Origin of the sequence: Taklimakanibacter albus, assembly GCF_016595235.1 — a bacterium.
Lineage (GTDB): Bacteria > Pseudomonadota > Alphaproteobacteria > Rhizobiales > Aestuariivirgaceae > Taklimakanibacter > Taklimakanibacter albus.
In genome coordinates this window covers 1,223,557-1,336,130 of the sequence record NZ_JAENHL010000008.1, presented here as the reverse complement: position 1 = coordinate 1,336,130, position 112,574 = coordinate 1,223,557, and the positions used below count along the sequence as shown (strand labels likewise).

The window sequence follows — 112,574 nt, the reverse complement described above, 5'->3', positions numbered from 1 at the left end:
GCATGTATGGCATCGAAGAGTTCGCGGCGATCATCAACCCGCCGCATGCGACCATCCTCGCCGTCGGCGCCGGCATCGAACGTCCGGCGAAATATGAGGGTCGCATCGAATTGCGAACTCAGATGACCTGCACCTTGTCCTGCGACCATCGCGCCGTCGATGGCGCGCTCGGCGCCGAGCTCCTCGCCGCTTTCCGGACATTCATCGAAGAACCGGCCTTGATGCTGGCGTGAGATATTGAATAGGCTGTCACCTCTTACGGCGAGGGCAGGGAACCCAAGGCATGAGATACGACTATTCATCGATCGGCTTCTATACTTTCGATTGTCTGGGCTGGCCCTTCACGGCGGTGCCGGACGGCGGCGGCACCAATTTCATCGATGAATTGACGCTCGCGGTTTCAGGCGCCGCCGGCACGGCGGCGATCGCCGCCGCCAAGATGGGCCTCAAGGTTCTGGCGGTGGGCGGCGTCGGCCCCGATCTCATGGGCGATTGGGTGTTTCAGCGCCTGAAGAGTTTTTCCGTCGACACCTCCGCCATGCAGCGCCTCGCCGGATCGCGCACTTCGTCCTCGATCGTGACGACGCGCGTCGACGGCACGCGCCCGGCGCTCCATATGAAGGGCGCAACCGGTGATTTCTTCGTCGACGACACGCTGCTGAAGCAGGTGATCGATGCCCGCGTCGTCCATATTGGCGGCATCGGCCTGATGGACCGGATGGACAAGGGCCGCAATGCCGAATTGATGCAGGCAGCCAAGGCGCATGGCGCCACCACGACGCTCGATGTTTTCGCCAGCTCGCCGGCCGATCTGCCGGCGGTGGCGCAGGTGCTGCCGCATGTCGACTATTTCATGCCCTCGATCGAGGAGGCGGGCGCGCTCACCGGCCTGTCGGGCCTTGCCGACAATGCGAAGCATTTCATCGGTCTTGGCGTCAAGGCCTGCGTCTTCACGCTCGGCGCCGACGGCGCCTATTACCACGATGCTGAGGGCCGGCATTTCCAGATTCCGGCCTTCGATGTGAAGGTCAAATGCACCTGCGGCTGCGGCGATGCCTTCAATGCCGGCTTCGCCGTCGGCCTGGTGCGCGGCTTCGATCCCGAAACCACGGTGCGTTTCGCTCAGGCGACATCGGCGCTCAATGCGACGGGCCTCGGTTCCCAGGCCGGCGTCACCTCCTTCGAGCACACGATGGAATTCATGACACGCACGCCGACGAGGGTTAAGGCCTAAAGCTTCATCATCCGGAGCCGTAGCGCATTGCCGATCACGCTCACCGAGGAGAGCGCCATCGCCGCCGCGGCGATCATCGGTGACAGGAGCAGGCCGAAGGTCGGGTAGAGCACGCCTGCCGCCACCGGAACGCCCGCCGCATTATAGATGAAGGCGAAGAGCAGGTTCTCGCGGATATTGCGCATGGTGGCGCGCGACAGCCGGCGCGCTTCGGCGATGCCCATGAGATCGCCCTGGAGCAGCGTGACACCGGCGCTTTCGATGGCGACATCGGTGCCTTTGCCCATGGCGATGCCGATATCGGCGGCAGCGAGCGCCGGCGCGTCATTGACGCCGTCGCCCGCCATGGCGACGACACGGCCTTCGCTCTGCAGGCGCTTGACGATCGCCGCTTTCTGGTCGGGCAGCACATCGGCCTCGACTTCGGTGATGCCGAGCCGGCGCGCCACCGCTTCCGCCGTCGTGCGGTTGTCGCCGGTCAGCATCACGATGCGGATATTGGCCTCGCGCAGCGCCTTCAGCGCATCGGGCGTCGTCGCCTTGACCGGATCGGCGATGGCGATGACACCCGCCGCCGCCTTGTCGATGCCGATGAAGATCGCGGTGGCGCCGTCCTGGCGCAGAGCCTCGGCTTCGGTGAACAGCGCGGTCGCATCGACGCCCTCGGATTTGAGAAACGCGGCATTGCCGAGGGTGATCTTCCTGCCCTCGACGACACCCTTGGCGCCCTTGCCGGTAGGCGAGTCGAAATCCTTGACCTCGGGCAGCTTGAGCTTCTTCTCTTCCGCCGCGACGACGATCGCATGGGCGAGCGGATGTTCGGAGGCGCGTTCGACGCCGGCCGCGAGGCGCAGAAGCTCTGTCTCGTCATGGCCCGTCGCCGCGACGATGCTTGTCACTTTGGGCTTACCCTCGGTGAGCGTGCCGGTCTTGTCGACGACCAGCGCATCGGCTTTTTCGAGCCGCTCCAGCGCCTCGGCATTCTTGATGAGGATGCCGTTCTCAGCACCCTTGCCGACGCCCACCATGATCGACATCGGCGTCGCGAGCCCGAGCGCACAGGGACACGCGATGATGAGCACCGAGACGGCGGCGAGCAGCGCGTAAGCAAGGCGCGGCTCAGGCCCCCACAGCATCCAGGTGGCGAAAGCGATCAGAGCGATGGCGATGACGAGCGGCACGAACCAGCCCGACACCTGATCGGCGAGGCGCTGGATCGGCGCGCGCGAGCGCTGCGCTTCCGACACCATCTGCACGATGCGCGCCAGCATCGTCTCGCGACCCACTTTGAGCGCGCGCATGGTCAGCGCCCCGGTCTGGTTGAGCGTGCCGCCGGTGACCTTGGACCCTTGTGTCTTGCTGACCGGCATGGATTCGCCGGTGATCATCGATTCATCGACCGAGGACCGTCCGTCAATGACCTCGCCGTCGACCGGCACCTTTTCACCGGGCCGCACGCGTAGCACATCGCCGGCCTGGACGAGATCGAGCGCCACTTCCGCTTCCGCGCCATCGGCGCCGATGCGGCGCGCCGTTTTGGGGGCGAGGCCTAAGAGCGCCTTGATGGCGCCCGAAGTCTGGTCGCGGGCGCGCAATTCCAGAACCTGGCCGAGCAGCACCAGCACGGTGATGACCGCGGCGGCTTCGAAATAGACCGGCACGCTGCCATCGTGACTGCGCAACGAGTCGGGGAAGAGGCCGGGCAGCAGCGTGGCGATGATGCTGAAAGCCCAGGCGACGCCGGTGCCCATGGCGATGAGCGTGAACATATTGAGTTTGCGCGTGACGAGTGAACGCCAGCCGCGTTCGAAGAAAGGATACCCCGCCCACAGCACGACCGGTGTCGCGAAAGCGAGTTGTACCCAGTTCGAGATGCCGGGCGGGATCGCATGCAGCAGCGCCGGGAAAAGATGGGCGCCCATTTCGAGCACGAAGACCGGCACGGTAAGAACGAGGCCGATCCAGAAGCGCTTCTTCATGTCGGCGAGCTCGGGATTGGGCCCGCTGTCGGCGGTAGCGATCTCGGGCTCGAGCGCCATGCCGCAGATCGGGCAGGAGCCGGGGCCGACCTGGCGGATCTCGGGATGCATCGGGCAGGTATAGATGGCGCCCGGATCGGCGGGTTTGGTTTCCGCCTTGGGTGCCACATAACGTTGAGGATCAGCCTCGAACTTCGCTTTGCAGCCGGGCGAGCAGAAATAGAAATGCTGGCCTGCATGGGTGAGCGTGTGTTTGGCGGTGGCCGGATCGACATCCATGCCGCAGACGGGATCCTTCACCTTGCCGGCCGGTGTCGCCGCGCCATGGCCATGATGCGCGTGATCGTGATGGGCATGGCCGCCATGGCCGTCTGACTTCTGCATGATGCACTCCAAAACTGGATACCCCCAAGGGGTATTTGTTCTTGCTATATATACCCCCATAGGGTATAAGGCAAGTCATGAAAAACGAGACCAAGCAGGCCTGCCTCAAGCGGTTGGGCCGGATCGAGGGCCAGGTGCGCGGCGTCGCGCGCATGGTCGAGGAAGACCGTTACTGCATCGATGTGATGACCCAGATCTCCGCCATCCGCGCCGCGCTCAAGCGCGTCGAGGAAGAGGTGCTGAAGGACCACGTCGCCCATTGCGTCGAGGACGCGATCGTCTCGGGCAAGAAAGACGAGCAGCGCCGCAAGCTCGCCGAGCTGCTCGACGTGCTGGGACGCTTGCAGAATTGAAGCCAGCGTCGTCTTGCTTTTGCCTTACTGTACGTTAGGGTAACCGTCCACTCGGACGGTACCCATGCGAGTCTTCTCTACGGCCATACACCTTTGTGCGGCGGTGTTTATTGCTGCTGTCATCGGAAAGTGCAGCACGCCGGCGCAAGATCCGCAATTGCGTATCGAATCCGGCATGCATATAGCGCCCATTGTCGGCGCCGTGACGACGGCGGACGGGATGCTGCTGCTGACCGGATCCACCGACAAGTCCGTGCGTCTCTGGTCGCTTCAGGACGGCAAGCTGATCAAGACTTTCGCCATCCCGAGCGAGCAGGGATATGATGGAAGAATCGACGATGTCAGCATTTCACCTGATGGCCAGAAGATCGCGGTCAGCAGCTTCGGCGATGGCGGACGAATCTATATTCTCGATACGGCGAGCGGCGCCGTCACCAAGAGCCTCGGCTCCTTTGTCAGTGGCCCGCGTATAGCGTTCTCTCCTGACGGCCGTTACCTCGCGGCCGGGTTCATCGACAAAAAGGGACTTCAAGTCTGGACAACGGATTTCGCCGGCCCGCCCGTTGTCGATGCCGATTACAGTATCATCAACCTCGCGTATGACGGCTCCGGTTCGGGTCGATTGGCGACCGTCGCCTATGACAATCAGGTCAGGCTCTATGAAAGAGATCTGACCAAGCCTCCCAGAATATTGAAGATACCCGGTGACGGTGATGCCGCCCGGCCGGTCCGGCTCGCCTTTTCACCTGACGGCGCCTTGCTCGCCTTTACCTACGAGAAGAGCAACAGGATATCGGTGATCGACGTCGCGCAGATGCAGCTCAAAGGCCAGTTCGACACCGCCCTGCTGAAAAACGGCGGGGTGTTCGACATCGAATTTTCGGCCGACGGGAAAAACCTCTTTGCCGCCGGTTCGATAATGACCACCAAGCAGCGCTACCCCTTGATCCGCTGGGATGTCGCCGGTCTCGGCAAGCCCGTCGTTCTGGAGGGTGGTGCGGAAGAGGCGGTCACCGGACTGGTGGCGACCGCGACGGGCGGCATCGCTTTCGTGAGCGCCGCGGGCGAAATAGGGCTTTATGGTCCCGATGCGCGGATCGTGTTCAATAAGAGCTCGGTTCGCGCCGACATGCGTATGAAGACCGTGAACAACTTCGCCGTCGCGCAGGACGGAACGGGCGTGTGGTTCGGTCTAAAGCTGGGCGCGAAGGACCCCTGGCGCTTCGACGTCGAGAAGCTCGCCTTCAACGCCATGCCGGCGCGGCCGAGCGATTATATTCTGCCCATCACCGATACGCTCGACATCAAGAACTGGACCCAGTCGCAACAGCCGACATTGAACGGAAAGCCCGTCGAGGTCTTCGCGGGCTCGCGAAGCCTGTCGATCGCGCCCGACGCGCGCAGTTTCGCCATCGGGACCGACCTGTATTTGTTTCGCCTCGACGCGACTGGAAAGCGCTTGTGGATGACTTCCGGTGGCTGCACGGTATGGGGCGTCAATCATTCCGCCGATGGCAGCCTCATCATTACCGCCAATGACGATGGCACGATCAGGTGGCACCGCGCATCCGACGGCGTCGAGCTCCTCGCCCTTTTTGTGCATGTTCCCGACAAGCGCTGGATCGCCTGGACACCGTCAGGCTACTATGCCGCATCGCCAGGTGGTGAGGATCTGATCGGCTGGCACATCAACGGCAAATCCTGGAACGACACGCCGAGCTTTTTTCCGGCGTCCTTGCTGCGTGAGAAGTTCTACCGCCCCGATATCGTGCAACTGGTGCTCAAGACGAAGGACGTGGCCGCCGCGGTTATTCAGGCCAACGAAGCCGCCAGGCGCAAGGAGGAGGAGACGAAACTGCCGGCCGTCGTCGAGATCGTCTCCGATCCGCGCGGCATCGAAACCGACAGGCCGGAGCTCGAGCTTACCTACCGCCTGCATTCTCCCTCCGGCCGCGCGGTGACGCGTCTTGAAATGCGCATCGACGGTCAGCTGACCCAGGCCCGGGCGATGCAGGAAGTGAATGAGGAGCTGGAGCTCGAGCGCGACAACCGGATGTCGCTGCTCCTCCCGCCCCGCGATGCGGTCGTTTCGCTCACCGCCTTCATCGGTGACCAGCCCAGCGCCGCAGCGTCGGTGCCGGTGAAATGGACGGGCGCCAAGCTGTCGGGCGACAAGCCGAAGCTCTATGCGCTGCTCGTCGGGGTGAGCGCTTATCGCGAGCCGTCGCTGAGGCTCGATTACGCCGCCAAGGATGCGATCGATGTCGAGGCGGCGCTCAGGGCCCAGAAGGGCAAGTTCTTCGGCGATGTCGAGACCGTATTGCTGCTCGACGACAAGGCCGATGAGGACAATATCGAAATCGAGCTCACGCGCTTGAGCAAGAAGGTCGGGCCCAATGACTATGCCTTCGTCTTCATGGCGGGGCACGGCGTCACGGATCGACGCGGCAGTTTCCACTTCCTGCCCGCCAATGCCAGCCTCGCCGAGGATGAGCTCGCCGCGAAATCCTTGAGCGGGCTCGTCATCCGCGACAATCTTCGCACCATCCAGGGCAAGGTCCTGTTCTTCATGGATGCGTGTAATGCCGGAAGCGGCATTGCCGGCGGTCAGGCGCTCGCCGACATGACGGGCTTCGCGAATGAATTCGCGCAGGCCAATGGTGTCGTGATGTATGCCTCATCCACCGGACGGCAATTCTCCTATGAGAAGGCTGAATGGGGCAACGGCGCCTTCACCAAGGCCTTGCTCGCGACGCTCGAGGACAAGGAAGCCTTTGGTGGTGATGGCCGGCTGTCGATCTTTGAACTCGCCGAAAGTCTGGGGACGCGGGTGGAGACAATGACGGAGGGATTGCAGACGCCGGTGATGACAAAGAGCGCCGCTATTCCGAATTTCTATCTGGCGTCAATGCAGTAAGACTTTTCACGCCATCGTGTGGCAGTCATCCACCGGGCATTTGTCGATGAGGACGCGCAGCTTCTCGAAAGCCTCGCGCACCAGTTCGCGTGACGGCGCCGGGCCGAAGCAGGCGCGGATCGCATTCTGCTGCACCGATGCTTCGGTGACGAAGACGGTGCCCGGCGTGACCTTGATGCCGGCGGCGAGTGCCGCAGCGACGAAGTCGGTCGGCCGCCAGTAATTGGGCAAAGTGATCCAGGCGAACATGGCGCCCGGCCGGCAGTCGACCTTGAGGCCGCGCAGATGTTCGAGCGCGATGTCGCGGCGGGCATGGAGCTCGGCGCGGATATTGGCGAGGGTGCGTTCGGCGCTGCCGTCCATGATCCAGCGGCTGCCGAGCTCGGCCGATAGCCCGTTGGGCCGGCCGCCGATGATCATCTGCTGGCGGTTGAGCGCCTCGGTGGCGCCGGGCGGCGGCGCCAGGAAAGCCAGGCGCAGGCCAGGCGCCGTCGTCTTCGAAAGGCTGGTGATGTAATAGGTGCGCTCCGGCGCGAAGTTCCGGATCGGCGGCGGCGGGTCGTCGGCGAGCAGGCGGAATACATCGTCCTCGATGAGGGTGAGATCGTAGCGCCGCGCGATCTCGGCGATCGCTTGTCGTCGCTCGAGCGACAAGGTGGCGGTCGTCGGATTCTGCAGGGTCGGCACCACATAGACGACGCGCGCTTCGCCGCGCTTGGCATGATATTCGAGCGAGTCCGGCGTGATGCCTTCCGCATCGCTCTCCAGCGGCCGCGTCTGCAGGCCGAATTGCCGGCACAGCGGCTGCATCGTCGGATAGGTCAAAGGTTCGATGAGGATGCGCTCGCCGGGCGTCGTCGCGGTCGAGAGGCAGGAGATGAGGGCGGCCTGGGCGCCGGCGCTCAGCACCACCTGGTCAGGGGCGATGTCGATGCCGCATTTGGCGAGCCAGTGGGTGGCCGCCTCGCGATGACGGGCGAAGCCTTGCGCCGGCGGATAATCGAAGAGCTCGATCCAGTTCGGCTCGCGGGTGATGGCGGCGAGGCCTTCTTCCACTTGCGCCAGGCCGACGGCGCGCGGCGGCGCCGACATCTGCATGTCGAGAATGCCGGCTTCGGCGCCATTGGCGATGCTTTGCGCCGCCGCATAATTGGGGCGGGGGTCGCGCAGATAGCTGCCGCGCCCGACTTCTCCCGACAGGAAGCCGCGCTTGGCCGCTTCCTGATAGGCGCGGGTGATTGTCCCGATGGTGACGCCGAGACGCCAGGCGAGCTCGCGTTGCGGCGGCAGCCGGTCTCCCGCCTTGAGTTTTCCGTGCGTCAGATCTGCGGCGATTGCATCGGCAATCGCGACATAACGCGGTTTGTCAGGGGCAAGAGCGGGTATCCAACTTGTCATGGTGACAATATTCCGTTTGACGGTAACAATGATGACATTGTATAACATGCATCAGTGCAATCGGCAAGTTTTATTGTCATTGAATTGAGACAATAGAGACAATTTCTTGTGAATGCACTGTCAGTAAGTGGTCTGCTGCTGACACAATCAGGTCGCCTGCCGTTCTATCCTTCTACCTGTCCGAAACCTGTCCGAAAGAGGTGTGCCATGCGCGATTATATCCTGAACCAGGCTGAGACTGCTGGGAAGACATTCACGTTTCCCGCCCTGCACCGGATCGTCGCCAATTGGCGCAAGCGCCGGCAACTGCGCCAGCTCGAGCTGCTCGATGACCATGTCCTCATGGATATCGGTCTCACCCGCGATGAGCTGATCCGCGTCCAGCGTGTGCCGCTGGCCCGTGATCCGGTGAGTGAGCTTCTGAATATCAGGCCGACGAGCCGCGGCCTGCGCCACAAGTAAGTTTCAACCTACTCCCCCCGCGCGGTCCACCCTGCCGCGCATCTAGCACCCGGCCTCCCCTCGTGGAGGCCGGGTTTTTCAATCCACCAGGAAGTAGGTGATCGTCGTGACGACGCGCACTTTCTTGTCGATCTGCTTGTCGGGACGGTCATTGGGGATGGCGACCGCCGGATTGACTTCGATGATGCCCTGATTGGCGGTCTGGATATCGCCGACCTTGGCGCCCGACTCGGTGGCGAAATTCTCCGCCGCCTCGCGCGCCCGCTTGGTCGCCTCCGTCAGCATCTCGCCTTTCAGATCGGCGATCTTGGTGAAGATGAAGGACGGACCGGCATTGTACGCATCCGATGAGAACACGACGCCTGACTTGAGCAGGTCGCCGATGGCGCGCGACGTGTCGGCGAGCTTCTGCACGTCGGTGGATTTCACCAGCATGTCCTCGGTGAGGACGAAGCGGGTGTCCTGCGGCGTCTGTTGCGCATTGTAGCCCGCCATCCGGTCCTCGACCTGGATGTTCTGGACCGAATAGTCGGCTTCGGCGAAACCTCTGCCGGTCAGGAAGGCCTTGACCGATGTCTCGCTGGTCTCGAGCGCCGTGCGCGCTGCTTCGAGCGTCGGCCCGGTGGCGACGAAGCGGATCGGCCAGAAGCCGAGATCGGCTTTGGCCTCGCGCTCCGACAGGCCTTTGACCGTCACGGTCCGGAAGCCGAGCCGGCTCTTGAGCAATGCCTCGCCGGCGAGAAAGCCGCCGGATGCGACACCGAGGCCGATCAGGCCGCCGGCGATAACCCTGGAAAATGCTGACATGGGTGACTGTGCTCCGCGAAACCCCTCGCGGCTTCAAGATTTGCTGGCGTTTTGTGAAGGAATTGCGGCGGGCGGGCGACGCAAAAGGCAGCTGATATCCGGTAACATGTTGAGCCCGCTTGGAAATCACATCTGGTATGTGCCAATTCCGCGCCCTGGTGCATTTCCTTTGCCCGTGCGCTTCTGCTAGATGTCGCCCACCGCAACCGAGGAGCCTCTCATGAACAAGCACGCGGGCGCTGCCCAGTGGGATCCGTCACCCAACAATCTCGAACCCTTCTGGATGGGCTTCACCCCCAACCGCGCTTTCAAGAAGAAGCCGCGCCTCATCGCCCGCGCCAAGGACATGCATTATTACGACATGACCGGCCGCCCGGTGCTCGACGCCACGGCGGGTCTGTGGTGCTCCAATGCCGGCCACTGCCGCGACCGTATCGTCGAGGCGATTCAGAAGCAGGCCGGCGAGCTCGATTTCGCGCCGACCTTCCAGTTCGGCCATCCCAAGGTGTTCGAGCTCTCCTCGCGCCTCGCCAATCTGGCGCCCGGTGATCTGAACTATGCCTTCTTCTGCAATTCGGGCTCGGAGGCCGCCGACACGGCGCTCAAGATCGCGCTCGCTTATCACCGCGCCAAGGGCCAGGCCTCGCGCACCCGTCTCATCGGCCGCGAGCGCGGCTATCACGGTGTCAATTTCGGCGGCATCAGCGTCGGCGGCATGGTCGCCAACCGCAAGTTCTTCGGCACCATGCTGGCCGGTGTCGATCATCTGCCGCACACCTATAACCGCGCCGAGCAGGCCTTCACCAAGGGCGAGCCGACATGGGGCGCCCATCTCGCCGACGAGCTCGAGCGTCTCGTGGCGCTGCATGACGCCTCCACCATCGCCGCCGTGATCGTCGAGCCGATGGCGGGGTCGACCGGCGTGCTGCCGCCGCCCGTCGGCTATCTCAAGAAGCTCCGCGAGATCTGCGACAAGCACGGCATCCTGCTCATTTTCGACGAAGTGATCACCGGCTTCGGCCGTCTGGGCTATCCCTTCGCCGCCGAGCGTTTCGGCGTCATCCCCGACATGATCACCTTCGCCAAGGGTGTCACCTCGGGTGCCATCCCGATGGGCGGCGTCATGGCGCGGCAGCATATCTATGATGCCTTCATGAGCGGTCCCGACCATATGATCGAGCTGTTCCACGGTTATACCTATTCCGGCCACCCGATCGCCGCCGCCGCCGGTGTGGCGACGCTCGAGGTCTACAAGGAAGAGGGCCTGTTCGAGCGCGCGCTGAAGCTCGAGGACAAGTGGGCCGATGCCGCGATGACGCTCAAGGGCAAGCCGCATGTCGCCGACATCCGCACCATGGGTCTCGTCGCCGCCATCGACCTCAACTCGATCGACGGTTCACCCGGCAAGCGCGGCTATGACGCGATGGAGAAGGGCTTCCATGATTTCGGCATCATGCTGCGCATCACCGGTGACACCATCGCGCTGTCGCCGCCGCTGATCATCAAGGAAGAGCAGATCGGCGAGATCTTCGAGGACAAGCTGCCGAAGCTCCTCGCTGCTATCTAGCGCTTCCCGCGAAAGTTGCTGGACTTTCGCGGTAGGGAATCGCCGTTGTGTGAAATTAGTCATTCCGTCAATAGACTTCGGCCCGAGTGTGTTACTCTCGGGCCGAGGTGTGATTCGTGAGACGGGGTATATGAAACAGCCAGCGCTGCCTTTGGGCGTCGCGGCCATTTTGGCCGTTGCGATCAGTGCCGCGGCAGGCGCCGGTGTAATTCTCTCCGGCCAGCGCATCGAATTCGCCCTCGCTCTGGCCGCCATCGTGCTCGCTTCATCGCATCTGGCCATCTTCCTCTATCGTGACTGGCAGCATCGGCGCCGCTTCGCCGGGCTGAGCGACCTGCATCAGCGCAGCCGCAAGCTCACCGAGGAGCTGGTCCGCCTCAATGCCCGCATGGATGCGGTCGAGGAACGCACCGACGGCATCGAGGCGCGCGCCGTCACTGCTGCCGCCTTCGCGGCCGCGCCGCCGCCGGAGTCCGAGCCTGAGGACGATTTCGAGCGCAACGATCTCAACCGCGAATTCGAAGAGCTGCGCCGTTCGGTCAAGAAGCTCGCGGAGGAATATGACCGCGCCGTCTCCTATCGCGACCGGAAGTCTGAGCCGCGTCTCGACCGGGACGCCGAACCGCGCCTCGACCGCGGCGCCGAACGCAAACCGAAGCCCGCCGATCATCGCCTGGAATTCTTCCTCGAGCCCATCGTGTCGCTTGCCGACGACGTCACGCAGCATTATCGCGCCTCGCTGGTGCTCGAGGGGCAGGGCCAGCGCGTCGCCTTCGAGGATCTGGCGCGCCAGGCCGCCGCCAATGGTCTGCGCCCCGATCTCGATGGCCATGCGGTGAGCCGCGCGCTGGCGGTCAGCCAGAAGCTCGGCGCCAAACGTCCCGAGACCTGCGTCTTCGTGCCGGTCGGCCCTGAGACGCTCGCCTCCCAGGAAGCGCTCGCCGCCATCGAATGGCAGATGCGCCGCGCCGGCAAGATGGCCGGCACGATCGTCTTCGAGATCGACCATGTCGCCATGGCGGCCTTGAGCCCGCGCGGCATCGAAGGGCTCGCGCGCCTCGCCCGCAACGGCGCCGGCATGGCGCTCGCCCGCGCCCATGGCATGGGCATCGACCTCGCCGCGCTGCAGGCTTTGCATTTCCGCTTCATCACCTTCAGCGCCGCCGCTTTGCCGGCCGAGCGCCATGCGGTTCCGGCCTGGGCGTCGACGGCCAGGCGCGCGCCCGACTACGGCGTGAAGATCGGCGTGCAGGGGCTCTTCTACGACGAGCAGATCAATGTCGCGAGCCGCTGGGCCGATCTCGGCAGTGGCCCGATCTTCGCGCCGCCGCGCCGCGTCAAGGGCGAAGCTGTTTCGATTGACCAGATTCGCTCGGCTGCCTAAACCTCCGGCCGAACGATCAAAACGGTTTACCGGACAAAATGATGAAAGACCTGTCGGCGCGCTACCCCATTTGGCTGTGCGATATCTGGGGCGTCGTCCATAATGGCGTGGCGCATTTTCCGCCTGCCGTGGCGGCGCTGAAAGCGCATCGCGACGCGGGCGGCTTCGTCACTCTCCTCACCAACGCGCCGCGAAGCTCGGCCAAGGTCGAGGGCCATCTAGCGCAACTGGGTGTCACCCGCGATCACTATGATCTCATCGTGACCTCGGGCGACGTCACTCATGAATTGATGAAGCCCTATGACGGCCACCGCATTTATTATCTGGGCCCTGAGCGCGATCTGGGCGTGCTCGACGATCTCAAGATCGAACGCGCCTCGCCGGAAGAGGCCGAGGTGGTCCTGTGCGTCGGCCTCGTCCATGACGACCGCGAGACGCCGGATGACTATGCCGAATTGCTGCAGCGGCTGGCGCGCCGCAAGCTCCCGATGGTCTGCGCCAATCCCGACAAGGTCGTCCGCCGCGGCAGCCGGCTGATCTGGTGCGCCGGGGCGCTCGCCGAGGCCTATGCGGCGTTGGGCGGCGAGGTCACCATGGCGGGCAAACCCTATCGGCCGATCTATGATCTGGCGCTCACCCGGGTGGCGGCGCTACGCGGCATTACCGACAAGCGGAGCTTCCTCGCCATTGGCGATGGGCCGGAAACCGACATCAAGGGCGCCGCCGATTACGGCCTCGACGTTGTGCTGATCGCCGGCGGCATTTCCGAGGAGGGGATCGATCCGGCGAAGCTCGAGGCCGATATCCGCGCCAAGCTGCCGGAAGCGCGCATCGTCCGTAGCCTGCCGTTCCTGGCCTGATCCTGATTATCTCTTTGATTCAGCGGGTTAACCATCGGAAACAAGCTCCTGGTCCTGCGACCTAAGGGGAACTATCCTTGTGCGGCGCAATATGATTATTTAGCGCACGCAATATCCAATTCGAGGAGCTTGGCGAATGTCCGGTGCTCACTATTGTATCGAGGATCTCGAAGTCGGCATGGAGGCCGCCCATGAACGGGTGGTCACCGGCAGCGACATCGAAACCTTCGCCGAATTGTCGGGCGACAACAACCCGGTGCATCTCGACGCCGATTTCGCCGCCAAGTCGCCCTTCAAGGGCCGCATCGCCCACGGCATGCTCACCGCCAGCTTCATTTCCACCATCCTTGGCACCAAGCTGCCGGGTTATGGCTGCATCTATCTCTCCCAGACCTTGCGCTTCAAGGCGCCGGTCCGCATCGGCGACACGGTGCGCGCCTCGGCCCGCATCGCTTCGCTCGACCGCGACAAGCGCCGCGCGGCCCTCGACTGTTCCGTCTCGGTGGGCGATAAGGTCGTGCTCGAAGGCGAAGCCCTCGTGCTCGTGCCTTCCCGCGGATGAACCAACCTTTTAGACTTGCCTGATGACCACACGGATCGTTGAGGCCGGGGCACCGCTCCCGGCGGAATTGCGCGGCGCCGTCGTCGCCATCGGTAATTTCGACGGCGTCCATCGCGGCCATCAGCAATTGCTGGCCGCCGCCGAAGCGGAGGCCCGCCGCCGCAACACCCATTGGGGCCTCGTCACGTTCGAGCCGCATCCGCGCACCTTCTTCCGCCCGGCCGAGCCGGCTTTCCGTCTCACGCCCTTGCCTTTGAAAGCGCGCCTCGTCGCCGGCCTCGGCGCCAGCTTCACCGCGGTGCTTTCCTTCGATGCGGCGCTGGCGGCGATGGACCCCGAAGCCTTCGTGCGCAAGGAACTGAGTGAGCGCTTGGGCGCCGCCCATGTCGTCACCGGTTATGACTTCCATTTCGGCCATGGCCGCAAGGGCACACCCGAGACGATGCGCGAGCTCGGCCGGCAATTGGGATTCGGCGTGACGGTGATCGACCAGGTGACCGATGATGACGGCTTCGCGCCGTTTTCCTCGAGCGCCATCCGCGACTCGCTGCGCCATGGCCATGTGAACGAGGCCGCCCGCCAGCTCGGCTATTGGTGGACGGTGATGGGCGAGGTGGTGCAGGGCGACCAGCGCGGCCGCACCATCGGCTTCCCGACGATCAATATCGTGCTGCCTGACGGCGCCGAGCCGTTCCAGGGTATCTATGCGGTGCGGGTGCGCGATGTCAGCGTAGCCGGCGCGCCACGCTGGAAAGGGGCCGGCTATTTCGGCCGCCGCCCCACCTTCGCCAGCGAGAAGACCTTCCTCGAAGTTTTCCTTTTCGGCTTCAGCGGCGATCTTTACGGCAAGACGATGCTGGTCGAATTCATCGACCTCATCCGCCCCGACCGGCGCTTCGACACGATCGACGATCTGGTGGCGCAGATGAAGCTCGATTGCGCCGAGGCCGAACGCCGGCTCGACGCGGCGGATCAGAGCACCATGCTCGCCGCTTTCCCGCTCGCCCAGGCGCAGAAGGCCGGCACGCTCTGACGTATAGCGAGCGCTCTGTCCAGTATTCCCCCTCTCCCGTCCGCAGGATGGGAGAGGGTGGCCGAAGGCCGGGTGAGGGCTCTTCGCTTGAGAATAGTGCTCTTTCAGAAGAGCCCTCATCCGCCCTATCGGGCACCTTCTCCCATTGCTTCGCAACGGGCGAAGGGGAAATAAGGGCCAACAGCTTGACGACTGGCGGCAGCCGCTGTCATTTTGCGGTGATGATGACACGCACCCTCGCCGCCATCCTGCTGTCGCTGACCTTGTGGGTTCCGCAGGCCTTCGCCGCCGACCGGCTCGATGGGCGCGAGATGCGCAAGGTGATGCCCGGCAACTGGTCGGGCACCTGGAAGGGGACTGCGCTCGTACTCTCGATCGGCGCCGATGGATCCGTCAAAGGCACCTATAACGGCATCAACGCCACCGGCAGCTGGTCGGTCAAGCGGGCGCATGACGGTGACCGGATATGCCTGACCTTCTCGGCGGTCGTCAGCGCCACGAAATGCGGCGAGCTGTTCCGCAGGGGCAATAACTCCGTCTATGGCTATATCAACCATGACCAGCCGCGTCTCTATCTCAGGCGTAGCTAGAGCATCGGCCCGAAAAGTGCGAAGCGGTTTTCGGATAAGCCGATGCGCAGACAAGAGTCACGCATCGGCCCGAAAAGTGCGAAGCGGTTTTCGGATAAGCCGATGCGCAGACAAGAGTCACGCATCGGCCCGAAAAGTGCGAAGCGATTTTCGGGTAAGCCGACGCACAGGCGAGAATCAAGGAAAGCGCACCTTCTCCGCCAGATAATCGAGCAATGCCCTGACCCTCGCCGGCAGATGTCCGCCCTGGCCGACATAGACCGCATACATCGTCTCGATATCGCCGGGATTGTAGTTTTCCAACAAGGGAACGAGCCGCCCGGCCTCGATGTCGCGGGTGATGTGGAAGCTCGACAGCCGCGCCAGGCCGAGGCCTGACAGCACGAGCTGGCGCAGCGCCTCGCCGTCGCTCACCAGCGCATTGCCGGTGAGCGGCATGGTCGTGCTGCCGCCATGCTCGTCGCTGAACGGCCAGCCCTCGATATGGCGGGTGAAGCAGAAGCCGAGCTGATTGTGCCTTTCGAGATCCACGAGATGCTCCGGCGTGCCATGTTTTGCCAGATAATCGGGCGCGGCCACGATGATCATCCGGCTGTCGCCGAGCTTGCGCGCGATGAGGCGCGACTCCCGCAACGGGCCGGTGCGGATGGCGATGTCGGCGCGCTCCTCGATGAGATCGACCACCCGGTCGGTGAGCGCGACATCGACCTTGATCTTCGGATAAAGCGCCAGAAATCCCGGCAGCAGCGGCAGCAGGTAATGTATCCCGAAAGGGACGTTGCTGTTGATGCGCAACTGACCCTGCGGCTCGGCGCCGGCCGCCGCCTCGCGCTCAGCTGTGTTGAGATCCTCGAGGATCTGCCGACCGCGCTCGAGGAAGGACGCACCTTCGGCGGTGAGCTCGAGCTTGCGGGTCGAGCGGTTGATGAGCCGCACACCCAGCCGGCTTTCGAGCCTGGCGACGAGCTTGCTCACCGCCGAGGGCGTCATGTGGAAGGCGCGGGCGGCGGCCGAGAAGCCACCCAGCTCGACGGCCCGGACGAAGACCTCGATCTCGCCCGAGCGGTTGACGTCGAGCCGGCTCACGACGCCATCTGATCCTCGGGCTCATCCAGCAAGCCAGTTGGCAGGCCGTCCATGCTGGTGAGGTTCTTTTCGCGCCAATAGGCGTCGAGACCCTCCTGGCCTTTGGCTTCGGCCCAGCGGTCGAGATTGGGCCGCTCGGCGCGGTAGTCGTAGAGCGGCACCGCGTAGCCGCAGGAGGTTTGCACCAGATCGATGTCGAGGCGGATGATCTGGCGGGCGCCCAAGGGCTCCTCGCCGCCATAATGCTCGGCGAGCAGGCTCAGATATTCCGGGCTGTTGCGCCTTATCATGCGGCCCTGGCCATAAAGGCGCAGGATCACCGGCGGCCCGTCAAAGGCGCAGAACATGATGGTGAGCCGCCCGTCGGCCAGGAGATGCGCCGCCGTCTCATTGCCGCTGCCGGTACGGTCCAGATAGATGGCGGTCAGGTCATCGAGGAGGCGCAGCGCCTCGGTCGAGCGCGGCGAGACATTGACCCGCGTCCCTTCCGCCGCCGAGGCGGTGAAGAAGATGTGCTGGCGTGCGATGAACTTCCGATGGGGGTCTTCGATGCGGGCGAATTGCTTGGCCATAGTGAATTGAACTCACAAATCCTGTTCCATTATGCATTCTAGTTCATGAATGCGAGGCCGTCCATCTAAAGCCCATCCGGCATCGGGCCGGAAGTGGGATAGATCATGCCTCTTGCACTTTATGCGCTCACCGCCGGCGCTTTTGGAATAGGCGTCACCGAATTCGTCATCATGGGCCTCCTGATCGAGGTGTCGGGAGACTTGGGCGTCTCCATTCCGGCCGCCGGCCTTCTGATCTCGGGCTACGCCTTGGGCGTGGTGCTGGGCGCGCCCATCCTCACCATGGCCACAAGCCGCTGGCCGCGCAAAAGCGTGCTCCTGGCGCTGATGGCCATCTTCATTTTGGGCAATGCCGCGGCCGCCCTGGCGCCCGGTTATGGGACCCTGATGGCGGCCCGCATCCTCACCGCCTTTGCCCATGGCACCTTCTTCGGCGTCGGCTCCGTCGTCGCGACCGGCCTCGTCGCTCCCGACAAGAAGGCGTCCGCCATTGCCATCATGTTCACCGGGTTGACCGTCGCCACCATTCTGGGCGTGCCTTTCGGCACCTGGCTCGGTCAGCTGGCCGGCTGGCGCTCGACCTTCTGGGCGGTGACAGTGGTCGGCCTCGCGGCTTTCGCCGTGATCTGGGCTTTCGTCCCGCGTGATACGGCGCCTGAGCAGCAGAGCAGCTTCCGCAACGATCTCGCGGTGTTCCGCCGGCCGCAGGTCCTTCTCGGCCTGCTCACGACCGTGCTCGGCTATGCCGGCGTCTTCGCCGTCTTCACCTATATCGCGCCGATCCTCACGCGCATCTCCGGCTACTCCGAATCTGCCGTGTCGCCGCTGATGCTGGTCTTCGGCGCCGGACTCCTGATCGGCAATCTGGCCGGCGGCAAGCTCGCCGACCGCAAGCTCACCCCCACGCTCATCGGCAGCCTGATCACGCTGACTTTGGTGCTGGGCCTGATGAGCTTCGCCATTCATGACCGCATCGCTTCCGCGCTCTTTGTCTTCCTGCTCGGCGCCGCCGCTTTCGCGACCGTCGCGCCCCTGCAGATGTGGGTGCTGGAGAAGGCCGCGGGCGCCGGACAGAATCTTGCCTCGAGCTTCAACATCGCCGCCTTCAATCTCGGCAATGCCGGCGGCGCGTGGCTGGGCGGTATCGTCATCGATCAGGGACCGGGCCTCGGCTTCGTCACCTGGGCGGCCGCACTCGTCACACTGTCGGGCCTCGCCGTCGCTTTCATCGCGCTCTGGCTCGATGCCGGCAAGCGCCGCGCCGTCTGCCCGGCGCCGGCCGAATGAGAGGAGAGATAATCATGAACAATGGAACCGCTCTCATTGCCGGCGCGCACGGCGTCATCGGCCGCAATCTTATCGCCGAACTCAAAGCGCAAGGTGGCTGGAACATCATCGGCCTGTCGCGCCGCGGCGGCGCCGATGCGGAGAAGGTCAGGCATATCGCCGTCGACCTGCTCGACCCTGACGACACACGGCGGAAGCTCGCACCACTCACCGCCGTCACCCATGTCTTCTATGCCGCCTATCAGGAGCGCGGCAGCTGGGCCGAGCTGGTGGCGCCCAATGTCGCGATGCTCACCCATCTCCTCGACGGCATCGAGGCGGCGGCACCCGGCTTGCGTCATGTGAGCCTCATGCAGGGCTACAAGGTCTATGGCGCCCATCTCGGCCCCTTCAAGACGCCGGCGCGCGAGACCGACCCGCCGCCGATGCCGCCCGAATTCAACGTCGATCAGCAGCGCCTTCTCGAAACACGCCAGCAGGGAAAAGCCTGGAGCTGGTCGGCGCTCAGGCCCAGCGTGGTCGGCGGTGTGGCGCTCGGCAATCCGATGAATCTGGCGGTGGCGATTGCGGTCTATGCGTCGATGTCGAAGGAGCTGGGATTGCCTTTGCGGTTTCCGGGCAAGCCCGGCGCCTATGACAAGCTCATCGAGATGACCGATTCAGGTTTGCTCGCCCGCGCCACGATCTGGGCGGCGCGTGAGGCCGGTGCCGCCAACCAGGCCTTCAATATCAATAATGGCGATCTCTTCCGCTGGAACGACATGTGGCCGAAGCTGGCCCGTTTCTTCGACATGGAGGCGGCGCCGCCCATGCCGTTACAGCTGAGCTCGGTCATGGCCGACAAGGAGCCGCTGTGGAACGCGATGGTCGAGAAATACGGCCTTGCCAAGACGCCCTACAAGGACGTCTCGTCCTGGCCTTTCGCCGATTTCGTCTTTTCCTGGGATTATGACTTCTTCGCCGATGGCGGCAAGGCGCGCCGCTTCGGCTTCCATGACTATGTCGACAGCGAGGAGATGTTCTTGCGGCTGTTTGCCGACCTGCGCCGGCAGCGGATCATTCCTTGAGGCCGGCGAGAAAGGCCAGCACCGCATCATTGAAGAGATCGGGCTGCTGCAGCGGCGCGAAATGGCTGACCCCTTCGAGCAGGATGAAGCGGGCACCGGGAATGCTGCGTGCCAGATATTCGGCATGCTCACGTTTGATGAACTCGTCGCGCTCACTCTGCGCGATCGCCACCGGTACCGTGACGCGGGCGAGATCGTCCGGCCCGTAATTGGGCTCGGTCTTCATCATCTGGCTGACGGCGGCGACGAAATCATCGAAGGCGTCGGGCGTCGCCGACAGGCGGGCATAGTCCTTGGCGTGGCGGGAGAAGCAGCGCCCGAGGAGGGGATCGCTTTCATCGATCTCCTTGGTGCCGCTCGGATCCATGTTGCAGCCGAAGAAGAAGACGCCTCTTGCCCGCGTGGGCGCCTTCAGGGCGAGGACGAGCGCGATGCAGGCGCCGTCGCTCCAGCCGACGAAAGCCGCCCTGCCGATCGCGAGATCATCCATCACCGCGACGACATCGGAAGCCATCAGCTCATATGTGTAGGGCCGATCGTCGCGGGTGCTGCTTCCATGGCCGCGGCTGTCGATGAGGAGCACGCGGTAGCCGGCGGAGAGGAGGGCAGGGACCTGGGCGCCCCAATTGCCGCCATGACCGAGACCACCATGCAGCAGGATCACCACCGGGCCTGCGCCGTAGGACGAATACCAGATGCGGGCGCCGTCATGCGCGACGAAGCCTTGCGCGCCGGCGGTGGGCAGCGGCTCGCCGCCTTCTGCCGCGAAACGCGTCAGATCGTCGTCGCGGCGCAAGGTGTCAGCTCTTTTTCTTCTTCGTCGTGTCGGTCGCGGGATCGAGCAGGCGGTGCAGATGCACGATGAAATAGCGCATCTGGGCGTTGTCGATGGTCTCGCGCGCTTTGCCGAGCCAGGCCTTCTGCGCCGTCTCGAAATTCGGGAATATGCCGACGATGTCGAGCCCCGCGACATCCTTGAAGGTGATGCCGTCGAGATCGGTGAGTTCGCCGCCGAAGACCAGATGAAGAAGCTGTTCCGGCTGTTTCTTGGGTGACTTGCTCATGATGGTGAAAGATGCTCCAGAAGTTTCGCCTGCAACTGCGGCGACGTGGCCACGTAATTTTCCTGCCGCGTCACAGCGCGGTTATAGGTAAAAACTTTTCCGCTCAATCCGGTGACGATGCCTCCCGCTTCGTGCACCAGAAGATCGCCCGCCGCAAGGTCCCAGTCATGCTTGGGCGTCGTCGAGAGCGCCGCGTCGAGCTTGCCTTGCGCCACGAAAGCGAGCCGCAAAGCGAGCGGTATGTTGCCGCTCGGCACCGCTTCCACCGGGGCCTGGGCCTGAAGCTGCTTCAAGGCCGAGACATTGCCGAGGACACGGGCGCCGGCGAGGCTGGAGGTAGCGTCGATATGGAGCGGCCGGCCATTGAGCCTGGCGCCCTTGCCGGCCGCGGCCTGATAGAAGTCGTCGGTCATCGGACGGTAGATGGCGGCGAGCGTCGGCCGACCGTCGGTCAGCAGTGCCGCGGCCACGCACCATTCATCCGCCCCGTGGGTGAAGGCGCGCGTGCCGTCGATCGGATCGACTATCCACACTTTTGCGCGCCCGAGACGGTCCGGCGTGTCCGGCGTTTCTTCCGAAAGCCAGCCATAACCCGGCCTTGTATCATGGAGCCGCTCCTTCAGCAGTCTGTCGACCGCGAGATCGGCCTCGGTGACCGGCGAGCCGTCGCTCTTCGTCCAGTGCTTGACCTTTCGGAACAAGGAACTGGCCAACGCACCCGCTTCACGCACCGCGTCTTCGAGAAGTTCAGCGTCCGCCAAGAGTCATTCCTTCGAGGCGGCAGGAGGGCGCATTGATCGAGCCGCGATAGACGAGATCATTGGCGGGCTCGAGGTTGCGGAACATGTCGGCGAGCTTGCCGGCGAGCGTCACCTCGCTGACCGGATAGCTGACTTCGCCATTTTCGATCCAGAAGCCGGAAGCGCCGCGGCTGTAGTCGCCGGTGACAATATTGGGTCCGTGACCGATGAGCTCGGTCACATAGAAGCCGGTGCCGATTGATTTGATCATGTCGTCGAGCGACAGGCTGCCGGGGCTCAAGATGACATTGGACGAGGAGGGCCCGGGCGGGCCGGCAAGGCCGCGCGCCGCGTGGCCGGTGGTCTGAAGTCCCAATTGCCGGGCCGAGCCGAGATCGAGGATCCAGCTCTTGAGCACGCCCGCCTCGATGAGCGGCAGCACCTTGGTGGCGATGCCTTCGGCATCGAAGGGTTTGGAGGCGAGGCCGCGCGGGCGCAGCGGGTCGTCGATGATGTGGATGTTTTCGCCGAAAACCTGTTCGCCGAGCTTCTCGCGCAGGAAGCTGGTGCCGCGCGCGATCGCCGAGCCCATGATCGCCGACAGGAAATGCCCGACAAGGCTCGATGCGATGCGGCTGTCATAGATGACGGGCACCGCCTGCGACTTCACCTTGCGCGGATTGACGCGCCGTACCACGCGGCGGCCGGCTTCGCTGCCGATATCCTCAGCGCTACGCAGATCCTCGCGGTGGATGACGGAGGAATAATCATAGTCGCGTTCCATCGCCGTGCCGTCGCCGGCGATCGCGGTGGCGCTGAGCGAAAGGCCGGTGCGCTGATAGGTGCCGGAAAAGCCGTTGGAGGCGGCGAGCGCCACGCTGCGGTCGGAGGACGATGCGCCGGCGCCGCCCGACTTGCTCACGCCCTTTACGGCGAGCGCGCTTTTTTCGGCGGCGAGCGCCATGTCGCGCAATTGCGCCGCATCGAGCAGCGTCTCGCCGGCGATATCGGGCATTGCCCAGTCGTGCGCTATCTGGTTGGGGTTGGCGATGCCGGCATAGGGATCGGGTGGTGCCGCCTTCGCCATGGCGACCGCCTGCTCGGCGATGCGGTCGATGCCCGCCGCATCGATCTTGCTCGTGGCGATTGCTGCCGAGGCCTGGCCGACAAAAACGCGCAAGCCGACTTCGATCGCTTCCGACTGTTCGAGATTTTCGATCGCGCCGTCGCGCACCGCCACTTCGAGGCTGCGGCCGTCGACGACGAGCGCGTCGGCGGCGCTGGCGCCGAAATGTCTGGCACGCGCGAGCGCGGTATGAGCGAGAGCGAGAAGGTCTTTGGTCATCTGATCAATGTGTCGAGAAGAAGCCCTAGGAGAAGCAGCAGCCCCAGATCGCGATTGGAGCGGAACAGCTTCAGGCAGTTTTGCGGGTTGTCGATATCGAGCCTGGCGATTTGCCAGGCGGCATGGAGCGCCGCCGAGGCCACCCCCATATGGGCGAGAAGCCCGGCATGCGCAAGCCAGAGGCTCGTCTCGATGAGGATAAGCGCGATGATGAAGAAGCCGGCGATCCAATAGATCGACGCGGCGCCAAGCTTGAGTGCTGTCGATTTCACCCCGATCAGTACATCGTCCTCTTTGTCCTGGTGCGCGTAGATCGTGTCATAGGCGAGTGTCCAGGCGATGCCACCGAGATAGAGCAGGATGGCGGGCCAGGCGATCTCGCCGTGAATGGCGCTCCAGCCGACCAGCGCCCCCCAGTTGAAGGCGAGGCCCAGAAAGACCTGGGGCCAATAGGTGAAGCGCTTCATGAACGGATAGATGGCGACGAGGATGAGCGAGGCTGCTCCGAGGACAACCGTCGGCCAGTTGAACTGCAGCAGGATCACGAGGCCTAAGAGGCACTGCAGGATCAGGAAGGCGAGGGCCGCCTTGACGCTGACCTGCCCCGAGGGGATCGGCCGCGAGCGGGTGCGCGCCACCTGGGCGTCGAAGTCGCGGTCGGCGAGATCGTTGAGGGTGCAGCCGGCGCCGCGCATGACGAGGGCACCCAGGAGGAAGAGCAGGCCGTACCAGAGATTGGGCATGCCGCCGCCTGCGGCGATCTGCGCCAGGACAAGGCCCCACCAGCAGGGGATCAGCAGCAGCCACAGCCCGATCGGCCGGTCGAGCCGCATGAGCCGCGCATAGGGGCGCCAGGGCCTCGGCATAAACCGGTCGACCCAATTGTCGGGGGGCGCATCGGCGACATGGTCGGTCATGGGGCTGTGTTAGCCCGGGAGGTCCGGGCGTGCAAATAGGCCCATTGCGCGCAGCCGCTGGGGGAGGTTAGGTACCGCTGATCCGGAAAAGTGGATGCCGGTTTTCCGAAAAGATCATGCGCCAATAGAAAATGAACTTATGAAAGACACGCCGCGCCTTTACGTTGCCGAAAAGCTTGCTGAACGAGCCGAGCATCAGCTGGGGCAGGATCAGGCCCATTATCTGCGCGATGTGATGCGGCTCAAGCCCGGTGACCCGGTCAGGCTCTTCAACACGCAGGATGGCGAATATCTGGCCTATCTCGGCACCGTCGCCCGCAAGGCGATGAGCGTCATCTGCGAAAAGCAGCTCGCCGAGGCGGCCCCGCCGCCCGATATCGATTTCGTCTTCGCGCCGCTCAAACATGCCCGTCTCGATTATCTGGTGCAGAAGGCGACCGAACTCGGCGCCCGCCGCCTGCGTCCCGTCTATACGGCGCGCACCATTGTCGACCGCGTCAACCTCGACCGGATGAAGGCCAATGCGGTGGAGGCGGCCGAGCAGTGCAATCTGGTGTATGTGCCCGAGGTGTTTGAGCCGGAAAAGCTCGACCGGCTGCTGGCCAAATGGCCGGCCGATCGTGCTCTGATCTATTGCGACGAACGCTCGGACGGCGCCGACACGATAGCGCTCCTCAAAGGTCTCAAGCTTCCCGCCGCCCTTCTGGTCGGCCCGGAAGGCGGTTTTACACCTGAGGAGCGGGAGGGGCTGAAGCGGCTTCCTTTCGTGACCGTCATCTCGCTGGGGCCCCGGATCATGCGGGCCGATACCGCCGGCACCGCCGCTTTGGCCGTGGTCCAGGCGGTCCTGGGCGACTGGCATTCATGATTTTTTGCCGGGGCGCCCATCACAATCTTTGACTTGTCGGAAGGTGGGCCGCCGCCTAAACGCTTCCCCAGGCAATATCATGGGAATTGATCGTGAGCGGACCTACACCTGACAGCCCGGAAGCACGCGCCGCCATCACCAGCAAACGCCAGCTGGTCGACTATATCGCCAAGGGCGAGAAGCCCGAGTCGGAATGGCGCATCGGCACCGAGCACGAGAAATTCCCTTTTCTGACCGATACGTTGAACCCCGTCCCCTATGACGGTCCACGCTCGATCAAGGCGCTGCTCGAAGGGCTCAAGGCCCGCTTCGGCTGGACCGGCGTCTATGAGGAGGGCAACATCATCGCGCTCGCCGATCCCACGGGGCTGGGGTCGATCTCGCTCGAGCCGGGCGGCCAGTTCGAATTGTCGGGCGCGCCCTTGGCGACCGTGCATGAGACCTGCGACGAGGTGCATAACCATCTGGCCCAGGTGCGCGAGATCGGTGATGCTTTGGGCATTGGCTTCCTCGGCCTTGGTTCATCGCCCATCTGGACGCGGGCCGAGACACCGGTCATGCCCAAGGGCCGCTACAAGATCATGGCGCCCTATATGGACAAGAAGGGCAAGCACGGCCGCGACATGATGTTCCGCACCTCGACGGTGCAGGTCAATCTCGACTTCTCCTCGGAAGCCGACATGGTCAAGAAGCTGCGCGTCTCGCTGGCGCTGCAGCCGGTGGCGACCGCGCTCTTCGCCAATTCTCCGTTCACGGAAGGAAAGCCCAACGGCTTTAAGAGCTTCCGCTCGGCCGTCTGGCTCGATACCGATCCCGACCGCTCCGGCATGCTGCCCTTCGCTTTCGAACCCGGCATGGGCTATGAGCGTTATGTCGATTATGCGCTCGACGTGCCGATGTATTTCGTCCATCGCGACGGCCATTATCACAACACATCGGGCGAGAGCTTCCGCGCCTTCATGGAAGGCAAGCTGCCGCAATTGCCGGGTGAGCGGCCGACGCAGCAGGACTGGTCGGATCATCTGACGACGATCTTCCCGGAAGTGCGACTCAAGAAATTCCTGGAGATGCGCGGCGCCGATACCGGTCCCTGGCGCACGCTCTGCGCGCTCCCCGCACTGTGGGTCGGCATCTTCTATGACCAGACGGCGCTCGACGGCGCCTGGGAGCTGGTGAAGGACTGGTCGGCCGACGACCGGCAGAAATTGCGTGAGGCGGTGCCGCGCGAGGCGCTGCAGGCGACCGTCAAGGGCCGCACGGTGCAGGACGTCGCCAAGCACATGCTGGCGCTGTCGCGCAAGGGCCTGGGCGAGCGCCGCATCGTCGGCTGCAAGGGCAAGACCGAAACGCGCTTCCTCGACGATCTCGACGATATCGCCGCCTCGGGCCGCACCCGCGCCGAGGACCTGTTGCAGCTTTATGACACGAGCTGGAACCACGACGTGCGCCGCGTTTTCCGCGACTTTGCATATTGAGGCCTGCGTTTCGTGACGAGTGAAACGGCGATGGATGGCGAGGCGCAAGATGAGCCTCACCCGGCGTCACCGGCGCCGCGTCCCCAGGGCATCGGCGGTTGGCTGGTTATCCCCATCATAAATCTCGTTACGACGATATGGTTGACCGGCGTCAACATCTGGCCCGCCTGGCGGGACTGGTCCGGCCTTCTGGAGCTTCTGCTCAATCCTGAAAGCAGATGGATGTTCATACCGGTCGTCATCTCGCTGGCTTCCGGCGTGGCGATCATTTTTCTGGCCGCCGCGGCGCTGGCCTTGATGTATCTCAAGAAGCGGATGCTGCCTCGTCTGATGATCGGCTATTATTGTCTTGGCCTGGCAGCGTTGATGTACGAGATGTGGCTGGCCTCCACCTTTTCAGAATTCAGCGGCACACCCGAGGAAGAAGCGCGTGCTGCGCGGGATCTCTTTTGGACGGTCGTCGGGACCCTGATCTGGGCTCCCTATTTTATTGTTTCGAAGCGCGTCAAGGCGACCTTCGTGAACTAGGGCTCTATTCGGCCTTCTCTCTGATCCGGGTCAGGCAGCACCCCTCCTGTCCGGGAGACCAGAGTTCGATCTCATACTCGAAACCCGCCGCTTCCAGGGTGGCCGCGTCAAATGCGGAAGCACAGTGCAGCAAGGTGACGATTTCCTCGTCGCTGCAGCCGGCCTCGACCCAGGCGTCCTTGATCGGGCAGGCCATCATCTTCACGTCGAGGCCCGAGCTGTCGAGCCGCCTGATGTCCGGGCAGAACACCGAGCCGTCATCGGGTGATTTCGCGAAGCCTTTCGCCATGCCTTCGAAGTCTCTCGGCGCGCAGCCCGCCAGCGATTTGCCGACGTGGAGTCCGTGGGCGCGGCTTGCGCTTCGCATCACATCCTTGGCTTCATCCTCGCCATAGCGGGCCTTGAGTTCGCGAAACGCCATCAGATAGGCCATGCCGCGATCCTTGATGGCGTCATACAGCAATTTGTTGGTGGGCTTGTGGGACAGACGTTCTCTCCGAGTTTGTGCCTTCCGGAAGTTAGCCGATCTCAATGCCCGCGCGCGACGTGAGCAAGTCTTCGGCGTCCGCCGCTATCGTCCGCACGATTTCGCCGGCGGGCTTGATGTCGTGAATGAGATCGAGGCCTTCGCCGGCGAAGACGACGGATGTGTTGGTGTCGCCGGCACGCGCCGCTGTCCAATAGGCTTCCGTCTCGCGCGTCAGGTTCTTTTCAAGCGCGCCTTCGTTTCCGTGCCACTTCCGGCTGAAGTCGTTGACGAGCGCGCGGCCGGTATAACCGTCGGGCCAGGGCAGCTCGCGCACGATGTCGAAGACACGGGTGCGCTGCGTGTCGTCGCTGCGCGCCAGCGTCAGCAATTGCTTCACCCGGTCGCTGCCGAGCGCTTCGGGCGTTGCCCAGAAACGCGTGCCGACCAATATTCCGGAAGCTCCCAGCATCAGCGCCGCTGCGAGGCCGCGCCCGTCGGAAAGTCCTCCCGCCGCCACAACCGGTATCTCGCCCGCAATGTCGACCACTGCCGGGGTGAGGGTGAGCGTCGTGCGCCCCGACTTGCCGTGGCCGCCCGCTTCCGTGCCTTGCGCCACGACGATGTCGGCGCCGGCATCGAGCGCCCGTTTGGCGCCGTCGAGATCCTGCACCTGGCAGAGGAGCTTGACGCCGGCCGCCTTGATGCGTGGCGCGAACTGCATTTCGTCGCCGAAAGCGAGGCCGAAGACTTTCGGTGAGCGTTCCATCGCCTGGTCGAAGAGTTCGGGAAATTGCTGGAGCGACCAGGTGATGTAGCCGACACCGATCTGCGCATTGCCAGCGGCGCGGAATTGCTCGTCCATCCAGCTGGTGCCGCCATAGCCGGCTTTCGGATTGCCATAGCCGCCGCCGATCATGCCGAAGCCGCCCGCCTGGCTCACCGCCGCTGCCAGCCTGCCGCCGGCGACGCCGCCCATCGGCGCCAGAATGATCGGATGGGGGATGCCGAGCAGTCTGGTCAGCGCCGTGGTGATCGCCATGATCTCAAGATCTCCTTCATATCGGGAGGATCAGTATGCGCCCGGGCATTGACGGAAAGTCATGCAGTTTTTCGGGAGCGGCTATTCCGCCGCCATCAGCTGGCGCGGCATATTGGAGATGCTTTCCGAGATATGGCGGCTCAGCGCCTCGGCCGCCGAGCTGCGCCGGCCTGGCCGGTGCACGATACCGATGCGGAATTGGCTGAGCTTCGGAAAGCCGTCTTTCTCGGAGAGGAGACGCATGCCCGGACGCAGGCAGATTTCCGGTATCGCGCCGACCGCGAGCCCGGCCAGCACCGCGGCATTCACCGCATTGGAATTGGGACTCGAATAGGCGATGCGGTATTTGCGGCCCTGGCGCTCGAGCGCGCCGACCGCCAGCGCCCGCCATTCGCAGCCTGTATGCGACAAGGCGACGGGCAGCGTATCGAGCATATGGGCGCTGTGGCGCTGCGAGGTCACCCAGACCAGATTTTCGGTGCGCACGATTTCGTCGGCGATGATTTCCGAGCAGGCGGTGACGAGTGCCAGATCGAGCTCGCCATGGCGCGAGCGCTCATAGAGAACCGGACTCATGGCGCAGTCGACATTGACCGTCACCAAGGGATGGGTGCGCGAGAAGCGCGCCAGGATCTCGGGCAGGAAGCGGTCGGCATAGTCGTCGGGCGTGCCGAAGCGCAGCGTGCCGGTCAGCTCGGGCTTGGTGAAGGCGGCGACCGCCTCGTCATTGAGATTGACGATACGACGGGCATATTCGATCAGCCGTTCGCCATCGGCGGTGAACCGGCTCTGCCGCCCGTCGCGCGTGAAGAGGGGACGGCCCACCAGTTCCTCGAGCCGCTTCATCTGCATGGACACAGCCGACTGCGTCTTGTGCACTTCCTCGGCGGCGCGGGTGAAATTGCCGGTGTCGGCAATGGCCAGGAATGTCTTCAGGAGGTCGACGTCGAGATTGGGGATCATGCCACATCTCCATCAATAGTATTGATGGAAAGTATAAGACATATTCGTTGGATTTATCAATAGCGGAAGCGCAGATTAAGGACATTCAGATGAACCGCTTGAGCCGCTTTCGGGTGGCCGGCCCGCCAGGGGAATGATTTTCTGGCGCTACGGAGGATCGTGTCATGAGAGATTATGCCCTGAACCGCGCGATTTTCGAAGACCGTATCGGCAACCGGTCGCTGTTTTCGAGGCTCTTCCACAACTGGAGGGCGCGCAAGGAAGTGACCCAGCTCACCGAATTCGATGATTTCCTGCTGGCCGATATCGGCGTCAGCCGGGCCGATCTGGAATGGGCGGCGAAGCTGCCGATCACCACCGACCCGACCCGGGCCCTGGAAGACCGTGCCGTGCTGCGCGATCGCCATCAGCCCCGCAACCGCCCCGGCTGGGGCGCCTACTGAACCTGACTCCCCCCGACTGACTGGCAGGCGGTTCCCACCCCTGGGCCGCCTGCTTCTTTTTGTGCCTCAGCCGCGCCGGCGGGATCGGGAAGAGGGGCCCTGGCGTACGATTTCGTTCATCGCCAGCGACTCATGGGGTTCGATCCGTCCATACATGTCGGCGCGCATGACGTTCTTCGGAAGCCTGATGAAGTCGGCCAGCGCCTGGATGTCTTTGAGAGGGGTTAGTTCCTCCACCCATTCCGAATCGACCTTGAACTCCCAGTCGACCGTTTTCAGGTCCTGCTTCAGGATGAAGCCATAGGCCTCGAGCCCTTTGGGCCCGTCGGCGACGACGATCTTCCAGAACTGCGATGGAATTTGCACGATCAGTTCATCGCCGTTCTCGTCCTTGCCTTTGAAGGGCCTGTCCTTCTTGTCGTCGAAGACCGGCCCGGCAAAGATCACGACCTTTTCGCCTTTGGCCTGTTTGAGGATCATGTTCTCGAGACGGCCCCAGTCGCCTCCCAGTTTGGATTGGTTGAAGGCCGCCACCTGCGGCGAGCAGTTGGTGACGTGGTAGCTGTCGCCATTGGCGCGGCGCACTTGCGCATAGGTTTTGCCCCACACGACATCGTCACGGCGAACGATATGCCCCTTGTCGAAGGATTTGCGGTCATTCTTGAAGAAGGCGTCCGGCAGCTGATGAGCGGCATCGATGCGCTCTTCGGGAACCCATTTTTCGATGTCGCCGTCGGCCAGCCCGCCCAGCGCCTTGCGCGAATAGCTTTTGGACGGTTCGGGTCGCCGCGCCTTCTCTGTGGCATCGACATTGCTGGCTGTGAACATCGCCAGCCGCCGCGCCTTGTGCATGACAATCGAGAAGTGCTCATAGGGGATGGCCGTTCCGCCGCTGGACATTTTCGCCGCCAGCGCCGGCTTGGTCACCCGTGGCAACGCGATGACCTCGCTGAGAAAGTTCTTGTCGTAGCCCGTCCGGTTTTCATATTTCGAATCGATCACCGGCGCCTTGTAGGCTTCGGTGGCGGCGATCACATCGGCACCGCCCGCCGGCGTGGTTGGCGTTGGCGGCGCGCTTGAGCCGATATGTTCGATCTCGGCGGCATAGCCGATCGGCAGATCGATGCGGGTGCCCTGAGCCATCGCTGTGACGCGGAGCCTGGAGATACTGGATGTCCCCGCTTCGACCGTCCGCGGGCCATCGGGAGGGATCGAGCCCGGCGGTGGTGACGACAGAGCTTTTTCTCCGCTGGCGGTCGCCATGAACTCATCCAGCAACGGGCTTCCCGGCGCTTCGCCGAGCGCCGCCACGATCCGGCTGGCGCGTATGCCGCGATTGCCGATCCAGTCGATCTCGCCATCGTCGGTCGAATTGTCGGCGACGGTGCCGGTCTTGGTCAGCCATTGCCCCTTGGCGTTCTTCCGGGGAACACCGGCGCTATGCAATCCGACCACTTGCCATGTGTCGTTGAAGAGCGGCGATCCCGAAGATCCTTGCGCCGTGTCCGAATGGTAGACGAGAAAATTATCCTCCTTCTTGAGCAGCTTGTTCTCGCGCAGCGCCACTTGTTTCGGCAGACCCGACGGATGCTGGATGATGGAGATGAATTCGCCCTCATTGATTTTGCCGTGATTTGGATTGAGGCGCAGATATCGATATGTCGTGAGCCCCGCATTGCCCGGATCGCCGTCCGGGGTCTGGTCCACCGCGACGATGGCGAAGTCGAGCTCCTCATGGGCGAAGAAGTAGATGTCGGGACGCGTCCTGAATGAAGGTCCGCGCCGTTCTATGCCTTCGATATCGAGCACATAGTCGAACTGCGCGAGCGCAAGCGCCGCCTCCCCGGCATGGGGAAAGACATGATGATTGGTCAGCAGGAGCGAGGGCGACACCATGAAGCCGCTGGCGGCGCCGATCTGCCGCTCGGCCTCGTCGCGCAGGATGACCCGGCACACCGACTTTGCCGCGAAAAGACCGCGCTCGAAGAAGTTGAGATCGACGAGGTCGTTGTCGCCCAATATCCGCTCCTTCTCGGACTTGGACGGACGCAGGACTGTTTCGGTGAGCGTTCGCCGCCGCAATTCGAGTTTGGCGGGGGAGTTCATGTCGCGCGGCTTGACGAATTCCCGGCCGCGCAGGCCGGGCAGGCTCGCAGCCATTTCCTGCGTGGTGCGATCGACGATTTGTCTCAGATCACGGACTTTCATCTGTTTCGCTTTCGCAAATGGAGTTGTGTGGCGCCCCCGAAAGACGGAATGGAATGACAGAATTCGAGAGGCGCTCGGGGCAGTGGCGGCTAGGCACGCTTATCGATGGTGCGATCCAGTAAGGGATCGACCTTACACTGCCCTCACGTCAATATTATCACGGTCCTCGCCGTGAGTCTGCGTCTTTTTCAGTGTCTGGGCTGAAACGTCCGGAGATTGATGGGGCGCCGGATCTACCTGGCGCCCCCTGATGCTTTTATCCGGCGTTAGCGCCGCTTGGTCATCCGGTCGACCGAATTGAGCAGGTCGTCAGCGGCATTGCCGCTGGATGTACCGCCGCCCAGGACGTCGTCGAGTCGCTTGCGGCTGCGCTGAGTGATATCCTGATTGTACCCGCCGCCGGCTCCACCTCCACCCTGGCCGCCGCCCATCATCTCACGCAGCAGGTCTTCGATACTGACGCCGCCGGGTCCGCCTTGGCCGCCGGCTTGCGGCCGTGGCGCTCCGCCGGCTTGGCCGCCACCGGCCCCGCCGCCCAAAATATCGCCGAGAATGTCACCGAGGCCACCACCGCCTTGGCCGCCCCGGGGGGCCGCTTGGCCCTGCTGACCCTGGGCGCCGCCGCCCAGTATGTCGCCGAGGATGTCACCAAGCCCGCCGCCGCCCTGGCCACCGGCCGATCCGCCGCGTGGTGCGGCCTGACCCTGGCCGGCGCCGCCGCCCAGTATGTCGCCGAGGATGTCACCAAGCCCGCCGCCGCCCTGGCCGCCGGCTGGCCCGCCGCGTGGTGCCGCCTGACCCTGGCCGGCGCCGCCGCCCAATATGTCGCCGAGAATGTCACCGAGGCCGCCGCCGCCCTGACCGCCGGCTGATCCGCCGCGTGGTGCGGCTTGGCCCTGGCCGGCGCCGCCGCCCAAAATGTCGCCCAGAATATCGCCGAGCCCGCCACCGCCCTGGCCACCAGGTGCCGGCGCAGGGGAGGGCGTATTGGCCGACGCCGGCTTGCCGCCGCCGAACATGCCCTTGGCGAGCTGGCCCATGATGATGGCGGCGATGACCGGCAGCATCTTCTTGAGCACCGCCGATGAGACGCCGGACAGATCGGCTGCCTGATTGGCGACGCCACGGCTCACATCCTTCGAACCGAAGACATGGCCCAATATGGCATTGCCGTCGTCGGCGACCTGGTCATAGCCGAGCGCCGAGGTGTTGTCGGCATATTGGCTGTGATTGCCCGCCTGCAGCGCCTTCAGGAGATTGGCGAGCCCGTCATCCGACTGGTTGTTGCGCCGGATGCCGGCGGCGACGACGGGCGCCAATTGCTCGAAGGCGGCGCGCGTCTGTGCTTCGTTGAGGCCGAATTGACGGCCGATTTCCGCGATATCCATGATCTGCCTCTTTCTGCTCTGGTTAACGCCGAAGGTTGCCGAGAATCTCGCCGAAGATCTGATCGAGCGAGAACGTGCCGCTAAGCTTCTTGCGCGTCGTTCGCTTGCGCGGCGTGGATTTGCGCGTGGTGCCGAAAATGCTGGTGGTACGCCGGCGCCGCCGCTTCGGCGCCAGTTGCCGCGTGGCGCCCTGCACCGCGCCTTTGACCACCGCTTCGATGATGGTCGAGAGAATTCCGCCGTGCTCTTCGCCATTGCCCGCCGCGCGCTGCTCGCCCATCAGCCCCTGCCTCTGCGGTTGCGCATATTGGCGCGCCAGAACCGCGAGGACGGCGCTCGCCGCGATCGCCGCCAGCTTGTTCATCGCCGCGTCCTTGGGTGCGATGGCGAGCGCCTTGCGCGCCGTCGTCGCCGAGCCATAGATATCGGCGAGCACCGCCTCGCCGTCCGCGACGAGCTCGGGATCATCCATAAAATTGGAATCATCGAGAAAGGCGTCGCCGTCGCCGTCCTCAAGCAGATCGAGAAGCTTCTCCAGGGCCTCGGGGTCCTCGGCCCGCTTGTGCAATTGGCCGGCGATGGCGGCGCCCATGCGCCCGAGTGCCTCTTCCGCGCGTTTCGGATCGATGCCCGCCGCCTGTCCGGCATTGGCGAAGAACTGCCCATCCTGGGCCGAGCGCAATATGTCCATCAACCCCATTTCACCAACCCAAAGTCACAAACTCATGTCAGGTTTTCTGCTGCGCGACCTTGGCCACGATCCTATAGGCCCAGGCCACGGAGGCAACACCGAAGATGATCGACCCGATCGCCACCCCGACCATCACGCCTTCGGGGCCGGCGACCTCAGCGCCATAGATCGCGAAGGGAATGGTGCCGATCGTCGCCTTGGCCCAGTTGAAGACCGTCGACGTGTTGGGATGGCCGAGATTGTTGAAGGCGGCGCTGGCGACGAATTGCGCGCCGGCGAAAGCCCAGCTCGCGGCGATGAAGCTGCAGAAGAACAAGACGAGCTCATGGGTGCGGCCGCTGGCGCGGAACAGCTCGGCGATTTCGTGGCGGAAGGCGAACAGAAGGGCTGACGTGATCAGCGTGTAGATGGTCGCGAAGATGAGCCCGTCGGTGAGCGTGCGGCGCACCCGGTCATAAAGGCGGGCGCCGTAATTCTGCCCGATGATCGGACCGACCGATCCCGACAGCGAGAAGATGATGCCGAAGGCAACCGGGATGACGCGCCCGATGATCGCCGCCGCGGCGACCGCCTCATTGCCGAACGGCGCCACGGCGCGCGTCACATAGGCATTGGCGAAGGGTGTGGCGAGCTGCGTCAGCATCGCCGGCACCGCGATCTCGGAGATCTCGCGTATATCCGCCTTGAGCCTGGCGAGGCTCGGCGGCGCGAAGAAATTATGGACGCGATGGACGCTGTGAAGGCCGACAGCGAGCGAGCAGATATCGGCGATGACGCCGGCCAGCGCCGCGCCCTGGATGCCCCAGCCTAGCCAGAAGATGAAGATCGGGTCGAGAATGGCGATGACGATGGCGACGACCAGGGTCACATACATCGCGCGCCTGGCATCGCCCAGGCCCCGGAGCGTGAAAGAGCAGGCGACCCCGCCCGCCAGCACCACGAAACCGGGGGACGCGATCCAGACGAACTGCTTGGCGAGATGGAGTGCCTCACCCTCGGCGCCGAGCAGACGCAGGAGCCAGTCGGCGCCGAAGGCGATGAGGCCCGAAAAGATCGCCGACAGGATGCAGGAATACATGAAGCAGCTGGTGGCGAATTCACGCGCCCGCTCCGGCCGCCCGGCGCCGAGATTGCGCGCCACCAGCACCGCGGCGGCTATGCCGGTGCCGATGCACAGCGACAGATTGACGAAGACGACGGTGCCGGCATAACCGATCGCCGCGGTGATCTCGGTCTTGCCCAGGAGGCTCAGATAAAAGAGATCGAGCAGATCGACCAGGAACATCGACATGAGGCCGAGCGCGCCGGTGAAGGTCATCACCACCACATGCCGCATGGTCGAGCCCGTCACGAAGCGGGCTTCGCTTGTCGCTGCCGTGCTCATGCGGACAGAAGACCCAGTGCGCGGGCCTCGCGCTCGAAGCCGGTGCGCCCGGTGAAATGATGGGCCGTGAGGCCGGCGATCCGCGCCCCGTCGACATTGGATTTCTTGTCGTCGGTGAACCAGGCCTTGCCGGCATCGATGTCGAGACGCCGCATCAGCCGGCGATAGCTTTCGGGATCGGGTTTCTTGGTCATGAACTCGAAGGAGAAATAGCAGTCGGCGCCGAAAATCTGCGCGGCGTCCGGAAATACCTCGGCGATCCCCGCCTTCATCAGCGGCCCGTTATTGGTGAAGAGCGCCACGCGCCGGTGCCGGGCGATCTCACGAACCAGCGCCAGCATATCGGGCCAGGGCTGAATGGCGGCACGGCGCGCCGCGATCCATTCGTCCTGGCTGATCGGATGGCCGAGGCGGCGGGCGAATTCGGCGAGATAGTCTTCCGCGCTCTGATAGGTGCCTGAATCGGCGGCATCCTCGAAGCCCGAATCCCACAGAGCGGCGCGGATGTCGCGCGGCGTCTTATGGGAAATCCGGCCGAGCGCCCTGAGCCTTGCGCCGAGATCGTAGCGGCACAACACGTCGTCGAGGTCGAATATGACGATATCGAAGGTCATCCTTGCGGCAATTCATCGAGTCTTCTGATTCTGGGCCGGGCTCCGCATGCTACACCGAGGCGAAGGTATTTTGACAGCGGCGCCTTGCGATTGACTTTTATCCACATCACCTGCTTGTGTCTCCTGAACAATCTGAGAGTGAAGCGACGTGATGGATTTGGATCGGATCAGGGCCGATACGCCGGCGACGGCGCGGCGCGCTTATTTGCACAATGCCGGGGCGGCGCTCATGCCGCGCACCGTGGTCGACACGCTCAAGAACCATATCGATCTCGAAGCGGAGATCGGCGGCTATGCCGCCTTCCGTCAGGAGATCGGGCGCTGCGAGGCGGTTTATGGCTCGGTGGCACGCCTCATCAACGCCAAGCCCGAAGAGATTGCGCTGGTCGAAAATGCGACGGTCGCCTGGCAGATGGCTTTTTATTCGCTTGAGTTCGCCCCGGGCGACCGCATCCTAACCGCCGAAGCCGAATATGCCGCCAATTATGTGGCATTTCTGCAAATGGCGAAGCGCACCGGCGCGGTGATCGACGTGGTGCCGAGTGATCCGACCGGTGAGCTCGATGTCGCGGCGCTCGAGCGGATGATCGATCATAAGGTGAAGCTCATCGCCATCACCTGGGTCCCGACCAATGGCGGCCTCGCCAATCCGGCAGCCGTTGTGGGGCGGATCGCCAAGGCGCATGGCATTCCCTATCTGCTCGATGCCTGCCAGGCGGTAGGCCAGATGGTGGTCGATGTCGAGGCGCTCAATGTCGACATGCTGTCGGCGACCGGGCGCAAGTTTCTGCGCGGGCCCCGCGGCACCGGCTTTCTCTATGCGCGCAAAGGTTTTCTCGACCGCATGGAGCCGCCGGTGATCGATCATTATGCGGCGCCCTGGGTGGCGCGCGACCGCTATGAGCTGCGTCCAGACGCGCGCCGCTTCGAGAATTGGGAGAACAACTACGCCGCCCGCCTCGGCCTCGGCGCCGCAGTCGACTATGCGCTGGAGATCGGCATGGAGCAGATCGCGGCGCGCTGCCTTGCGCTCTCCGGACGGCTGCGTGCCGGTCTTGCCGCGACCGGCGGCGTGACGCTGCTCGATCTCGGCCGCACCCCGTCCGCCATTGTCAGCTTCAATGTCGATGGCATCGAAGCGCGAGAGGTTGTACGGCAAGCCTTGGCGGCGGGGATCGTCATTGGCGCCTCCGAGCCCGAAAGCACCCGTATCGATTCAGAGAACCGCAACCTCGCCGACACGGTCCGCGCCTCGCCGCATTATTACAATAGTGAGGCGGAGGTCGACCGGCTGATCGACCTCTGTTCAGGAATGCGCGGGAAGCTTCATGCCGCGGTGCCGCCGACGGTGATCTGATCGAGCCTGAGGCTCGGCTGGCCGACGCAGACCGGCACGCCCTGGCCCTGCTTGCCGCAGGTGCCGATGCCGGGATCGAGCGCCATGTCGTTGCCGACCATCGAGATGCGCTTCAGCGCATCGGCGCCGTTGCCGATGATGGTGGCGCCCTTCACCGGCGTGGTGATGCGGCCGTTTTCGATCAGATAGGCCTCAGTGCAGGAGAACACGAACTTGCCGGAGGTGATGTCGACCTGGCCGCCGCCGAAGGATTTGGCGAACAGCCCGTTTTTCACCGAGGCGAGGATCTCGTCCGGGTGCTTGTCGCCATTGAGCATGTAGGTGTTGGTCATGCGCGGCATCGGGCTGTGGGCGAAGGACTGCCGCCGGCCGTTACCGGTGGGTTTCATGCCCATGAGCCGGGCGTTGAGCCGGTCCTGCATATAGCCGACCAGGATGCCGTCTTCGATCAGCGTGGTCGAGGAGGAGGGGGTGCCCTCATCGTCGATGGCGATCGAGCCCCGGGCGCGCGCCACCGTGCCGTCATCGACGACGGTGATCCCCCGGGCGGCGATCCGCTCGCCCATCAGCCCGGCAAAGGCGCTGGTCTTCTTGCGGTTGAAATCGCCCTCGAGCCCGTGGCCGATGGCTTCATGCAGCAGGATGCCCGGCCAGCCGGGTCCCAGCACCACGTCCATTTCGCCGGCCGGCGCCGGTTTCGCCTCGAGGCCGACGAGCGACTGGCGCACCGCCTCCCTGACCGCGTCCTGCCAGGTGGCCTCGGTCACATAGTCGCTGTAAAGCCCGCGCCCGCCGAAGCCATAGGAGCCGCTGGCGCGCTCGCTGCCGTCGCTCGCCATCACGCTGACCTGGAAGCGCACCAGGGGGCGGCTGTCGCGATAGATTTCGCCTGCCGTCCGCAGAATCTCGATCTCCTGCCAGTCGCCGGACAGCGAGACGCTGACCTGCTTGATGCGCGGATCGGCCTTGCGGGCGAAATCGTCGACCTGCTGCAGGAGCGTCACCTTGTCGGCGAAGGCGAAATGGTCGGACGGATTCTTGGCCGGGTAGAGTTCCCGATTCGTGCGCGCCGGCGCCTGGGCGACGGCCGAGGCGGGGCCGCCGATAATGGTGCGGCAGATGTCGGCCGCCCGTTTCATGGCGGCAGCCGAAAGCTCGGTCGAATGGGAATAGCCCTGGGTCTCGCCGCTCACCACGCGCAGGCCGAAGCCTTGCGCCTCATCGAAGCTCGCCGATTTGAGCCTGCCGTCATCGAAGACCGCATGTTCGGACAGGCGCTGCTCGACGAAGAGCTCGCCGTCATCGGCACCTTTGAGGGCGGTATCGAGGATTTGGGCGGCTTCGCCCCGGCCGATGCCCGTCTTGTCGAGAAGGGAGATCATGGCCGGTCGGACCTTATGCGTCAGAGCTTGCCGAGGGCGGTAAAGGCGGCGGCAAAGCCGTTGAGGGACACCTTGATCGGCATGCTGATGCCGGGCGCTTCATAGATGATGAAATTGGCGGCGGAGCCCTTGCGGAACTTGTCGAGCGTCTGGGCGCCCGCTTCGCCGAACGCCACGCAGATCTGGGGCAGGCAGCGGGTGAAGGGGATGCGGCCGACCGCGCCGCCATCGATCTCGAGCGCGATGCCGGTCGGCAGATAGACGCCGATCGGGGCCATGATACGCATCATGGTGACGTCCTTGCCGTTCTGCTTGCCGCGCACGAAGACGGTGGTGAGGCCGACTTTGGCGTTCTTCTCGCTGCGCGCCGCCTGGATCATGCCGCATTGACGTTCCATCTCGCCGGGCTGACCGCCGGCCTTCTGCTCGTCATTGCACTGGATCTTCCAGTCGCCATGGGTGGCGATGATCTGCGGCGCCTGGGCTTGACCTTGAGCCTGGCCCTGGGCGCGCGGCCCGGCTTGTCCCTGGCCCTGCTGCGCCTGCGGGTTCCGCGGGCCGAAATTGTTCTTCTGGGGCGCCTGTTCCTCCTGGGCCAGTGCCGGGGCGATCGCGATGAGGGCGGCGACCGTCAAAGCGGGCCAGCGCAGCATGTTCTTGGAGAAGATGGGCACGGGGCTATCCTTGTTCTGTCTCGATTCGCGGGGCGGCTCTTAGCGCTATGAGGCATCTTGGGCAATCACCAAAGCAGCGCCGGGGCGTGTTTGTTCGCAAAAAATGAGGCAGAATTCCGGTTGCGGCAATGCGTGGGGATGCCACGACGTTTTGCCGCGCCGGGTCTGGTTGCGGCGGCTTGGCGAATGTGGTTCACAATTGGTTCCAGAATACGGGCAAGGCGCGCTTCGCACCATTTTGTGCGGAGCAGCAAGGCATGAGGAAAGAGGCGGGAATGAGATTCGCGAAAATTTGGGCCGGCTCGGCAGTGATGTTGGCACTGAGCGCCGGAGCGGCTCTTGCCGAAGGCGGCGGCGGTCATGCCGTGCCCTGGCAGATGGGGTTGCAGCCGGGTGTGACGCCGGTGGCCGAGTTCATCCACTGGTTCCACAACTATCTGCTGCTGCCCATCATCACGGTCATCACGCTCTTCGTTCTGGGCCTGCTCATCTATGTGATGGTCAAGTTCAACGCCAAGGCCAACCCGGTCCCGTCCAAGACCACCCATAATACGACGATCGAGGTCCTGTGGACCGTCATCCCGATCGTCATCCTGGTGGTCATCGCCATCCCGTCCTTCCGCCTCCTCTATCTCCAGCGCGACATGCCGCAGGGCGACATGACCATCAAGGTCATCGGTAACCCGTCCTGGAACTGGACCTACGAATATCCCGATCTCGGCACCAATGAGGACGGCTCGGCGAAGGTCTCCTTCACCGCCTATCTCAAGGCCAAGGACAAGCTCGAGGCGACCGACACCTGGCTGCTCTCGACCGACGTGCCGGTCGTCGTTCCGGTCAACAAGACGGTCCGCCTCCATGTGACGTCGGATCCCGAAGGCATCATCCATGCCTGGACCATCCCGGCCTTCGGCATGAAGATCGACGCCATTCCGGGACGCCTCAACGAGGACTGGTTCAGGGCGACCAAGGAAGGCGTCTATTACGGCCAGTGCTCGGAACTGTGCGGCAAGGACCACGCCTTCATGCCGATCGAGGTTCACGTCGTGTCGCAGGCCGACTTCGACGCCTGGTCCGAGAAGATCAAGACCGCCGGAGCGGATGAGGCGCGCAGCTTTTTGTTCGCGCTGCTCAAGGCCAAGGGCCAGCTGGCGCAGAAATAAGGGGACGGCCGCCAAGGCGGTCAGCACATTGAAGGTTTACGAACATGGCACATGCCGCAACCGCTCATGACGATCACGGCCATCCGACCGGATGGAAGCGCTACCTCTATTCGACGAACCACAAGGACATCGGCACGATGTATCTGTGGTTCGCGATTTTCGCGGGCGTGATCGGGGGCATCCTGTCGATCCTGATGCGTGTCGAGCTCGCTGAGCCCGGCATCCAGATCTTCCACGGCCTGGCGGCCATGGTCTATGGCGGCGAGGCCGACGCCTCGATCGACGCCGGCAAGCACATGTTCAACGTGTTCGTCACCGCGCACGGCCTGCTCATGATCTTCTTCATGGTCATGCCGGCGATGATCGGCGGCTATGGCAACTGGTTCGTGCCGTTGATGATCGGCGCGCCGGACATGGCCTTCCCGCGCATGAACAACGTGTCCTTCTGGCTGCTGCCGCCGGCTCTGGCGCTGCTGCTCATCTCGATGTTCGTCGAAGGTCCCGCGGGCGCCCATGGCGTCGGCGGCGGCTGGACGATCTATCCACCGCTGTCGACCACCGGCCAGCCCGGTCCCGCGATGGACTTCGCCATCCTTGCGCTCCACATCGCCGGCGCGTCGTCGATCCTCGGCGCCATCAACTTCATCACCACGATCTTCAACATGCGTGCCCCCGGCATGACGCTGCACAAGATGCCGCTGTTCGTGTGGTCGATCCTGGTGACGGTGTTCCTGCTGCTGCTGTCGCTGCCGGTTCTCGCCGGCGCCATCACCATGCTGCTCACCGACCGCAATTTCGGCACCAGCTTCTTCGTGCCGTCGAAGGGCGGCGACCCGGTGCTGTTCCAGCATCTGTTTTGGTTCTTCGGCCATCCGGAAGTGTACATTCTCATTCTTCCGGGCTTCGGCATCGTCAGCCAGATCGTGTCGACCTTCTCCAAGAAGCCCGTCTTCGGCTATCTCGGCATGGCCTATGCCATGGTCGCCATCGGCGTCGTCGGCTTCGTCGTGTGGGCCCACCACATGTACACGGTCGGCATGGACGCCGACACGCAGGCCTATTTCGTCGCCGCCACGATGATCATCGCGGTGCCGACGGGTGTTAAGATCTTCTCGTGGATCGCCACCATGTGGGGCGGGTCGATCGAGTTCCGGACACCCATGCTGTGGGCGATCGGCTTCATCTTCCTGTTCACCGTCGGCGGCGTCACCGGCGTGGTGCTCGCCAATGCCGGCGCCGACCGCTCGCTGCACGACACCTATTATGTCGTGGCGCATTTCCACTACGTGCTCTCGCTCGGCGCGGTCTTCGCCATCTTCGGTGCCTGGTACTACTGGTTCCCGAAGATGACCGGCTACATGTATTCCGAGACCATCGGCAAGGCGCATTTCTGGATCCAGTTCATCGGCGTGAACCTGATCTTCTTCCCGCAGCACTTCCTCGGTCTCGCCGGCATGCCGCGCCGCTACATCGACTATCCGGATGTCTATGCCGGCTGGAACATGGTGTCGTCGATCGGCTCCTATATCTCGGCCTTCTCCGTGCTGATCTTCCTCTATGGCGTGTTCCAGGCCTATGCCCGTAAGCAGAAGGCGGCGGACAATCCGTGGGGCGAGGGCGCCACGACGCTCGAATGGACGCTGTCGTCGCCGCCGCCGTTCCATCAGTTCAGCACTCTGCCGGTCATCCGGTAATAACAACCAAGGCGAGGCCGCCTCAGTCGGGCGGCCTCAGCCGACTTGAAAGACAGGAATGAGCGATATTCACGCCGATATTTCCGACAAGAGCGAAGCCGCTCTGGGCGGGCAGGGCACGGTCCGCGACTACTGGACCTTGCTCAAGCCGCGCGTGATGTCGCTCGTCATCTTCACCGCGCTTGCCGGCCTCGTGGCCGCGCCCGGCGTCATCCATCCCTGGCTCGCCGCGGTGGCGCTGCTCGCCATCGCGGTCGGCGCCGGCGCCTCGGGCGCCCTCAATATGTGGTATGACGCCGATATCGACGCGCTCATGGCGCGCACCGCCAACCGGCCGGTGCCGCGCGGCGCCATCCTGCCCGGCGAAGCGCTGGGCTTCGGCATGGCGCTGGCGGTGGGCTCGGTTCTCGTCCTCGGCCTCCTCGTCAATATCGTCGCCGCGGCGCTCCTCGCCTTCACTATCTTCTTTTACGCCGTCATCTACACGATGTGGCTCAAGCGCTCGACGCCGCAGAACATCGTGATCGGCGGCGCCGCCGGCGCTTTCCCGCCGATGATCGGCTGGGCTGCCGCGACGGGATCCGTATCGCTCGCCTCGATCGCGCTGTTCCTCATCATCTTCATGTGGACGCCGCCGCATTTCTGGGCGCTGGCGCTGTTCCGCGAGGGTGACTATGCCCGCGCCGGCGTGCCGATGATGCCCAATGTCGCGGGCGCCCGGGAGACGCGCAAGCAGATCCTGCTCTACAGCCTCATCCTCGTGCCGATCACCTTCCTGCCGTCGCTGCTCGGCACCACCGGCATGCTCTATACGGTGGTGACGGCCGGCCTCGGCGTCGCCTTCATCTGGCATGCCGTCGATGTCTACCGGATCACCGAGGGCGATGCGGCGCGCCGCGCCTGCCGCCGCCTGTTCGGCTTCTCGATCCTTTATCTCTTCGCCCTCTTCGCGCTGATCATCGCCGAGCGTATCCTCGGCCTGGCGCCTTTTGCCCCGGTTTTCGGATGAGCCAGACCATGGATCAAAGACCCTTTTCGCCTGAGGATATGAGCCGCCGCCGCAAGCGTTCCATCGCACTCGCTCTGGTGCTCGCCGGCCTCGTCGTCCTGTTCTTCGTCACCACCATCGTGCGCCTCGGCGGCGAAGTGGCTCTGCGGAATTTCTGACATGCAGCGCACGCCTTCGACACCCGACAGCACCAAGAACCGCAAAGTGGCGATGATCTTCGCCGCCGTGGTGGTCGGCATGGTCGGCCTCGCTTATGCGTCCGTGCCGCTCTACCGGCTGTTCTGCCAGGTGACCGGTTTCGGCGGCACCACGCAGCGCGCCGAAGCCGCACCCTCGAAGACCGTCGACCGGCGCATGACCATCCTGTTCGATGCGAATACGGCCGGCAGCCTGCCCTGGACCTTCGAGCCGGTGCAGCGCTCGCTCGACGTCAAGGTCGGCGAGGAGAACTTCGCGTACTATCGCGCCACCAACAATTCCGATCACGCCATCACCGGCTCGGCCGTCTTCAACGTGACGCCCGACACGACCGGCGCTTATTTCAACAAGATCGAGTGCTTCTGCTTCACCGAGCAGACGCTCAAGCCTGGCCAGACGGTCGAAATGCCGGTGTCTTTCTTCATCGATCCGGCGATCGTCGATGATCGCGGCCTCGACAAGATCAACACCATCACGCTGTCTTACACCTTCTATCCGGCGGACGAGCCGAGCAATGTCTCGTCGACCGAGAAAAAACCTTCAACCGATACCAATCTGAATTGACGCCTGAGGAGCAGGGGACATGGCCGACTCACACGCTAAGAACCACGACTACCATCTGGTCGATCCAAGCCCATGGCCGGTGGTCGGCTCGGTCTCGGCTTTCATTCTCGCCGTAGGCGCCATCATCTGGATGCACGGCTCCGCCCCCTGGGTGGCGCTCGTCGGCCTCGCTCTCGTCCTCTACACCATGTTCATGTGGTGGCGCGACGTCATCAAGGAGAGCCACAAGGGTGATCACACCGAGATCGTGTCGCTGCATCTGCGCTACGGCATGCTGCTCTTCATCGCCTCGGAGGTGATGTTCTTCGTCGCCTGGTTCTGGGCCTTTTTCGACGCCAGCCTGTTTTCGGGCGATGCCATGCAGGCTGCTCGTTTCGAGGCGACGGCGGGCGTATGGCCGCCCAAGGGCATCGAGGTCTTCGATCCCTGGCATCTGCCGCTCATCAACACGCTGATCCTGCTCACCTCGGGCACGACCGTCACCTGGGCGCATCACGCGCTGCTCAACAATGACCGCAAAGGCCTGAAATGGGGCCTGGCGCTCACCGTCGGCCTCGGCCTCATCTTCACCGCGGTGCAGGCCTATGAATATGCCCATGCCGCTTTCGCCTTCAACCGCGACAATGGCGGCAACATCTATGGCTCGACCTTCTTCATGGCGACCGGCTTCCATGGTTTCCATGTCATCGTCGGCACGCTGTTCCTGATCGTCTGCCTCTTCCGCGCGCTGAAAGGTCATTTCCGCCCCGAGAAGCATTTCGGCTTCGAGGCGGCCGCCTGGTACTGGCATTTCGTCGACGTCGTCTGGCTGTTCCTCTTCGCCTGCATCTATGTGTGGGGTTCGGCCGGCGTGCAGTTTGCTGCCGAGCACTGACAACAATAAATTCCCTCTCTCCCATGGGGGAGAGAGGGGACCAGCTTGGGGACCCGGTGGAGTAATGTCGTGACCGAGCCCTATTATCCCGATCTCTCCCCGATCAAGACCGGCCTCGCCGGCAAATGCCCGCGCTGCGGCCGCGGCCGCCTGTTCGCGGGCTATCTCAGCGTTGCGAAGAACTGCAGCTCCTGCGGCCTCTCCTTCGATTTCGCCGATGCCGGCGACGGCGCCGCCTGGTTCGTCATGCTGTTTGTCTGCTTCTTCGGCGTCGGCAGCATTCTCGGCATCGAAGTGGCCTATTCGCCGCCCTTCTGGGCGCATTTGCTGATCGCCATCCCTTTCATCATCCTGTTGCCGCTCGTGCTGCTGCGCCCCGCCAAGGGCATTCTGCTGTGCCAGCAATGGAAGACCAAGGCCCAGGAAGGGCGGCTCACCCCCAAATGACCGGCAGGATCTGGCAGGTCGTCATCGCGACCGTCCTCGGTGTCGCTCTCCTGCTGGGATTGGGGGCGTGGCAATTGCAGCGCCTCGCCTGGAAGGAGGCGCTGATCGCCGAGCGTGAACAGCGGCTCAGCGCGCCGCCGGTGTCGCTCGATGCGGCGCTCAAGGAGTTCGATGCCGATCGCTCGGTCGAATTCCTGAAAGTGAAAGCGCAAGGCACGTTCCAGCACGATGCCGAATTGTTCGTGCTCACCACCGAAGGCGGTGTGCCGGGCTTCCAGGTGGTGACGCCGCTCGCCAGCAAAGAGGGCGTGATCGTCCTCGTCGATCGCGGCTTTGTCCCTGAGCCTCTGAAGGATGCGAAGCGCCGCCCCGACAGCCAGCCCGCGGGTGACATCGAGGTTACCGGCATCTTGCGCCGCCACGTCCAGGGCCGCGGCGCCTTCACGCCCGACAATGATACGGCGGGCAATATCTGGTACTGGTGGGACATACCGGCGATGCTGGCATTCGCCCATGTGGCGCCCGACCAACGCGTGGCGCCGTTCGTTCTGCATCTCGAGCCTGACTCCGCTGCCGGCAGGACATTGCCGAGCCCCGTATCGGTCGATGAGAACCTCACCAACAATCATCTTCAATATGCGCTGACCTGGTTCGCGCTGGCTGTCCTGTTGATCGTCATGTCGGCCCTCCTGATCCGCCAGATTCGGCGGAAAGGAGACTGATTCCACTTCGTCGGGAAGCACGCTATGGTGCGCGGCCCTCCACAGAAGGATCTCTCCGCTTTGCGTTACGTTTCTACCCGTGGTGAAGCCCCGGAACTCGAATTCGAGGATGTGCTGCTGACCGGCCTCGCCCGCGATGGCGGTCTCTACGTGCCCGCCGAATGGCCGAAATTCTCGCAAAGCGAGCTGCTGGCCTTGCGCGGCCGGCCCTATACGGAAGTGGCCTTCGCGGTGATCCAGAAATTCGCCGGCGATGCGGTGCCGGAGGCCGATCTGAAATCGATGATCGAGGGAGCCTATGGCGCTTTCGGCCATGCCGCGGTCACGCCGCTCAAGCAGCTCGATGCCGATCAATGGCTGCTCGAGCTCTTCCATGGACCGACGCTGGCCTTCAAGGACGTAGCCATGCAGTTCCTGGCCCGCGTGATGGATTGGGCGCTCGAGCGCCGCAAGCTCAGGGCCACCATCGTCGGCGCCACTTCGGGCGACACCGGCGGTGCCGCCATCGAGGCCTTCAAGGCGAGCCGGCACGCTTCGCTCTTCATCCTGCATCCCAAGGGCAAGGTCAGCGAGGTGCAGCGCCGCCAGATGACGACGGTGATCTCGCCGTCGATCCACAATATCGCGCTCGAGGGCACTTTCGACGACTGCCAGGCCATCCTCAAGACGCTGTTCAACGATCACGCCTTCCGCGATCAGGTGACGCTCGCCGGCGTCAACTCGATCAACTGGGCGCGCATCATGGCGCAGATCGTCTATTACGTCGCCGCGGCTCTCGCTCTGTCGGCGCCGGGGCGTCTCGCCAATTTCACCGTGCCCACCGGCAATTTCGGCGACATCTTCGCAGGCTTGGTGGCCAAACGTATGGGCGCGCCCATCGGCCGCCTGGTGATCGCCACCAACGACAACGACATTCTCGACCGTGCCCTCAAGACCGGGCGTTACGAGGTCAAGGGCGTCAAGCCGAGCTCGAGCCCGTCGATGGACATCCAGGTGTCGAGCAATTTCGAGCGCCTGCTGTTCGAGGCCTATGGCCGCGATGCCGGCGCCATCCGGGGCCTCATGGCAGGCCTCGCCCAGTCGGGCGCCTTCACCATCGAGGACAAGCCGCTCCAGGCAATCAGGGCGGAATTCACCTCGGGCGCCACCACCATGGACGAGACGGCCGCGGAGATCGGCCGCACCCTCAAGGAGACCGGCGAGCTGCTCGACCCCCATACGGCGGTGGGTTATGCGGTGGCGCGCAAGGAACGCGGCTATCTGGGCCCGATGATCACGCTCGCGACCGCCCATCCTGCCAAATTCCCCGATGCCGTCGAGGCTGCCGCTGGCGTAAGACCGGGCTTGCCGCCGCGCCTCGCACCCCTCATGATGGCGGACGAAAAGGTGAGCGTGCTGGCCAATGATCCGCAAGCGGTCAAGGCCTTCATTCTGGAACGGGTAGCAGGGTAAGGGTTGGGTCTGGGTGCTGTATGAGCGTTGAAATTTCGCGTCTTGATAACGGGCTGCATGTCGTAACCCACCACATGCCGCATCTCGAGACGGTGGCGCTCGGTATCTGGGTCAAAGCTGGATCACGCGACGAACTGCCGGAAGAGAACGGCATCGCGCATTTCCTCGAGCACATGGCTTTCAAGGGCACCAAAAGGCGCTCCGCCCAGGCCATCGCCGAGGAGATCGAATCCGCCGGCGGCGAGATCAATGCCTCGACCGGCATGGAGACCACGACTTATTACGCCCGCGTCCTCAAGAACGACTGGCCGCAGGCGCTCGACATCCTGGCCGACATCCTGACCGAGTCGGTTTTCGACGCCGACGAGCTCGAGCGTGAGCGTCACGTTATCCTTCAGGAGATCGCCGCCGCCGGCGACACGCCCGACGATCTGGTCTTCGATCTGGCGCAGAGCGCCGCCTTCGGCTCGCATCCACTTGGCCGGCCCATCCTCGGCGTGCACGACCTCATCGCCAATGTCTCGCGTGACGAGATCCTGGCCTGGCGCAACCGCAATTACTGGGCGTCGCGCATGGTGGTGGCGGCGGCCGGCAATATCGATCACCAGGCGCTGCGGCGCGAGGCCGAGAAGCTGCTCGGCAGTCTGAGCCCGGGTGGCGCGCCCGGCCGCAACCGGCCCGAATTCGTCTCCCATATGGAGCTGGCGCAAAAGCCGCTCGACCAGACCCATATGGTGCTCTCCTTCGCCGCGCCCGGTTACCGCAACCCCGAAATCTATCGGCTCCAGGTCCTGTCGAGCCTCTTGGGCGGCGGCATGTCCTCGCGCCTCTTCCAGGAGGTGCGCGAGAAGCGCGGCCTCTGTTACAGCGTGTTTTCCTTTGCGTCGGCCTACGAGGATGCCGGCCAGTTCGGTGTCTATGCCGCGACCTCGCCCGACGACACGCCGGAGCTCGTCGATGTCACCGCCGATGTCATGCTGTCGGCGGCCAGGGGCGTCACCGACGTCGAGGTGGCGCGCGCCAAGGCGCAGCTCAAGGCGAGCCTGGTGATGAGCCTCGAAAGCGCCACCGGCCGCGCCGACCAGATCGCCCGCCAGTACCTGGCTTTCGGCGAGGTCCCCGCGATGGAAACCCTGGTTGCCAAGATCGACGCGGTCACCGCCGATCATGTCGCCGGCCTCGCGAATTCCCTGTTCCGGGGCAAGTCGCCGGCCTTGAGCGCGGTCGGCCAGCTCTCGACATTGACCCCTTACGATAAGATCAAAGCCCAGTTCACCTGATGGTCTTTCTACGCAGCCCCTTCGCGCGCGATCTGCCCCCCATCCTGATGCAGGATGGCGTCGAGCTGCGCGTGCCGGAAATGGCGGATTACGAGACCTGGGCGGCGCTGCGCCTCGAAAGCCGGGCCTTTCTCGTGCCGTGGGAGCCGGCCTGGCCGCAGGATGATCTGACCCGCACCGCCTTCCGGAGCCGGGTCAAGCGTTATATCCGCGACATCGAAAGCGACAGCGCCTATCCCTTCTTCGTCTACCGCGCCCATGACGACCGCCTGATGGGCGCCATCACGCTCTCGAATGTGCGCCGTGGCGTGGCCCAGGCGGGCTCGGTCGGCTACTGGATCGGCAGCCCCTTCGTGCGTCAGGGGTATATGACATCGGCCCTGAACGCCCTCATGCCCTTCGCTTTCGGGCATCTCCATCTGCACCGGATCGAGGCGGCCTGCCTGCCGGTCAATCAGGCATCGATCCGCCTGCTGACGAAATGCGAATTCCGCCAGGAAGGGCTCGCCCGGCGCTACCTCAAGATCAACGGGCGGTGGGAAGATCACCTGCTTTTCGCCCGTCTCGCCGACGATAGATAAAACCCGCTAAACTTGCCATTATCGGCGCCTGACGATACCAACAGGATTTGATTCGCATTTTAAGGCGGGATTCAGAAAGTGTATGCCGGTTCTTATTGTGATGCCCGCTTGACCAGTCTGACCGGAAAGGCAGGTTGAATGGCGCTGCTGCGCGTTGCCATTGCCTCCATTTTGTTCCTCGTCCTCGCCATGCCGGCCATGGCGCAGGACAAGGCGGTGGATTCGGTTTTCGAAGGCCAAAGCATTGATCTGTTTCCGCATCTGCTGGCGGTCGATACCGACAAGCCGGTGGTGACGATCAAGACCGCCGAGGATCAGACCGGGCTGCTCATGGAGCTTCCCGCCAAGGGAAGCGAACCCGTCCATCGCTGGGTGGTGGTGACCTTGACCAATAGCGGTGCGCAGGCGCGCGAAGTGGTCGTCGCCACGCCGCATCAGGGCTTCGCCGGGTCGGGTGTCTTCTGGCCGAAACCGATCGGCTCGCGCATCCAGAATGTCGTGGCGGCGGGCCAGGCCACCATCGCCCCCTTGCGCGTCACCAATTCCGACGCCTTCGCCTTGCGCATCGAGCCTCAGGGCCGGGTGACCGTCGCCATGGAGCTGACCCGCGCCGGCCTCGACGAGATCGAATTATGGCAGCGCATCGCCTATGACTCCAAGGCCGAGCAGAACGGCTTCTATCGTGGAGTCATTCTGGGCATCGCCATGCTGCTCGGTGTCGTCGCGCTGTCGCTGTATGCGGTGCGCAGCATCTCCGTCTTTCCCTTCGCCTCGGTCTTCATCTGGGCCTCGATCGGCTTCATCGCGCTCGAGGCGGGCTACCTGCCGCAGATCAACGATGCGCTGCCGAAGGCATATGTGCTCGGCTCCGAGATCCGCGCCGTCGTCGAAGGGCTCATGCTCGTCGGCCTCATTCTGTGCCTCGCCTCCTTCGCCGATCTGCGCAAGCGCCGCCCCGTCGCCGGCAATGTGCTGCTGCTGGCGGCGGGCCTGCTGCTGGCTTTGCCGGTCTATGGCTGGTTCGAGCCGGCGCGCGCCTCCGGTATCGCCAGGGTGTGTTTCGCCGCCGTGGCGATTTTCGGCCTGTTCATCATCTTCGTGATGTGGCGCGAGGGCGCGGCGCGCGCCCGCGCCTCGCTCCTCAGCTGGGTCATGGTGGTCGCCTGGACGATCCTGGCGGCGGTCGCGGCTCTCACCCCCGCCACCGACAGCTTCACCAAGCCTTTGCTGTCGGCGGGTCTGCTGCTCGTCCTCCTCACCATGGGCTTCACTCTGGCGCAATTCGCCTTCGGCCAGGGCTTCATGGCGCAACGCTTCTTCTCCGAGGATGCGCGCCGCGCTTTGGCGCTCGCCGCCTCGCAGCAATGCGTGTGGGACTGGCAGGTGGAGGCGGGGCATCTCCATGTCGGCGAGGACATCGAGAAGATCCTCGGCCTGCGCAAGGGCGCCCTCAAGGACAACGCGCCCGAAGTCTGGCTCGACCTCATCCATCCGGCCGACCGCGGCGCCTATCTCGCCGCCGTCGAGGAGGCGGAGCGGCGCGGCCAGGGCGGCTTCACCCAGGAATTCCGCCTGCGCCGCGGCGACGGCACCTATCGCTGGTTCCTGCTCAGGGCGCGCGCCATTCCGGGGCCCGATCAGCAGGCGGCCCGCTGCATCGGCACATTGTCCGACATCACCGCGACGCGCCGCGCCCAGGATCAGCTGTTGAGCGATGCGGTGCATGACCGCGTCACCGGCCTTCCCAATCGGGCGCTGCTCGTCGACCGCATCGAGCGTGAGATCAGCGCCGCCGGACGCAAGCCGGTCAACAATCTCTATCTGATGCTCATCGACCTCGACCGCTTCAAGGCGGTGAATGACGGGCTCGGCCACGAGACCGGTGACGGCCTGCTCAAGATCGTCGGCCGAAGGCTCGCCGCCATCGCCAGCGAGCATGACACGGTGGCGCGCATGCCGGGCGACCAGTTCGCCATTCTCTTCCATGGCGACCGGCCGACGCGCGATATCCTGCCCTTCACCGACAAGGTGCGTGCCACGGTATCGAAGCCGGTGAATATGCGCCCGCAGGAAATTTTCCTCACCGCAAGCATCGGCGTTTCGGCGTTGCGCGAGGGCAGCCTCACCGCCGAAGGGCTGGTCAAGGATGCCGCCGTGGCGCTTTACGAAGCCAAGCGGCGCGGCAAGGACACGGTCGAATTCTTCCGCGAGGCGATGCGCGACGACCGTACCGAGCTCGTGGTGCTGGAACAGGAATTGCGCCGGGCGCTCGAGCGCAACGAGATCGAGGTTCTCTATCAGCCGGTAGCGCGGCTCGCCGACATGGGGCTCGTCGGCTTCGAGGCCTTGGTGCGCTGGCGCCACAAGACCCTGGGACTTCTCTCGCCGGAAGCTTTTCTGGGCGTCGCCGAGACGACCGGCATCATCAAGGATATCGGGCGTTACGTGCTCAACGAGGCCGGCCGCCAGCTCGGCTCCTGGCAGCGCGCTTTCCGGCCGCATGATCCGCTCTTCGTGGCCGTCAATGTATCTTCGACCCAGTTCCTCGCCGCCGATCTGATTGATGATGTGAAGTCGCTGCTCACCCGCGAGAACCTGGTGCGCGACACGCTCAAGATCGAGGTTACTGAATCAGTTGTCATGGAGAGCCCGGAAAAGGTGATCCAGATTCTCGACCGGCTGAAGCAGATGGGCATCGGCCTGGCCTGTGATGATTTCGGCACCGGCTATTCGTCCCTGTCGACGCTGCGCCGGCTCCCCTTCGACACGCTGAAGATCGACCGCAGCTTCGTCGAGGTTGAAAGCGACGACGCCAAGGCGGCGCTCATCCTGGAATCGATCATTCTGCTCGCCCATGATCTGGGCCTCATCGTCGTCGCCGAAGGGATCCAATCGCAGGACGATGTCGACCGGCTGGGGGCGCTCTCCTGCGATTTCGGCCAGGGTTATTTCATCGGCGAGCCGATGACCTCGAAACAGGTCGTCGATGTATTGGCCGGCGTGCCGTTCAGCGCCGCGCGCCACAAGACCGCCATCGACACCTTGTGGGAGCGCATGGCGGGCACATCCAATGTACGCGTGCCTGAGCCTTTGTCGCCGGTCCAGACACCAGCGCCCGCCAAGGCTCCGGCGCCGCAGTCCGTCCCGGTTGCCGAGAAGCCGGAGGCTAGCGCCGAGCCTGCCGAGACCGTCGCGCCGTCGCCCCGCAAGGTGGAGAAGCCGCCGGTGGTCATGCTGCCGCCCTTGACGCCGCCGGTCTTCGGACGAACCGCCGCCGCCGCGCGCAAGGCGCCGGAAAACCCGCTTGCGCCGCCGCCCCGCCAGCCGTCGGCCCCGGTCGAAACGGCCGAGGAAAGCACGGATCTTTTCAGATCGGACCCGGCTCCGGGAACGCATCGCCCCATGCCGGGTATCGCCCCCATGGCGCCCCGGTCCGGAGCCCGCGTGAAAGCGGCGGAACCGGCCGAAATCCCCGAACTCGATGATGTCGCGGCAGAGACGGACCTGCTGGACGAACCGCCCGCGGCTCTCGAATCTCCCGAGCCGGAAGAGCTGCTCAGCCTCGACAGATTGCGCGAGCTGGACCGGGCGCCTTTGCCGGAAGAGCCCCTGGAAGCCGAGGAGAATGCTGGAGCGGAAGACGAGCCGCCCGTGCTGGAGGAGGGCGAGGCTGCAATCGATGAGGCGCCCTCGGCCGAAGCGGAAACGACGCCCGAGGACGAGGCTGCGCAGAAGGAAAGGGCGAGCCGGCTTGGCCGGAAATTGCGCCGCAAGGCGCAGAACAAGGATCAGTCGCCGGCTGAATCTTAGAGGCCCGGGATTTCTATGTTGGAGCTTTGTTTCGTATGATGCGTTTCCCCACCGCTGCCATTCCCAGGGTGCGTGCATGAGCTTCGCTCAGGCGGGCCGCGTCACCGGTCTCTTTCTCTATCCGCTGAAGTCGGGCGCCGGCATTGCGCGCGGGAGTCTCGACATCATCGGCGAAGGTGTCGCGGGCGATCGCGTTTTCATGGCGGTTGATGATCGCGGCACCTGCATCACCGCGCGCGACACGCCGTTCCTTCTCAATGTCGAAGCGACGCCGCATCTGGGCGGCCTCCATCTGCGCGACCGCGCCGGCGGCACGCAATTGCTGGTCGCCGACACCGCCTCCGGCGGCGCGCTGCCGGCCGTCATCTGGGGCAGCGACGTTCTGCTCGATGACTGCGGCGATCGGGCGGCGGAATGGCTGTCTTCCGTCATCGGCCGCAGCTGCCGTCTGGCGCGCTGGACCGCGCGGTCCTTGCGCGATGGGCGCTTCGCCTCCGTTTTCCTGCCTGACACGGCGCCGCTGCTCCTCGCCAACCGGGCGTCGTTGCGCGAGATCGAGGCGCGCGCGGTCGAGCCTTTCGAGATCGAGCGTTTCCGTCCCAATATCCTCGTCGAGGCAAGCGAGCCCTTCATCGAGGACCGCTGGGCGCGCATCCGCATCGGCGAATGCATTTTCGATTGTGTCGGGCCCTGCGACCGCTGCGTCATGACCACCCGTGATCCCGCCGGCGGTGATGGCCATCCGCGCCATGAGCCGTTGCGCACCCTGCATAGTTTCCGGCGCGGCGATGACGGCAATGTCTATTTCGGCCAGTTTCTGGTGCCGCGCGTGCTCGGCCGCATCACCGCGGCGGATGAAGTCGAGGTTCTCGCCTGGCAGGAGCCGCGCATCGCGCCGCCGCCGCGGCTCTATCACCGTGACTCGTTGCGCCTGGCGCTGCTCGAGGAAAGCCGTGGCGCTCAGCGCACCGATGCGCTGACCCTCGTTTGCGCCGAGGTGGTCGAAGAAACGGCAGACTGCCGCAGCTTCCATTTCACCGCGCCCGACCGGCCGCTGCCGCCCTATCGGGCCGGCCAGTTCATGGTCTTCGACATTCCCCATCGGTCCGGCGCCCTGCGCCGGTCCTACACGATTTCATCTTCGCCCCATTATCCGGAGCGGATTTCCATCACGGTGAAGCGCGGCAGCGATGGCGGCGCCTCGCAATGGCTGCATGAGACGATGCGGCCCGGAATGCGGCTCGCCGCGCGCGGGCCTTATGGCCAGTTCACCATCGAGGATCATCCCCACCCGAAGCTCCTGATGCTGTCGGCGGGCAGCGGCATCACGCCGATGATGTCGATGGCGCGCTGGCTCCTCGAGCGCGGGCTGCCGGTCGATATCGTGTTCCTCCATTCGGCGCGCGACGGCGGCAATGTCATTTTCGCCGAGGCTATCGCCGACCTGGCGCGGCGTTTCCCTGATCGCTTCACGGCGGTCGTCACCATCACGGGGGACGGGGCGGCGGCGCCTGCGCGGCGCGGTCGCCTCGGCCTCGCGCTGCTGCAGGAGACGGTTCCCGATCTTGCCGGGCGTCAGGTCCTCGCTTGCGGGCCGGAACCCTTCATCGAACATGTGCGGGCGCTGCTCGCGCAGGTTCCGGGCTTCGATTTCGCCCGTTTCGCGGCGGAGAGATTTACGGCGGCGCCGCGCGCCCATGTCGAGGCGGGGACCTACGAGGTGACCCTTGCGGTGAGCGGCAAGGAAGTCTGCGGCCAGGGGGCGCCGGTGCTGCTCGAGGTGATGCGCCAGGCGGGCCTCGCCGTCGCCTCGTCCTGCGAGATGGGGCTGTGCGGCACGTGCAAGTGCAAGGTCACCCGGCATGAGGGGATCGCGCTCGCCGAGACCGCGATCGACCCGGAGATGAGTGTGCTCACGGCGCAAGAGCGGGCCGAGGGGTGGGTATTATCCTGCGTCACGGTCGCAAAAGGGGCAATGACCGTCGAGCGCTGAGCGACTCTTCCTAAGCCATTACGCTTAGATCAGGCGTGGCCCGCTTGCGAAGAGAGCATGGCCGGGTCGACCCCGATCTTGTGCAGCGCGCCCACATATTTGCTGTCGAGATCGCTGCCGAAGAGAAGGTCTTCATCGGCCGCGCAGGAGAGCCAGCCATTGCGTTGAATTTCGTCCTCGAGCTGGCCTGGCGCCCAGCCGGCATAACCAAGCGCCAGCAGCGACCGCCGCGGTCCCTGGCCGCCGGCAATGGCGCGCAATATGTCGAGCGTCGCCGTCAGCGCCACACGCTCATCGATCGGCAGCGACGTGTCGGCGGAGAAGTAATCGGATGTGTGCAGCACGAAGCCCCGGCCGGGTTCCACCGGCCCGCCGAACTGCACCAGCATGGATTGCACGTCGTCGGGCAGCTTGATCCGGCTTTCCTGGGGCATGATGTCGAGCCGCTCGAGGAGCTCGCTGAACGAGATCATCGGCGCCCTTTTATTGACGATGATGCCCATGGCGCCATTGTCGGAATGCGCGCACATGAAGATGACCGATCTGTCGAAACGGGGATCGCTCATGCCCGGCATGGCGATCAGCATCTGCCCGTCGAGAAAGGATGATTTTTTCATGGAACTCCACCCTTTGCTACTGCCCTTAGAATAGGACTATTTGGGCCCGGCGCAAAGCGGTCAATCTGACATTAAGTTGATGGGCGTATATTCGAAGTTGATTTGGCCCCGGCGCCGCCACATTTTATGGAACAATCTGGATAAGAGCCACAGATGAAGAGACGCCAGCTCCTTATTGCCGCCTTCGGCCTGCCGGCCCTGTCGCTCGCCGCGCGCGCGGAAACGGGCCGGCATTACACGGTACGGCTCATCAGCGGCGAGACGCAGAACGGCATCTGGCGCGCCGGTCTCGACATTACTCTCGAGCAGGGCTGGAAGACCTATTGGCGCATGCCGGGTGACGCCGGCGTGCCGCCGCAATTCGATTGGGCCGGCTCGAAGAACGTCAAGTCGGTCAGTATCCTGTGGCCGGCGCCCAAGCGTTATAGCGACGATGGCGGCGAAACGGTCGGCTACAAGGAACGTGTCGTCTTCCCGCTCGATGTCACCCCGGAACAGGCGGGCCGGCCCATGGATCTGGCGCTCGAAGCCTTTTTTGGCGTCTGTGATGTCGTCTGCATCCCCGCCAAGTTCGACGCCGATCTGTTGCAGAAGGACGCGAGCCCCGCCGATGCGAGCCTCATCGCCGCCTTCGCCGCCCGCGTGCCGCAAAAGGCCGATGCGGGTGCGCGCTTCCGCGTCGCCCGCGCCACGATCGGTGAGGCGGGCGGCAAGCCGGCTTTGGCGGTCAGCCTTGCCGGCGAGGGTTTCGATGGCGATCTCGACATCTTCGTCGAGGGTAATGATTTCGCCTATTTCCGTGCCCCGCGCCGGACCGCCGACAAGGCGGTCGTGCAGTTGCCGGTCGACGGGCTGAAGGACCCGGCCTCCCTCAAGGGCAAGCCTTTGACCCTCACCATGGTCGCCGGCGATATTCACCTTGAACAGGTAGTCGTGGTCGACTAATCCTTGCCTCCTTTCAAAGCGTGAGGAGCAATCATGATCAAGGTTGGCGATCGTTTGCCGGAAGCCGAATTCATCACCATGACGGGCGACGGCACGCAGAGATTCACCACCGCCACGGTATTCGCCGGCCGCAAGGTCGTGCTCTTCGCGGTGCCCGGCGCCTTCACGCCGACCTGCAGCATGAATCATATGCCGGGCTTCGTGAAGGAAGCCGACGCCATCAAGGCCAAGGGCGCCGACACCATCGCCTGCACGGCGGTGAACGATGTCCATGTCATGAATGCCTGGGGCCGCCAGTCGGGCGCCGACGGCAAGATCCTCATGCTCGCCGACGGCAATGGCGCCTTCGCCAAGGCGGTCGGCCTCGATGTCGACCTCACCGCCCACAATATGGGCCACCGCTCCAGGCGTTATTCGATGATCGTCGAGGACGGCGTGGTGAAGACGGTCAATGTCGAAGACAAGCCGGGCGTCAATGTCTCCGGCGCCGACACGATCCTGAAGCAGCTCTGAGCTTCGATACCTCCCCTCCACTCGTCACCTCGGCGAAAGTCGGGGTCCACTAAATTCGTGCAATGCGGGCAGCATTGTTCGCGTGGTGAGACTTTTGTGGATCCCGGCTTGCGCCGGGATGACGAGAATAAGTTAACTGCGCGCTTCTTTTGAACGGCGCCATGCCCATCCGTGCCAGTTCGCCGGCCCGTACTGTCAGGATTTCCATTCACCTTCTGGAGGGGAAGTTCATCCCCTCGAATTCAAATCTGAATCTGGTGAAAGAGGACATGCTCAAAACCTCTTTGGCCAGTTCTGTTGTGATCCCGGCGGCTTTCTCCGCTGAGTGTCCCAGAACCACGACATTCGTTGATTTTGCTCTCTTTGATTTCTTGCGGGTCTCGACCTTCAGGCCGCGCGATTCGAGAAACTCACGCACTTTCACCTCCTCGCTGGCCGACAGCTTCAGCCTCTGGGTCACCAGGAGTATTTGCTGAACGCCGCCAACGATCTCTTTTCTGAAGACTATTTCTCTTCCACTGCGCCTGTGAATAAATCTGATTTCTGCTTGATCCGCGCCATAGGCAGTCAGGGCATTCAGGCTGTCCCTGATTTTCCGAAGCCCTGGCCGCAACTCAACATAAAGCCAGGCCGCGGCCAGGCAGACGACGATAAGACCCAGCATCAGAAATATATGCACTGGCCGCAGGCTCCCCTGGTGCAAGCAAGCCAGACGTGAATGTCCCCGGCGCCGTCACAATCCTGAAACAGATTCAATCCGTCGCACAGATTCTCCACACTGTCACGATTTCAGAACTCACCTTCATTTCCCCTTCTCCCGCTTGCGGGAGAAGGGAAGTGGGTTAAGCGGTGCGAGACACCTAGTGCCAGTTCACTTGATCGCGGGCGAGCAAAACGATCCCGAATAAGCTTCAGTCGGCGATTTTCACCGCAGGGTATTTTTCAATGCTGGCTTTCGTCGGCTCGCTGGGCGGACAAGCGAAGATTGGCAGCTTGCGTTTGGCCCGCAAAGGTTTTTCGAGGTCTAGACAGTCCTGCGCAACGGCTGCCTGTTCGCTCACGGCGGACCAGCACGCGGCGAGTTCCGGCGCGCGGCCTGGACCCGGAAGGCGCGGCGTTTTCCTGCCGCCGACATAGTCATTTTCATAGTACTCGACCAGGAACGACGCCGGATATCCACTGCCTTCGATCACAACGCTGCAGCGCAGCCAATCCATTTCCCAATCGACTGGTGGCATCGGATCGCGGCCTTCACGAGCAAATTGCTGTCGCCACGCAAACAGCAGGGTGGCCAGATAAAGACTGGTCTCAGCCGAATCCTTCGCCGGTACCCGCAAGGAGTCGACTGCGGCGCCGATGTGTCCTTGTTTGGCCTGATCAAAAGCGATCTGCACTTCGCGAGGCGGCAGGCTGTGCGCCGGCGGCACATTGTTCAGCTCAATCTCTTGCGCCCGTGTTTGGCTGGCAACGAGAAGGGCAACCGCGAAGGAGACGAGGCGGCTGGCCCGGCGCATCATCAGCGCGTTCTCTTGAACGGCGCCATGCCCATCCGCGCCAGCTCGTCGGCGCGTTCATTGTCGTCATGGCCGGCATGGCCCTTCACCCAGTGCCAGCTCACCTGATGGCGCGTGAGCGCCTGGTCGAGGCGCTGCCAGAGCTCGGCATTCTTCACCGGTTTCTTGTCGGACGTCTTCCAGCCATTGCGCTTCCAGCCATGAATCCATTTGCTGATGCCGTCTTTCACATAGACGGAATCGGTATGGATCTCGACGGTGGCCGGGCGCGTCAGCGTCTCGAGCGCCATGATCGCGGCGGTCAGCTCCATGCGGTTGTTGGTGGTATTGGCCTCGCCACCCTGCAATTCCTTCTCATGGCCATTATAGCGCAGGATCGCGCCCCAGCCGCCCGGTCCCGGATTGCCGGAACAGGCGCCGTCAGTGTGGATGACGACAGGTACAGAAGTCATGCGGCGGGCTTCGTCTCGCGCAATTCCCGCGGCAGCTTGAAAGAGACATTCTCCTCGCGCAGCACGACCTTCTCGACCGTCACGTCGTAATGGCCGCGGAAGGCATCGATGATCTCGTTGACCAGCACTTCCGGCGCCGACGCGCCGGCGGTGAGGCCCACCGTGCCGAGGCCTTTGAGCTTCGACCAGTCGAGATCGGCGGCGCGCTGCACCAGCTCTGCGGAGGGGCAGCCATTCTTGAGGCCGACTTCGACCAGGCGTTTCGAATTGGACGAATTGGGCGCGCCCACGACGAGCAGGAAATCGATCTTCTCGGCGATCGACTTCACCGCTTCCTGGCGGTTGGTCGTCGCGTAGCAGATGTCTTCCTTATAGGGACCGCGGATCTCAGGGAAACGGCGCTTGAGCGTCTCGACGATGTCGCGCGTGTCGTCGACCGACAAGGTCGTTTGGGTGACATAAGCGAGCTTCGCCGGATCATGCGGCGCGAAGCTCTGCGCTTCTTCCACGGTCTCGATGAGTGTGATGGCGCCGTCGGGCAATTGGCCCATCGTGCCGATCACTTCCGGATGGCCCTTATGCCCGATGAGCACGATATCGAGGCCTTCGCCATGATGGCGCTGCGCCTCCATATGCACCTTGGTGACGAGCGGGCAGGTGGCGTCGATCTGGAACATCTGGCGCAGACGCGCCGCCTGCGGCACCGCTTTCGGCACGCCATGGGCGGAGAAGATCACCGGACGGTCGCCATCCGGAATCTCGTCGAGCTCATCGACGAAGACGGCGCCCTTGGCTTTCAGATCGTCGACCACGAATTTGTTGTGCACGATCTCGTGGCGCACATAGACGGGCGCGCCGTAAAGCGCCAGCGCCCGCTCCACGATGTCGATGGCGCGCACCACGCCGGCGCAGAAGCCGCGGGGCGCTGCCAGCAGGATGGTCAGTGGAGGCTTGTTCATGAGGGTTAGATGGCGAAGGCGGCCCGCTTTTGTCAAGGAAAGCAAGGTCGCTGCCGCACCGGCATTCTTGCGTGGGTAGAAAATTATTGTAAATCAATAGGTTATTGGGCGCAATTGGGGCTGGAAAACTTGCCGGAAATGCCCGCGGTGTAATGGAGCTGCAGCACTTTTATGCGTAAGGCGTCATCACCTGTAAGAGCCCGCCGTGCAGTGTGTCCTCAGACGTTGTTCTGCAAAGCCAGCCAATCCTGCTGCATCACGAACGAGGAGAATATGAGCACGAGAGCCTGGCGGCGTGATTTCTGAACAACGGTGCCCGATCCGACCTGCCGGGCTGCACGGTCTATGATGACGCCTATGCCTCCTTCGCGGTGAGCGGGAATCTCGACGTCTTCCTCAATCCAATCGAAGGCCCAATCAATCTGAGCGACCACCAGACCCCCACCCTTGATCCGTCCCCACAAAGGGGAGGGAAAAGTGAATGCGGCGGCGGGTGTTTCTCATGCGGAGCGAACATGCGGCCCCTGCCATCTCGCCCCTTGCCTTTCCGCACGGGGCCCACTAGGTTCCGGGCGTTCGTTAGGACATACGCGGGAGAGGCCGGTTAAGACCGGCGCCGAAGGAGCAACCGCCCCGGAAACTCTCAGGCAAAAGGACCGCGTGCGTTCGCCGACTCTGGAGAGCAGGGGAAAACCCCTCACCGAAGGAGCTAAGTCCATGTGTCGGAGCGACATGGGCGAAATCTCTCAGGTTCTCCGACAGAGGGGGCAGGCTTGGCTGTTGCCGGGTCTCGCTCAACCTTGTCGGAACCGGGAAATTGAATGGCAACGCCGTCTGAGACGCTTCTCCGCACCCCCCTCTACGATCTTCATGTAAAACTGGGCGCCCGCATCGTGCCCTTCGCCGGCTACGAGATGCCGGTGCAATATCCGACCGGGATCTTGACCGAGCACAACTGGACGCGGTCTTCCGCCGGCCTGTTCGACGTCTCCCATATGGGCCAGGCCTATCTGACCGGACCCGATGACGAAACCGTCGCCAAGGCTTTGGAAAAGCTCGTGCCGGGCGATCTGCTCGCTCTGGCGCCGCAGCGCATCCGTTACTCGCAGCTCACCAATCCCGCGGGCGGCATCATCGACGACCTGATGATCACCCGCACCGGCGAGACGGGCCGGCTCTATCTCGTCGTCAACGCCTCGCGCAAGGATGTCGATTATGCCTGGCTCAAGGAGCATCTGCCCGCCAATGTGAAGCTCGAGCCGATCGAGGATGCGGCACTTATCGCCCTGCAGGGACCGAAAGCGGCCGCCGTGCTGGCCCGTCATTTGCCGAAGGCCGCAAGTCTCGCTTTCATGAGCGCGACCCATGACAGTTTCAACGGCATTCCCTGCCATGTCGCACGTTCGGGTTATACCGGCGAGGACGGTTTCGAGATTTCGGTCACCGCCGACAAGGTCGTGGCTTTGGCCGAGGCGCTGCTCGCCGATCCCGATGTCAAGCCGATCGGCCTCGGCGCGCGTGATTCGCTGCGCCTCGAAGCGGGGCTTTGCCTTTACGGTCACGATATCGACGAAGAGACGAGCCCGGTCGAGGCCGATCTCGTCTGGTCGATCAGCAAGCGGCGGCGCGGCGAAGGTGGCTTCACCGGCGCCGAGCGCATCACCCGTGAGATCACGCAGGGACCGAAGCGCAAGCGCGTCGGCATCAAGCCGGAAGGCCGCGCCCCGGCGCGCGAAGGCTCGGTCATCACCGACGACAAGGGGCGCGCCATCGGCATCGTCACCTCGGGCGGCTTCGGCCCGACCGTCAACGGACCGGTCGCCATGGGATATGTCGAGACCGCCTTTGCGGCCCCCGGCACCAAGATCAATCTGGTGGTGCGCGACAAGCCGATGCCGGCTGCCGTCTCAGCACTGCCGTTCACACCGCACAATTACAAACGCTAACTTCAGGGGAGCAGCTCGATGAGCAAGCACTACAGCAAAGAACATGAGTGGATCAGCGTCGATGGCGACATCGCGACGATCGGCATCACCAACCATGCCCAGGAGCAATTGGGCGACGTCGTCTTCGTCGAATTGCCGGCTATCGGCAAGCAGGTGAGCAAGGGCGGTGACGCGGCGGTGGTCGAATCGGTGAAGGCCGCGAGCGAAGTCTATGCGCCGGTCACCGGCGAGGTCGTCGAAGTGAACAAGGAGCTCGAAGGCGACCCGGCCCTCGTCAACCGCGAGGCGGAAGGCGCTGCCTGGTTCATGAAAGTGAAGCTCAAGGACAAGGCTGAGCTCGCCGATCTGATGGACAAGGCCGCTTACGACAAATTCGTGGCCGAGCAGTAATTCCCCTCAAATTCCCTTCTCCCGCTTGCGGGAGAAGGTGCCCGAAGGGCGGATGAGGGTGTCAAAGGAACCTTAGGAACATGTCGACCAAACGCGCAACGCTTGCCGAACTCGAACCGCAGGCCAATTTCGTACCGCGCCATATCGGCCCCAATGCGGCCGAGACGGCGGAGATGCTGAAAGTCGTCGGAGCCGCCTCGCTCGAGGGCTTCATCGACAAGGTGATCCCCAAGAAGATCCGCGCAGCGAAGCCGCTCGATCTGCCGAGGGGCAAAGCCGAGCGCACCACGCTCTCCTATCTGCGCCAGATGGCGTCGCGCAACGAGGTGTTCACCTCGATGATCGGCATGGGGTATTACGGCACCGTCACGCCCAAGGTGATCCTGCGCAACATTCTCGAGAATCCGGGCTGGTACACCGCCTATACGCCCTATCAGGCCGAAGTGAGCCAGGGCCGCCTCGAGGCGCTGCTCAACTACCAGCAGATGATCATCGATTTCACCGGCCTCGAGCTTGCCAGCGCCTCGCTGCTCGATGAAGGCACCGCGGCAGCGGAAGCGATGGCGATGGCCAAGCGCGTGGTGAAGACCTCGGCCAACACATTCTTCGTCGACCGCGACACCCATCCGCAGACCATTGGCGTCATAGAGACGCGGGCGGAAGCCTTCGGCTTCGACATCGTCATCGGTGATCCGGCCAAGGACCTGAAACCCGCCGAAGTCTTCGGTGCGCTTCTTTCTTATCCGGGTTCATCCGGCGAGATCCGCGACTACCGTGCCATCATCGACAAATTGCATGGCGCCGGCGCCCTCGCCATCATGGCGACCGATCTTCTGGCGCTCGCGCTCCTCACTTCGCCCGGTGAATTGGGGGCCGATATCGCGGTGGGCTCGGCCCAGCGCTTCGGCGTGCCGATGGGCTATGGCGGTCCGCATGCCGCCTTCTTCGCCACCCGTGACGAATATAAGCGCTCGATGCCTGGCCGCATCATCGGCGTCTCGGTCGATTCACATGGCGCACCCGCTTTGCGCATGGCGATGCAGACGCGCGAGCAGCATATCCGCCGCGAGAAGGCGACCAGCAATATCTGCACCGCGCAGGTGCTGCTCGCCGTCATTGCCTCGATGTTCGCCGTCTATAACGGCCCGACCGGCATCCGCAAGACGGCCGAGCGCACCCATCGCCTCGCCGCCATCTTCGCCGAAGCGGTGAAAGGCTTCGGCTATGAGGTGACGACCAAGGCCTTCTTCGACACCGTCACCATCAATGCCCCGGGCCGCGCCCAGGCGATCCTGGCGCGTGCCAAGGAAAAGCGCATAAACCTGCGCTTCGTCGATGCCGATCATGTCGGCATCTCCTTCGACCAGTCGACGCGCCGCCAGGAGCTGGAGCGCTTGTTGACCGTGTTCAAGACCGATGCCTTGGAGCGCGTCGATATCGACAAGCTCGACGCGAAGGTCGCCGACACGATCCCGGTGGCGCTCGCCCGCAAGTCACCCTATCTCACCCATCCGGTCTTCGAGATGTATCATTCGGAAACCGAGATGCTGCGTTATCTGCGCCGCCTGCAGGCCAAGGACGTGGCGCTCGACCGCTCGATGATTCCCTTGGGCTCCTGCACCATGAAGCTCAATGCCACGAGCGAGATGATCCCGGTCACCTGGCGTGAATTCGCCATGATGCATCCCTTTGCGCCGCTCGAGCAGGCGCAGGGCTATCAGCAGCTTTTCGAGGAGCTCGAAAGCATGCTGGCCGAGATCACCGGCTTCGACACGATCTCGCTGCAGCCCAATGCCGGCAGCCAGGGCGAATATGCGGGCCTGCTCGCCATTCGCGGCTACCATCACGCCAGGGGCGACACGCATCGCGATGTCTGCCTCATCCCGGTCTCCGCGCATGGCACCAATCCCGCCTCCGCGGTGATGGCCGGCATGAAGGTGGTGGTCGTCGCCTGTGACGAGAAGGGCAATGTCGACGTTGCCGATCTCGAGGCCAAAGCCAAGCAGCATGCCGCCAATCTCGCGGCCCTGATGGTCACCTATCCCTCGACCCATGGCGTGTTCGAGGAGAGCATCAAGGACATCTGCGCCATCATCCATGCCAATGGCGGTCAGGTCTATCTCGACGGCGCCAATCTCAACGCGCAGGTCGGCCTCGTGCGCCCGGCCGAGCTCGGCGCCGATGTCTGCCACATGAACCTGCACAAGACCTTCTGCATCCCGCATGGCGGCGGCGGTCCCGGCATGGGCCCGATCGGCGTCAAGGCGCATCTCGCTCCCTATCTGCCGGGTCATCCGGTGGTGCATGGCGTCAATCCGGCAGCGGGGCGCGACCAGTCGCAGGGCCAGGTGTCGTCGGCGCCCTGGGGCTCGGCCTCGATCCTGCCGATCTCCTGGACCTACATCGCCATGATGGGCGGAGAGGGCCTGAAGGAAGCGACGATGATGGCGATCCTCAACGCCAACTATGTCGCCAAACGTCTGGCCCCGCATTTCCCGATCGTCTATTCGGGCCCGGGCGGCGTCGTCGCGCATGAATGCATCATCGACCTGCGCTGGCTGAAGGAACGCACCGGCCTAGCGGTCGAGGATGTGGCCAAGCGCCTGGTCGATTACGGCTTCCATGCCCCGACCATGTCCTTCCCCGTCGTCGACACGCTGATGATCGAACCGACCGAATCGGAAGGCAAGCGCGAGCTTGACCGCTTCTGCGACGCGATGATCGAGATCCGCCGCGAGATCGCCGAGGTCGAGGAAGGCAAGGCCGACCGCACTGACAATGTGCTGAAGAACTCGCCGCACACCCATCAGCTGCTGCTCGCCGACTGGACGCGACCCTATTCCAAGGAGAAGGCCTTCTTCCCCTTGAGCTACATCAATGCCGACAAATACTGGCCGCCGGTCGGCCGCGTCGACAATGTGTATGGCGACCGCAACCTGGTCTGCACCTGCCCGCCGATGGAAGCCTATCAGGAAGCGGCGGAGTAAGAGAGAGGCCAGAAGCAGGCACACCTCTCCCCTCGAAGAGGGGAGAGGGAGGGGCCCAACGCGTCAGCGTTGGGAGGGTGAGGGGTATCCCTGTTACCTCTTCCTTCAAGCGTGGCATCGCGCCAAGCGACCGGGTGCCCCTCACCTTCCCATTGCTTCGCAATGGGCCCCTCCCTCTCCCCGCTTTCGCGGGGCGAGGGGAAGAACCGCGTCACTTCTCGGATGTCTGAATAGGACAGCGCTGCGAGAGGGGCCACTTGACATCTCCGCCGCAACGACCCGACCTTATGTTATCGAGGCGGGAGCGGTTGAATGGAATTGACCAGGACAGGGGAAGCGTCGGATGTGCTGATCCGGCATTGGCAGGACGGCACGACGTTGGATCACCTGCCGCCGCCGCTCTGTCCACAGGACCGCGCCGAAGCATATCTGATCCAGTCACATCTTGATCATCTGAGCACCAGGCCGCTCGCCGGCTGGAAGATCGCCGCCACGAGTCTGGCGGGCCAGCGGCACATCGCCGTCGATGGACCGCTGGCCGGCCGGCTTCTCGCCGAGATGGTCCATCCCGACGGCGCCGTCCTGACCTTCGGCGCCAACCGCATGCGGGTCGCCGAAGCGGAATTCGCCTTCCGGATGGCGCGCGATCTGCCGCCCCGCGTCAAGCCCTATGAGCAAGACGAAGTGCTCGCGGCCGTGGCGGCCTTGCATCTCGCCATCGAGATCCCCGATTCACGTTACACCGACTTCACCTGCGTGGGGGCGGCGCAATTGATCGCCGACAATGCCTGCGGGCATCAATTCGTGCTCGGACCCGAAGCGCCGTCCTTCTGGCGCGATGTCGATCTCGCGGGGCATCGGGTGGTCGGCCGTGTCGGCACGCGGCTGGAGCGCGAGGGCATCGGCGCCAGTGTTCTGGGCGATCCCCGCAATGCCCTCGTCTGGCTCGCCAATGAGCTGTCGCAGTACGGCCTGACGCTCGCCAGGGATCACATCGTCACCACCGGCACCTGCCTCGTGCCGCTGGAGATCTTACCCGGCGATGATGTCTCCGTCGATTTTGGCTCGTTTGGCCGAATGGCCATGCGGTTCGCCGACTGAGGCGCGATTCCCACTACCCCTCATGCTGAGGTGCGAGCGCAGCGAGCCTCGAAGCATCCATCAGGATAGAGCGAGAGCGCTGAAGCATACCCTTCGAGGTCCGCCTTCGGCGGGCACCTCAGGGTGAGGGGAACGTTCGGCGACTAATATCCCGGCAGCACAAGCAGCTTCGGCTTCTCCGGCAGCGTCCTGGCCGAGACGGTGACCGAGGCTTTGCCGCTGATCTCGACATCGAGCTCGCCGCTTAGGCCGTTGATGAAACGCTGCAGCGTCTCCGGCGTGAAATAATGCATCGGCAGGACGAGGCGGGCTTTCAGCTCCTTCAGTACATTCAGCATGTTGGCCTGCGCCATCGTATAAGTGCCATCGACCGGCACCAGCACGATGTCGAGCCGGCCGATCGCCGCCAGCTGCGCGTTGCTCAGCTCGTGATGCAGATGGCCGAGATGGCCGATGCACAGGCCCGCCACCTCGAAGATGAAGATCGAATTGCCGTCCGGCACGGCGCCGCCCATCGCGCGGATGTCGGTGGTGACATTGCGGATGCGCACATCGCCCACGGTGAGGTCATGGCGCGCCGGCCCGCCCTCCGGATTCCAGCCGCGCAGCACCTGTTTGATCGCCGGGTCCGGAAAGTCGGTGTAGTGCGAGCGATGCGCATGGTTCATGGTGGCGACATCGGGCACGATGCCGCCGGCATAGCCCGAATAATCGGTGGCGATCTTCACCCCGCCGGCGCTTTCGATGAGGAAGGTCGAATGGCCGAGAAAGGTGAGCTGGACCTCATCGGCCGCGAGTGTCGGGGCCGAATATTGCACCGGCACGAAGCCCGGCGCCTGCGCCATGGCGAGGCAGTCGCTCGCCATCGCCTGGGCGCGCGATGCCGCCTGTGGCGAAAGGAGGATCAGGAGAAGTACCAGAAAGCGTACTGCTGACATGTCGTTGCTCCGGATGCGGCAACAAGATGCGTCCCGGTGCTCAATCTATCGGCTCGCGAAAGACTCCCCGATCAATTCTTCGTCAGCTTCGGCTCAGTCCTTGTAGGGGATCGCAAAGCTGAGCTCGGGGTCGCGATGGGCGTCCCAATAGGCTTTCCACAACGCCTTGCTGATCGGCCCCACGTCGCCGCTGCCGACCGGCTGGCCGTCCAATCTGGTTATCGGCATGACGCCGCCGGCGGTCGTCACGAAGAGGATCTCGTCGCAATCATAAGCGAGATCCACCGGGACGTCGTCGATGATGTGGGGATAGCCGAGCTTTTCGGCGATGGCGAGGACGGACAAACGCGTGACGCCTTCCAGCACGCCCTTTTTCGGTGTGTGGAGCTTTCCATCCTTGATCAGGATGACGTTGAAGCCGGATCCCTCGGTGATATTGGCGTCGCCGTCGGTCAGGATCGGATACATGGCGCCGCGATCGCGCGCTTCGAGGAGCCCGCGGGTGAGATCACCCCATTGCAGGTTCTTGACCGTCGGGTCGATGGCGCCCGGCGGCACCCGGCGCACGGTGCGCGCGATCACTGCGCTGCCGCCCGTCTTCTGGGTCTCCTCGTCCATCACCCACAGATAGGGCATGACCATCAGGTAGCAGAAATTCTTGCAGTCCTCCGGCGCATATTGGCGGACATAACGCAGGCCCCGGGTCACGATCAGCATGACATAGGCGTCGCGGATGCCGCTTTTCGCCGCCATCTCGATCAGCCGGTCGCGCATCTCCTGGCGTGGCAGCGGGCTTTTGAGCCTGAGCTTCGCGCAGCTGCGCTCGAAGCGGTCGAGATGATCATCGAGACGGAAGAAACGGCCGTCCCAGATGGCCGGCACGTCATAGGTCAGGTCGGAATGCAGGAAGCCCTGGTCGAGGAGCGGGATGCGGGCTTCGTGCAGCGGCACATATTGGCCCTCGACATAGGCGACGCCGCGGGCAAACGGATTGTTGCTGGCTTCGAGCGCTTTCACGCGGCGGCGGTAATCGACGAAGATATGATCGGTATAGGACATGGCTCTTCCAATAGGGGAGATATCAGATACGGGGCGGGGTGATGCCGAGGGCGGCGATGTCCTTGAACGTCGTCTCCGCCGCTGCGATGGCGCGGTCGATATCGGCGGGCTGATGCGCCGCCGAGAGGAACATATTGTGCCGCGGGTGTAGATAGATCCCGTGGCGCAGAGCGGCGACGCAGAAGGCGTTGCCGATCCGGAGCTCCTGGTCGCCGGCGAAGCGGACCATCGGCATTTGCGCCGGTCCCGTCTGGCTGAGCGTGAAGCCATGGCGGCGGGCCACCATGTCCAGTCCCTCGCGCAGGCGTTGGCCCATCGCCGCGCTATGGGCGAGCGCGTTGGTGTCGCGCAAAATCTCGATCGTCTTGACGGCGGCGGCCATGGCGGCGGCGCCGTACCAGAACGAGCCGGTGACGAAAATCTTGGCCGCGCCCTCGCGCATGCGCTCGTTACCGGCGATGGCGGCGAGTGGCCAGCCATTGGCGATGGCTTTCGAATAAGCGGCGAGATCGGGCTTGACGCCATATTGCGCCCAGCTGCCGCGGACATCGAGCCGGAAGCCGGCGCGCACATCATCGAGGATCAGCGCCGCGCCGCTTTGGTCGCAATGGCGCCGCGCCTGCTGGAGGAAGGCCGGGTCCGGCATTTCCTGGTCGCGATTGACGTCGTGGCGGAAGGCGGTGAGCAGGATGGCGGCCAGATCGTCGCCGGCGGCGGCCACCGCCGCATCGAGGCTGGCGATGTCGTTGAACTCGAATTGCGCGAGATGGGCGCGGTCCTCGGCGGTGACGCCCACCATCGAGGGCGAGCACCAGGGCACAGCGCCGTGATAGGCGCCGCGCGCCACCAGGATCTTGCGCCGTCCGGTGGCGGCCCGGGCGATCGTCACCGAGGCCGTTGTGGCGTCGGTGCCGTTCTTCTGGAACAGCGCCCAGTCGGCGTGATCGATCGTGTCGACCAGCAGCTCGGCGAGCTCGACCATCACCTCGGTCGGGCCATTGCCGATATCGCCCTGCTTCATCCGGGCGAAGGCCGCCCCGTCGACTTCTGCGTGGCCATAGCCCAGCACATTGGGGCCCCAGGCGCACATGAAGTCGATATATTCATTGCCGTCGGCATCCCAGACGCGGCAGCCGTCCGACTTCGCGAAGAATTGCGGATAACCCGGCGCGATCGAGCGGGTCGCCATATGGCCCCACACGCCATTGGGCACCACGCGCTGCGCCCGTGCCAGAAGCTCGGCGTCGCGGCTGTTCTTTAGGCTGATGGTCATGATCCTCTCCAGCAAGCGGGAAAAGGGAGTGCCAGAGCACTCCCCTTTTTATTTTGTCAGTTCGAAATTTCGGCCAGCGGCAGGTTGCAGCAGGCGCTGTAGCGCACGCCCTTCACATTGGGGCCGTAAGCGAGGATCAGATCCGGGCTCACCATCGGGATGATGATGCGGTCCTTGGCCATCATCTCACCCGCTTCGAACCAGATCTTGTTCGCTTCGTCGGCGGTGGGTGCGGCCAGCGCCTTCTTCATCAGCTTGCCGGTTTCGTTGTTGATGATCGTTGGGTCGACGGCGCCACCGGCGCGTTTGGCCCACACGCTTCCTTCCGACAGGCCGAACACGTCGACATATTGCGAGCTGCCATAGAAGTCCGGCGCGAAGAACACCGCCGTCAGCGGGATGTGATCGCCATTGGCCGCCTCGCGCCAATTGGCGAAGGGAACCGGCGAGAGCTTCACCTTGATTCCCACTTTTGCCAGGTCCTGCTGGATCTTCTGCATCATCAAGGAGAAGTCGACGCCATAGACATTGAGGTCGGGATAGATCGACTGCATCTCGAACCCATCGGCCGCGCCGGCTTTGGCGAGCAGCTCCTTGGCCTTCTCGACATTATAGGCCGGGATCTCGTGGCCATCGCCGCCTGGAAAGCCGAGCGGAATGGGCGTGGCGATCGGACGGCCGGCACCGCCGAGCGTGAAGTCGATCAGCGACGTGCGGTCGATGGCGATCGAGATCGCCTCGCGCACTTCAGGGCTAAGCTTGACGGTATTGGCCTTGGCGCCGGGCGACAGAGCGACATACACATAATTGAAGGACGGCACGCGCTCGACCTTGACCTGGCTGCCCTCGAGGGTCTTTGCCGTTTCGGGATCGATCTGCATGGCGATGTCGGCCGCGCCCGATTGCAGCATCTGGGCCTGCGCCACGGCATCCTTGACTTGCCGGAAGACGACGGCCGGCACTGCCGGCGCCTTGCGCCAATAGGCGTCGTTACGCTTCAGGCGCAGCTCGGCATTGGGTTCATAGGATTCGAGAACGAAGGGGCCGGAGCCCGCCGAATGGGTGAGGAACCAGTTTTCCGACGTGTCCTTCTCGGCCGCGGTGGCGTCCGACAGGGCGCCATTGGCGGTGGCGACATCGCTGTTGAGCACCGACAGGAAGGCGGCCGCCACCTGATTGAGGAATTCCGAATTGGGCGCCGCGAGCTTGATGACGGCGGTCTGCGCATCCGGCGTGTCGATCGAGACGATCGGATCGGCCAGGAAGGCGCCGTTGCCCTTGATGTTCTTGAGGCGCTCGAACGACCACTTCACATCCTTCGATTCGACCGGTGAGCCGTCGGAGAATTTCGCCGCGGGATCGAGCTTGAAGGTGAACTGCGTCTGCTCGGTGTTGGCTTCCCAGCTTGCCGCCAGCAGCGGCACGACCTTGTTGTCCTTGTCGAGCGTGACGAGCTGCTCATAGACGGACGTATTGTAGATCTGGCAGGTGTCGCACCAGGCGCGCGCCGGGTCGAGCGAATTGACGTCCATGTCGCGCGCGATGACGAGCGGGCGCTCCTCGGCCATGGCCTTCGGCAGCGGCCCGGTGAGCACCGTCGCCGTCAGTGCCAGCGATAGTGCGATGAAGCTGGATTTGAGCAAGCGTAGTCTTTTCATTGTTTCCTCCTGTGTTTTGTTAGTGTTCCGCAATTCTCAAAAGTGCCTCGCTGACATCGCCAGCCGAGGCGAGCGCTGCGCGGTTGAGGACGGCCGAGACGGTGGGCGCCGCCAGGCCTCCGGTGACGCGCAGGATTTCGTGGTCGAGACAGTCGAAGTAACGGTCCTGGATCTCCGCCGCCCAGCTGGCGCCCAGGCTCATGCCGCGCGATGTCTGCTCGGCGATGACGACACGGCCGGTCTTGTCGATCGAGGCGCCGATCAGATCCCAGTCGATGCCGTGGCGATCGATATTGCGCAGATCGATGATCTCGGCGTCGACACCGGTATCCGCAGCTGCCTTGACCGCATTCTGCACCATCACCGAGCTGGTGAGGACCGTGCAGGCCGCGCCCGGTCGCACGATGCGCGCCGCGCCGAACGGAATGCAGAATTCACGGTCGCCCTTGGGGACCTCGAATTCGCGCTGATAGAGCTCGGTATGCTCGAGGACGAGGACCGGGTCGTCGCAGGCGAGCGCCGAATTCAAGAGGCCGATATAGTCGAAGGCCGTCGCCGGCGTGACGATGCGCCAGCCGGGGAACAGGCCGAAGAGCGCCGAGGGGTCGGTCGAATGCTGCGAGCCGTAGCCGGTATGCGGCGAGACGCGCACGCGCATGACGATCGGCACCGGAAAGCCGTCGCCGAACATGTGGCGCACCTTGCCGACGCCATTGCCGATCTGGTCGGCGGCGGTGAAGCAGAAATCGCCGAACATGATCTCGACCACCGGGCGCAGCCCGTTGAGCGCCGCGCCCAGCGCCACGCCGGTAAAGCCGTTTTCGGCGATCGGCATCGGCAGGACGCGGCCCGGCCAGCGTTCCAGCGCGCCCTTGGTGAAGCCGCTGACGCCGCCGCGCATCTGGTGGACGTCCTCGCCCATCACGATGATCGTGGGATCGCGCTCCATCGCCGCGGCGAGAGTCTCCGATGCGGCGGTGACGAATTTGACCTTCTCGACGGCCTGGTTGCGCAAGTCGGCATGATCGAGAAAACGCTTGCCGTTCAGCTCCGAGAGATTGCCGACGATGCCGTGGTCGCGCGTGGCGGGATCGGGCCAGAGCTTTTCGAGAATGCGCAGCGCATTGCCGCCCGGCACCGGTTCGGTGAGACGCGCCGCGGCGGCGGCGACCCGCTCGGTCACCACCTGGTCGATATGGGCGAAGTCCTTGAGGGTCAGATGGCCAAGCGCCGTGAGCCGCGCCTCGGCCAGGGCGACGGGGTCGCGCTCACGCCAGGAGGTTTCCTCTTCCTTCGTGCGATAGCCGAAGTCGCTGCCATTGCGGCTGCCCGACTGATGGAAATGCCGGTAGCACATCGCTTCGATCACCACCGGGCCACCCTCGTCGCGGATGACCTTGAGCGCTTCCGCCATGGCGCGGTGCACCGCGACGACATCCATGCCGTCGCATTCGAAGGAGGTGATGCCGAGCATGGCGCCCCGCGACGACAGGCGCGTCTCGCGCGTCACGTCCGAGATATGCGTCGCCACACCATAGAGATTGTTCTCGATGAAGAAGATCACCGGCAGCCGCTGGGCGGCCGCGATATTCATCGCCTCGTAGCTGGCGCCGTTCTGGGCGGCGCCGTCGCCGAAGAAGGTGACCGAGACCTGGTCGCGGCCGAGCATCTTGTCGGCGAGCGCATAGCCGACCGCATGCGGCGGGTTGCCGCCGACGATGGCCGACGTGCCGACCACGCCCGCATCGGCATAACGCATATGCATCGAGCCGCCGCGGCCGCCGCAATAGCCGGGCGAGAGGCCCATGATCTCCGCCATGAAGCGGTGGATCGCGTCATCCATGCCGGCGGTGAAGGCGTCGCTCAGGATGTCGAAGCCGGCCGGCATTTCGGCGTTCACCAGCTTCATCAGAACTTGGTGATGGGCGCGGTGCGTGCCGTTGATCTTGTCGCCGGCGCGGAGCACCGACATGGCGCCGACGGCGCCAGCTTCCTGGCCGATGCTGGCATGGGCCGGGCCATGGATCAGCCCGACTTTCTCCAGCTCGAGCAGCTTTTCCTCGAAGCGGCGGATCAGCAGCATCTGGCCGTACCAGTGAATGAGGTCCTGCGCTTTTTCATTGCCCCAGTCGGCGTCATCGAGTTCGAGGCGAACCCAAGTCGCTGCGGGAGAAAGCGGAGTCTGACGCACCCTGGCCTCCTGGACGGGAGGTGGAGCCCTCCGCGCATTTCTGGAAATAAATTCCAATTTTGATTGAAGGGCAGACTAAACTGTGCCAGCCTCGGGATGCAATAGAAATTTTCGGAAAGGTTCTGAATGATCAGGGACAGCGACGTGCTGAGCACCTTGACCGCGACGGTGCGCCGCTTCGTGCGTGAGCGGCTGCTGCCGGCCGAGGCGCGCGTCGAGGACGACAACGCAATTCCCGCCGAGCTGGTCGCCGAGATGCGCGCGCTGGGACTGTTCGGCATGTCGATCCCGGAAGCCTATGGCGGCCTCGGTTTGACCATGGAGGAAGAGGTCATGGTCGCCTTCGAGCTCGGCTATGCATCGCCGGCTTTCCGTTCGGTGATCGGGACGAATAACGGCATCGGCTCGCAAGGGATCATCGTCGACGGCACCGAGGCGCAGAAGCAATACTGGCTGCCGCTTATGGCGAGCGGCGCGGTCATCGGATCCTTCGCCTTGACCGAGCCGGATGTCGGATCGGACGCCGGATCGGTCAGGACCGCGGCCGTCCGCGACGGCGATCACTATGTGCTGAACGGCACCAAGCGTTACATCACCAATGCGCCGGTCGCCGATGTCTTCACCGTCATGGCGCGGACCGGCGGGCCGGGGCCGGGCGGCATAAGCGCTTTCGTCGTTCCGCGTGACAGCATTGGCCTCAGCCTCGGCCCGGTCGACAAGAAGATGGGACAGCGCGGCACGCGCACCTGCGATGTGATCTTCGACAATTGCCGCGTGCCGGCCGTTGCCGTCATTGGCGGCGTCGAGGGCAAGGGCTTCAAGACTGCGATGAAGGTGCTCAATCGCGGCCGCCTCCATATCGCCGCGGTCTGCACCGGGGCGGCCGAGCGCCTGTGCGACGAGTCCGTCAGCTTCGCGCGCACGCGTGTGCAGTTCGGCAAGCCGATCGGCGAGCATCAGCTGATCCAGGCCATGCTGGCCGACAGCGCGACGGAAGCCTTTGCCGGCCGCGCCATGGTCGTCGAGACCGCGCGGCGCTTTGATGCCGGCGAGCGCATCGTGCAGCATGCGGCGAGCGCCAAGCTCTTCTGCTCGGAAATGGTCGGCCGCGTCGCCGACCGGGCGGTGCAGATCCATGGCGGCGCCGGTTATATGCAGGCCTATCCGGTCGAGCATTTCTACCGTGATGTCCGGCTGTTTCGCCTGTATGAAGGCACCTCGCAGATCCAGCAGATCATCATCGCGCGCGAGCTGCTCAACGGCTGAGAGGATACATGAGCGATAAGCTCGGCATCATCGCGGATGATTTCACCGGCGCCCTCATGGTGGCGGGTTATCTCGAGGCCGCCGGAATTCATTGCCCCGTGGTGTTCGATTCCCTGGCCGTCACCGGCGCTGCGCCCGTCATCATCGCCGGAACGCGGACGCGCACGGTTCCGGTGCCGGAGGCGCTGACGCAAGTGAAACGCATGGCGGAGGCTTTCCTGGCCGCGGGCTTTACGCGCCTCGCTTACAAAGCCTGCGCCAGTTTCGATTCGACCGCGGAAGGCAATATCGGCCCGGCCGCCGACCTGCTGGCCGATCTGCAAGGACTGCGGCCGGTGCTGATGAGCGCCGGCTTCCCGCGTTTCGGTTCGACCGTGCATCAGGGTTATCTCTTCTATCGCGGTCGCCTCGTGTCGGAATCGATCAAACGTTTCGATCCGCTGACGCCGATGCCAGATCCCGACCTCGTCCGTTTTCTCGCGCTCCAGACGCCACACCGTATCGGCCTCGTGCCGCATGCGACGCTGCGGCGTGGGCGCGATGCGGCATGGGCCGCGGTCGACGCGCTCAAGGCTGACGGGGCAGGGCATGTCCTCTTCGATACGACCGACGACGATGACGTCGAGATCGCGGCCGATCTCGCGGCGGCGCGGCCCGCCATCCTTGCCGCCAGCGATCCCTTGATCATCGCTTATGCCGAGAGGCTCGCGCGCGGTGCGCCCGCCGCACCGCCGCTGCCGCCTTTCGGCGCCGGTCCCGCCGCGGTGCTGGCCGGCACCGTCGGTCCCGTCATTCTGAGCCAACTCGCGGCCTTTGGGGCGGTCCATCCGGTGCTGACGCTCGATCTTCTCGATCCGCGCGGTGAGGCGGTGGCGATCGCCGCGGCGCTCGACTGGGCGGCGCCGCTGATCGGCATGCAGCCCTTCGCCATCTCGACCGCGACCGATCAGCAAGGCGTCGGTCGCACGCAAGGAGCGCTCGGGCCGACCGGTGCGGCGCGCCTGGCCGAGTTTCTTCTCGGTTCGATTGCCATGGGCCTACGTGAGCGCGGCGTGAAGCGCCTGGTGGTGGCGGGCGGCGAGACCTCCGGCGCGGTGGTGACCGCGCTCGGCATCGCCTCGGTGCGCGCTTTGCCGGAAGGACCGCTCGGCACCGGCTTCTGCGTCACCGATGGTCCGGATCCGCTCTCGCTCTATCTCAAGCCCGGCAAGCTCGGCGCCGATGACGTTCTGCTGCGGGCGCTGGAAGTGATGCGTTAAGCCGCGCGCCAGACTTCACTGAGAATGCGCAAGGCGAGCTCGGGATGTTCGATATGGGGCACGTGCCCGCAGGCATCGAGCGCATGCAAAGCGACATTGCCCGGCAAGCCGGTCGTCGCCGCGAAGGGCAGGATGCGGTCCTGCCGGCCGAACACCACGCGCACGAGATGCGGCAGCCTCGCCAGCTCGGCGCGCACCGACAGGCTCTGCGTGCCGTCCGGAAAGAACCGGCCGGCGAAAGCCCGCATCGCCGCCATCAGCCCATCGTCGCTGCGCTGCTGCATCACGGCGCGCAGGAACGCGTCCGAAATCGCTGCCGGGTCATGCACCAGGAGCTCGAGCCACGGGCGCAGGCTCTCCGGCGCCTTGGCTCTGAGAATCCCCTCGGTGAACGGGCCATTGATCTCAGGGCCGAGTCCACCGGGAGCGAAGAGGCAGAGGCCGCGAATGTCGAGCCGCGCCCGGTGCGCCAGCCTGACCGCCAGCGCGCCGCCGAAAGAATGGCCGGCGAGCACCGCGGGGCCAACCTGCTCTGCCGCGAGCGTCGCTTCGACGAGTTCGGCGATCTCGTCCAGATGGTCGGGGATCGCGCGCGGCGATTGTCCGTGGCCGGGCAGGTCGATCGCCAGCGCCGGCCAGTCGCTGCGCCCGCCGGCGAAAAGACCGCGCCAATTATTGTGGTCGGCGCTGAAGCCATGCAGCATCACCACCGGCACGCCCGAGCCGCGACGCAGCCATACCGCGTGCAGCGGCCGCTCCTTGGCCGCATCCGGCACGGCCGGCGCGGCGAGGCGGGCGAGCACATCCTTGCGCTGGATACGTCCGCCGGGGCCTGAGCCGCTGAGGCCTTCGAGCGACACGCCGCGCTCGCGCGCGATGCGGCGGGCCAGCGGGGTGGGATTGGGGCCTTTGCGCGATGTTGACGTGGGAACGGATGGCGCGCTGATCGCCGGCGCCGCCGCGATCACGCTCTCGACCGTCTTGGCTGGCGCGCTGGCGACAGTTTCGCCGGATGCATAGATGCGCGCGACTTCCGCACCGACATCGACCTCTGTCTCCGCCCCCGTGAGAGTGCGGATGACGCCGGTGCCGGGCGATTCGACCTCGACGGCCGCCTTGTCATTGTCGATTTCGAACAACACCTGTCCGGCCGTGACCGCGTCGCCATCGCCGACGCACCAGCGCGCGATGCGGCCGCTGGCCGCCTCCAGGCTAACCTTTGGAAAGAGGACGTTGACGGGCATTCTCGGTTCTCCTGGAGCCGGCGGACGCGGTGGTATCGGACTGGCCGGCGAGGCCGGCGCGAAGATCCTGGACAAGGCGCACGAGATCAGGCCCGACGCTTTTGAGGCACAGATCCTTAGGGACGATATCGACGATGCCGCCGCAGGTGATCGCGACGAGCGGCGAGCCGTCGGTCGGCCGGAAGGCGACGCCGACCGCATTGATATAGCTGTGCCACATGCCGAAGGCGGCGACGAAGCCTTGCCGGCGGTAGCTCGTCACCGCCTCGTCGACGAGCCGCGGCAGCGTCGTCTTTTTGTCGGGCTCCGCCTTGATGAGATCGGCGATGATGGATGCGCGCAGGTCCGGCTCGGTCTCGGCCAGATAAGCGAGCCCCATCGCGGTGCGATAGATCGGCAGGCGCGAGCCGACATTGAGCCGCAAGGAGACGGGCGACATCGACCGGCAATTGGCGAGATACACCATTTCCAGGCCGTCGCGCGCGCCGAGCGCGACCGCGGCGCCGGTCTTGTCGGCGAGGGACTGCATCAGCGGATGCGCGATATGGATCACCGGATTAGTGCTCAAGGCCGAATAGCCGAGCGACACGGTCGCCGGGCCGATGCTGTAGCGGCCGAGCACCGGGTCGTAATGCAGATAACCCAGGCTGGCGAGCGTATAGGTCAGGCGCGAGATCGTGGCTTTCGGAAGTCCCGTCCTTTCGATCAGATCCTGATTGCCGAGCGAGGCGTCGTCGGCGGTGAAGGCGCGCAGGATCTCCAGCCCGCGCGTCAGCGAGGCGGCCGAGCTGCTGGCTTCGCCGCCATCGCTCCCGTCCATCGGCTTGGTTCTTTTGCGCATGTCGACTTATTCTCCTGATGCCGGACGCCGCGCCCGCATCCACGCGCAAGCCGACAATCTAGAAATGGAATTTAATTTCATTTATGTTGACGGCAGCCCCCGCTGTTGTCAATACTAACTCGACACCCCGTGAGTGCCCATGGCGTCAGAAGAGGGTGAAATCAGGCAGGAAGGACTGGTGCGTGGCCCGCTATATCTTAAGACGGCTGATTGCGATGCCCTTTCTCGTGCTCGGCATCGTCACGCTCGCCTTTCTTTTGACCACGGTCACCAAGGGTGACCCGCTGACCGCCATCGTGTCGGACCGCCAGATGAACGATCCCGAAGCCGTGGCGGCCGCGAAGGCGCGCTGGGGCCTCGATCGCAGCCTGCCGGAGCGCTATCTCATCTATGTCGGCAATCTTCTCAGCGGCGATCTCGGCACATCCTTCATCACACGGCGTCCGGTTGCTCAGGATGTGCTCTTCCGGCTGCCGGCCACGTTGGAGCTCGTCATCGCCGCGATGCTCGTCGGAACCACGATCGGCATCACGCTGGGCGTCCTTGCCGCGTATTTCCACAACACCGGCATCGATCATCTGGCGCGGTTCTTCGCGCTGTTCGGATCGTCCATCCCGGTCTTCTGGCTGGGCCTCGCTTTGCTTTATGTCTTCTCGGTGAAATGGGGGATATTGCCGGGTCCCGGCCGCATCGATCCGCGCGCCGACTTGCCGGCGATGGTGACCGGCTTCATGACCATCGATACGCTGCTTGCGGGCAAGATCAGACTTTTCTTCGATGCGCTCTGGCACTTGATTCTGCCGGCCTTCGTGCTGGGCTGGGCCGTCGCCGGCACGATCTCGCGCCTCGTCCGCGCCAACATGCTGGAAGTCCTCGACCGCGAATTCATCCTGACGGCGCGCGCCAAGGGTGCCGGAGAATTCCGTGTTGTCGTCCGCCACGCCTTGCGCAACACGCTGGTGCCGACCCTCACGGTGATCGGCTATTCCTTCGCCTATCTGCTGACCGGCGCTATTCTCACCGAGACGGTCTTCTCCTGGCCCGGCATGGGCTCCTATGCGGTGGATGCCGCGCGCGGGCTGGACATGCCCGCCATCATCGGCGTGACCATCGTCGGCGGCGTCGTTTTTCTGCTGACCAATCTCATCACCGACATCGCTTATGTCATCGCCAATCCGCGCGTGAGGCTGGGATAGGTCATGACCGCTCTCTCCATCACGCCGATCCGCCGCCCGAGCTGGCTCACGCTGCCTCTGACAATCGGCGCTGTCATCATCCTGTTCTGGCTCGTGGTTACGGTATTGGCACCGGTGCTGAGCCCCTATGATCCGTTGGAAATGGCCGGCCGCCGCCTGCAGGCGCCGAGCTGGGCCCATTGGCTTGGAACCGACGCGCTCGGCCGCGACGTGCTGAGCCGGACGCTCTATGGCGCTTTCCACTCGTTGCCCATCGCGGTGATCGTGGTCGCTCTGTCCGTCGCAATCGGCGCCACGCTTGGCGCTATTTCGGGCTTCATCGGCGGCATAATCGGCGCCGCGATCATGCGTCTCGTCGATGTGACCTTGTCCTTTCCGCCGATGCTGCTCGCCATGGCCGTCGCCGCCTCGCTGGGGCCGGGGCTCGAAAATGCCGCGGTGGCGATGGTCATTGTCTGGTGGCCCGTTTATGCGCGGCTGATGCGGGCCCAGGTGCTGGAGGTGCGCGAGCGCGAGCATGTCGAAGCCGCGGTGGCGTCGGGGGCCAGTGATTCTCGCGTTCTCACCAAACATATCCTGCCGCTGTGCTGGACCCCGGTGCTCATCTCCGCGACCATGGATCTGGGCCAGGTCATCCTGCTCGCCGCCTCGCTGAGCTTCATCGGCCTTGGCGCGACGCCGCCGACGCCCGAATGGGGCTCGATGATCTCGGACGGCGCGGCACAATTCTATTCCTGGTGGGTGGCCTTGGGCCCCGGCCTCGCCATCCTGACCATCGTGCTCGGCTTCAACTTCATCGGGGACGGGTTGCACGACTATTTCGATCCGAAGTCGAAATGACCCGGCAACCGCTCTTCGCCGTTCAGGACCTCCGCGTCGCCTTCGCGCGCGACGGCGAATATTTCGAGGCGGTGCGCGGCATCGGCTTCCATGTCGATCATGGCGAGGTGCTGGGCATTGTCGGTGAGTCGGGATCCGGCAAATCGGTCGGCGTGCTCGCTGCGTTGGGATTGCAGGCCAAGACGGCCAGGGTCCGGGGCTCAGCCCGCTTCCAGGGACGCGAGCTCATCGGCATGCCGCGCCATGAGCTGCGCCAGCTGCGCGGCTCGCGCATCGCCATGATCTTCCAGGACCCGCTGTCGTCGCTGAATCCGGTAATGACGGTCGGCGCGCAGATCGCCGAGACCATCCTGCTGCATAATCCCGCCGTCTCGAAGAAGCAGGCGATGGACCGCGCCATTGCCTTGCTCGAGCTCGTGGCCATTCCTCAGCCTGACCGCCGCGTCGCGCAGTTCCCGCATGAATTCTCGGGCGGCATGCGCCAGCGTGTGATGATCGCCATGGCGGTGGCCAATGATCCCGATCTGCTCATCGCCGACGAGCCCACCACGGCGCTCGACGTCACCGTCCAGGCGCAGATCATGGATGTTCTCGCCGACCTGCAGAAGCGGCTGAATCTCGGGCTCATTTTGATCACCCATGATCTCGGCGTGCTGGCCGGCCATGCCGATCGCGTCGCCGTCGTCTATTCGGGCGAGGTGGTGGAGGAGGCGGGCGTCGATGATCTTTTCAAGCGCCCAAGCCATCCCTATACACGCGGCCTCATCGCCTCGATCCCCAACATGCTCGTAGAGAAGGAGCGGCTGTTCTCGATCGACGGCGCGCCGCCGCCGCTCGGCAAGCTTCCCGGTGGCTGCGCTTTCCATCCGCGCTGCCCGCAGGCCCAGGCCATCTGCAGCGAGACGGCGCCGGTGCTCGAAACCTTCGGCGATCATGGGGTCGCTTGTCATTTCGGACGTTCGGCATGACTGCGCAGGAGCCCCTTCTGTCGGTCAGGGACCTGACCAAACGTTTCGCCATCACCGGCGGCTTGCTGGTGGCGCGCCGGATCGCCGAGGTGACGGCGGTCGCCGGCGTCTCCTTCGATGTGAAAGCGGGCGAGACTTTGGGCCTCGTCGGTGAATCGGGCTGCGGCAAGTCCACGCTCGGCCGCTGCATCCTCAGGCTCATCGAGCCGAGCGGCGGTGAAACGCTTTTCCGCGGGCTCAATATCAATGAGGTCAGCGCGCCTGAGATGCGCCGGCTGCGCCGCAAGATCCAGCTCGTCTTCCAGGATCCTTACGCATCGCTCCATCCGCGCATGCGCGTGGCCGACAATATCGCCGAGCCTTTGCGGATCAGCGATCTGTCAGGGCCTGAGCGCAAGGCGCGCGTCGCCGAGATGCTGGAGCTGGTGCGCTTGAACCCCGAGCATGGCCAGCGTTATCCGCATGAGCTTTCCGGCGGCCAGCGCCAGCGCGTGGTCATCGCGCGTGCTCTGGCGCTCAAGCCCGAGCTTCTGGTGCTGGATGAGCCGGTGTCGGCTCTCGACGTGTCGGTCCAGGCGGGCGTGCTCAATCTCCTCAAGGACATCCAGCGCGATTTCGGCACCGCTTATGTGTTCATCGCGCATGATCTGTCGGTCGTCCAGCATATCTCCGACCGCGTCGCGGTGATGTATCTCGGCAAGATCGTCGAGATCGCCGCCAAGCGGCAGCTCTATTCCGCCCCGATGCATCCCTATACGCAGGCGCTGATGTCGGCGGTTCCGCTGGCCGACCCGGAACGCGAAAGGAAGCGTTCGCGCATCGTGCTCAAGGGCGACCTGCCGAGCCCGATCAATCCGCCCTCCGGCTGCCGTTTCCGCACCCGCTGCCCCATCGCGCAGCCCCTTTGCGCGCAAGTGGAGCCCGTTCTCACCGATCGCCAGGACGGCCATCTGGTCGCCTGCCACTTTCCGAACGCCCTCGACACGAGCCTGTCGGCCAATGGCTGATTTGAGGCTGGGAGAATTGAATGACTGAAACTAGCTTGCCTCTTGCCGGCCTCCGCGTGCTCGATCTGACGCGCGTGTTGGCCGGCCCATGGGCGACCATGAGCCTTGCCGATCTCGGCGCCGATGTCTGGAAGATCGAGAACATCAAGGGCGGCGACGATACGCGCGCCTGGTCGGTGCCCAATTACAAGGGCGTCAGCACCTATTATCTCTGCGCCAATCGCGGCAAGCACAGCATCGCCCTTGACCTGAAGGCGCCGGAAGGCCGCCAGATCGTGCTCGATCTCGCGGCCAAAGCCGATATCGTGGTGGAGAATTTCCGCGCCGGCACCAGCGAGCGTCTCGGCATCGGCTATGAGCAGGTCCGCAAGCTCAATCCCGGTGTCATCTATTGCTCGATCTCGGGCTATGGACAGACGGGCCCGGAGCGCGACCGTCCGGGTTACGACTTCATCATGCAGGCCGAAAGCGGTCTCATGTCGATCACCGGTCAGGTCGACGGACCGCCGAACCGTCTGGGCGTCGCCTTCACCGACGTCGTGGCGGGCATGATCGCCACCCAATCCATCCTGGCGGCGCTCTATCAGCGGCGCGACACCGGCCGCGGCCAGTATATCGACGTCGCCCTGCTTGACTCGACGCTCAACATGCTGATCAATATCGGCACCGGTTATCTCAATGCCGGGGTGGAGCCGGTGCGCTACGGCAACGCGCATCCGACCGTCGTGCCCTATCAGGTCTTCGACACCGACGACGGTGTTTTCGCTCTCGCGGTCGGCAATGACCGCATGTTCATCGACTTCTGCGAGCAGGTGATCGACCGCCCGGACCTTGCGCGCGATCCGCGTTTCACGTCCTCGCACCAGCGCGCCCTGAACCGCGAGGCGCTTCTGCCGCTGCTTGCGGATATAATGCGGCAACGCTCCTGCGAATATTGGCTCGATGCCTGCCACAAGGCCAGCGTCCCGGCGGGCCGGGTCAAGACGGTGGCCGAGGCGCTGCAGAGCTCGACGGTCATCGAGCGCGGCGTGATCCAGAAGCTCGAGCATCCCGAGCTTGGTACCATTGCCCTCATCCGCCCGGCCCACGGCCTCGCCGCGCAAAGTACACATCAGGCCAAGGCGCCACCGATGCTCGGCGAGGATACGCGCATTATCTTGCGGGATGTCCTCGGATTGGACGACCCCGCGATCGACAAACTCGCTGCGTCGGGCGTCATCGCCTGTCGCGACAGCATGTCGCCGGCGCCGCGGCATGAGCTGGTGAGGAGTGTGCCGCATGAATGAAGCCTTTGTCATCGATGGCCTGCGCACGCCCTTCGGCCGTTATGGCGGCGCCCTTGCTTCGGTCAGGGCGGATGATCTGGCCGCACTTCCCTTGGCGGCCCTCAAGGAGCGTCATGCCGGTCTTGACTGGACGAAGCTCGACGATGTCATCCTCGGCTGCGCCAACCAGGCGGGCGAGGACAATCGCAATGTCGCGCGTATGGCCGCCCTTCTGGCCGGACTGCCGGCAACCGTTCCGGGTGTCACCCTCAACCGCCTCTGCGGCTCGGGCCTCGATGCGGTGGGAACCGCCGCGCGGGCGATCCGCGCGGGCGAATGTGACCTGATGATCGCCGGCGGCGTCGAGAGCATGACCCGCGCGCCCTTCGTGATGGGAAAGGCGGAAACGGCCTTTTCACGCGCCGCGTCCATTCATGACACCACCATCGGCTGGCGTTTCGTCAATCCCCGCATGAAGGCGCTTTACGGCGTCGACTCCATGCCGGAGACCGCGGACAATGTCGCGGCGGATTTCGGCATCGCCCGCGCCGATCAGGATGCTTTCGCATTGCGCAGCCAGCAGCGCTGGGCAGCGGCCCAGGCCGAGCGGCGTTTCGATGCCGAGATCGCGCCGGTCACCTTGCCGCAGAAGAAGGGCGAGCCCATTGTCATCACCACCGACGAGCATCCGCGACCGGACACCCGCCTGGACCAGCTCACCAAGCTGAAAGGCATCAACGCACCGGATCTCACCGTCACCGCGGGCAATGCATCCGGCGTCAATGACGGCGCCGCGGCACTTCTGTTGGCCTCAGGCGCCATGGCGAAATCGCTCGGACTCACCCCGCGCGCCCGTGTCGTCGGCATGGCGGTCGCCGGTCTCGAGCCGCGCATCATGGGGTATGGCCCGGTGCCGGCGATCCGCAAGCTGTTGCAGCGGACCGGCCTCACGCTCGACCAGATGGATGTCATCGAGCTCAACGAGGCCTTCGCGGCGCAAGCGCTCGCGGTTTTGCGCGGCCTCGGTCTGCCGGATGACGCGCCGCATGTGAACGCCAATGGCGGTGCCATCGCCATCGGCCATCCGCTCGGCGCCAGTGGCGCCCGTCTGGCCCTGACTGCCGTGAACGAGCTGCATCGCCGCGGCGGCCATTATGCGCTGTGCACCATGTGCATCGGCGTCGGCCAGGGCATCGCCCTCATTCTTGAACGGGTCTGATAATCGACATGACAGTGAAGCTCGAAAGGCGGAACGGCATTGCCGTCGTCACCATCGACAATCCGCCGGTCAACGCGCTGGGCCGCGCGGTGCGCGAGAAATTGTGGGCGTTGGCCGGCGAGCTCGACGAGGACCCGTCCGTTCGCGCCGTGGTCCTCACCGGTGCCGGCAAATTGTTTGTCGGCGGCGCCGACATCACCGAATTCGACCGCCCGGTCGAACCGCCGGGCCTGCCGGAGCTGATCGCCCGCATCGAAGCCGCGGCAAAGCCCTGGGTCGGGGCCATTCGCGGTGTGGCACTTGGTGGCGGGCTCGAGATCACGCTCGGCTGCTGCTTTCGTATCGCCACCGCCGATGCGCGCTTCGCCCTTCCGGAGACCACGCTCGGCATCATTCCCGGCGCCGGCGGTACCCAGCGTCTGCCGCGCCTCATCGGTATCGACCATGCCATTGGGGTCGTCGCGGAGAATCTGACGCTCGATGCGGCGCATGCGGTCGAGCTCGGTCTTGTCGATCGTTTGGTCGATGAGCCGCTGGTCGATGCCGCCGAGGCTTTTGTCCTCGAGGCGCTCGAGCGGCCTTTGCCCGAGCCTGTCTCGCGCCGCCCGGTCGCGGCAGTCGATCCCGCACGGTTGCAAGAGGCCGAGGCCCGCATCCGCCGTGCAGCAAGAGGCGCGGCCGCCCCGCCTCTCGCGCTTGCCGCACTGCGCTTTGGTCTCGAACATGGTTTCGCGTCCGGCATGGCCAATGAACGCGCGGTTTTCCTCAAACTCCGCGCCAGCCCGGAAGCCGCGGCGCTGCGTTATCTTTTCTTCGCCGAACGTGCGGCGTTGCGGCCGGCGGATATGCGCGGCATCACGCCTTTCGCCATCGGCCGCGTCGGCGTGGTCGGTGGCGGCACCATGGGCGTCGGCATTGCCGCCGCCTTGCGGAATGCGAATCTCCCCGTTGTCCTTGTCGAGCGCGACGAGACGAGCCTGGCGCGGGGCATGGCCGCGCTGGCGGCGGTATTCCAGGCTGCTCGCAAGAAGGGCGGCCTCTCCGAGGCGGAGGCTGAAAGGCGCATCGGCGCTGTCACCGGCGCCGTCGGCTACGCGGCACTTGCCGAATGTGATCTGGTGATCGAAGCGGTCTTCGAGGATCTCAGCGTCAAGCGCGCGGTCTTCGCCGAGCTCGGCCGCATTTGCCGCCGTGATGCCGTGCTCGCGACCAATACCTCCTATATCGATCCGCGCCTGATCGCCGCAGGCCTCCCCGAGCCCGGACGTTTCATCGGCCTGCATTTCTTCAGTCCGGCGCAGGTCATGAAGCTCCTCGAGATCGTTCCGACGCCGGCGACACGGCCGGAGGTGCTGGCGACGGCGTTCGATCTCGCCCGTAGGCTGGCCAAGATCCCGGTGCGTTCCGGCATTTGCGACGGCTTCATCGGCAACCGCATTCTGCGCCGGTATCGGACCGAAGCGGAGGTCCTGCTGCGTGACGGCGTTTCCGCCGCCGCTATCGATGCGGCGATGCGCGGCTTCGGCTTCGCCATGGGGCCCTTCGAGATGCAGGATATGGCGGGCCTCGATATCTCCTTCCTGTATCGGGAGGCGGCGCGGTCCAGGGGCGAGACCGTGCCCGAAACGCCGGGCGATCTCCTGGTGCGTGCCGGGCGCAAGGGACAGAAGACCGGCGGCGGCTGGTATGATTATGCCCCGGGCGACCGTACGCCGCAGCCTTCGGCGGAAGCCGCCCGCATTCTCGCGCCGATGCAGGCGCCGCCGCAGACGCTTGCCCCGGAGGCAATTGTCGAACGGCTTCTCGCCGCCATGGCAGCCGAGGGCCAGGCGATCCTCGCTGAAGGCATAGCAGCCATCCCTACGGACATTGATCTTGTCGAGGTGCACGGCTACGGCTTCCCCCGCAGGCGCGGCGGACCGATGTTCCAGGCGTCCCGCGCGGCCAACCGAACTCAAGACGGGAATTGAAATGACGAATTACTCCGACACGCAGCTCTTCATCGATGGCGCCTGGCGCCCGGCCACTGGCGGCCGCACCATTCCCGTCCTCAATCCCGCCACCGGCCAATCGATCGGCGCCGTCGCCTGGGCCGACAAGAGCGATCTCGATGCGGCGCTTGCCGCCGCGGCGAAGGGCTTCGAAGTCTGGCGCAAGATGTCGGCCTATGACCGCGCCAAGCTCATGCGCCGCGCCGCCGACAATCTGCGCGCCCGGGCGGAAGAGATCGCGGTGATGATGACGCTGGAGCAGGGCAAGCCGCTCGCCCAGTCGCGCATGGAGACGCTCGCCGCCGCCGATATTATCGACTGGTTCGCCGGCGAGGCGCCGCGCGCTTATGGACAGGTGATCCCGTCGCGCGCGCCCGATGTCGTCCAGATGACGCTCAAGCTCCCTGTGGGCCCGGTCGCTGCCTTCACGCCCTGGAACTTCCCCATCAATCAGGTGGTGCGCAAGATGTCGGCGGCCCTTGCCGCCGGCTGCTCGATCATCGTCAAGGCGCCGGAAGAGACGCCGGCCTCACCCGCCGCCCTCATCAAGGCCTTCGCCGACGCCGGCATTCCGGCGGGTGTCGTCAATCTGGTTTACGGCGTGCCGGCCGAGATCTCCGAATATCTGATTCCGCATCCGGTCATCCGCAAGATCAGCTTCACCGGCTCGACGCCGGTCGGCAAGCAGCTTGCCGCTCTGGCGGGCCTGCATATGAAGCGCGCCACCATGGAGCTCGGCGGCCATGCGCCGGTGATCGTGGCCGAGGATGTCGACGTGGAGTCGGTGGTCGGCATGATGGTGGCCAACAAGTTCCGCAATGCCGGGCAGGTCTGCGTCTCGCCGACGCGTTTCCTGGTTCAGGAGCGCATCGCCGATGAATTCACCGACCGCTTCACCGCCGGCACCAAGGCGATCCGCGTCGGCGACGGCCTCAAGGCTGATGTCGACATGGGGCCGCTCGCCAATGACCGGCGCATTCCCGCCCTCGAGGCGCTCATCGGTGACGCGGTGGACCACGGCGCGCGTCTGACCACCGGCGGCCGCCGCATCGGCAATGAAGGATGGTTCTTCGAGCCGACCGTTCTGGCCGACGTGCCGGTGAAGGCGCGCATCATGAACGAGGAGCCTTTCGGGCCGGTCGCGGTGATCAATCGTTTCGGCACGCTCGACGAAGCGATCGCCGAGGCGAACCGTTTGCCCTTCGGCCTCGCGGCTTTCGCCTTCACCCGCAACAGCGCCACCGCTACGCGTTTCGGCAACGAGATCGAAGCGGGCATGACGACGATCAATCATCTGGGCCTGGCTCTGCCGGAGGTTCCCTTCGGCGGCATCAAGGATTCGGGCCACGGCACCGAAGGCGGCTCGGAAGCGCTCGACGCCTATTTCGATACGCGTCTCGTCACCCGCAAGGGCTGAGTTCTAGCTGGAGCATCGGACCGAAAGGTGCGAAGCGGTTTTCGGATAATCCGATGCGCAAATAAGAGATACTGCGCCGGCGCGTTCTGATGAACGTGCCGGCGCCTTTCATCAAACCTGCGGCGGCTTGCGCCGGAAGAGTTTGGTGATGGCGCCGCCGCCCACCGCGACGGCGATGAGGATCACTTTCCAGAATTTGGCGAGCGCCAGGCCGATCACCGCGAAAAGACCGAGCTTCTTCGCCGCCGCCCCGCCGATCAGCGCCGCGAGGCCGAACTCGGCCAGCCGATCGGTTGAGGCATTGTAATCCGTGTAACGCTGGCCAAGCTTGTAATCGAGCGCCGCCAGCAGCGCGCCGGCATGTTTCTTGTCGTCGGCGATGGTGTCCTCGCCGGTCACCAGATTGAGCTCGAAATAGCCCTGCCGTCCCAGCGCGTAGGTGTTGTAGTTGATCGTCGCGGCGCTGGTGGTGCCGCGGTCGCGTGCCAGGATCGACCACACCAGGCGATGGGTTGCTTCGTCATAAGCCGGCTTCTCGGCCCAGCCGACGACGTCGAAGGGCGGGATGCCGCGCTCGGCGCGTGTCTTGTTGTCGAGTTCGGTGCCGTCCTTCAGGGATTGCAGCAGGTCGTCGGCATTCCAGGTCTTGGCGTCTTCGTCGGCGATGTGGCCGCTGTCGGTGTAATTGACCGTCACGAACCAGAAGGGATCCTGCTTCGGAATGATGAGGCCGAGGAAGTTTTCATTGGTCGTGTTGCCCAGCGCCCGCATGAAAGCCGACGCTTCGGCGACGGGAATGAAGCTGTAGGAATCGGAAAGGCGGATCGTCGCGAGCTCGCGCAGAGCGACGTCAGCGGGGCCGTTGGTCGCCGCCTTCACCGCCGCGACATAGGCCCGGTCTATTTCGGCTTGTGCCGGCGTCGGGGCGCTGTCCTGGGCCATGGCGGCGGGAAGCCAGAGGAGGGAGAGGAGCAGGAGGGCAAGCAGGCGGGAAAGGCGCAAAGTCATGGCGATCACATGCTTCCGGTTGCAGGTCGAAAGAATGCGAAGAGGTAGCACGTCACGGAAAATTGAATCAACGGTCAAACGTTGTCTGGCGCAGTCCTGCGACGGCACCCCCCCTGGGCCTGGATGCGGGCAGGGCTTGGCGGTATCCAGCCGTTTCAATTTTTGCTGGATGACTGTGCGCCTGACGGGGAGTGAGCACCCAGAATACCAGTGTAAATTCGACAGTTCAGCCCCGCCGGTCGGTACTGCAAGTCGATCGTTCCAGACAGCGTGTCCGAGACCATCCGGGTCAGAAGCCTGGTGCCAAACCCTTCTCGTTCCGGTTTTACCACCTCTGGTCCGCCCTGCTCACGCCAGTCGAGTATCATCCGGCCATCGTCGCTTTTGGTCCAGCTCAGGAGAACTTGCCCCTCCGGACGTGATAACGCGCCATATTTGAGGGCATTGGTGCATAGTTCGTGGAGCACCATGCTGAAACCCGTGACGACTGGCCCTCCGATCTCGATTGATGGGCCGCTTAAAACGATGGAATCTGGTCGAACTTCACGATAGGGCGCGGTGATGCGTTCGGCGATGTCCCTGATATCCGCGGCGCCTGCCTCGGTATCGAGAACAATTTCATTGGCGAGTGAAAGAGCCTGCAAACGTCCAAGATAGCTCTGCAATGCCGCTTTCTGGTCCGTTCCTTGGCTGAATATCTGCCGGGCGAGCGCCTGAACCACGGTAAACGAGTTCCTCACCCGATGGCGCAGCTCGCGCGCCACAATTCCCAATTGATCTTCAATCCGGCGTTTTTCAGTGATGTCGACCAGGAAGCCTGTGATTTTAGGCCGTCCCTTGTGGGAATAGACATATTGGGCACGATACAGGAGATGCTTGGTGATGTTCGGCGGCACAATGATCGAAAGATCGGCCGTGACCTGGGTTCGATCCTCTTCTCTTCCTGCGTCGCCGAGAGGACGGGGGGTCAACTGCCCTTTGGAAATGAGTTCCCTGACAACTTCCCAGCTGGCGCCAAGGCGTGCGACCTTTTCAAGCTCACCAGGCGCGTATCGAGACCGTAGCTCGGCAAGCGACGGCTTGTAGTCTCGGGGAAAGCCGAACATCTCGTTCAATTCTGGCGTAATCGTCACCGCGCCAGTTTCCAGGTCGATCTCCCAGATCGCCATCTTGCCGGCTTCGACAGCGAACCGGAGGCGCTCCTCGCTCTCGAGCAAAGCCAGATCCGCTTCGATTTTATCGGAGATGGACGTCATGGGCGGGTCATCGTCGCTAGAGAGAGATTGGATTATCGAGGCCTTTGCCTCGAATGCAAATAGTGCTGCCCGCCAAGTTCATCCCAATGCCGGCACGGCGACTTGTCAATAGGCCGTCGCTTTTCAGCCGTCGGAGCGAGGCATGGGAACCCGATCCGGAGTTGATCACGCGGTTTCGGACGAAGCCTGGATGATCCCGTGTTTCTTCAGGAGCGCCTCTTCGTCGCCTGCCACCCATCCGAAGACCTTCGCCTCGCCGCCGAGCTTTTGCACCAGATAGTGCACGTCGAAGTCGATCGTCACGTCGGGCGCCTCCTTGCGGGCATAGCTTGCCGTCCAGGCGACATGAGCGATGCAGTGATGCTCGTCGATCGGTGAGGTGCGGACGTGCCTTATCCGCATCTCCTGGGTTTCGATCTCACGGTAGCGGGCATAGCCTTGAGCCATGACTTTCTGGAGTCGTTCATCGTTCTTGCCGCTCGTGACCCCGGCGGGGGAGGCGGCGATGAAGTCGGTGGCATAGAGTGAAGCCACGGCATCCATATCCGCATCTCCGCCCAGCGCTTGGTTGAACAGGCGTTCATAGCGCTCGAACAGCTCCTTTACCGTACTCTCCATCCTGCTCTCCCGTGGGCGACGCGACCCCAAAACAAATACCGGGCGCACCGGCCGGGTTCCATGTTGGTCTGAGATTTTTCGCTCAGTTGAGGCGGGACTCGCGAGGCCTGAGGACAGGAAGCCTTTGTCCGCCGCGCCATCCGTGGCTGCGTGGTCCTGCATCGAACCGAAGCGCCAAATCCCTAACGCGCGGTCGCTCTGATGAGAGTTTCCCTGGCTGACGTCAGATGCGCCCGGCAGGCAAGCTCCACCATGGCGCGACTGCGGCTGAGAAGCGCCTCGATATAGGTCAAATGTTCCCGGATGGCGACCTCGTTGCGTTGCCTTTCGTCACGTTTGTTCCACTGATAGTGGTAGTGAAAGATCAACGTGATGATGTCGTAAAAGTCGTCGATGAACCGGTTGGACCGCGCCGAATTGATGAGCCGGTGAAACCGATTGTCGAGGTCGGAAAAATCATGATAGCGCCGATCGATCTCATTCAGCAGCGACAGATGCTCTTCGCGCAATGCCTCGATCTGGCGCCAAAGCGGGGAGTCGTCGGAAAGCGCGGCGAAAGCCATCGCCGATCTCAGTTCGAACATCTCGCGGATCTCGAACAGCTCCAGGGCGAAGCTCGTCGTAAAGCCCTTGAAATCCCAGCCGGCATTCGGCCGCCTCTCGATGAGGCCGAAGCGCTGGAAGCGATTCAGGAATTCGCGAATGCTGGTTGTCGCCACTCCGAACTGGCGCGCCAGTTCGAGTTCGTTGATGGTCGTTCCTGGTCGCGCATTGTCTCGAAGCATCCACTCCATGAAGCCCTTCTCCACTTGCGCCGATAGTGGAACGGTTTCAGCCTCCGCGAAACGCCGGCTCGTTGCGACCGTGGATCGAACATGACGTTGTCGCCCGCTCCCTTTGACGCCGCCTTGTTCGGTCAGCATCGCCAGCACCTTGCGTACCGTCGTCCGGCTCACATTGAGCCTGACGCTCAAGGCGTTTTCCGACGGCAACGCGTCGCCGTCGCGGAGTTCTGCAATCAGATCCAGAGTGTCGTTGAAGGCGCGTTTGAAGACGGTATCGGTTTTCATATCGTCGGCTTCCTCTGTCGTCTGACTTTTAATCCATAAAAAACAAATTGACCAAGCGATAGTTATTGGCTTTTGTCCATAATAAACCAAATTCGTGAAGATCATGGACAAGGCACGATGGCTGAACAACCAGAAATGGCTGTGCTCAGATCGAGAGGCGATGGCCTGTTTGCCAGGGCATCCGTCATTCCGCTCGCTTTGCGCCTGCTGAGCATCGGCCCGGTGCTGATCCTCGTTCTCCTGGCTGTTCTCTTCAGCCTGCTGACCCCGAATTTCCTCAAGCCCGGCAATCTCGGCAACATTGCCGCCCAGACGGCCGTCATCGCGATCGTGGCGATCGGTCAGCATCTCGTCATCCTGACCAGAGGCATCGACCTTTCGGTGGGAGCAAATCTGGCCCTGGCGACGGTTATCGGCGGCCTGGTCTTCCGCTCATTCGATTCGGCGATATTGGTGATGCTGGCGATGCTTCTGAGCGGCTCGGCCGTGGGAGCGGTCAACGGCCTCGTCTATGTATTCGGCCGCCTGCCGCATCCCTTCATCATTACGCTCGCCAGCCTCAGCATCTGCAGAGGGCTCGCTCTCGAATTGGCGATCGGCCATACCACCATGCGCGGCATGCCCGAATTGATCACGACGATCGGCGGCGCCTCGACTTTCGGTGTTCCCAACTCGCTCTTTGTGGTGCTCATCGTTACGGGCCTTGCCGTGCTCATGGCCAAGGCGATGGTGTGGGGCCGTTGGATCTACGCGGTTGGCGGCAATCCTCAGGCGGCGTTGGGAATGGGCATTCCCGTCAGGGCCGTCCTGGTCTCGACCTATGTGATATCCGGCTTATGCGCCGGTATTGGCGCCATCATGTTGGCGGGGCGGACGGCGGCGAGCTCGCCCCTTTACGGCAACCTGCTCGAGCTCGACACGATTGCGGCTGTCATCATCGGCGGCGCGAGTTTCCTTGGCGGCCGCGGCCATATCGGCCACGCCCTCGTCGGCGCGGTAATGATCGGCGTGATCCGCAACGCTCTGAACTTGCTGAATGTAGACGTGTTCTTCCAGATGATCGCGCTTGGCCTCATCATTGTTATGGCGGTTGAAGCGGACGTCTTGCGCAATCATCTGGAGGCCCGGGCCCGGGTCGTTCAGGCGTCGAGGACCCAATGACAGAGGCTCCCGCTGCGCCGGTACTCGCGGTCCGCCATGCCCAGAAGCATTTCGGCGCCGTTCATGCCTTGAAGGATGTCAGCATCGAAGCCTATCGCGGCGAGGTGCTGGCTCTGCTGGGCGACAATGGCGCCGGCAAGTCGACGCTCGTGAAATGCATCAGCGGCATTCACCCCCTGGATGAGGGCGAGATCGTGCTTGACGGCCAGGTCGTCGCCATCCGCTCGCCGGCGGCCGCGCGCCGCGTCGGTGTCGAGACGGTCTACCAGGATCTGGCGCTTTTCGACAACCTGACGCCGGCCCAGAACTTCTATTGCGGCCGTGAGATCGCTTTTCCCGCGTGGCTTCCGCAAGGGCTTCGTTTCCTCCGCGGCCGCGCCATGGATCAGGAGGCGGCGGCGGTCATCGAACGCCTCAAGGTCAAACTGCCGAAATTCGACGCGCCGGTGGCCCTGATGTCCGGTGGTCAACGCCAGGCGATAGCGGTGGCGCGCGCGACTGTTTTCGCGCGCAAGGTCGTGATTCTCGATGAGCCGACTGCCGCCCTTGGCGTGCGCGAGTCGCGCAAGGTTCTCGACCTGATCGTGCAACTGCGTGCCGAAGGCAACGCTGTAATCCTCATCACCCACAATATGGAGCATGTGATCGAGCTTGCCGACCGCGCGGTGGTCCTGCGCCAGGGCCGAAAGGTTGGTGAAATGAAACCCGATCGCGACAATCAGCGCAAGCTGGTCGCGCTGATCGTCGGCGCGGAGGTCTAGAGCATGATCCGGAAAAGTGCGAAGCGGCTTTCCGGAAAGATCATGCGCAAAGAGAGCATGATCCGGAAAAGTGGGAAGCGGTTTTCCGGAAAGATCATGCGCAAAGAGAGCATGATCCGGAAAAGTGGGAAGCGGTTTTCCGGAAAGATCATGCGCAAAGAATGAGATAAAGCGCGATGGCGACTCTTCCTTGAGCCATCACGCTTTGGAACCATTTCGCTGTCCTGTTGGCCGGCGAGACGAGGGTCGTTTCATGACGGAGCGATCCAGATAGGGAGGAGAAGCATGAGACTGACAAGACTGTTGGGAGGGTTGGTGCTGGCTGCTGCGATCACCAGTCCCGCGCTGGCCGACGAGAAGATAAAGATCGGCTTTATCACGAAGTTCCCGGTGCCTTTCTTCACAATCATGGAGGATGCGGCCAAGGCCTATGCCAAGGCGCATCCCGAAGTGGAGATCACGTTCGGCCAGGGTACTTCCGCGACTGACATCGAGGGGCAGATCGCGCTCATCGAGTCCATGGTGACGCAAGGCGTCAAAGGCATCGCCTTGACGCCAGTGGATCCGACCGTGGCTCCGGCGCTGGACAAGGCCATAGCGGCGGGCGTGAAAGTCGTCCTGATGGACAACAACATTCCCGACTGGCAGGGCCGCACGGCTCTGGCAACGACCGACAATTACAATGCCGGCAAGATCGCCGGTGAGTATCTGAAATCGGTGCTCAAGGAGGGCGATACGCTCGGCATCCTCGAGGGCGTGCCGGGCGTGCCGGCGCTCGATGACCGGGTCAATGGCATGCTGGAGGGGCTCAAGGGCGTCAATGTGAAGATTGTCGGCCGCGGCACCACCAAATGCACGGAGGAACTCGGGATCAGCGTCGCTGAAGACCTGCTGACCGCCAACCCGCATCTCAAGTCGATCTATGCGGCCTGTGGTCCGCCGGCGGCAGGCGCAGCCCAGGCGATCAAGAATGCCGGCATTGCCAATGACGCGATTGTGCTTGTGGGCTTCGACTTCTGTTGTGGCGAGGAGGAGGCCCTGACGGCCGGAATAGAAGATGCGTCCGTGGCGCAATTCCCGGCCAAGATGTCTGAACGGGGGGTAGATGCCCTGGTCAAGGCGATCCGCGGCGAAAAGGTGGAATCGCTCATCGACTCCGGCGCGGCCTTGGTCACCAAGGAAAACATGGCGCAGTTCAAGTAGTGAGCGAGGGGGCCGGATATGACCGGCCTCCTCCTTTTCAATTCAACGGCCGGCAGGTGGCAAGTGCAACTCACGGAAACTCTCGTCTGTATCGCACCCGGGACGCTGCGGCTGGAGAAGCGGCCGGTCCGCCGTGACGTTCCAGGTCATGTGCTTGTTCGCCCGCGCCGGATCGGTGTTTGTGGCACCGACTATCATATCTACGAGGGTAAGCATCCCTTCCTCCAATACCCCCGCGTGATGGGGCATGAACTCGCGGTCGAGGTCGTCGAAGCTCCCGCGGAATGCGCCGTCACCCCGGGCGAGATCTGTGTCGTCAACCCGTATCTATCCTGCGGACGATGTATCGCCTGTCATGCCGGCAAGCCGAACTGCTGCGTGAGCATCTCGGTCCTCGGCGTTCATCAGGACGGCGGCATGGCGGGTCTGCTGTCGATCCCGGCAGGAAATCTCATTCAAGCGGATGGCCTGAGTCCCGACGAATGCGCCGCAGTTGAATTCCTGGCGATTGGCGCTCATGCGGTGCGCCGTGGCACGGTGGCCGGTCGCGATAATGTCTTGGTGGTCGGTGCCGGGCCGATCGGCCTCGGCGTGGCCCTTTTTGCCCGTCTCGCCGGTGCCGGCGTCACCGTATACGATCGTGATTCGGAACGGGTCGCGGTTGCCCAGGCTATCGCCGGTGCGAGCCCCTTGATCTCGGAGGCCGATGTCTCACAAGCTGTGCGGGCCCACACGAATGGTGATGGTTTCGATGTCGTTTTTGACGCAACGGGCAATGAGAAAGCCATGCAACAGGGGTTCGACTTCGTCGCCCATGGCGGCCGGTATGTCCTCGTGAGCGTGGTCACGGGTCAGATCACTTTCATGGATCCGGTTTTCCATCGCAAGGAAATGACGCTCCTGGGCAGCCGCAACGCCACATCCGAGGATTTTGGGCGGGTCATCGCCGCCATCCGTGACCGTACTGTTCCAGTGGCGCGGCTGGTGACGCACCGGACAGATCTTGCGGGCGCGGTCCGCAATATCCCCATATGGGCAACTGAGAAGTCGGGGCTCATCAAGGCCCTTATCGAAATTGACTGACGCCCGCACAACGGCGCGTCTCTCGGCCGGTTGCAATTCCGTCCGGCTGCCATATGACCGTTCGCGCGTCAGTCCTGGCATCGTGCATCTTGGCGTTGGTGCGTTTCATCGGGCTCATGTCGCGGTCTATGTGGACGAGATCCTGAAACGTGATTCCTCCTGGGGGATCATCGGCGCCTCACTCCGCCGATCCGACACGCGCAATGCTCTTGCCCCGCAGGATTTTCTCTACACCGTCGTCGCGCGCGACGGCGCCGCCACGACGATGCGGGCTATCGGTTCTCTCTTGGATGTTCTGGATGCCCATAACCAGAATCGTGAGCTTATCGCGGCAATGACTGACCCGCGCATCCGTATCGTTTCACTCACCATCACGGAGAAGGGCTACTGTCACGATCCGGCCACAGGCGCGCTCGATCCAGGCCATCCGGACATCCTCCACGACCTCGCAAATCCGACGGCGCCGGTCAGCGCTCCTGGCCTCTTGGTCCGGGCGCTCGAATTGCGCAGGGCGGCCGGTATTCCTCCCTTTACGGTTCTCTGTTGCGACAATCTGCCGGCCAATGGCGAAGTGACGGCCCGGGTCGTCGGATCGTTCGCTCGTCTTCGCGACACCGGGCTGGCCGACTTCATTGCCGGCGAGGTGGCGTTTCCGTCGTCCATGGTGGATAGGATCGTTCCGGCCACGACGGATGACGATCGCAGGCTCGTCCGCGAGACCATCGGGTTGCACGATGCCTGGCCGGTCGTGACCGAGCCCTATTCGCAATGGGTGATCGAGGATCGCTTCCCCACTGGAAGGCCGCATTTTGAGGCCGTGGGCGCTGAACTCGTGAAGGACGTGCGGCCATACGAGCTCATGAAGTTGCGCCTCCTGAACGGCAGCCACTCGACGCTCGCTTATCTCGGCTACCTGGCCGGATATGAATTCGTCAGCCAGGCGATCGCCGAGCCCGCTTTTCGGACACTGATCGACGAGCTTATGACCGAAGAGGTCATGGAGACGCTTCCCCGCAGCGTCGGAGATCTCTCCTTCTATCCCGCCGCGTTGCTGCAGAGATTTGCCAACCCCGCCCTGAAGCATCGTACCTGGCAGATCGCAATGGACGGCAGTCAGAAGCTGCCTCAGCGGTTGCTGGGCACGATTCGTGACCGCCTCGCACGCGGCAAGTCGATCACGCGCGCCGCGCTCGGCGTGGCGGGATGGATGCGCTACGTCGCCGGCGTTGATGAACAAGGCCGCCGGATCGACGTCCAGGATCCCCTGGCGAAGCGGCTCAGGGCAATTGCCGACGAGGCGGAGGGCTTACCCGCCAGGTATGTCGACGGCATGCTTCGCGTGTCGGAAGTCTTCGGTGATGAGCTGGCGGAGAGCCATGTCTTGCGCGAGAATCTCACCGGCCACCTTGCGTCACTGTACCGGCACGGCGCGCTGCAGACAGTTCGCAATGTGATCGGCGTCGGGCGTTAGCACCATTGTCGTGAGACCTGCTTCGGTGGATCAATTTGCCGTCCGGAAGCAACAAAAAACCCGGCGCTGAGGCCGGGCTTTTTATTCGTATGAGATCTCGCTCAGTTGAGGCGGGACTTCACCGCGTCGATCGATTCCTCGATCAGCTGGGCACCCTTGGCGCCTTCGCTGGCGGCTGCCAGGAGCTCGGTGGCGGCGCTGACCGCCACATCGGTAGCGGCGGTGCGGACATCCTTGACCGCCTGCTGCTCGGCCTGGGCGATCTTCTGCTCGGCCTGCTTGGTGCGGCGCTCCAGCGTCTCGGTGAGCTTGGCGCGGGTCTCATGCGCCAGCGCTTCGGCTTCCTTGCGGGCGAGGGCCACGATGTCCTCGGCGTCCTTCTCGGCCTGGGCGCGCTTCTTCTTGTATTCGTCGAGCAGCGCCTGCGCTTCCTCGCGCAGCTTCTTGGCCTCGGCCAGTTCCTTGGCGATGCGCGCCGAACGTTCGTCGAGCATCGCGGCAACCTTCGCCGGCACCTTCAGATAGATGAGAAGGGCGATGAAGAGCAGGAAGGCGACGAGGACCCAGGTTTCGGGTTTTGCAAGCATGATCAGTTCCCCTGCGCCTTGGCGACGGCCTTGGCGGCATCGGCGGCGCTCGCCTTGGTGCCGGTGAGCCGGCCGACGATCTCGGCCGCAATGTCGGTGGCGAGATCGGTCACGCTGGCCAGCGCCTTGGCGCGCGTCGCCTGGATGGCCTTTTCGGCCTCGGCGATCTTGGCGGCGAGCTGGCCGTCAAGCTTGCTGCGCTCCTTGTCCACCTCGGCGGAAAGTTTGTTGCGCGTCTCTTGCGCGATGCCATGCGCTTTGCTGCGCGCATCGGCGAGTGACTTCTCATACTCGGCGACGGCCTTGTCGGTATCCGCCTTGAAGCGCTGCGCCGCGGCCAAGTCGCTGTCGATCTGGTTCTTGCGGCCCTCGATGACGCCGCCGGTGCGCGGGATCACGATCTTCGAGATGATGAAATAGAGGACAAGGAAGGTCACCGCGAGCCAGAACAGCTGCGGCGGCCAGGTAGTGACGTCGAGTTGCGGCATGGCTCTAGCGCCTCATCATGATCCAAGCGCCGGCGAGGGCCTTGTCGGCCCTGCCGGTAAGCGAAGACTTCGGTTCGATCAACCGAAGAGAATGAGCATGGCGACGGCGAAGCCGATCAGGCCCGTCGCTTCGGCGAAGGCGAAGCCGAGGAACAGCGTGCCGCGCTGGCCGGCGGCGGCCGCCGGATTGCGCAGAGCGCCCGCGAGGTAATTGCCGAAGATGTGGCCGATACCGACGCCCGCGCCGCCAAGCGCAATGGCCGCGATACCCGCACCGATCATCTTTGCTGCTTCAACTTCCATCTGACTTCTCCTGTTGAATGGATGGATTAAGATCCGATTGAATGAACTAAAAGGCGAAAATTAGTGGTCCACACCCATGGCGTCGCTGAGATACATGCAGGTGAGGAGGGCGAAGACATAGGCCTGCAGCGCCGCCACCAGAACTTCCAGGGCATAGAGGCCGACGAGCGCGGCGAGCGGCAGCCAGCCGGCGGTGACGCCGAGCATGACGACGAAGCCCGCCATCACCTTCACCATCATGTGGCCCGCCATCATGTTGGCGAACAGACGGATCGAGAGGCTCAAGGGGCGGATGAAGTAGGACACGACCTCGATGACGACGACCAGCGGCAGCAGCAGGCCCGGCACGCCCGACGGCACGAACAGCTTGAGATAACCGAAGCCGTTCCGATAGAAGCCGATGAGGGTGGCGCCGATGAAGACGACGAGCGCCAGGGCCAGCGTCACGATGATGTGGCTCGTCACCGTGAAGGAATAGGGGATGAGGCCGAGGACGTTGCAGAAGAGGATGAAGGTGAAGAGGGTGAGCACGAAGGGGAAATAGGTGCGGGCATTTTCATGCAGCACTTCCTTCGTCATGTTGTCGATGAATTCGTAGATGCTCTCGGCGACCGACTGCAGGCGCGTCGGGATCAGGTGCTTGGGCGCCAGGAGGAAGAGCAGGGCGGCGCAGGCCACCGCGATGATGGCCCAGAGACCCGAATTGGTCAGCGAGAAGGGGCCGAGGTCGATGAGGGTGTTGATATGGAACTGATGGATCGGATCGATGATCTTCTCAGCATGCTCAGGCGCAGCGCCGGCTGCCACTTCCGTAGTGCTTGTTGACACGTTCAATCCTCGTCATCGTCCTTGACCGACGGCGCTACCGGGCCTTTGCCGCCCAGTATCTCCTCGGCCTGTTTGCTCTTTGAGAGCCGCATCACATTGACGACCCCCGCAGCGATCCCGAACGGCATCAGAGCCAGCATGACCCACGGCGCCGTGCCGAAATACTTGTCCACCATCCAGCCGAGCCCCATGCACACCGCGAGACCGACGAACATCTCGGTCACCGCCCGCATGGCGAGACCCGCCGCCGATCCTTCGGTCTTGTCAGGCCCTTCCGGGCCCTTGCGCTGGTTCAGGCTGGTATCCAGCCGCTTTTCCAAATCCTTGAGCCGGTCATCGAATTCTTTCATGATCCTGCTCTGATTGATGGTTGTTGCGGTCTGAACGCCCCTCAAAATCGGCCGCACCATAGAGTTTGGGCAAAAACGTGTCAAGGAATGGCTGGCCGATTCAAACCTTTGATTCGCAAGGGCTTTTGAGGCTCCACTGACGATGCGGCGATTCGCGCGCCAGATTGGGCGCATGGCTGTGAAAATAGAGATTCTCGGGCGGCCTGTTTCGCGCTTCTCGATTGGAGGGGCCGGGCTGGCGCAATCACCTTGAATACAGGATGCCGATCCGTCTGGACGCGGTCCAGGCAACTGCGTATCCATCGTGAGCGAGCTTGCCGAACTTTCCGAATCAGCGTGGGGCAATAAGGACTTGCGATGGCTGAAACCGTTTCCGTGAAGAAGGACTGGTGGTCGTCGATCACCCCTTATCTCACGCCCCGCATGCTGATCATCCTGGCGATGGGTTTCGCCTCCGGCCTGCCATTGCTGCTGACGCTCTCCACTTTGTCCTATTGGCTGTCCAAGATCGGCGTCGACAAGACCACCATCGGGCTCTTCGCGGCGGTTGGCACACCTTACACGCTCAAGTTCCTGTGGTCGCCGATCATGGACCAGGTGCCGCTGCCGGTGCTCACGCGCCTGCTCGGACGGCGGCGCAGCTGGCTTCTCGTCACGCAGCTGCTTCTGGCAGCGGCTATCTTCGCCATGGGGCAGGTGGATCCGCGCCTCGATCCGTGGACGACCGCGCTTATCGCCGTCATCGTCGCTTCTCTCTCCGCCAGCCAGGACATCGTCATCGACGCCTACCGCATCGAATTCCTGCCTAAGGACGAGCAGGGCCATGGTGCCGCCGCCACCCAGATCGGCTACCGCATCGGCTTGCTGCTCGCCGGCGCCGGCGCCGTCGGCCTGTCTGACTTCTATCCCTGGTCGGTGGTGTTCGGCGTGCTCGCTGCCGTCATGATCGCCTGCGCCGTCCTGACCCTGTTTGTGCCCGAGCCCAAGATCGCGGCGGAGCCGGGCGAGCGCGATTATATTCAGTGGGTCAAGGAATCGGTCATCGACCCCTTCGGTGACTTCGTCAGCCGCCGCGGCTGGGTCGTCATCCTGCTTTTCGTTCTCTTCTACAAATTCGGCGACGCGCTCGGCGGCACCATGGCCAATCCCTTCTATGTCGAGATGGGCTACACCGGCCTCGAGATTGCCAGCATCAGCAAGGTCTGGGGCATCTGGATGACGATCGTCGGCGCCGTGCTCGGCGGCATCGCGGTGGCGCGCTGGGGTGTATTCCGGGCGCTGCTGATCGGCGGCGTCCTGCAGGCCGTCACCAATTTCGCCTTCGCCTATGTGGCCGTTCGGGGGACACAATATGGCCTCTGCGCCAAGGAGGCGCTGGCTGCCGATCCTCAGGCGCTGGTGAGCACCTTATGCGCCGCCTTCCCGCATGATCTTCCGGCGCTCGCCATCGCCATCACCGCCGACAATGTCGCCGGCGGTGCGGCCGGCGCGGCGCTCGTCGCCTATCTGTCAGGTCTGTGCAACGTCGCGTTCACCGCCACCCAATATGCGCTGCTGACGTCCTTCATGGCGCAGGGACGCACCTGGCTGTCCGCGGGCAGTGGCTGGCTCGCCGATCACACCGACTGGTTTACCTTCTGGAGCGCGACCGCTTTCCTTGCAATCCCGGGCCTGCTGCTGCTTCTATGGATCATGCGGCTCTATCCAAGCGGCGCCGTCATCGAGCGTGGTCCTGTCTCTCGCCCGTGATGCGCGTCCCGGGATCAAGCGCGGGATGCGAAAAAGTGGATGCCGGTTTTTCGCGAGAATCTTGCGCTAACATATGAGAATTGATCACGTTTATGAAGTTGGATCGATTCGATCCAACTTCATCGTGATCAAGTGCTACAGTAGTACATTGTGACCGAAACCCGGAAGCTCGTGGCAATTCTGGCGGCCGACGTCGTCGGCTACAGCCGGCTTACCAGTGTTGATGAGGACCGCACTCTGGCACGCCTGCGCGCCCTGCGCAGCGATCTGATCGATCCCACGATTACGGTCCATATGGGCCGGGTGATCAAACGCACCGGCGATGGCGCGCTGGTCGAGTTTCGCAGCGTCGTGGACGCGGTGCGGTGCGCCACCGAGGTGCAGAATGCCATGGTCGAGCGCAATGCCGGCCTGCCGCCCGACCGGCGCATCGAATTCAGGATCGGCATCCATCTGGGCGACGTAGTGGAGGAAAGCGACGGCGACCTGATGGGCGAGGGCGTGAACATCGCCGCGCGCCTGGAGGGGGTGGCGCAGCCGGGCGCCATTTGCCTTTCCGAGGACGCCTATCGGCAAGTGAAATCCCGCCTCGACCTGAAGATCAACGATCTCGGCGAGGTCAGGCTCAAGAACATCATCGAGCCGATGCGGGTCTACTCGCTGCATGTCGGCATCCCCGCTGACGTGAAGCCCGCTTCCGTGCCGCAAGCCACCGTGGCCGAAGCGCCTGCGCCCGGGCTCGCCCTTCCCGACCGGCCCTCCATTGCGGTGCTGCCGTTCCAGAATATGAGCGACGACCCCAGCCAGGAACATCTGGCGGATGGCGTCGTCGAGGACATCCTGACCGCGCTGGCGCGCCTGCGCTGGCTGTTCGTCATCGCCCGTAATTCGAGCTTCACCTACAAGGGGCGAAGCGTCGACGTGAAGCAGGTGGGGCGCGAACTCGGCGTGCGTTATGTGCTGGAAGGCAGCGTGCGCCGGTCCGGCAACCGGGTGCGCATCACCGGCCAGCTCATCGATAGCGCGACGGGCACACATCTTTGGGCCGACCGCTTCGACGGCGCGATCGAGGATATCTTCGATCTGCAGGACCAGGTCACGAGCCGCGTCCTCGGCGCCATCGCGCCGAAGCTGCAGCAGGCGGAGATCGAACGGGCGGCGCACAAGCCGCCGCAAAACCTCGATGCCTGGGAGAGCTTCATCCGCGGCCTGCATCTCTTCAGCCAGCATTCCGATGCCTCGACCAGGAAGGCGATTGATATGCTGGATCACGCCATCGAGCTGGATCCGGATTATGCCCGCGCCCATGGGCTGAGGGCCGTCTGCCTGGCCTGGCGGGTCTTCCAGGGATGGGAGAACCGCGACACGGCCTTCGCGGCGGCCACCGACAGCGTTCACCGGGCCTTCGCCAGTGATTCCGACGAGCCCTGGGCTTTCATAGCGCAGGCCTTCGTCAGCCTCGGGAAACGCGACGATCAGGCGGCCGTGGCGGCGCTCACCGAGGCAGTGAATGCGAGTCCCAATTTTGCCTTTGCCCACGCCTTGCTCGGTGCCGTACACGCTTTCGGCGGACGGCCCGCGCAGGCGATCGAATGCATCGAGCGGGGGGCACGTCTGAGCCCGCGCGACATCTTTGCCGAGGAATACCAGCTGTTTTATTCCTTCGCGCATTTCCAGGCCGGGCGATATGCCGAGGCGGCGGCGGCGGCCGAACGGGCCATACAACTGCGCCCCGAACATCCGGCGCTTTATATCATGGCCGCGTCCTCCTACGGACAGGCGGGCGAGATCGGGAAATCGAAGGATATGTTGGTGCAGCTGTCGAACCTCGTCCCGACAATTTCGGCAGCGGCCATCGCCGAGACTTTTCCCTACACCAGGCAGGACGATCGGGATCGGCTTGTTGCGGGCTTGCGCGCCGGAGGGCTCGCCGGCTGAAGCGCGGTCGCCGGGCTTGCTATCCCGGGCCCGGTGGTGATCTTATGGGAAATGGCAATCCGCTGTTGATGGCGGTGCCCTGCACATCCCTGTAGATCCGCTGTTATTCCCCTGCTAATCCGCTGTTGATCTGCAGCGGATTAGCAGCGGTCAGCCGACTTCCGCCACCAGTTGCTCGGCGGTCTGCAGGTCGACGGAGACGAGCTGCGACACGCCGCGCTCCATCATGGTGACGCCGAACAAACGGTTCATGCGCGCCATGGTGAGCGGGTGGTGGGTGATGATCAGGAAGCGCGTCTCGGTGCGCTCCAGCATCGCGTCGAGCAGGTTGCAGAAGCGCTCGACATTGTGGTCGTCCAACGGCGCGTCGACTTCGTCCAGCACGCAGATCGGCGACGGGTTGGTGAGGAAGACGGCGAAGATGAGCGACATCGCGGTGAGCGTCTGCTCGCCGCCCGACAGCAGTGATAGCGTCGTCGGCTTCTTGCCCGGCGGATTGGCGACGATCTCGAGGCCCGCTTCCAGCGGATCATCCGATTCGATGAGCTGCAGCTCGGCCTTGCCGCCGCCGAACAGTGTCGTGAACAGCTGGCCGAAATTCTCGTTCACCGTGCCGAAGGCGTCGAGCAGGCGCTGACGGCCTTCGCGGTTGAGGCTCTGGATGCCGCCGCGCAATTTGGCGATGGCCTGCACCACGTCGTCGCGCTCCTTGGTGAGCCCGTCGAGCTGCTTGGCCACTTCCTCGGCTTCCTCGTCGGCGCGCAGATTGACGCCGCCGAGCCGCTCGCGATCCTCGCGCAGAGTGTTGAGCTTGCGCTCGACCTCGTCGAGCGGGAGCATATTGGCCTCTTCGAGACCGGCGGTCTCGATGATCTCGGTCGGCGCGCAATGCAGCGCCTCGGCGATGCGCCGTTCGCTTTCGCTGTGGCGCTCGCGCGACGATTCGAGGCGGGCTTCGAGACGCGCATGGTCTTCGCGCGCCCGTGACGCCTGGTCCTGTGCGGCGCGCAAAGCCTGGTCGGCGGCACGCACATTGTTCTCGGCTTCGGCAAGAGCGTCGGCGGCCGCTTTGCGCTCGCTTTCCGCCTCATGCAGTGTGTTCATCAGCTTGAGGCGCTTGTCGGCGAAAGCCTGCGGCAGATCGGCCATTTCGGCGAGCGTCGCACGGGTCTCGTCGGCGCGCCGCGTGAGGGTTTCGACCTGGGCGCCGGCACGGCGGGCACGTTCCTGCCACTGTGACTGCTCGGCGACGATGGACTTCAGCCGGTCGGCGCGGTTCTGCGCCTCGCGCTCGACGCCGTCATGGCGGGCGCGCGCTTCGGCATAGACGGCGCGTTCGCGGTTGACGCTGTCGCGATGGGCGCCGATTTCCTGCGTGAGGCCGTCGAGCTCCGGCAGCTCGGCGAATTCGGCTTCGGCCGCGGCAAGCTGCGACTGCGCTTCGGCGAGATTGGCTTCGACGCGGCGCTTGGCTTCATCGAGGGCGCCCGTCTGCTGCAGGCGCTCGGCCACTTGCCGCTCATGCTGGCTCAACGCCCGGCGCGCCACTTCGACGGCCGAGGTGGCGGCCCGCCACGCTTCGCGATGCTCGCGCTCGGCGCGCACGAAGGTGTCGACCGAGCCTTTGGTCTGTTCGGCCTGGAATCTCGCCGCTTCGGCGGTCTTCTGGGCTTCGATCATCTCGGCTTCGAGCGCCACCAGGCGGTTGCGCTCGGCGAGCCGCTTGGCGGCGGCGCTCGGCGCATCGGCGGCGGCGGTGAAGCCGTCCCAGCGCCATACGTCGCCTTCGACGCTGACCAGCCGCTGCCCGGGCTTGAGTTCGCTCTGCAGCGCCTGGCCGAGAGCCCGGCTGACGATGCCGATATGCGAGAGGCGGCGCGCCAGAGCCGGCGGCGCGTCGACGAAAGTGGTGAGGGGTTCGGCGCCGTTGGGAAGCGGATGCGTTTCCGCCAGTGGCGGCAGGCCACGCCAATGCACGGGGGCCGCCTCGTCCGCCGAGGCGTCGATATCTTCGCCAAGCGCCGCACCGAGTGCTGCCTCATAGCCGCGCTGCACTTTGAGCGCGTCGATCAAGGGCGGCCACAGATCGCCGTCACTGGCGCGCAGCAGATTGCTCAGCGTGCGCACTTCGGTCGACAGCCGTTCCGATATGCGCCGTGAATCCTCGTAGGCCTGCCTCGTGTCGGTCTCGTTCTGGCGGGCCTGGCGCAATTGCGCCTCGGCCTCGTTGCTCGATTCCTCGGCGGCGGCGACGACCATCAGCGCGGTCTCGACCGCCTCGGCCAGCCTTTCGCCTTCGGAGGGCGGCGCCACTTGCGCCATCAGCGCCTGGAAGCGTGCCGCGGTCTCTTGCGCCTCGCGCTCGAAGCGGCCGATACGCTGGCGCTGCTCGTCGATGACGCGCTGCGCCGCGTTGCGCTTGGCGGTCAGGTCGGAGAGCTGCACATTCGCCTGGTCGAGCGCTTCCTGGGCACGGGCGAGCGCTTCGGCGGCTTCCTGCAGCTTCTGCGCCGCTTCGGCGCGATGCTGAGCGTCGCCTTCCTGCGCGGCATTGAGCTCGGCTTCCTCGCCGGCCAGGCGCTCGAGCACACCCGTCGTGTCGTGGATCGTCTCTTCCTCGCGGGCGAGGTCCGCCACTGCCTGGACCAGGCGGGCGTCGAGTTCCTTGCGCCGGTTCTCGGCGCGCTTCTCTTCCTCGTCGAGATTGGAACGCTCGATGGTGAGACGCTGCAGGACGGCGGCGCGCACCGTCTCGTTCTCGCGCAAGCTCGGCAGCTTGTCGCCCTGATCGTCGCGATGGCGCAGAGCTTCCGATGCGGCCTGGGTCAGTTCGGCGAGAAGGCGGGTCGCTTCGTCGAGCGCCTGCGCGTCGCGCGTGGCATGGTCGGCGGCGTCCTTCCAGGCGAGATAGAGGCCGGTGGCCTCGAGCCGGCGGATATCGGCCGACAGGGCTTTGTATTTCGCTGCCTGGCGCGCCTGGCGCTTGAGGCTCGACAACTGCGTCTGCAGCTGTCCGATCACGTCTTCGAGGCGCGACACATTCGTCTCGGCGGCCCTGAGCTTGAGCTCGGCCTCATGCCGGCGGGTATGGAGGCCGGTGATGCCGGCCGCTTCTTCGAGGATGAGGCGGCGCGCCTGCGGCTTGGCATTGATGATCTCGCCGATCTGGCCTTGCCGCACGAGGGCGGGCGAGCGGGCGCCGGTCGAGACGTCGGCGAACAGCAATTGCACGTCGCGGGCGCGCACATCGCGGCCGTTGATGCGATAGGCCGAGCCCGCTTCGCGCTCGATGCGGCGCGAAATTTCCAGCGTCTCATTGTCGTTGAATTGCGGCGGGGCGGTGCGCTCGACATTGTCCATCGTCACCAGCACTTCCGCCATGTTGCGGGCCGGGCGGTTGGAGGTGCCGGAGAAGATGACGTCGTCCATGCCGGACGCGCGCATGTTCTTGTAGGAGCTTTCGCCCATCACCCAGCGAAGCGCTTCGAGCAGGTTGGACTTGCCGCAGCCATTGGGGCCGACGATGCCGGTCAATCCTCTTTCGATGACCAGCTCCGTCGGTTCGACGAACGACTTGAAGCCCGAAAGCCTGAGTCGTGAGAACTTCATAACCCCACCCCTTGCAGTCCAATAGGCGGAAGGAGACGCCCGTCCTTACAGGAGCGGGTCGATCCTCTTCCGGAATTCCTCGATTGATGTTTCACCCTTGAGCAGCTCGCCATTGATGAAGAAGGTCGGAATCGAATCGACGCCGAAATCTTTCTCCGCTTTGTCACGCACCGCGATGATACCCTTCGCCACCTCTTCGTTCTTGAGGCAGGCGTCGAAGCTTTCCTTGGTGAAGCCGGCGAGCTGAGCGATCTTCTGCAGGCCCTCGAGCGGGGCCGCGAGCCATGTGTCCTGCTGCTCGAAGAACATGTCGATCAGCGGGAAATATTTTTCCTTGGGGGCGCAGCGTGCCAGCATGAACGCGGCGAGCGCCGGCTGGTTGTGCGGGAACTCCCGGAAGATGAAGCGGATCTTGCCGGTGTCGATATAGTCCTTTTTGAGCGCCGGGAAGGTTTCCTTGTAGAAATTGGCGCAATGCGGGCAGGACGCCGAGGCATATTCGACGACGACGACTTTGGCGGTTTCCGGCCCCAGGGCCATTTCGCCCTCGGCCGGCGGGGCGTGCAGCGCGGCGATGTCGACGGCGGCATGGCCGGTCGAGGCAAAGGCGGCGGTACCGGCCAGCGCGCTGGCCCCGAGAATCAGTTGGCGGCGATCTAGGTACATAATGGCTCCTGACTACTAGATATTGGGGGTTATGACCAATAGGTCATTTGGCCTGTGGAGAACGGGGGCTGAGGACCCCTTTTCCCAGCTGGCGCAGCGCCTCTTTCAAGGCGGGGTCGTCGACAGTTTCAAGCCGGGATTCAAGGGCCTGGGCATCGGCCGGCCGCAACGGGGCGAGGGCGGGGCGGGACGGCTTCCGGGCGGTCAGCGCCCCTTGCACGATCTTGACCGAGGCGATGGCGCCATAGCCGTAAAAGGCGTTGATGCGCTCGATGATCCGGGGCGTCTCGTGCTGAATGTCGAGGCCGCGGCCGGGAACCACCCGGATCACCAGGGTGCCGCCCTGTTTGCGTTCGTCCGTTGCGGCGCGCGGCCATTTGATCCGCTCGGGCTCGCTCCAATTGGCGATCGCTTCCCCGGCGATTGCCGGCCATTGCGTGATGAGGTCGGCATAGGCAAAACCATAGCGGGCAAAGGCGGCGCGCGTCAGGGCGCGGAACTCTTTGTCGAGCGTTTTCATAGAGGCATCATGTCGTCGCGAACCATGGCGGAACAAGGGCTTTCACCGAGGCGTGATGGCAAAATACACCGGCTCCTGGCCTGGTATGACCGCCATCGCCGCGACCTGCCCTGGCGGGCCCGACCCGGCGAGACGCCCGATCCCTACCATGTCTGGCTGTCCGAGATCATGTTGCAGCAGACGACGGTGGCGACGGTCGGAACCTATTACCGGAAGTTCTTGGAGCTATGGCCCACGGTCGAAACCCTCGCCGCCGCCCCGCGCGAGGATGTGCTCAAAGCCTGGGCGGGGCTCGGCTATTACGCCCGCGCCCGCAATCTTCATGCCTGCGCCAAGGTGGTGGCCGAGGAACTGGGCGGCCGCTTCCCCGACAGCGAGGAGGGCCTGCGGGCGCTGCCCGGCATCGGCCCCTATACGGCGGGCGCTATCGCGGCCATCGCCTTCGACCGGCCGGCCGCCGCGGTCGATGGCAATGTCGAGCGGGTGATGACCAGGCTTTATGCCATCGAGACGCCCTTGCCCGACGCCAAGCCGGAAATCCGCAGCCGGACGCTGGCCCTGGTGCCCGAGAGGCGCGCCGGCGATTTCGCCCAGGCGCTGATGGATCTCGGCGCCACCATCTGCACGCCGAAGCGCCTCAACTGCATGATCTGTCCGTGGACGGAAGACTGCGCCGGAAGGAAGAGCGGCATCGCCGACGGATTGCCGCGCAAGAAGGAGAAGGCGGAGCGCCCGCGCCGTAAGGGCATCGCTTTCTGGGTCGAGCGCCAGGACGGCCGCGTGCTGCTGCGCGAGCGTCCCGACAAGGGACTGCTCGGCGGCATGATGGAAATCCCCTCGACCGAATGGGCGGCATCGGTGGCGAGGCCGGAAGTCCAGGCGCCGCTCGATGCCAAATGGACCAGGACCGGCAAGCGCATCGAGCACACTTTCACCCATTTCCATCTGGAACTCGACATCTGGTCGACGCGTGTGCTGGCCGACACCGATGTGCCCGACAAATCAGCGCGCTGGGTGCACAAAAGTGAGCTGGACAGCGAAGCGCTGCCCAGCGTCATGCGCAAGATCGTTGATCAGATGAGGTAGCTATCTTGTATCGAGATGATACGGCTTGAGTAGAACTTCGGCAGGAATATTCCACTCCACCGAAAGCTTGTGCGCCATTTGCATCGTCAAAGGACGTTTGCGTTTCAGGATTTCCGACGCGCGAGAACGTGATCCGATGAGCTCGCTCAGATCCTTCTGAGTGTAGCCGGAGATTTCCATGCGATACTCAATCGCCTCGACAGGATCAGTTGGTTCGATCGGCCAATTCTTCGCCTCGTAAGCTTCGATCAGGCTCGCCAGAACATCGAAGCGGTCGGCGGCCACCGTTCCAGGTGCTGGCTGGTTTTCAAAGTAGTGGGCAATTTCGGCGAGCGCCCAGTCGTAGTCCACCTCGTTGCGTATCGCACGAATATTCCTCATCACACAGTCTCCGCGTCGATGGCGTCATATTCCATGTGTGTGCCCACAAACTTGATCAAGACGCGTTTGTAGGCATAAGCCACATGCACCACCAGCCTGTACTTGTTCCCGCCTATGTCGAAGATAAGGCGGTTGTCTCCTATGAAGTCGACGGTCGTGCCGAACATCCGCTTTACGTCTGCGGGCGTGTTCCAACTTGCCTTGTCCACGACCTGATACCAGTTCTTAAGGGGAGTTTCCGCCTTCGGGTGTCGCACCCAGAACAGCTTCAGTGTTCGCTTGGCAATGACCTGCATTGCCCAATATAGGGTGTTCCCGATTTGGGAACAAGAGGGTGAGGCGCGCTGGGTGCACAAAAGCGAGCTGGACAGCGAAGCGCTGCCCAGCGTCATGCGCAAGATCGTCGCGCAGATGATCCCGGCGTCCGCCCCGCGAAGTGGGAGAAGCGGTGCGAAGCGCCGGGTGGGGTAAGGGGCTCAGTCCGCCGCCGGTCCCATTTCCAGGCGCACCTGCTGGCGCAGCATGTCGATCGGGATCAGCGACTTGCCTTTGCGCATATGCCAGAACGTCCAGCCATTGCAGGCTTCGGCACCCTGCACATGGGCGCCGATCTTGTGGATCGAGCCGGACGCATCGCGGCAGGCGATCGAGCCGTCCGCCCTGACCTTGGCCGCCACGCGCTGCGCCGGATCATAGAGCGTGTCGCCGGCCTTCACGAGGCCGCGCTCGATCAGCGAGCCGAAGGGGATGCGGACCTCGGCGCGTTTGCTGGTCGAGACCTTGAGCGCCTCGGGCGGCAGCGTTTCGGTCAGGCCGATGCGCGCTTTGGCAGCCTTGGCATAGCCCTTGTCGCGTTCGATGCCGATGAAATTGCGGCCGAGCTGCTTGGCGACGACGCCGGTCGTGCCTGAACCGAAGAACGGGTCGAGGACGACATCGCCCGGATTGGACGAGGAGAGCAGCACGCGGCGGAGCAGCGACTCCGGCTTCTGCGTCGGATGCAGCTTGTCGCCCTTGTCGTCTTTCAGGCGTTCGCCGCCCGAGCAGATCGGCAGCAGCCAATCGGAGCGCATCTGCAGCTCCTCGTTCAGCGCCTTCATCGCATCATAGTTGAAGGTGTAGCGCGAGGATTGATCGCGTCCGGCCCAGATCAGCGTTTCATGCGCATTGGTGAAGCGCCGCCCACGGAAATTCGGCATCGGGTTGCTCTTGCGCCAGATCACGTCATTGAGGAGCCAGAAGCCCATATCCTGAAGCAGCGCGCCGACACGGAAGATGTTGTGATAGGAGCCGATCACCCACAAAGCGCCGTCGGGCTTGAGCGCGCGGCGGCATTCGCGCAGCCAGCCGCGCGTGAAGGCGTCGTATTCGGCGAAGGAGTCGAACTTGTCCCAATCGTCGTCGACCGCGTCGACCTTGCTCTGGTCGGGCCGGTGCAGATCGCCATTGAGCTGGAGATTATAGGGCGGATCGGCAAAGACGAGATCGACCGACCCGGTCGGGATCTTGGTCAGCTGCTCGATGCAGTCGCCGACCAGTATAGTATTGTTAAGCGGCTTGATTTCAGCCTTCGCCTCGAACCCCATGGTACTCCCCAACGCAAACCCAACACACTCACGAATCCTTTATGAATCAAAGGGATTCACGGGTGAATCGGCAACTGGGGAAATGGTTAACGAGCTCTGTTTTGAGCCATTTTCGCGAGGGCCTAGAGACTGGCCGTTGCAGTTTCGAACAGGACGCGGATCGGCTCGAAGGAGCGCCGGTGATGTGTCGTGGGACCGAGCCGCGCCAGCGCTTCCTGATGTTCGGCGGTGCCGTAGCCCTTGTGCTTGGCGAAGCCATAGCCTGGATATTGCTGGTCGAGATCGACCATCATCCGGTCGCGCGTGACTTTGGCGATGATCGATGCGGCCGCGATCGACAGGCATTTGCCGTCGCCCTCGATGACCGTCTCGACCGGGCAGGCGAGCTTGGGCGCCCGATTGCCATCGACCAAGGCGAAGAGCGGGGCGCTGGCGAGTGCAGCAACCGCCTGGATCATCGCCGCATAGGTCGCCTGCAGGATGTTGTCGCGGTCGATCACCGCGACATCGACGATGCCGATGCCGACTTCCGCTTTGGCGAGAATGATGTCGTGCAACTCCGCACGCCGTGCATGGGTGAGCTTCTTCGAATCATTAAGTCCATCGGGCAGGTCGTCGGGATCGAGAATGACCGCGGCGGCGACCACCGGACCCGCCCAGGGACCGCGTCCGGCCTCATCGATGCCGGCGACGCGCGCGAAGCCGCGCGTCAGAGCCTCGCGCTCGAAGTCGAAATTAGGCAGCAGGCTGGAATCGATTCGCACCATGCAGCCAATCTGGCTGCATCAGAGGGCGGTCGTCAATTCTTCGGCCAGGCGGCGAAGATGGCGTTGAGCTCGCCATGCGGCGTCGCTTCCTTGGCGAAGGTGAAAGTTCCCTTCGTCTGCACTTCGCGCGCCGCCGCCAGGAAGGCGCCGA

107 protein-coding genes and 2 riboswitches (2 of these 109 only partly in view) are annotated in these 112,574 nt (G+C 63.9%); of the genes, 56 read left to right on the top strand and 51 right to left on the bottom strand.

What is annotated here, in order from left to right; all coding sequences use genetic code 11:
- A protein-coding gene (locus JHL16_RS29360; protein ID WP_200188427.1) for a dihydrolipoamide acetyltransferase family protein crosses the window boundary here: on the top strand, positions 1–233 show its 3' portion. It extends 1,015 nt beyond the left edge of the window; only the last 233 of its 1,248 coding nucleotides appear in the window; its start codon lies beyond the left edge, outside the window; the stop codon is at positions 231–233.
- A gap of 50 nt (positions 234–283) precedes the next feature.
- Entirely contained in the window at positions 284–1,234 is a 951-nt protein-coding gene (locus JHL16_RS29355; protein WP_200188426.1) for a carbohydrate kinase family protein, read from the top strand.
- On the opposite strand, the gene JHL16_RS29350 is transcribed toward JHL16_RS29355, so the two are convergent.
- A complete protein-coding gene (locus JHL16_RS29350; RefSeq protein WP_200188425.1) occupies positions 1,231–3,597 on the bottom strand; it encodes a heavy metal translocating P-type ATPase in 2,367 nt (788 codons plus the stop codon). The genes JHL16_RS29355 and JHL16_RS29350 overlap by 4 nt on opposite strands.
- A gap of 77 nt (positions 3,598–3,674) precedes the next feature.
- Between JHL16_RS29350 and JHL16_RS29345 the strand changes: the two genes are divergently transcribed.
- Together JHL16_RS29345 and JHL16_RS29340 are read left to right on the top strand one after the other, a co-directional pair.
- Complete coding sequence (locus JHL16_RS29345; protein WP_200188424.1) at positions 3,675–3,950, top strand: metal-sensitive transcriptional regulator; 276 nt, start codon at positions 3,675–3,677, stop codon at positions 3,948–3,950.
- 157 nt (positions 3,951–4,107) lie between these two features.
- Positions 4,108–6,867, top strand: a complete 2,760-nt coding sequence (locus JHL16_RS29340; protein WP_200188423.1) for a caspase family protein — start codon at positions 4,108–4,110, stop codon at positions 6,865–6,867.
- 6 nt (positions 6,868–6,873) lie between these two features.
- Here the strand turns inward: JHL16_RS29340 and JHL16_RS29335 are convergent, their stop codons facing one another.
- Positions 6,874–8,265, bottom strand: a complete 1,392-nt coding sequence (locus JHL16_RS29335; protein WP_200188422.1) for an aminotransferase-like domain-containing protein — start codon at positions 8,263–8,265, stop codon at positions 6,874–6,876.
- A gap of 207 nt (positions 8,266–8,472) precedes the next feature.
- On the opposite strand from JHL16_RS29335, the gene JHL16_RS29330 reads away from it, so the two are divergent.
- Positions 8,473–8,727, top strand: coding sequence for a DUF1127 domain-containing protein (locus JHL16_RS29330; RefSeq protein WP_200188421.1), 255 nt, complete (start codon positions 8,473–8,475; stop codon positions 8,725–8,727).
- Between the two features lie 78 nt (positions 8,728–8,805).
- On the opposite strand, the gene JHL16_RS29325 is transcribed toward JHL16_RS29330, so the two are convergent.
- Positions 8,806–9,534, bottom strand: coding sequence for an SIMPL domain-containing protein (locus JHL16_RS29325; RefSeq protein WP_200188420.1), 729 nt, complete (start codon positions 9,532–9,534; stop codon positions 8,806–8,808).
- 220 nt (positions 9,535–9,754) lie between these two features.
- Here JHL16_RS29325 and aptA point away from each other — a divergent pair, with 220 nt between their 5' ends.
- The 6 genes from aptA to JHL16_RS29295 all read left to right on the top strand — a co-directional run bounded on the left by aptA (position 9,755) and on the right by JHL16_RS29295 (position 15,530).
- Positions 9,755–11,101, top strand: coding sequence for an omega-aminotransferase AptA (gene aptA / locus JHL16_RS29320; protein ID WP_137854140.1), 1,347 nt, complete (start codon positions 9,755–9,757; stop codon positions 11,099–11,101).
- Between the two features lie 130 nt (positions 11,102–11,231).
- On the top strand, positions 11,232–12,485 hold the full coding sequence (locus JHL16_RS29315) for an EAL domain-containing protein (RefSeq protein WP_200188419.1): 1,254 nt from the start codon (positions 11,232–11,234) through the stop codon (positions 12,483–12,485).
- A gap of 38 nt (positions 12,486–12,523) precedes the next feature.
- Entirely contained in the window at positions 12,524–13,345 is an 822-nt protein-coding gene (locus tag JHL16_RS29310; RefSeq protein ID WP_200188418.1) for a TIGR01459 family HAD-type hydrolase, read from the top strand.
- 136 nt (positions 13,346–13,481) lie between these two features.
- Positions 13,482–13,907: a MaoC family dehydratase gene (locus JHL16_RS29305; RefSeq protein ID WP_200188417.1), complete on the top strand. Its 426-nt coding sequence runs from the start codon at positions 13,482–13,484 to the stop codon at positions 13,905–13,907.
- A gap of 22 nt (positions 13,908–13,929) precedes the next feature.
- Positions 13,930–14,940 carry a bifunctional riboflavin kinase/FAD synthetase gene (locus JHL16_RS29300; RefSeq protein ID WP_200188416.1) on the top strand — a complete coding sequence of 337 codons (1,011 nt, stop codon included), beginning with the start codon at positions 13,930–13,932 and terminating at the stop codon, positions 14,938–14,940.
- A 221-nt stretch (positions 14,941–15,161) separates the two neighbouring features.
- Entirely contained in the window at positions 15,162–15,530 is a 369-nt protein-coding gene (locus tag JHL16_RS29295; protein ID WP_200188415.1) for a hypothetical protein, read from the top strand.
- Positions 15,531–15,707: 177 nt separating this feature from the next.
- Here JHL16_RS29295 and JHL16_RS29290 read toward each other — a convergent pair whose 3' ends face one another.
- Both JHL16_RS29290 and JHL16_RS29285 read right to left on the bottom strand, forming a co-directional pair.
- On the bottom strand, positions 15,708–16,616 hold the full coding sequence (locus JHL16_RS29290; protein ID WP_200188414.1) for a LysR substrate-binding domain-containing protein: 909 nt from the start codon (positions 16,614–16,616) through the stop codon (positions 15,708–15,710).
- Positions 16,613–17,188, bottom strand: a complete 576-nt coding sequence (locus JHL16_RS29285; protein ID WP_200188413.1) for a pyridoxamine 5'-phosphate oxidase family protein — start codon at positions 17,186–17,188, stop codon at positions 16,613–16,615. The genes JHL16_RS29290 and JHL16_RS29285 overlap by 4 nt, the downstream gene beginning before the upstream one ends.
- A 105-nt stretch (positions 17,189–17,293) precedes the next feature.
- Here JHL16_RS29285 and JHL16_RS29280 point away from each other — a divergent pair, with 105 nt between their 5' ends.
- Positions 17,294–18,475 (top strand): MFS transporter, encoded by a 1,182-nt coding sequence (locus tag JHL16_RS29280; protein ID WP_200188412.1) that lies wholly within the window; start codon positions 17,294–17,296, stop codon positions 18,473–18,475.
- A 14-nt stretch (positions 18,476–18,489) separates the two neighbouring features.
- Entirely contained in the window at positions 18,490–19,542 is a 1,053-nt protein-coding gene (locus JHL16_RS29275) for an SDR family oxidoreductase (protein WP_246771200.1), read from the top strand.
- Here JHL16_RS29275 and JHL16_RS29270 read toward each other — a convergent pair.
- Genes JHL16_RS29270 through ubiA form a run of 5 tightly spaced genes read right to left on the bottom strand, consistent with a single transcriptional unit; the run spans position 19,532 to position 23,608 of the window.
- Positions 19,532–20,338: an alpha/beta fold hydrolase gene (locus JHL16_RS29270; protein WP_200188410.1), complete on the bottom strand. Its 807-nt coding sequence runs from the start codon at positions 20,336–20,338 to the stop codon at positions 19,532–19,534. The genes JHL16_RS29275 and JHL16_RS29270 overlap by 11 nt on opposite strands.
- A gap of 4 nt (positions 20,339–20,342) precedes the next feature.
- The gene (locus tag JHL16_RS29265) at positions 20,343–20,606 is read right to left on the bottom strand and encodes a DUF4170 domain-containing protein (RefSeq protein ID WP_200188409.1); all 264 of its coding nucleotides are present in this window, start codon (positions 20,604–20,606) and stop codon (positions 20,343–20,345) included.
- Positions 20,603–21,367 (bottom strand): inositol monophosphatase family protein, encoded by a 765-nt coding sequence (locus JHL16_RS29260; protein ID WP_200188408.1) that lies wholly within the window; start codon positions 21,365–21,367, stop codon positions 20,603–20,605. Before JHL16_RS29260 ends, JHL16_RS29265 begins: the two co-directional genes overlap by 4 nt.
- Positions 21,354–22,691, bottom strand: coding sequence for a TldD/PmbA family protein (locus tag JHL16_RS29255; protein WP_200188407.1), 1,338 nt, complete (start codon positions 22,689–22,691; stop codon positions 21,354–21,356). The genes JHL16_RS29260 and JHL16_RS29255 overlap by 14 nt, the downstream gene beginning before the upstream one ends.
- Positions 22,688–23,608: a 4-hydroxybenzoate octaprenyltransferase gene (gene ubiA / locus JHL16_RS29250; protein WP_200188406.1), complete on the bottom strand. Its 921-nt coding sequence runs from the start codon at positions 23,606–23,608 to the stop codon at positions 22,688–22,690. Before ubiA ends, JHL16_RS29255 begins: the two co-directional genes overlap by 4 nt.
- Before the next feature lie 139 nt (positions 23,609–23,747).
- Between ubiA and JHL16_RS29245 the strand changes: the two genes are divergently transcribed.
- The 3 genes from JHL16_RS29245 to JHL16_RS29235 all read left to right on the top strand — a co-directional run bounded on the left by JHL16_RS29245 (position 23,748) and on the right by JHL16_RS29235 (position 26,479).
- Positions 23,748–24,476: a 16S rRNA (uracil(1498)-N(3))-methyltransferase gene (locus JHL16_RS29245; protein WP_200188405.1), complete on the top strand. Its 729-nt coding sequence runs from the start codon at positions 23,748–23,750 to the stop codon at positions 24,474–24,476.
- 92 nt (positions 24,477–24,568) lie between these two features.
- The gene (locus JHL16_RS29240) at positions 24,569–25,951 is read left to right on the top strand and encodes a glutamate--cysteine ligase (protein ID WP_348647292.1); all 1,383 of its coding nucleotides are present in this window, start codon (positions 24,569–24,571) and stop codon (positions 25,949–25,951) included.
- Positions 25,952–25,963: 12 nt separating this feature from the next.
- Positions 25,964–26,479, top strand: coding sequence for a DUF2569 family protein (locus tag JHL16_RS29235; RefSeq protein ID WP_200188404.1), 516 nt, complete (start codon positions 25,964–25,966; stop codon positions 26,477–26,479).
- Between the two features lie 4 nt (positions 26,480–26,483).
- Here the strand turns inward: JHL16_RS29235 and JHL16_RS29230 are convergent, their stop codons facing one another.
- From JHL16_RS29230 to JHL16_RS29220, 3 genes are all read right to left on the bottom strand, one after another.
- Positions 26,484–26,912 carry an L-2-amino-thiazoline-4-carboxylic acid hydrolase gene (locus JHL16_RS29230; protein ID WP_200188403.1) on the bottom strand — a complete coding sequence of 143 codons (429 nt, stop codon included), beginning with the start codon at positions 26,910–26,912 and terminating at the stop codon, positions 26,484–26,486.
- A gap of 85 nt (positions 26,913–26,997) precedes the next feature.
- Positions 26,998–27,987 (bottom strand): NAD(P)H-dependent flavin oxidoreductase, encoded by a 990-nt coding sequence (locus JHL16_RS29225; RefSeq protein WP_200188402.1) that lies wholly within the window; start codon positions 27,985–27,987, stop codon positions 26,998–27,000.
- Between the two features lie 81 nt (positions 27,988–28,068).
- The gene (locus JHL16_RS29220; protein ID WP_200188401.1) at positions 28,069–28,950 is read right to left on the bottom strand and encodes a LysR substrate-binding domain-containing protein; all 882 of its coding nucleotides are present in this window, start codon (positions 28,948–28,950) and stop codon (positions 28,069–28,071) included.
- 164 nt (positions 28,951–29,114) lie between these two features.
- Between JHL16_RS29220 and JHL16_RS29215 the strand changes: the two genes are divergently transcribed.
- On the top strand, positions 29,115–29,393 hold the full coding sequence (locus tag JHL16_RS29215; RefSeq protein WP_200188400.1) for a YjiS-like domain-containing protein: 279 nt from the start codon (positions 29,115–29,117) through the stop codon (positions 29,391–29,393).
- A 66-nt stretch (positions 29,394–29,459) separates the two neighbouring features.
- Here JHL16_RS29215 and JHL16_RS29210 read toward each other — a convergent pair whose 3' ends face one another.
- The 5 genes from JHL16_RS29210 to JHL16_RS29190 all read right to left on the bottom strand — a co-directional run bounded on the left by JHL16_RS29210 (position 29,460) and on the right by JHL16_RS29190 (position 35,678).
- Positions 29,460–31,601 (bottom strand): DNA/RNA non-specific endonuclease, encoded by a 2,142-nt coding sequence (locus JHL16_RS29210; protein ID WP_200188399.1) that lies wholly within the window; start codon positions 31,599–31,601, stop codon positions 29,460–29,462.
- 266 nt (positions 31,602–31,867) lie between these two features.
- Entirely contained in the window at positions 31,868–32,989 is a 1,122-nt protein-coding gene (locus JHL16_RS29205) for a DUF937 domain-containing protein (protein ID WP_200188398.1), read from the bottom strand.
- Positions 32,990–33,011: 22 nt separating this feature from the next.
- Positions 33,012–33,680 carry a DUF937 domain-containing protein gene (locus tag JHL16_RS29200; RefSeq protein WP_200188397.1) on the bottom strand — a complete coding sequence of 223 codons (669 nt, stop codon included), beginning with the start codon at positions 33,678–33,680 and terminating at the stop codon, positions 33,012–33,014.
- 37 nt (positions 33,681–33,717) lie between these two features.
- On the bottom strand, positions 33,718–35,064 hold the full coding sequence (locus JHL16_RS29195; protein WP_200188396.1) for an MATE family efflux transporter: 1,347 nt from the start codon (positions 35,062–35,064) through the stop codon (positions 33,718–33,720).
- Entirely contained in the window at positions 35,061–35,678 is a 618-nt protein-coding gene (locus JHL16_RS29190) for an HAD family hydrolase (protein ID WP_200188395.1), read from the bottom strand. Before JHL16_RS29190 ends, JHL16_RS29195 begins: the two co-directional genes overlap by 4 nt.
- Positions 35,679–35,826: 148 nt before the next feature.
- Here JHL16_RS29190 and JHL16_RS29185 point away from each other — a divergent pair, with 148 nt between their 5' ends.
- Entirely contained in the window at positions 35,827–37,035 is a 1,209-nt protein-coding gene (locus tag JHL16_RS29185) for an aminotransferase class V-fold PLP-dependent enzyme (RefSeq protein WP_200188394.1), read from the top strand.
- Here the strand turns inward: JHL16_RS29185 and tldD are convergent.
- Together tldD and JHL16_RS35345 are read right to left on the bottom strand one after the other, a co-directional pair.
- On the bottom strand, positions 37,005–38,417 hold the full coding sequence (tldD, locus tag JHL16_RS29180; RefSeq protein ID WP_200188393.1) for a metalloprotease TldD: 1,413 nt from the start codon (positions 38,415–38,417) through the stop codon (positions 37,005–37,007). The genes JHL16_RS29185 and tldD overlap by 31 nt on opposite strands.
- 20 nt (positions 38,418–38,437) lie before the next feature.
- Positions 38,438–39,091: an invasion associated locus B family protein gene (locus JHL16_RS35345; protein ID WP_200188392.1), complete on the bottom strand. Its 654-nt coding sequence runs from the start codon at positions 39,089–39,091 to the stop codon at positions 38,438–38,440.
- Positions 39,092–39,366: 275 nt separating this feature from the next.
- On the opposite strand from JHL16_RS35345, the gene coxB reads away from it, so the two are divergent.
- From coxB to JHL16_RS29110, 13 genes are all read left to right on the top strand, one after another.
- Positions 39,367–40,254 (top strand): cytochrome c oxidase subunit II, encoded by an 888-nt coding sequence (gene coxB / locus JHL16_RS29170; protein WP_246771199.1) that lies wholly within the window; start codon positions 39,367–39,369, stop codon positions 40,252–40,254.
- 44 nt (positions 40,255–40,298) lie between these two features.
- A complete protein-coding gene (ctaD, locus tag JHL16_RS29165) occupies positions 40,299–41,948 on the top strand; it encodes a cytochrome c oxidase subunit I (RefSeq protein ID WP_200188391.1) in 1,650 nt (549 codons plus the stop codon).
- 58 nt (positions 41,949–42,006) lie between these two features.
- The gene (locus JHL16_RS29160) at positions 42,007–42,957 is read left to right on the top strand and encodes a heme o synthase (RefSeq protein ID WP_200188390.1); all 951 of its coding nucleotides are present in this window, start codon (positions 42,007–42,009) and stop codon (positions 42,955–42,957) included.
- An 8-nt stretch (positions 42,958–42,965) separates the two neighbouring features.
- On the top strand, positions 42,966–43,115 hold the full coding sequence (locus tag JHL16_RS29155) for a hypothetical protein (RefSeq protein ID WP_200189705.1): 150 nt from the start codon (positions 42,966–42,968) through the stop codon (positions 43,113–43,115).
- A gap of 1 nt (position 43,116) precedes the next feature.
- Positions 43,117–43,719 (top strand): cytochrome c oxidase assembly protein, encoded by a 603-nt coding sequence (locus JHL16_RS29150; protein ID WP_200188389.1) that lies wholly within the window; start codon positions 43,117–43,119, stop codon positions 43,717–43,719.
- Positions 43,720–43,738: 19 nt separating this feature from the next.
- A complete protein-coding gene (locus JHL16_RS29145) occupies positions 43,739–44,593 on the top strand; it encodes a cytochrome c oxidase subunit 3 (protein WP_200188388.1) in 855 nt (284 codons plus the stop codon).
- Positions 44,594–44,662: 69 nt separating this feature from the next.
- Complete coding sequence (locus JHL16_RS29140; protein ID WP_200188387.1) at positions 44,663–45,040, top strand: DUF983 domain-containing protein; 378 nt, start codon at positions 44,663–44,665, stop codon at positions 45,038–45,040.
- Positions 45,037–45,762, top strand: a complete 726-nt coding sequence (locus JHL16_RS29135; RefSeq protein WP_200188386.1) for an SURF1 family protein — start codon at positions 45,037–45,039, stop codon at positions 45,760–45,762. Before JHL16_RS29140 ends, JHL16_RS29135 begins: the two co-directional genes overlap by 4 nt.
- A 60-nt stretch (positions 45,763–45,822) precedes the next feature.
- A complete protein-coding gene (gene thrC / locus JHL16_RS29130; protein WP_200189594.1) occupies positions 45,823–47,214 on the top strand; it encodes a threonine synthase in 1,392 nt (463 codons plus the stop codon).
- Between the two features lie 20 nt (positions 47,215–47,234).
- Positions 47,235–48,494, top strand: a complete 1,260-nt coding sequence (locus JHL16_RS29125) for a M16 family metallopeptidase (RefSeq protein WP_200188385.1) — start codon at positions 47,235–47,237, stop codon at positions 48,492–48,494.
- Positions 48,494–49,075 (top strand): GNAT family N-acetyltransferase, encoded by a 582-nt coding sequence (locus JHL16_RS29120; protein WP_200188384.1) that lies wholly within the window; start codon positions 48,494–48,496, stop codon positions 49,073–49,075. Before JHL16_RS29125 ends, JHL16_RS29120 begins: the two co-directional genes overlap by 1 nt.
- 138 nt (positions 49,076–49,213) lie before the next feature.
- On the top strand, positions 49,214–52,885 hold the full coding sequence (locus JHL16_RS29115) for an EAL domain-containing protein (protein ID WP_200188383.1): 3,672 nt from the start codon (positions 49,214–49,216) through the stop codon (positions 52,883–52,885).
- Between the two features lie 76 nt (positions 52,886–52,961).
- Complete coding sequence (locus JHL16_RS29110; protein WP_200188382.1) at positions 52,962–54,878, top strand: MOSC domain-containing protein; 1,917 nt, start codon at positions 52,962–52,964, stop codon at positions 54,876–54,878.
- Between the two features lie 29 nt (positions 54,879–54,907).
- On the opposite strand, the gene JHL16_RS29105 is transcribed toward JHL16_RS29110, so the two are convergent.
- Entirely contained in the window at positions 54,908–55,495 is a 588-nt protein-coding gene (locus tag JHL16_RS29105; protein ID WP_200188381.1) for a YqgE/AlgH family protein, read from the bottom strand.
- Between the two features lie 153 nt (positions 55,496–55,648).
- On the opposite strand from JHL16_RS29105, the gene JHL16_RS29100 reads away from it, so the two are divergent.
- On the top strand, positions 55,649–56,440 hold the full coding sequence (locus JHL16_RS29100) for a protein-disulfide reductase DsbD domain-containing protein (protein WP_200188380.1): 792 nt from the start codon (positions 55,649–55,651) through the stop codon (positions 56,438–56,440).
- Positions 56,441–56,470: 30 nt separating this feature from the next.
- A complete protein-coding gene (locus JHL16_RS29095) occupies positions 56,471–56,953 on the top strand; it encodes a redoxin family protein (RefSeq protein ID WP_200189593.1) in 483 nt (160 codons plus the stop codon).
- 208 nt (positions 56,954–57,161) lie between these two features.
- On the opposite strand, the gene JHL16_RS29090 is transcribed toward JHL16_RS29095, so the two are convergent.
- The 4 genes from JHL16_RS29090 to ispH form a co-directional block, all read right to left on the bottom strand.
- A complete protein-coding gene (locus JHL16_RS29090; protein WP_200188379.1) occupies positions 57,162–57,632 on the bottom strand; it encodes a hypothetical protein in 471 nt (156 codons plus the stop codon).
- A gap of 232 nt (positions 57,633–57,864) precedes the next feature.
- Positions 57,865–58,470, bottom strand: coding sequence for a hypothetical protein (locus tag JHL16_RS29085; RefSeq protein ID WP_200188378.1), 606 nt, complete (start codon positions 58,468–58,470; stop codon positions 57,865–57,867).
- Positions 58,470–58,919: a ribonuclease HI gene (gene rnhA / locus JHL16_RS29080; protein WP_200188377.1), complete on the bottom strand. Its 450-nt coding sequence runs from the start codon at positions 58,917–58,919 to the stop codon at positions 58,470–58,472. Before rnhA ends, JHL16_RS29085 begins: the two co-directional genes overlap by 1 nt.
- Complete coding sequence (ispH, locus tag JHL16_RS29075) at positions 58,916–59,878, bottom strand: 4-hydroxy-3-methylbut-2-enyl diphosphate reductase (RefSeq protein ID WP_200188376.1); 963 nt, start codon at positions 59,876–59,878, stop codon at positions 58,916–58,918. The genes rnhA and ispH overlap by 4 nt, the downstream gene beginning before the upstream one ends.
- Before the next feature lie 9 nt (positions 59,879–59,887).
- On the opposite strand from ispH, the gene JHL16_RS29070 reads away from it, so the two are divergent.
- A complete protein-coding gene (locus tag JHL16_RS29070) occupies positions 59,888–60,031 on the top strand; it encodes a hypothetical protein (RefSeq protein WP_200188375.1) in 144 nt (47 codons plus the stop codon).
- 65 nt (positions 60,032–60,096) lie between these two features.
- On the opposite strand, the gene JHL16_RS29065 is transcribed toward JHL16_RS29070, so the two are convergent.
- On the bottom strand, positions 60,097–60,312 hold the full coding sequence (locus JHL16_RS29065; protein WP_200188374.1) for a hypothetical protein: 216 nt from the start codon (positions 60,310–60,312) through the stop codon (positions 60,097–60,099).
- A 147-nt stretch (positions 60,313–60,459) separates the two neighbouring features.
- Positions 60,460–60,547, top strand: a riboswitch (glycine riboswitch).
- A riboswitch (glycine riboswitch) is annotated at positions 60,548–60,650 on the top strand.
- Between the two features lie 49 nt (positions 60,651–60,699).
- Here JHL16_RS29065 and gcvT point away from each other — a divergent pair.
- From gcvT to JHL16_RS29045, 4 genes are all read left to right on the top strand, one after another.
- Positions 60,700–61,824, top strand: coding sequence for a glycine cleavage system aminomethyltransferase GcvT (gcvT, locus tag JHL16_RS29060; protein WP_200188373.1), 1,125 nt, complete (start codon positions 60,700–60,702; stop codon positions 61,822–61,824).
- An 18-nt stretch (positions 61,825–61,842) separates the two neighbouring features.
- The gene (gcvH, locus tag JHL16_RS29055; protein ID WP_200188372.1) at positions 61,843–62,214 is read left to right on the top strand and encodes a glycine cleavage system protein GcvH; all 372 of its coding nucleotides are present in this window, start codon (positions 61,843–61,845) and stop codon (positions 62,212–62,214) included.
- 80 nt (positions 62,215–62,294) lie between these two features.
- Positions 62,295–65,201 carry an aminomethyl-transferring glycine dehydrogenase gene (gene gcvP / locus JHL16_RS29050; RefSeq protein ID WP_200188371.1) on the top strand — a complete coding sequence of 969 codons (2,907 nt, stop codon included), beginning with the start codon at positions 62,295–62,297 and terminating at the stop codon, positions 65,199–65,201.
- A gap of 312 nt (positions 65,202–65,513) precedes the next feature.
- The gene (locus JHL16_RS29045; protein ID WP_200188370.1) at positions 65,514–66,302 is read left to right on the top strand and encodes a 2-keto-4-pentenoate hydratase; all 789 of its coding nucleotides are present in this window, start codon (positions 65,514–65,516) and stop codon (positions 66,300–66,302) included.
- 143 nt (positions 66,303–66,445) lie between these two features.
- Here the strand turns inward: JHL16_RS29045 and JHL16_RS29040 are convergent, their stop codons facing one another.
- The 5 genes from JHL16_RS29040 to JHL16_RS29020 all read right to left on the bottom strand — a co-directional run bounded on the left by JHL16_RS29040 (position 66,446) and on the right by JHL16_RS29020 (position 73,421).
- Positions 66,446–67,240 (bottom strand): MBL fold metallo-hydrolase, encoded by a 795-nt coding sequence (locus JHL16_RS29040; RefSeq protein ID WP_200188369.1) that lies wholly within the window; start codon positions 67,238–67,240, stop codon positions 66,446–66,448.
- Between the two features lie 93 nt (positions 67,241–67,333).
- Positions 67,334–68,299: an aminotransferase class IV gene (locus tag JHL16_RS29035; protein WP_200188368.1), complete on the bottom strand. Its 966-nt coding sequence runs from the start codon at positions 68,297–68,299 to the stop codon at positions 67,334–67,336.
- 22 nt (positions 68,300–68,321) lie between these two features.
- The gene (locus tag JHL16_RS29030) at positions 68,322–69,572 is read right to left on the bottom strand and encodes an aminotransferase class III-fold pyridoxal phosphate-dependent enzyme (RefSeq protein ID WP_200188367.1); all 1,251 of its coding nucleotides are present in this window, start codon (positions 69,570–69,572) and stop codon (positions 68,322–68,324) included.
- Positions 69,573–69,628: 56 nt separating this feature from the next.
- Positions 69,629–71,230: an ABC transporter substrate-binding protein gene (locus JHL16_RS29025; protein ID WP_200188366.1), complete on the bottom strand. Its 1,602-nt coding sequence runs from the start codon at positions 71,228–71,230 to the stop codon at positions 69,629–69,631.
- Between the two features lie 19 nt (positions 71,231–71,249).
- Positions 71,250–73,421 carry a thiamine pyrophosphate-dependent enzyme gene (locus JHL16_RS29020; protein ID WP_200188365.1) on the bottom strand — a complete coding sequence of 724 codons (2,172 nt, stop codon included), beginning with the start codon at positions 73,419–73,421 and terminating at the stop codon, positions 71,250–71,252.
- 126 nt (positions 73,422–73,547) lie between these two features.
- On the opposite strand from JHL16_RS29020, the gene JHL16_RS29015 reads away from it, so the two are divergent.
- Positions 73,548–74,687: an acyl-CoA dehydrogenase family protein gene (locus tag JHL16_RS29015; RefSeq protein ID WP_200188364.1), complete on the top strand. Its 1,140-nt coding sequence runs from the start codon at positions 73,548–73,550 to the stop codon at positions 74,685–74,687.
- An 8-nt stretch (positions 74,688–74,695) separates the two neighbouring features.
- The gene (locus JHL16_RS29010) at positions 74,696–75,946 is read left to right on the top strand and encodes a four-carbon acid sugar kinase family protein (RefSeq protein ID WP_200188363.1); all 1,251 of its coding nucleotides are present in this window, start codon (positions 74,696–74,698) and stop codon (positions 75,944–75,946) included.
- Here JHL16_RS29010 and JHL16_RS29005 read toward each other — a convergent pair.
- Together JHL16_RS29005 and JHL16_RS29000 are read right to left on the bottom strand one after the other, a co-directional pair.
- Positions 75,943–77,190: an acetoin dehydrogenase dihydrolipoyllysine-residue acetyltransferase subunit gene (locus tag JHL16_RS29005; protein WP_200188362.1), complete on the bottom strand. Its 1,248-nt coding sequence runs from the start codon at positions 77,188–77,190 to the stop codon at positions 75,943–75,945. The two genes, JHL16_RS29010 and JHL16_RS29005, sit on opposite strands and share 4 nt — an antisense overlap.
- A complete protein-coding gene (locus JHL16_RS29000; protein ID WP_200188361.1) occupies positions 77,159–78,031 on the bottom strand; it encodes an IclR family transcriptional regulator in 873 nt (290 codons plus the stop codon). The genes JHL16_RS29005 and JHL16_RS29000 overlap by 32 nt, the downstream gene beginning before the upstream one ends.
- 182 nt (positions 78,032–78,213) lie before the next feature.
- Here JHL16_RS29000 and JHL16_RS28995 point away from each other — a divergent pair, with 182 nt between their 5' ends.
- Genes JHL16_RS28995 through JHL16_RS28960 form a run of 8 tightly spaced genes read left to right on the top strand, consistent with a single transcriptional unit; the run spans position 78,214 to position 87,934 of the window.
- Positions 78,214–79,227 carry an ABC transporter permease subunit gene (locus JHL16_RS28995; protein WP_200188360.1) on the top strand — a complete coding sequence of 338 codons (1,014 nt, stop codon included), beginning with the start codon at positions 78,214–78,216 and terminating at the stop codon, positions 79,225–79,227.
- A gap of 3 nt (positions 79,228–79,230) precedes the next feature.
- Positions 79,231–80,067 carry an ABC transporter permease gene (locus tag JHL16_RS28990; RefSeq protein ID WP_200188359.1) on the top strand — a complete coding sequence of 279 codons (837 nt, stop codon included), beginning with the start codon at positions 79,231–79,233 and terminating at the stop codon, positions 80,065–80,067.
- Complete coding sequence (locus JHL16_RS28985; protein WP_200188358.1) at positions 80,064–81,035, top strand: ABC transporter ATP-binding protein; 972 nt, start codon at positions 80,064–80,066, stop codon at positions 81,033–81,035. The genes JHL16_RS28990 and JHL16_RS28985 overlap by 4 nt, the downstream gene beginning before the upstream one ends.
- Positions 81,032–82,042, top strand: a complete 1,011-nt coding sequence (locus JHL16_RS28980) for an ABC transporter ATP-binding protein (protein ID WP_200188357.1) — start codon at positions 81,032–81,034, stop codon at positions 82,040–82,042. The genes JHL16_RS28985 and JHL16_RS28980 overlap by 4 nt, the downstream gene beginning before the upstream one ends.
- 20 nt (positions 82,043–82,062) lie before the next feature.
- Entirely contained in the window at positions 82,063–83,328 is a 1,266-nt protein-coding gene (locus JHL16_RS28975) for a CaiB/BaiF CoA transferase family protein (protein WP_200188356.1), read from the top strand.
- Positions 83,321–84,526 (top strand): 3-oxoadipyl-CoA thiolase, encoded by a 1,206-nt coding sequence (pcaF, locus tag JHL16_RS28970; protein WP_200188355.1) that lies wholly within the window; start codon positions 83,321–83,323, stop codon positions 84,524–84,526. The genes JHL16_RS28975 and pcaF overlap by 8 nt, the downstream gene beginning before the upstream one ends.
- An 8-nt stretch (positions 84,527–84,534) precedes the next feature.
- The gene (locus JHL16_RS28965; RefSeq protein ID WP_200188354.1) at positions 84,535–86,496 is read left to right on the top strand and encodes a 3-hydroxyacyl-CoA dehydrogenase NAD-binding domain-containing protein; all 1,962 of its coding nucleotides are present in this window, start codon (positions 84,535–84,537) and stop codon (positions 86,494–86,496) included.
- 1 nt (position 86,497) lies between these two features.
- The gene (locus JHL16_RS28960; protein WP_200188353.1) at positions 86,498–87,934 is read left to right on the top strand and encodes an NAD-dependent succinate-semialdehyde dehydrogenase; all 1,437 of its coding nucleotides are present in this window, start codon (positions 86,498–86,500) and stop codon (positions 87,932–87,934) included.
- Positions 87,935–88,045: 111 nt separating this feature from the next.
- On the opposite strand, the gene JHL16_RS28955 is transcribed toward JHL16_RS28960, so the two are convergent.
- The 4 genes from JHL16_RS28955 to JHL16_RS28940 form a co-directional block, all read right to left on the bottom strand.
- Complete coding sequence (locus JHL16_RS28955) at positions 88,046–88,942, bottom strand: DUF2167 domain-containing protein (protein ID WP_200188352.1); 897 nt, start codon at positions 88,940–88,942, stop codon at positions 88,046–88,048.
- Positions 88,943–89,097: 155 nt separating this feature from the next.
- On the bottom strand, positions 89,098–90,198 hold the full coding sequence (locus JHL16_RS28950) for a sensor histidine kinase (RefSeq protein ID WP_200188351.1): 1,101 nt from the start codon (positions 90,196–90,198) through the stop codon (positions 89,098–89,100).
- Positions 90,199–90,363: 165 nt separating this feature from the next.
- On the bottom strand, positions 90,364–90,816 hold the full coding sequence (locus JHL16_RS28945; RefSeq protein WP_200188350.1) for a nuclear transport factor 2 family protein: 453 nt from the start codon (positions 90,814–90,816) through the stop codon (positions 90,364–90,366).
- A gap of 182 nt (positions 90,817–90,998) precedes the next feature.
- Entirely contained in the window at positions 90,999–91,886 is an 888-nt protein-coding gene (locus tag JHL16_RS28940; protein ID WP_200189591.1) for a GntR family transcriptional regulator, read from the bottom strand.
- Positions 91,887–92,003: 117 nt separating this feature from the next.
- Between JHL16_RS28940 and JHL16_RS28935 the strand changes: the two genes are divergently transcribed.
- Both JHL16_RS28935 and JHL16_RS28930 read left to right on the top strand, forming a co-directional pair.
- Complete coding sequence (locus JHL16_RS28935; protein WP_246771198.1) at positions 92,004–93,047, top strand: ABC transporter permease; 1,044 nt, start codon at positions 92,004–92,006, stop codon at positions 93,045–93,047.
- On the top strand, positions 93,044–93,808 hold the full coding sequence (locus tag JHL16_RS28930; protein ID WP_200188349.1) for an ATP-binding cassette domain-containing protein: 765 nt from the start codon (positions 93,044–93,046) through the stop codon (positions 93,806–93,808). The genes JHL16_RS28935 and JHL16_RS28930 overlap by 4 nt, the downstream gene beginning before the upstream one ends.
- On the opposite strand, the gene JHL16_RS28925 is transcribed toward JHL16_RS28930, so the two are convergent.
- On the bottom strand, positions 93,805–94,023 hold the full coding sequence (locus JHL16_RS28925; RefSeq protein WP_200188348.1) for a hypothetical protein: 219 nt from the start codon (positions 94,021–94,023) through the stop codon (positions 93,805–93,807). The two genes, JHL16_RS28930 and JHL16_RS28925, sit on opposite strands and share 4 nt — an antisense overlap.
- A 70-nt stretch (positions 94,024–94,093) precedes the next feature.
- On the opposite strand from JHL16_RS28925, the gene JHL16_RS28920 reads away from it, so the two are divergent.
- Genes JHL16_RS28920 through JHL16_RS28910 form a run of 3 tightly spaced genes read left to right on the top strand, consistent with a single transcriptional unit; the run spans position 94,094 to position 97,565 of the window.
- Positions 94,094–95,011: a sugar ABC transporter substrate-binding protein gene (locus tag JHL16_RS28920; RefSeq protein WP_200188347.1), complete on the top strand. Its 918-nt coding sequence runs from the start codon at positions 94,094–94,096 to the stop codon at positions 95,009–95,011.
- Positions 95,012–95,029: 18 nt separating this feature from the next.
- Entirely contained in the window at positions 95,030–96,094 is a 1,065-nt protein-coding gene (locus JHL16_RS28915; RefSeq protein WP_200188346.1) for a zinc-binding alcohol dehydrogenase family protein, read from the top strand.
- Positions 96,087–97,565, top strand: coding sequence for a mannitol dehydrogenase family protein (locus JHL16_RS28910; RefSeq protein ID WP_246771197.1), 1,479 nt, complete (start codon positions 96,087–96,089; stop codon positions 97,563–97,565). The genes JHL16_RS28915 and JHL16_RS28910 overlap by 8 nt, the downstream gene beginning before the upstream one ends.
- 101 nt (positions 97,566–97,666) lie before the next feature.
- Here the strand turns inward: JHL16_RS28910 and JHL16_RS28905 are convergent, their stop codons facing one another.
- The 5 genes from JHL16_RS28905 to JHL16_RS28885 form a co-directional block, all read right to left on the bottom strand.
- Complete coding sequence (locus JHL16_RS28905; RefSeq protein WP_200188345.1) at positions 97,667–98,152, bottom strand: F0F1 ATP synthase subunit B family protein; 486 nt, start codon at positions 98,150–98,152, stop codon at positions 97,667–97,669.
- Positions 98,153–98,154: 2 nt separating this feature from the next.
- Entirely contained in the window at positions 98,155–98,640 is a 486-nt protein-coding gene (locus tag JHL16_RS28900; RefSeq protein ID WP_200188344.1) for a F0F1 ATP synthase subunit B family protein, read from the bottom strand.
- A gap of 78 nt (positions 98,641–98,718) precedes the next feature.
- Positions 98,719–98,943, bottom strand: coding sequence for a F0F1 ATP synthase subunit C (locus tag JHL16_RS28895; protein WP_119389921.1), 225 nt, complete (start codon positions 98,941–98,943; stop codon positions 98,719–98,721).
- 60 nt (positions 98,944–99,003) lie between these two features.
- Positions 99,004–99,714, bottom strand: coding sequence for a F0F1 ATP synthase subunit A (locus JHL16_RS28890; RefSeq protein WP_200189576.1), 711 nt, complete (start codon positions 99,712–99,714; stop codon positions 99,004–99,006).
- 59 nt (positions 99,715–99,773) lie between these two features.
- Positions 99,774–100,121 carry an AtpZ/AtpI family protein gene (locus JHL16_RS28885; protein ID WP_200188343.1) on the bottom strand — a complete coding sequence of 116 codons (348 nt, stop codon included), beginning with the start codon at positions 100,119–100,121 and terminating at the stop codon, positions 99,774–99,776.
- A gap of 357 nt (positions 100,122–100,478) precedes the next feature.
- Between JHL16_RS28885 and JHL16_RS28880 the strand changes: the two genes are divergently transcribed.
- Together JHL16_RS28880 and JHL16_RS28875 are read left to right on the top strand one after the other, a co-directional pair.
- Positions 100,479–101,870, top strand: coding sequence for an AmpG family muropeptide MFS transporter (locus tag JHL16_RS28880; RefSeq protein ID WP_200188342.1), 1,392 nt, complete (start codon positions 100,479–100,481; stop codon positions 101,868–101,870).
- Between the two features lie 150 nt (positions 101,871–102,020).
- On the top strand, positions 102,021–103,808 hold the full coding sequence (locus tag JHL16_RS28875; protein WP_200188341.1) for an adenylate/guanylate cyclase domain-containing protein: 1,788 nt from the start codon (positions 102,021–102,023) through the stop codon (positions 103,806–103,808).
- A gap of 150 nt (positions 103,809–103,958) precedes the next feature.
- On the opposite strand, the gene smc is transcribed toward JHL16_RS28875, so the two are convergent.
- Genes smc through JHL16_RS28860 form a run of 3 tightly spaced genes read right to left on the bottom strand, consistent with a single transcriptional unit; the run spans position 103,959 to position 108,603 of the window.
- Entirely contained in the window at positions 103,959–107,417 is a 3,459-nt protein-coding gene (smc, locus tag JHL16_RS28870; protein WP_200188340.1) for a chromosome segregation protein SMC, read from the bottom strand.
- A gap of 45 nt (positions 107,418–107,462) precedes the next feature.
- Complete coding sequence (locus JHL16_RS28865; RefSeq protein ID WP_200188339.1) at positions 107,463–108,083, bottom strand: DsbA family protein; 621 nt, start codon at positions 108,081–108,083, stop codon at positions 107,463–107,465.
- Positions 108,084–108,126: 43 nt separating this feature from the next.
- A complete protein-coding gene (locus JHL16_RS28860; protein WP_200188338.1) occupies positions 108,127–108,603 on the bottom strand; it encodes a DUF721 domain-containing protein in 477 nt (158 codons plus the stop codon).
- Between the two features lie 24 nt (positions 108,604–108,627).
- Between JHL16_RS28860 and mutY the strand changes: the two genes are divergently transcribed.
- Positions 108,628–109,689 (top strand): A/G-specific adenine glycosylase, encoded by a 1,062-nt coding sequence (gene mutY, locus JHL16_RS28855; protein WP_200189574.1) that lies wholly within the window; start codon positions 108,628–108,630, stop codon positions 109,687–109,689.
- Here mutY and JHL16_RS28850 read toward each other — a convergent pair whose 3' ends face one another.
- The 5 genes from JHL16_RS28850 to JHL16_RS28830 form a co-directional block, all read right to left on the bottom strand.
- The gene (locus JHL16_RS28850) at positions 109,690–110,070 is read right to left on the bottom strand and encodes a helix-turn-helix domain-containing protein (protein ID WP_200188337.1); all 381 of its coding nucleotides are present in this window, start codon (positions 110,068–110,070) and stop codon (positions 109,690–109,692) included.
- Positions 110,070–110,366, bottom strand: coding sequence for a type II toxin-antitoxin system HigB family toxin (locus tag JHL16_RS28845; protein WP_137854749.1), 297 nt, complete (start codon positions 110,364–110,366; stop codon positions 110,070–110,072). Before JHL16_RS28845 ends, JHL16_RS28850 begins: the two co-directional genes overlap by 1 nt.
- Before the next feature lie 180 nt (positions 110,367–110,546).
- Positions 110,547–111,656 (bottom strand): site-specific DNA-methyltransferase, encoded by a 1,110-nt coding sequence (locus JHL16_RS28840; RefSeq protein WP_200188336.1) that lies wholly within the window; start codon positions 111,654–111,656, stop codon positions 110,547–110,549.
- A gap of 122 nt (positions 111,657–111,778) precedes the next feature.
- On the bottom strand, positions 111,779–112,423 hold the full coding sequence (locus tag JHL16_RS28835) for a ribonuclease HII (protein ID WP_200188335.1): 645 nt from the start codon (positions 112,421–112,423) through the stop codon (positions 111,779–111,781).
- A 32-nt stretch (positions 112,424–112,455) separates the two neighbouring features.
- Positions 112,456–112,574: the 3' end of an isocitrate lyase/PEP mutase family protein gene (locus tag JHL16_RS28830; protein WP_200188334.1), read on the bottom strand. Its footprint extends 721 nt past the window's final position; the window shows 119 of its 840 coding nt (coding positions 722–840); the start codon falls outside the window, past its right edge; it ends in the stop codon at positions 112,456–112,458.

Excerpts from the sequence above, each read along its gene's own strand:
- JHL16_RS29135 (WP_200188386.1), top strand. The coding sequence starts at position 45,037 with ATGACCGGCAGGATCTGGCAGGTCGTCATCGCGACCGTCCTCGGTGTC.
- rnhA (WP_200188377.1), bottom strand. The coding sequence starts at position 58,919 with ATGACTTCTGTACCTGTCGTCATCCACACTGACGGCGCCTGTTCCGGC.
- JHL16_RS29230 (WP_200188403.1), bottom strand. The coding sequence starts at position 26,912 with ATGGCCTATCTGATGGCGTTTCGCGAACTCAAGGCCCGCTATGGCGAG.
- JHL16_RS28980 (WP_200188357.1), top strand. The coding sequence starts at position 81,032 with ATGACTGCGCAGGAGCCCCTTCTGTCGGTCAGGGACCTGACCAAACGT.
- JHL16_RS28920 (WP_200188347.1), top strand. The coding sequence starts at position 94,094 with ATGAGACTGACAAGACTGTTGGGAGGGTTGGTGCTGGCTGCTGCGATC.
- JHL16_RS28975 (WP_200188356.1), top strand. The coding sequence starts at position 82,063 with ATGACTGAAACTAGCTTGCCTCTTGCCGGCCTCCGCGTGCTCGATCTG.
- JHL16_RS29030 (WP_200188367.1), bottom strand. The coding sequence starts at position 69,572 with ATGACCATCAGCCTAAAGAACAGCCGCGACGCCGAGCTTCTGGCACGG.
- JHL16_RS29275 (WP_246771200.1), top strand. The coding sequence starts at position 18,490 with ATGAACAATGGAACCGCTCTCATTGCCGGCGCGCACGGCGTCATCGGC.
- JHL16_RS28915 (WP_200188346.1), top strand. The coding sequence starts at position 95,030 with ATGACCGGCCTCCTCCTTTTCAATTCAACGGCCGGCAGGTGGCAAGTG.
- JHL16_RS29145 (WP_200188388.1), top strand. The coding sequence starts at position 43,739 with ATGGCCGACTCACACGCTAAGAACCACGACTACCATCTGGTCGATCCA.
- JHL16_RS29010 (WP_200188363.1), top strand. The coding sequence starts at position 74,696 with ATGAGCGATAAGCTCGGCATCATCGCGGATGATTTCACCGGCGCCCTC.
- JHL16_RS29305 (WP_200188417.1), top strand. The coding sequence starts at position 13,482 with ATGTCCGGTGCTCACTATTGTATCGAGGATCTCGAAGTCGGCATGGAG.
- pcaF (WP_200188355.1), top strand. The coding sequence starts at position 83,321 with ATGAATGAAGCCTTTGTCATCGATGGCCTGCGCACGCCCTTCGGCCGT.
- JHL16_RS29210 (WP_200188399.1), bottom strand. The coding sequence starts at position 31,601 with ATGAAAGTCCGTGATCTGAGACAAATCGTCGATCGCACCACGCAGGAA.
- JHL16_RS29005 (WP_200188362.1), bottom strand. The coding sequence starts at position 77,190 with ATGCCCGTCAACGTCCTCTTTCCAAAGGTTAGCCTGGAGGCGGCCAGC.
- JHL16_RS29315 (WP_200188419.1), top strand. The coding sequence starts at position 11,232 with ATGAAACAGCCAGCGCTGCCTTTGGGCGTCGCGGCCATTTTGGCCGTT.
- JHL16_RS29215 (WP_200188400.1), top strand. The coding sequence starts at position 29,115 with ATGAGAGATTATGCCCTGAACCGCGCGATTTTCGAAGACCGTATCGGC.
- JHL16_RS29025 (WP_200188366.1), bottom strand. The coding sequence starts at position 71,230 with ATGAAAAGACTACGCTTGCTCAAATCCAGCTTCATCGCACTATCGCTG.
- JHL16_RS28925 (WP_200188348.1), bottom strand. The coding sequence starts at position 94,023 with ATGGTTCCAAAGCGTGATGGCTCAAGGAAGAGTCGCCATCGCGCTTTA.
- JHL16_RS29100 (WP_200188380.1), top strand. The coding sequence starts at position 55,649 with ATGAAGAGACGCCAGCTCCTTATTGCCGCCTTCGGCCTGCCGGCCCTG.
- JHL16_RS29125 (WP_200188385.1), top strand. The coding sequence starts at position 47,235 with ATGAGCGTTGAAATTTCGCGTCTTGATAACGGGCTGCATGTCGTAACC.
- JHL16_RS28880 (WP_200188342.1), top strand. The coding sequence starts at position 100,479 with ATGGCTGAAACCGTTTCCGTGAAGAAGGACTGGTGGTCGTCGATCACC.
- aptA (WP_137854140.1), top strand. The coding sequence starts at position 9,755 with ATGAACAAGCACGCGGGCGCTGCCCAGTGGGATCCGTCACCCAACAAT.
- JHL16_RS29070 (WP_200188375.1), top strand. The coding sequence starts at position 59,888 with ATGGCGAAGGCGGCCCGCTTTTGTCAAGGAAAGCAAGGTCGCTGCCGC.
- smc (WP_200188340.1), bottom strand. The coding sequence starts at position 107,417 with ATGAAGTTCTCACGACTCAGGCTTTCGGGCTTCAAGTCGTTCGTCGAA.
- ispH (WP_200188376.1), bottom strand. The coding sequence starts at position 59,878 with ATGAACAAGCCTCCACTGACCATCCTGCTGGCAGCGCCCCGCGGCTTC.
- JHL16_RS29040 (WP_200188369.1), bottom strand. The coding sequence starts at position 67,240 with ATGTCAGCAGTACGCTTTCTGGTACTTCTCCTGATCCTCCTTTCGCCA.
- JHL16_RS29155 (WP_200189705.1), top strand. The coding sequence starts at position 42,966 with ATGGATCAAAGACCCTTTTCGCCTGAGGATATGAGCCGCCGCCGCAAG.
- JHL16_RS29220 (WP_200188401.1), bottom strand. The coding sequence starts at position 28,950 with ATGATCCCCAATCTCGACGTCGACCTCCTGAAGACATTCCTGGCCATT.
- JHL16_RS28990 (WP_200188359.1), top strand. The coding sequence starts at position 79,231 with ATGACCGCTCTCTCCATCACGCCGATCCGCCGCCCGAGCTGGCTCACG.
- JHL16_RS29355 (WP_200188426.1), top strand. The coding sequence starts at position 284 with ATGAGATACGACTATTCATCGATCGGCTTCTATACTTTCGATTGTCTG.
- JHL16_RS29285 (WP_200188413.1), bottom strand. The coding sequence starts at position 17,188 with ATGGCCAAGCAATTCGCCCGCATCGAAGACCCCCATCGGAAGTTCATC.
- JHL16_RS29265 (WP_200188409.1), bottom strand. The coding sequence starts at position 20,606 with ATGAGCAAGTCACCCAAGAAACAGCCGGAACAGCTTCTTCATCTGGTC.
- JHL16_RS29160 (WP_200188390.1), top strand. The coding sequence starts at position 42,007 with ATGAGCGATATTCACGCCGATATTTCCGACAAGAGCGAAGCCGCTCTG.
- JHL16_RS28945 (WP_200188350.1), bottom strand. The coding sequence starts at position 90,816 with ATGGAGAGTACGGTAAAGGAGCTGTTCGAGCGCTATGAACGCCTGTTC.
- JHL16_RS28885 (WP_200188343.1), bottom strand. The coding sequence starts at position 100,121 with ATGAAAGAATTCGATGACCGGCTCAAGGATTTGGAAAAGCGGCTGGAT.
- JHL16_RS28940 (WP_200189591.1), bottom strand. The coding sequence starts at position 91,886 with ATGAAAACCGATACCGTCTTCAAACGCGCCTTCAACGACACTCTGGAT.
- JHL16_RS28985 (WP_200188358.1), top strand. The coding sequence starts at position 80,064 with ATGACCCGGCAACCGCTCTTCGCCGTTCAGGACCTCCGCGTCGCCTTC.
- JHL16_RS28955 (WP_200188352.1), bottom strand. The coding sequence starts at position 88,942 with ATGACTTTGCGCCTTTCCCGCCTGCTTGCCCTCCTGCTCCTCTCCCTC.
- JHL16_RS29195 (WP_200188396.1), bottom strand. The coding sequence starts at position 35,064 with ATGAGCACGGCAGCGACAAGCGAAGCCCGCTTCGTGACGGGCTCGACC.
- JHL16_RS29300 (WP_200188416.1), top strand. The coding sequence starts at position 13,930 with ATGACCACACGGATCGTTGAGGCCGGGGCACCGCTCCCGGCGGAATTG.
- JHL16_RS29120 (WP_200188384.1), top strand. The coding sequence starts at position 48,494 with ATGGTCTTTCTACGCAGCCCCTTCGCGCGCGATCTGCCCCCCATCCTG.
- JHL16_RS29205 (WP_200188398.1), bottom strand. The coding sequence starts at position 32,989 with ATGGATATCGCGGAAATCGGCCGTCAATTCGGCCTCAACGAAGCACAG.
- JHL16_RS29245 (WP_200188405.1), top strand. The coding sequence starts at position 23,748 with ATGAAAGACACGCCGCGCCTTTACGTTGCCGAAAAGCTTGCTGAACGA.
- JHL16_RS29200 (WP_200188397.1), bottom strand. The coding sequence starts at position 33,680 with ATGGACATATTGCGCTCGGCCCAGGATGGGCAGTTCTTCGCCAATGCC.
- JHL16_RS28930 (WP_200188349.1), top strand. The coding sequence starts at position 93,044 with ATGACAGAGGCTCCCGCTGCGCCGGTACTCGCGGTCCGCCATGCCCAG.
- gcvT (WP_200188373.1), top strand. The coding sequence starts at position 60,700 with ATGGCAACGCCGTCTGAGACGCTTCTCCGCACCCCCCTCTACGATCTT.
- gcvH (WP_200188372.1), top strand. The coding sequence starts at position 61,843 with ATGAGCAAGCACTACAGCAAAGAACATGAGTGGATCAGCGTCGATGGC.
- JHL16_RS29325 (WP_200188420.1), bottom strand. The coding sequence starts at position 9,534 with ATGTCAGCATTTTCCAGGGTTATCGCCGGCGGCCTGATCGGCCTCGGT.
- JHL16_RS29310 (WP_200188418.1), top strand. The coding sequence starts at position 12,524 with ATGATGAAAGACCTGTCGGCGCGCTACCCCATTTGGCTGTGCGATATC.
- JHL16_RS29225 (WP_200188402.1), bottom strand. The coding sequence starts at position 27,987 with ATGGCGATCACCACGGCGCTGACCAGACTGCTCGGCATCCCCCATCCG.
- JHL16_RS29295 (WP_200188415.1), top strand. The coding sequence starts at position 15,162 with ATGATGACACGCACCCTCGCCGCCATCCTGCTGTCGCTGACCTTGTGG.
- JHL16_RS28935 (WP_246771198.1), top strand. The coding sequence starts at position 92,004 with ATGGCTGAACAACCAGAAATGGCTGTGCTCAGATCGAGAGGCGATGGC.
- JHL16_RS28835 (WP_200188335.1), bottom strand. The coding sequence starts at position 112,423 with ATGGTGCGAATCGATTCCAGCCTGCTGCCTAATTTCGACTTCGAGCGC.
- JHL16_RS29035 (WP_200188368.1), bottom strand. The coding sequence starts at position 68,299 with ATGTCCTATACCGATCATATCTTCGTCGATTACCGCCGCCGCGTGAAA.
- JHL16_RS29280 (WP_200188412.1), top strand. The coding sequence starts at position 17,294 with ATGCCTCTTGCACTTTATGCGCTCACCGCCGGCGCTTTTGGAATAGGC.
- JHL16_RS29190 (WP_200188395.1), bottom strand. The coding sequence starts at position 35,678 with ATGACCTTCGATATCGTCATATTCGACCTCGACGACGTGTTGTGCCGC.
- JHL16_RS29350 (WP_200188425.1), bottom strand. The coding sequence starts at position 3,597 with ATGCAGAAGTCAGACGGCCATGGCGGCCATGCCCATCACGATCACGCG.
- JHL16_RS28840 (WP_200188336.1), bottom strand. The coding sequence starts at position 111,656 with ATGGGGTTCGAGGCGAAGGCTGAAATCAAGCCGCTTAACAATACTATA.
- JHL16_RS29345 (WP_200188424.1), top strand. The coding sequence starts at position 3,675 with ATGAAAAACGAGACCAAGCAGGCCTGCCTCAAGCGGTTGGGCCGGATC.
- JHL16_RS29330 (WP_200188421.1), top strand. The coding sequence starts at position 8,473 with ATGCGCGATTATATCCTGAACCAGGCTGAGACTGCTGGGAAGACATTC.
- JHL16_RS28895 (WP_119389921.1), bottom strand. The coding sequence starts at position 98,943 with ATGGAAGTTGAAGCAGCAAAGATGATCGGTGCGGGTATCGCGGCCATT.
- JHL16_RS29115 (WP_200188383.1), top strand. The coding sequence starts at position 49,214 with ATGGCGCTGCTGCGCGTTGCCATTGCCTCCATTTTGTTCCTCGTCCTC.
- tldD (WP_200188393.1), bottom strand. The coding sequence starts at position 38,417 with ATGATCTCCCTTCTCGACAAGACGGGCATCGGCCGGGGCGAAGCCGCC.
- JHL16_RS28845 (WP_137854749.1), bottom strand. The coding sequence starts at position 110,366 with ATGCAGGTCATTGCCAAGCGAACACTGAAGCTGTTCTGGGTGCGACAC.
- mutY (WP_200189574.1), top strand. The coding sequence starts at position 108,628 with ATGGCGGAACAAGGGCTTTCACCGAGGCGTGATGGCAAAATACACCGG.
- JHL16_RS29045 (WP_200188370.1), top strand. The coding sequence starts at position 65,514 with ATGGAATTGACCAGGACAGGGGAAGCGTCGGATGTGCTGATCCGGCAT.
- JHL16_RS28860 (WP_200188338.1), bottom strand. The coding sequence starts at position 108,603 with ATGAAAACGCTCGACAAAGAGTTCCGCGCCCTGACGCGCGCCGCCTTT.
- JHL16_RS29110 (WP_200188382.1), top strand. The coding sequence starts at position 52,962 with ATGAGCTTCGCTCAGGCGGGCCGCGTCACCGGTCTCTTTCTCTATCCG.
- JHL16_RS29015 (WP_200188364.1), top strand. The coding sequence starts at position 73,548 with ATGATCAGGGACAGCGACGTGCTGAGCACCTTGACCGCGACGGTGCGC.
- coxB (WP_246771199.1), top strand. The coding sequence starts at position 39,367 with ATGAGATTCGCGAAAATTTGGGCCGGCTCGGCAGTGATGTTGGCACTG.
- JHL16_RS29335 (WP_200188422.1), bottom strand. The coding sequence starts at position 8,265 with ATGACAAGTTGGATACCCGCTCTTGCCCCTGACAAACCGCGTTATGTC.
- ubiA (WP_200188406.1), bottom strand. The coding sequence starts at position 23,608 with ATGACCGACCATGTCGCCGATGCGCCCCCCGACAATTGGGTCGACCGG.
- JHL16_RS29255 (WP_200188407.1), bottom strand. The coding sequence starts at position 22,691 with ATGACCAAAGACCTTCTCGCTCTCGCTCATACCGCGCTCGCGCGTGCC.
- JHL16_RS29150 (WP_200188389.1), top strand. The coding sequence starts at position 43,117 with ATGCAGCGCACGCCTTCGACACCCGACAGCACCAAGAACCGCAAAGTG.
- gcvP (WP_200188371.1), top strand. The coding sequence starts at position 62,295 with ATGTCGACCAAACGCGCAACGCTTGCCGAACTCGAACCGCAGGCCAAT.
- JHL16_RS28960 (WP_200188353.1), top strand. The coding sequence starts at position 86,498 with ATGACGAATTACTCCGACACGCAGCTCTTCATCGATGGCGCCTGGCGC.
- JHL16_RS28900 (WP_200188344.1), bottom strand. The coding sequence starts at position 98,640 with ATGCCGCAACTCGACGTCACTACCTGGCCGCCGCAGCTGTTCTGGCTC.
- JHL16_RS28950 (WP_200188351.1), bottom strand. The coding sequence starts at position 90,198 with ATGACGTCCATCTCCGATAAAATCGAAGCGGATCTGGCTTTGCTCGAG.
- JHL16_RS28865 (WP_200188339.1), bottom strand. The coding sequence starts at position 108,083 with ATGTACCTAGATCGCCGCCAACTGATTCTCGGGGCCAGCGCGCTGGCC.
- JHL16_RS29000 (WP_200188361.1), bottom strand. The coding sequence starts at position 78,031 with ATGCGCAAAAGAACCAAGCCGATGGACGGGAGCGATGGCGGCGAAGCC.
- JHL16_RS28905 (WP_200188345.1), bottom strand. The coding sequence starts at position 98,152 with ATGCTTGCAAAACCCGAAACCTGGGTCCTCGTCGCCTTCCTGCTCTTC.
- JHL16_RS29105 (WP_200188381.1), bottom strand. The coding sequence starts at position 55,495 with ATGAAAAAATCATCCTTTCTCGACGGGCAGATGCTGATCGCCATGCCG.
- JHL16_RS29085 (WP_200188378.1), bottom strand. The coding sequence starts at position 58,470 with ATGATGCGCCGGGCCAGCCGCCTCGTCTCCTTCGCGGTTGCCCTTCTC.
- ctaD (WP_200188391.1), top strand. The coding sequence starts at position 40,299 with ATGGCACATGCCGCAACCGCTCATGACGATCACGGCCATCCGACCGGA.
- JHL16_RS28965 (WP_200188354.1), top strand. The coding sequence starts at position 84,535 with ATGACAGTGAAGCTCGAAAGGCGGAACGGCATTGCCGTCGTCACCATC.
- JHL16_RS28850 (WP_200188337.1), bottom strand. The coding sequence starts at position 110,070 with ATGAGGAATATTCGTGCGATACGCAACGAGGTGGACTACGACTGGGCG.